Below are 111,724 nucleotides of genomic sequence, written 5' to 3'. Positions count from 1 at the left end.
TCACGGGCGGCGAGGTCCTCGACCGTGCGTTCCAGCGGCACCACGGCGGTGGGCTCACCGCCCAGCGGGTCATCGACGACGCCCATCCACAGCAGGCCGGTGGTGATGACCACCGTCATCAGTCCCATGCCGATCAGGCCGAACGGCAAACGGATCAGTTTCCGCTTGCCCATACCCAAAGGCGCTGTGAGGTCCTTCGCCGCCATGACACTCCAAATATCCTTGCGCCGCCTTCCGGATGATGGAACGCGGCGCCTGCTTGCTGGTTCAGATGCTGCTCAACTCCGGCAGGCCTGCAAGCGACGAAGGGCCTGCCGGAGAGTGAATTGGCCGGCGTCTCCGGTCAGTTCGGAACGGCTGCCTTCTGCTGGTCAGCCGACGGCGGGAAGGCGCTGTTGGCCTGCACGCCGCGCAGGAGATCCAGCGCAAGGTTCAGCTGCTTGTCGTCCTTCGGGTCGGCCGGCACATAAGCCTGGCTGCCGGACTCTTCCTTCTGCCCGGCGTCTTCCTGATTGCCGGCCGAGAGATGCCCGCGCAGGCCTGCCTCGCCGGTGGTTTCAGCGCGGCCCTGCATGTCTTCCGGCAGATCCTGCAGGGCAACGATATCCGGCTGGATACCCTTGGCCTGGATCGAGGTGCCCGACGGGGTGTAGTAGCGTGCCGTCGTCAGCCGGATTGCCCCATTGGCGCCCAGAGGAATGATGGTCTGCACGGAGCCCTTGCCGAAGGACCGGCTGCCCAGAATGGTTGCGCGGCGGTGGTCCTGCAGGGCGCCAGCCACGATTTCTGAAGCCGAGGCCGAACCGCCGTTCACCAGCACGATGACCGGCTTGCCGCGGGTCAGATCACCGGCGCGGGCGTTGTAGCGCTGGGTCTCTTCAGCGTTGCGGCCGCGCGTCGAGACGATCTCGCCCCGGTCAAGAAAGGCGTCGGACACGGCAATCGCCTGATCCAGCAGACCGCCCGGGTTGTTGCGCAGGTCGAGCACATAGCCCTTCAGCTTGTCGCCGCCGATCTTGGTGGAGATTTCGTCGATGGCCTTCTGCAGCCCGTCATAGGTCTGCTCGTTGAACTGGGTGATGCGGATATAGCCGACGTCGCCTTCCTCGCGCCAGCGGACGGAGCGGATGCGGATGGTGTCGCGGGTCAGGGTCACGTCGAAGGGCTCGGCACGGCCGTCCCGGCGGATGGTGACCTTGATCTGGGTCTTGACCGGACCGCGCATCTTCTCGACCGCCTGGTTCAGGGTCAGGCCCTGCACCTGCTCGCCATCGATCTGCACGATGAAATCGCCGGCCATGAGGCCCGCCTTGGCGGCCGGGGTGTCATCGATCGGCGAGACGACCTTGACGAGGCCGTCTTCCATCGTCACCTCGATGCCCAGGCCGCCGAACTCGCCGCGGGTCTGCACCTGCATGTCGCGGAAAGCCTTCGGCGGCATGTAGCTGGAATGCGGATCCAGCGAGGTCAGCATGCCGTTGATGGCGGATTCGATCAGCTCAGCGTCATCCGGCACCTCGACATAGTCCGAGCGGACACGCTCGAACACGTCACCAAACAGGTTCAGCTGGCGGTAGGTATCCGAAGCTGCTGCGTTGGCTGCGCCGCTCAGACGAATGGGCAGGTTTGAAAAGGTTGTGACCGCCACGGCGCCGATCAGTGCGCCGGTGAACAGCAGAGAAGCTTTCCGTATCATCCGCGAGCCTTTTCTTCCTCTGTGCTGGCCCACCAGGGGGTGGGGTCAATCGCACTGCCATCTTTTCTGAATTCAACATATAAGACCGGGCTGGTCGATCCCAAGCCATAGGTCGAAGCACTCGCCCATTGGGTGGAGCCCATCACACCGACGGGCTCTCCGGCAAGAACAAACTGCCCCAGTTCGACATCAATCCTGTCCATTCCGGCAAGCAGCACATGATAACCGTCGCCGGCGTTCAGGATCAAGAGTTGGCCGAAGGACCGGAAGGGGCCGGAATAGACCACCCAGCCGTCGCCAGGGGCGGTCACCTGCGCGCCCGGACGGGTGGAGAAGGTCTGGCCTTCCGTCTGCCCGCCATAGTCGTCGCTCTGGCCGTAGTCCTTCAGCATGCCGCCTGCAACTGGCCGTGCCAGCAGGCCTTTTGTCTCTGCAAAGGCGACCGCCGGTCTGAGCCGGCCCGGATCAGGCGGCGCCGTGCGGGAGGGGGCGCGGCCGCTCTGGCGCAGGGCCGTGGCAGCCGCTGCCGCCTCCGCAGCCTTGCGGGCGCTCTCGATTTCCGTCTCCAGCGAGGCGATCAATTCCTTGAGAGATCCAGCCTGCGCTGCAAGATCCTCTGCCTTTTGCCGCTCTGCGGCCAGCTCCCCGGCCGACCTTTCCCGCTTCTGCCGCTTGGCGGCCATCAGCAGTTCCAGACGTGATTTTTCCTCTGCAAGCCGTGTGGCATCGGCCCGCAGCTTGTCCTTCTCGGCCACAATACCGGACTTGAGGCGGTTCAGTTCCTCAAGGTCGGAGGCCAGTGCTTCTGCCTCGATGCGCAGGCCCGGCATCACCGCGTTCAGCAGGATGGCGCTGCGCACCGCTGACAGGGCGTCGCTCGGCTGCACTACCAGCGCAGGCGGCGGACGCCGCCCGATCCGCTGCAGCGAAGCGAGGATTTCGGCCAGCGTGTCCCGGCGCTGCCACAGGGAGGCGCGCACAGTATCTTCATTTGCCGTCAGCCGCTCCAGCCGGCGTTCGGTATCGGCAATATTGCCTTCCAGCCCCTTGATCCGTCCGGCTGTGCTCAGGATCGAATTGGTCAGGGCTTCGCTATCCCGGTCGAGCGAGGCAATTTCCTGCTCGATTTCCTGCTGGCGCCCGGAGGACAGCTCGATGTCCCGCGACAGGGCCGCCAGTTCCGCTTCGCGCTCCAGCTTGCGCTTCAGCACCTCTGCCGCATGGCCGGACACGCCGGCCTCCACGGCCGGAACTGCCTGAGCCGCGGCGGGTTGCGGAAGTGCCGAAATGAGCGCAAGCAGGCCCGCCAGCGCCAGAGGGCGCCGCGACTGCAAAGCTCTGCTGCTTCCCGCCATTCGCAAGGGCTGCACCACGATCGTCCTGTCAGATGTGCCGGAGGCACCTGTCTCGGCATACCCTCCGCCCGGAGAGTGATTCCACCGGGACAGCCAGATATGTGAGGCGAGGATGCGGCCTTGTCATTAACGAAGCGTTTACCGTCCCGTTCGCTCCACAGCAGAGAAACTAGAGCGCAAATGCGGCGGGATCCGGGCCGGAAAAGCCGGTGCAGATGATCATTTTGTCATCTTGCGTGAAGCTGACCGCAGATCTTGCCCATGCCAGGGACAGGGATGCCGGCGCATCACGCCTTGGCCTCGCTCAGACACCGCACGGGCCTGCCATCAAACCCTGTGATAGGGGTGGCCGGACTGGATCGTCAGCGCCCGGTAGACCTGTTCTGCCACCAGAATGCGCACGATCTGATGCGGCCAGGTCATGGCGCCAAAGGCAAGCTTCAGGTCGGCACGGGCCAGAAGATCGGAGCCGTGGCCGTCCGCGCCGCCGATGGCCAGCACGATTTCCGGACAGCCTTCGTCCATCCAGCCGCGCAGAACCTCTGCAAAGGCGGGGCTCGCCATGGTCTTGCCGGTTTCATCGAGGGCAATCAGCCTTGCGCGCGGATGCAGGCCCGAGAGCAGAATCTGTGCTTCTTCCGCCTTGCGGTCCTCTGCGCGCTGGGCACGGCTTTCCACCGTCTCGGTGACATCGACCGCAGTCACGCCAAGAGCCCGGCCGGTCTTGCGGGCACGGTCGAGATAACGGTCCAGCAGCTCGCGCTCCGGACCGGATTTCATGCGGCCGACAGCCGCTATGACATAGCGCATGAATTACGTTCCCCCGGCGTTTGCTGCCGGGAGCTCCAAGGGCCGTCAGGCCAGATACCTTTTGCGCATCTGGCCGGGCCAGCTTTGGCCTTACTGCACGTCGTTCGCGTCGGCAGACCACATCTTCTCAAGATTGTAGAAGCCGCGGACTTCCGGACGGAAGACGTGGACAATCACGTCACCGGCGTCGATCAGCACCCAGTCACAATGGGTCTGGCCTTCGATACGGGCATTGCCGAAGCCCAATTCCTTGATGTCGCGCAGCAGGTGGTCGGCGATGGCGCCCACATGCCGGTGCGAACGCCCGGAGGCGATCACCATGAAATCGGCCAGCGAGCTTTTGCCCGCGATGTCGAGGGAGACGATCTCTTCCGCTTTCGAAGCGTCGAGACTGGAGAGGATCGCGTCGATCAGAGTGCCTTTGGGAGCTACGTCCAAAGACGGCTGAGTGGGAGAGGACACGTGTGCCTCTCCGGAGTGCAAGGTCATGCTCAGGTGTTTCGCCTTTCGCCACAGGTTGGATAGGGATGCCCGGGCATCCCCGTTTCGCACCACAAGGACGGCAGAGTTTCAGACCCTGGATCTGCCATCTGCCCCGAGAATAGTGCTTCATATCTGTCATTTTCAAGACACAAGCCGTGTCAGTGTTAATTCTTTGACGCCTCAGGTTTGGGCTGCCGGACGCAGAGGCATCAGGCCCCGCCCGTGTCCGGTTGCCGCAAGTGCCTGTATTCAGAGCCCTTCCTTCTGTCTGGCGCGCAGGAGTGTCGAGGAGACCGGGTCCAGCGGCGCATGCAGGAAAACCCAGTGCGGCGGCTTCATGGACAGTGCCAGCGGCGCATCCACTTCAGCCAGCCGGTAGCGGGCAAAGGCTCTTGCTGCGGGAGCAAAGAGAGGTGACAGGGACGCGCCGGGCCGGTTGACCACAGCGACGGTGACCTGATTGAGAATTCCCCGCCAGTCCTGCCAGCGGTGGAAGCTGGCGAGATTGTCCGCTCCCATGATCCAGGCGAAGGCAAGATCCGGCCGCAGGCCCTTCAGCCGTGCCAGCGTCTCAGCCGTATAGGCCGTGCCCAGCCGCGCTTCAATGGCCGTCACCTTCATGCGCGGATGGCGCGCAAGGGCGGCGGCCTGTTCCAGCCGCTGGCTCAGCGGCGCCAGATCGCCATGGTCCTTCAGCGGGTTTCCGGGCGTCACCAGCCACCACACCTGATCCAGCTTCAGCCGGTTCAGCGCCGTTTCCGCCACGAGGCGGTGCCCCGAATGGGCCGGATTGAACGAGCCGCCGAAAAGGCCGATCCGGTTGCCCGGCTCCGCATGCGGCAGTCTGGTCCAGCGGGGATCGGCCTCGAACCGGCCGGTGGCGGATGATGTCACGTCATGGGTCCGTTACGGGCGAAGCTGGCCGTTGCCGTGTACGCGGTACTTGAAGGAGGTCAGCTGCTCGACCCCCACAGGCCCGCGCGCATGCATGCGGCCCGTGGCAATGCCGATTTCCGCGCCCATGCCGAATTCGCCGCCATCGGCAAACTGGGTGGAGGCATTGTGCAGCACGATGGCCGAATCCACCTCGGCAAAGAAACGGCACGCCGCCTCTTCGTCCTCGGTCAGGATGCAGTCGGTGTGATGCGAGCCGAAGGTCTCGATATGCTCGATCGCTTCATTCAGCCCGCCGACGATGCGCACGGAGAGGATCTTGTCGAGATACTCGGTCGTCCAGTCCTCATCCGTTGCGGCAAGCGTGCCGGGGCACAGATGCTGCACCTCTGCATCGCCGCGCACCTCGCAGCCCTTGTCCTGCAGCGCCTTGATGATGCCGGGCAGCAGGTCCCGGGCCACGGCGCGGTCCACCAGCAGCGTTTCCAAAGCGCCGCAGATGCCGGTGCGGCGCAGCTTGGAATTGACGATCACATCCGTTGCCTTTGCCGGATCGGCCGCCTTGTCGAGGAAGATGTGCACGATGCCTTCCAGATGCGCGAAGACGGGCACGCGCGCGTCGTTCTGCACCCGTGCGACAAGGCTCTTGCCGCCGCGCGGCACGATCACGTCCAGATTGCCGCCAAGGCCCTTCAGCATTTCGCCGACGGCATCGCGGTCTGCCACCGGCACCAGCTGGATGGCATCGCCCGGCAGGCTGGCCGCTTCCAGCCCCTTCTGCAGGGCAGCGTGTATGGCAAGGTTTGATTGCAGTGTGTCGGACCCGCCGCGCAGGATCACCGCATTGCCAGCCTTCAGGCACAGCGCTCCGGCATCTGCCGTAACGTTGGGGCGGCTTTCGTAAATGACGCCGATGACGCCGAGCGGCGTGCGCACGCGCTCGATCTTCAGCCCGTTGGGGCGCTCCCATTCGGACATGACGCTGCCAACCGGATCGGGCAGGGCGGCGATAGCCTCAAGCGCCCGGGCGATATCCTCGATCCGCTCCGCCGTCAGCGTGCCGCGGTCGAGGAACGAAGCCGTCTGGCCGTTGGCCGTCATCGTTTCCACGTCCCGCGCATTGGCGGCAAGGATCGCGGGCGTTGCCTCGCGCACGGCAGAGGCCATGGCGCGCAGGGCGCGGTTCTTCTGCTCCTCTGGGGCAAGGCTGAGCTTGCGGGCTGCGGCGCGGGCACGCTTGCCCAGATCCGCCATCAGTGCCGTAATGCTGCTTGCTTCAACCTTGTCCTGCATCGGATTTTCCTCAGGCTTCTTTCTCGAACTGGGCGTCGTCCAGCGCCAGATCATCGCGGTGGATCATCTCGGCGCGGCCCGGATAGCCGACGATGGCTTCGATCTCGCGGCTGTTGCGGCCCGCGATCATGCGTGCCTCTGCCGCATCATAGGCAATGAGGCCGCGCCCCAGCACCCGGCCTTCCGGGGAGATGATCTTGACCGTATCCCCGCGCGAGAAGCCACCCGAAATATGAGTGATACCCGCAGGAAGCAGGCTCTTGCCGGATTTGAGCGCGGAAACCGCGCCTGCATCCAGATGCACTTCGCCGCGCGGCTCCAGATGGCCGTTGATCCAGGCCTTGCGGGCCGTGGCGGGGGTGGAGGCGGCAAGGAACCACGTGCAGCGCACGCCCTCATCAATGGCGCGCAGCGGGTTCATGCGCTTGCCCGAGGCAATCGCCATCACCGTTCCGGCGGAGGTGGCAATCTTGGCCGCGTCGATCTTGGTCTTCATGCCGCCGCGCGACAGCTCCGACCCGGCGCTGCCTGCCATCGCCTCGATCTCCGGCGTGATGCGCGGCACTTCGGGCAGGAACACCGCATCCGGATTGGTCGCCGGGGGGGCGGTGTAGAGCCCGTCGATGTCCGACAGCAGCACGAGACAGTCGGCGGTTGTCATGGTGGCAACGCGGGCGGCGAGCCGGTCATTGTCGCCATAACGGATTTCCGAGGTGGCGACCGTGTCATTCTCGTTGATGATCGGCACCGCCCCCATGCGCAGCAGCGTGCCTATGGTGGCGCGGGCGTTGAGATAGCGGCGGCGTTCCTCCGTGTCGCCCAGCGTCAGCAGAACCTGCCCCGCCTTCAGCCCCTTGCGGCCAAGGCATTCGGAATAGGCCTGCGCCAGCGCGATCTGGCCCACGGCGGCGGCGGCCTGGCTTTCTTCCAGCTTCAGCGGCCCGCGCGGCAGGCCGAGCACGCCGCGCCCCAGGGCGATGGAGCCGGAGGACACCACCAGCAGCTCGCAGCCCTTTTCCGCCAGCGCGGCTAGGTCATCGACGATGGCTTCCAGCCACTCGCGCCGCAGCTTGCCGTTTTCGACAAGCAGAGCCGAGCCGATCTTCACAACAATGCGCTTGAATTCACCAAGCTGCCGGGTTGCCTGCTTCACGGACGCCATCCTTCTTCAGGACGGGAGGGAACCTCGTTTGCGGCATCCTCCTTGTCCTTGTCGATTGCCCTGATGATCATGCGCAGCGCCGTGTCCACATTCTCGCGGCTGGCCGACGAGAGGATCAGCGGCTTGCGGCCACAGGCGGCTTCCAGCGAGGCGGCCCGTTCGGCCCGCAGCTCCGGCGACAGCGCGTCGGCCTTGGACATGGCGACGATTTCCGGCTTGTCTTCCAGTCCGTTGCCATAGGCCTCCAGCTCGCCGCGCACCACGCGGTAGGCTTCGCCCGGATCTTCGACGCCCGAGCCATCGACCAGATGCAGCAGCACGCGGGTGCGCTCGATGTGGCCAAGGAAACGGTCGCCCAGGCCCGTGCCTTCATGCGCGCCCTCGATCAGGCCCGGAATATCGGCCAGCACGAAGCCGCGCCCGTCCAGCTCGACCACGCCGAGGTTCGGATGCAGCGTGGTGAAGGGGTAATCGGCGATCTTCGGCTTGGCCGCAGACACGGATGCCAGGAACGTGGACTTGCCCGCATTGGGCAGGCCGACGAGGCCGGCATCGGCGATGAGTTTCAGCCGCAGCCAGATCCACTTCTCGATGCCCTCAAGGCCCGGATTGGCATGGCGCGGCGCCTGATTGGTGGAAGACTTGAACTGGGCATTGCCGAAGCCGCCATTGCCGCCGCGCAGCAGCAGCAGGCGCTGGCCGGGTTCGGTCAGGTCGGCGATGACGGTCTCGTTGTCCTCTTCGAGGATCTCCGTGCCCACCGGCACGCGCAGCACCACATCACTACCCTTGGCGCCCGTGCGGTTGCGGCCCATGCCGTGGATGCCGGTTCCGGCCTTGAAATGCTGCTGGTAGCGGTAGTCGATGAGCGTGTTCAGCCCCTCGACGCATTCGACCCAGACGTCGCCGCCGCGCCCGCCGTCGCCGCCATCGGGGCCGCCGAATTCGATGAACTTCTCCCGACGGAAGGAGACAGCACCGGCACCGCCATTGCCGGAGCGTACATAAATCTTGGCCTGGTCGAGGAACTTCATATCATGTCCATTTCTGCTGCCCGCGCGTCAGGCATCACTAGATTCCAGAAAACGCGCGCGCTCAAGGCGTGTGCGGATTGAAGCCGCCGCCGTGCCGGTGGCAAGGCTGGCGCAGGTGCCGGTGCCCGTCTCGCGGAACCCCAGCCTGCGCAGCGCAGCCAGCGACGCGGCATTGCCCGTCATGACCTCTGCCTCCAGAGCCTCATGATCTGTGACGGCAAAGAACCAGCCAAGCGCAGCCTTCAGGGCTTCGCTCATCAGGCCCTGACCCCAGAAGGGGCGGCCAAGCCAATACCCGATCAGGGGGCTTGCGTGCAACTCGCGAAACGTGATCGAGCCAATGAAGGCATCATTCCGGTCAATGACCAGATTGATGGTGGTCAGATCCGTCCCGTCCATCGCCGCCTGCAGCCAGGCTTGCGCATGGTCTGCCGTATAGGGATGCGGCATCCGCGCCAGCGTGCGGGAGACCTCGATATCCCCGGCCAGCGGGACAATATCAGCGGCATCGGCGGCCCGTGCCGGGCGCAAGGTCAGCCGGGGTGTGCCGAGCGGCAGGCCCTGCCATTTGCCGCCGCTCTGCGCCGTGCCCATCAGGCTGCCGCCTTGCGCTGGCGGAAGGCCTTGCCATCCAGCCGCACGACGATGTTGCGCACCTTGCGGTCCAGTGCCCTTGCATAGCGCTCGGTGATGGCTTCCGGCTGGAAGCCAAGCTTGCGCAGGAGTGCCCGCGAGGCGGCATTTTCCTCGAACACCCGCGCGGCAACGGCCGTGCAGCCATGGGCGGCAAAGGCCCAGTCGAGCGCCGCTTCCGCTGCTTCCCCGGCATAACCGAAGCCCTGGAAGGGGCGGCCCAGCCAGTAGCCGATGGTCGGGCAGCCGGCCGCTTCCGCCAGCTCGCCCGGCGCGTCGATCGCCATGACGCCAATGAAGACGCCGCCCAGCGTGATGGCGAAGACGGCCGCCTCCTCCACCGGATCACAGGTCATCGCCCGGGCCGTGAAGGCCTCGGCCGAGCCCTCTTCATAGGGCCAGGCCATGCTTGTCAGCCAGCGGACAACCTCGAATTCCTGCCCGCACAGGCGGGCGATGGCCTCCGAATCCTCCCCGCGCAAGGGGCGCAGGATGAGGCGGCGGGTGCGCAGTTCCGGCAAGCGGCTCATGACTGGCCTCCCCATTGCTTCAGCGAGCGCCAGACGGAGCGCTCCAGCACGAAGCGCTCGATGGGCACATTGCCGCCGGCCCCCAGCGACCGGGCCATGCCCTGGTCGCGGTACTGGAAGCCGCTCTTGATCAGCACCCGGCGCGAGGCCGGATTGGTGACGCGGCAGCTGCCCTGCAGCTCATACATGTCGCCGTTGCTGAAGGCGTGATCGACCAGCCGGTGCAGCGCTTCGGTGGCAAAGCCGCAGCCCCAGAAGGGCTCGCCCAGCCAGTAGCCGACCTGGATCGGCCCGCCCGGTTCGGCGGCGGCATACTTGGCCTGTCCGATGAAGCGGCCGGTGGCCTTCAGGCGGATGGCAAAACTTGCGTAATGGGGAGTTGCCGTCTGGCTCTTCCGCACGATGGCCCGCGCATCCTCCAGAGCGAAGGGATGGGGCATGGTGGCCAGATGCGAGGCAATCTTGCGGTTGTTGGCGAGAAATACAATGTCTGCCAGATCGTCCTTGCGCGGCATATCGAGCCGGACACGAACCCCTTCCAGCGGCATCCGGGCCGCAACCAGACTGCTTTCGTCTAAGTATCCTTCACTCTCGACAACCATAACTTCCTCCGGTCAAAGAAAAACGAAAAGGGGAGATGGCGTCCCATCTCCCCTTGAACTTTGACCGGTTCACCAGAACCGCCGGGTCGATCAGGACGCCGGCGAACATGGTTTCACTCGGCTTTACTCCGCTGCTACCGCTGCCGGCAGCACGTTAATGAAGGTTCGGCCGTTGGATTTGGCCTGGAATTCCACTTTGCCCTCTACGGTCGCAAAAATGGTGTGATCCTTGCCCATGCCGACGCCGTTGCCCGGATGCCAGGTGGTGCCGCGCTGACGTGCGATGATGTTGCCCGGAATCACGGCTTCGCCGCCGAACTTCTTGATGCCGAGGCGGCGGCCGGCGGAGTCGCGGCCGTTGCGGGATGAACCGCCTGCTTTTTTGTGTGCCATGACGAAACTCCTCGTCTTTCGCTGTTCAAGTTGCGCTGAGGTGGCGGCGATTACTCGCCAGCAGCTTCCTCAGCCTTTGCCTTCTTGGTGGTCTTCTTCGCCGGCTTTGCGTCGCCGGTGGAGATGGCCGTCACCTTGACCAGCGTATACGACTGACGGTGACCGTTGCGGCGCCGGGAATTCTGACGGCGGCGCTTCTTGAAAATGATGATCTTGCGGGTGCGGGCCTGATCGACCACTTCCGCAGTCACGGTGGCGCCAGCCACGAGCGGCGCGCCAACGGTCGTTTCCTCGCCATTGCCGATCATCAGGACCTCTTCAAAGGTCACGGTGGCGCCGGCTTCGGCGTCGAGCTTTTCGACCTTCAGGAGGTCGTCCTGTGCGACGGTGTACTGCTTACCGCCGGTCTTGATCACTGCGAACATGTCTTGCACGTCCTTTTTTTCGTTCTGTTGCCGCATCTCGGGAACCCCTCCCACCGGCCGAAACCACGCCGCAGGCCGTCTGGCCCATGCCGGAGTTTCTTCTCTTCGGGAACAGCCAGCCCTGCGGAAAATCCGGCAGCAATGCTGGATGGTTGGAGGCCTGGAGACAGCACAGTGCACAAGGCCTATTGACCCTATTTCACTGAGCGTAGGCTGTATAACGCCGCGACCAAAGGAAAGTCAATCCACACCCCGCCGCAAACCGCCATTTTTCCGCCCCCGGCAAAGGCGGGCAGGCATGGCGCGGCAGCTTTTCTCTGGCAGTCAGGCGCAGCGCTGCCCGCAGGCACTGGGTCACCCCGGCCTTTGAGCCGGGACCACTCGCTCGCAGAGGGGCGCCATCGTCCTGAGCCTTGGCAACGGGTTGCCGCCGGAAGCTCCACCGACCGCTCTGCGCACGAGTGGTTCCCGGATCTCCGCTGCGCTTCGTCCGGGACGGCGCCTCGTGTGCCGGTTCCGTGCAGTCTGCACCGGGGCGCGTGCGGCCCCGGCAAGTGGCGTCTGCTGGTGGCGCCACGTGTGTATTGAGGCGGCGTTGCTGCCGGGCATGACGGCTTGCCAAGGGTGGGGCTGTCATCCCCACGAAGGTGGGGATCCAGTATCCCCGGAAATCATGCAGTTTACTCCGGCAGACATGGCGGTGAAGGCCGGGCGTGTGGCGGCATTGACCGGGGAACGGCCTGCTCATCACCGGCGGACGGGTGGCTGAACGGAAAAAGGAGACGCAAGTGAAGCCTGCTGCTCCTGAAAACACCCTCAATCCCTTGCCGCTCAAGGCTTTCTGCCGGTCCCGGCTGTGCATGGCAAAAAAACCGGCAAAAGCCGAAATTGCCTCTTGCGGGGGTCGGAACCCTTGTCTATGTTCCGCGCCACTTGAGACCACGTTTGACGTGTGCCGCGGAGAGGTGCCGGAGTGGTTGAACGGGACGGTCTCGAAAACCGTTGTGCGGGCAACCGTACCGTGGGTTCGAATCCCACCCTCTCCGCCATTCACTTCCCTGAAAATTGACACGCGTCCGCAGCTCCGCAACGGGCCAGCGCTTGCAGCGGCGTGCCCTCTACGCTTTCAACCCCGCCATCACCAGATCCAGATGCCCGGCGATGTGGGTGTCGAGGCCGGTGGGCTGGCGGCCGGCGAATATGAGGTGTTCGATCATCATGGCCAGCACGGGACCTGCGATGACGCTGGCGGTGGCGGCGGGGCTTTTGCGGAATTCGCCTGAGGCGATGCCTTCGTCGAGAAGGCTCTGGATCTGGTCCATCAGCGGCTCGACGAACTGGGTGTGGTGCAGGTCGATGACCTGCGGAAAACGGCTGCTCTCCGAAACGACGAAGCGCATCAACTCGCGCATGCGCCGGTCCTCCACCACCTTTTCATAGCTGAGCAGGATCAGCCGCTGCAGCCGCTCCGTGCAGGTGCCGGTGAGGCTGCGGGTTTCTGCCACCAGATCTTCCAGCGGCACCGCAATGTGATTGAGCATGGCGGTGAACAGCTCGTCCTTGGTGGGAAAATAGACATAGACCGTGCCTTTGGTCACGCCGATGCGCCCGGCGATGTCTTCCACGCGTGCGGCGGTGAAGCCGTGTGTCACAAATTCCTCAAAGGCCGCATCCAGAATCTGGGCGGGGCGCAGGGCCTTGCGTTCGGCACGGGTGAGCTTGGCCTTTGGTGTCATTCTTCCAGGTCCGGTTTTTGTTCTGGCGCATCATTTCTATCAAGACTTTCGATGCTGACGCATCACGCCTTGAAGAGGCTCAACCGCCGCGCGGGCTTGACTACTGCCCGGTGAGGCAAGCTCATCGAAAAGTGGCATTTACCTGATTGCTGTTTTTCCATTGACCTTCGAGTCAGTCAATAATAATTTGCCGCATCTTTCTGCGAAAGGGGCAATCATGCGACGGATAGCCACACATATTCCCTGGATGCTCGCTGCCGCCTTTCTGGCGGCCTGCGGGCCGCAGGATGAGCCGCAGCAGAAGCCTGAGCGGCTGGTTCAGGTGACGAAGGTGCGCGAGGTCTCCGTGCCGGACACGGTGACGGCGACGGGGGAAATCCGCGCCCGGGTGCAGTCGAACCTCTCCTTTCAGGTGACGGGCCGGATCATCGAGCGGCTGGTGGATGTGGGCGGCCGCGTCACCGCCGGTCAGGTGCTGGCGCGGATCGATCCGAGCGAGCAGCAGGCGGATCTGGACGTGGCGGTTGCCTCGCTCAATTCCGCCATGGCCGAACGCACGCAGGCGCAGCAGGCCTTTGACCGGCAGCAGCGGCTGTTTGAAAGCGGAGTTACCACGCGGGCCTCGCTGGACAGCGCCCAGGAGCAGCTGACGCGCGCGCAGGCCAATGTGGAAGCCGCGCAGGCGCAGGCCGGCCGGGCGCGCGATGCGCTTGAGCGGACCAGCCTCAAGGCCGATGCGGATGGGGTCATCACCGCCCGCAGCGCCGAGGTGGGGCAGGTGGCGCAGGCCTCGCAGCAGGTCTTCTCCCTTGCTCATGACGGCCCGCTCGACGTGGTGCTCAATCTGGATGAATCGGTCTTTCTGGACCGCAAGCTGGAACCTTTGGTGCTGGTTTCGCCCCTGAGCGGCGGCACGCCGGCCAAGGCGGTGATCCGCGAAATCTCCCCGGCGATTGACCCGTCCACCGGCACGATCCGGGTGAAAATGCAGCTTGAGGACACCGCCTCCCTGCGCCTTGGCAGTCCGGTGACCGCCACCTTGAGCTACAAGCCTGTGCCTGTGATCGAGCTTCCTGCCCCGGCGATGGCCTCGGATGCCGGGCGCACGGCTGTCTGGGTGGTGGACCCGGCTGAGCGCAAGGTCTTGCTGCGCCCGGTCGAGGTGCTGGCCTATAGCAGCGGTGCCTTCACGGTCGCCTCAGGCGTCACGGCGGGGGAACTGGTGGTCATCAACGGCACCAAATTTCTGAGCCCCGGCGAAACCGTCAGTTTTGAGGAGGCCGCCCAATGAGACGCGCTGCCAGTCTTTCATTCCTGTTGCTGGCCGGCTTTTCTCTGGCGGCATGCGAGCCGCATGAGGCCGAAGAGGCTGCGCCGGTCCGCCCGGTGCTGTCCGTGCGGGTGGAGGAAGCGCCTGCCACCCGCCTGACCCTGCCCGGCACCGTGGCAGCCCGTGTCGAGACGGACTACGGCTTCCGCGTGCTTGGCCGCATCGTCACCCGCGATGTGCAGACGGCTGATATCGTCCGCAAGGGCGATGTGCTCGCCACCATCGATCCGGTGTCACTGGAACTGGCGGTGAAAAGCGCCCAGTCCGATCTGGTCAATGCCAATGCCCAGCTGAGCAATGCCATCACCACCGAAGCGCGGCAGAAGACCCTGTTCGAGCGCCAGTCCGGTGCTCTGGCCACTTTCGAGACGGCCGAGCAGGACCGCAAGATTGCCGAGGCGGCGGTAGCAAGGGCCAAGGCCAATCTGGACAAGGCGCAGGAGCAGCTGGGCTATGCCCGCCTGCTGGCCGAGTTCGACGGAGTTGTCACCGGCACCTCGGCGGAAGTGGGGCAGGTCGTCACCGAAGGGCAGACCGTGGTGACGGTTGCCAAGCCGGACGAGCGCGATGCGGTGATCGACGTGCCCGAGGAAGCCAGCGGCAAGCTGAAGCCGGGTGCCGTCTTTGGTGTAGCCCTGCAGCTCGACCCCAGGGTGCAGGCAAAAGGCATCGTGCGTGAAATCGGCCCGGAGGCTGACGGGGCGACCCGTACCCGGCGCGTGCGGCTGACACTGGTGGACCCACCCGAGGCGTTGCGGCTGGGTGCCGTCATCATGGCCTTTGCCGATGTTCATTCCGAAGCCCGGTTCTGGCTTCCGGCATCCGCCATCCGCGCGGAAGGGGAGGCTCGGTCTGTGTGGGTGGTGGACGAGGCTGCCGGCAAGGTGGTCTCCCGCAAGGTGAGAGTGGATGAAACGGCCGCTCAAGGCGGCCGGGTTGCGGTCTTGCAGGGGCTTGAGGCGGGCGACCGCGTGGTCGTGGCAGGTGTGAACATGCTCACGGAAGGCCAGGCCATTCGAGTTGATCAGGAGACGGTCAAGTGAAGAAGTTCAATCTCTCTGACTGGGCGCTGGAGCACCGTTCCCTCGTCTGGTACTTCATGATCGTCTTTCTGCTGGCGGGCGTCTTCTCCTACATGAACCTTGGCCGCGAGGAAGATCCGGCCTTCACGATCAAGACCATGATCGTCAGCGCCCAGTGGCCCGGCGCCTCTGCGGAGGAAATGCGGCTGCAGGTGACGGACCGGATCGAGCGCAAGCTTGAGGAGCTGGAGGCGCTGGACTACACCCGCAGCGAAACGCGGGCCGGCCAGACGACGGTCTTCGTGGAGCTTCTGCCGACGACAAAGGCGAAGGACGTGACCGGCAACTGGCTGCGCGTCCGCAACATGATCAATGACATCAAGGGTGAGTTTCCCAGCGGTGTGCTCGGGCCGTTCTTCAACGACTCCTTCGGCGATGTGTATGGCAACATCTTTGCCTTCACGTCGGATGGGCTGACCCAGCGCCAGCTGCGCGATCTGGTGGAAGATGCCCGCGCCAAGCTGCTGACCGTGGAAAATGTCGGCAAGATCGACATTCTGGGTGCGCAGGACGAGGTGATCTATCTGGAATTCTCCACCCGCAAGATTGCCGCGCTCGGCATCGATCAGCGGGCGATCATCGAGACCTTGCAGGCACAGAATGCTGTCACCCAGTCCGGCTTCGTCGAGGCCGGAGCCGAGCGGATTGCCCTTCGCGTCAACGGCCAGTTCACCTCGGAAGAAAGCCTGAAGGCAATCAATCTGCGTGTGAATGACCGCTACTTCCCGCTGACGGACATTGCCACGATCAGCCGCGGCTATGTGGACCCGCCGTCTTCGCTGTTCCGTTTCAAGGGCCAGCCTGCCATCGGCCTTGCCATCGGCATGAAGGCGGGCGCAAACCTGCTGACCTTCGGTGAGAAGCTGGAAGCCGAATTGCAGCGCGTCGTCCGGGATCTGCCGGTCGGGGTGACTGTAGAGCTGGTGTCGAACCAGCCGAAAGTGGTGGAGGAGGCTGTCTCCGGCTTCACCAAGGCCCTGTTCGAGGCGGTGGCCATCGTTCTGGCGATCAGCTTCATCAGCCTTGGCATGCGCGCCGGCCTGGTGGTGGCGGTCTCCATTCCGCTGGTGCTGGCCATTACATTCGTCTTCATGGAATACACCGGCATCTCGCTGCAGCGCATTTCGCTGGGCGCACTGATCATCGCGCTCGGGCTTCTGGTGGATGATGCCATGATCGCTGTGGAGATGATGGTGTCGCGCCTGGAAGCGGGTGACACCCTCAGGAAAGCGGCCACCCACGTCTATACGTCCACCGCCTTCCCGATGCTCACCGGAACGCTGGTGACGGTTGCGGGCTTCATCCCGGTGGGGCTCAACAGCAGTGCGGCGGGCGAGTTCACCTTCACGCTCTTTGTCGTCATTGCCGTGTCGCTCATCGTGTCCTGGATCGTGGCGGTTCTGTTCACGCCCCTCCTTGGTGTGACGATCCTGCCGAAAACGATGAAGGCGCACCATGAGAAAAAGGGCCGCACCGCTGCGGCCTTTGCCTGGATGCTGAAGCTCGCCATGCGCTGGCGCTGGGTCACCATCATGTTGACTGTTGCGGCCTTCGGCCTTTCGGTTGGCGGCATGAACTTCGTCCAGCAGCAGTTCTTCCCGGCCTCCGACCGCGTCGAACTGATCATCGACTGGAACACGCCCCAGAACAGCACGATTGCCGAAACCAACCGTCAGATGGCCCAGCTGGAGCAGGAAAAGCTGGCTGGCAATCCGGATATCGACCATTGGTCAACCTATGTCGGCCAGGGCGCGCCGCGCTTCATCCTGTCCTATGACGTACAGGCGGCGGCCCCGTGGTTCGGCCAGATCGTCATCGTCACGAAGGATCTGGAGGCCCGCAACCGGTTGCGCGCGGATCTGCAGGCCTATGCGGCGAAGACCTTTCCCGGCAGCGATGTCTTCGTGAAGCTTCTCGACATCGGGCCGCCGGTGGGCAAGCCCGTCCAGTACCGCATCAGCGGCCCGGACGTGCAGCAGGTGCGCCAGCTGGCGCAGAAGTTCGGCACCATCTTCAACGCCCATCCGTTGCTTTCAAACGTCGCCTACAGCTGGAACGAGCCCACGCGTGTGGTGAAGGTGGATGTGCTGCAGGACAAGGCCCGCCAGCTCGGCATTTCCTCGCAGGATATTGCCTCGGCACTGGGCAGCATCGTGCAGGGCTCCTCGGCAACACAGGTCCGGGACGATATCTACCTGATTGATGTCATCGGCCGCGCCCAGGCCTCCGAGCGGGGCTCCGTCGAGACGCTGAAGAACCTGCAGCTGCCCAGCACCAGCGGCAAGTCCATCCCGCTGTCGACGGTCGCCCGGTTCCGCAATGAGGTGGAACAGCCGCTGATCGCCACCCGTGACCGCATCCCCACCATCACGGTGAAGGCTGCGGTGATCGGATCGACCCAGCCGGCGACGATTGTCAATCAGTTGAAGCCGCAGGTGGAGCAGTTCCAGAAGGAGCTTCCGGCCGGCTACAACATCGAGATCGGCGGTTCGGTGGAATCGAGCGCCGAGGCGCAGGGGCCGATTGCGGCCGTGGCTCCGCTGATGCTGTTCATCATGGCCACGATCCTGATGATCCAGCTGCAGAGCTTCAGCCGCCTGTTTCTGGTGTTCGCCGTGGCACCGCTTGCCCTCATCGGGGTGGTGGCGGCGCTGCTGCTCAGCAATGCACCGATGGGCTTCGTCGCCATCCTCGGTATCCTTGCCCTCATCGGCATCCTCATCCGCAACTCGGTCATCCTTGTGGTGCAGATCGAGCATCTGCGGCAGGAGGGCATGCCGGCGTGGAAGGCGGTGATCGAGGCAACCGAGCACCGCATGCGGCCGATCATGCTGACGGCCGCGGCGGCGACGCTCGCGCTCATCCCGATCTCCCGCGAGGTGTTCTGGGGGCCGATGGCCTATGCCATGATGGGCGGCATCGTGGTGGGCACGGTTCTGACGCTCCTGTTCCTGCCGGCGCTCTATGTGGCCTGGTTCCGCATTCCGCGCGATGACAGCCCGGCAGAGCCGCATGGTGACGCGCACGAGGGTGGAGCCGCACACGCCTGAGGTCAGGGGTGAGTTGAAAGAAGACGGGCGGCCAGCCGGAAGACTGGCCGCCCGTTTTGCATGTCAAGGGAGAAGGAAATCAGTGCCGGCGGCGGCGCAGGAAACCACGTGCCGGGTAGAGGATCGCTGCGTAGACGGTGAGGGCGGCACCTGCCAGCAGCGTCAGCGTGGCAAAGGGCACGAGCGCGCCGAGGCTTTGCGGCAGCAGGCTCGAGAACAGCACCAGCGTCTGGTCCTGCAGCAGCATCAGGCCCGCCATCAGCACGGTACCGGTCAACAGCAGAACGGTCAGCCGGGCGGGCGGGGTGCCCATGTAGTCGCGGTGGCGTGCCGTCAGATAAAGCCCCATGGCGTAGATCCACACGCCTGCGGAAGTGCCGGCCGCAAGGCCCGCTGCTTCCCAGGGGCCGGAGAGGGTCGCCTTCAGCGCAACATTCACCAGCGTGGCCACGGCGAGGATCTTCAGCGGCGTCACCATGTCGCCGCGCCCGTGGAAGGAGGCAACGAGGGAGCGGACAGCCAGCGCCGCAGGCAGGCCGAGCGAATAGGCCAGCAGCACCGCGCCTGCCCCGGCGGTGGCGGCGGCATCAAAGGCCCCGCGCTGGAAGAAGGCGGCAATCGCCAGTTCCCCGAGCCCTGCCATCAGCACCGCCACCGGCAGCCCGACGGCAAGGCAGATGTTGAAGGCCTGATCCATGGTGGCGCGCAGCTTCTGCCGGGCTTCGTCCGTCTCGGCTGCAGCGCCCCGGCTCACCTCCGGCAGCAGTGCCGTTCCCAGCGCGATGCCGATGACACCCAGCGGCAGCTGATACAGCCGGTCGGCATAATAGAGGTGGGAAAGGGCGCCGGAGGGCAGGAAGCTGGCGAGGATCGTGTCGGCGAAGATGGCGATCTGAACGACACCGGAAGCAAGCAGCGCCGGCCCGAGGCGGCGGAAGAACAGGCGCACGCCCGGATCAAGCTTCGGCAGGCAGAAGCTGACGGAGAACTCACTGCGGAAGGTGGCTGCCGTCAGCAGCAGAACCTGCGCTATGCCGCCCGCCAGCACACCCCAGGCCGCCGCGCTGCCTGCATCGGGGAACTGGCTGACGGCCAGCAGAGTGCCGATCATGGCGATGTTCAAAAGCACGGGCGCAGCCGCGGCCGCAGCAAAGCGCCGCTCCGCATTCAGCACCGCCGACAGCAGCACCACGATGGACATGCACAGGAGATAGGGGAAGGTGATGCGCGTCAGCTCGATGGCCATGGGCCGGGCGGGGTCTTCTGCGCCCAGCCCCGGCGCCAGCAGGGTGATCAGCGTGCCCGTTGCCACCCAGGCAAAGGCGAGCAGCGCCAGATTGGCGAGCATCAGCCAGGACAGGATCTGCGATCCGAAATGGCGTGCCTTGTCCGGTCCGTCCTTTTCCAGCGTCGCAGCATAAGTGGGCAGGAAGGCTGCGTTGAAGGCGCCTTCGGCAAAGATGGCGCGGAAGTGGTTCGGCAGGCGGAAGGCCAGCATGAAGGCATCGGCAATGGGGCCTGCCCCAAGCACGCCAGCCATGATGAGGTCGCGGATGAAGCCGAGCAGCCGGCTCAGAAGGGTCAGTCCGCCGATAAGGCCAAGGCGACGCAGCATGTCTTGACGTTCCGCACATCAGGCCGGACACCGCGCCCGCCTGCGGCGTGCTGCTTACCCCATATCCGCGCCGCCGTCACGCCGCGGCCGCTGGGGGGCTGTTCTCCGGCGGCCTATTCCGGTGCCATGGTGAGGGACACCCGGTCCCCGGCAAACCAGGTGATGCCATATTCGATCGGCTTGCCATCCTCCGTCACATTGACCGAGACGGAGCGCAGGATCGGTGCGGCTTCGGCGATCTGCAGCGTCAGGGCCTGCACGGGGCGGGCCAGCTTGGCTGTCAGGCGGGTCTGGGCACGGGTGTAGTCGGCGATGCCGCAATCGGCCAGCGCCTCGGTAATCGACTGCCGCCCCGCCATGGCCTGCAGGAAGCCGGGCACGCGCGCAGCCGGAAAGACCGAGCGGAACAGCGCCAGCGGCACCCCATCGGCCAGGGATACGCCCTCCACCACATGCACCGGGTCACCGGGAGCAAGTTGCAGCGCTTCGGCTTCCTTTTCGCCGCAGGCCCGGGTTTCCATCAGGCTGATGCGGCGCGAGGCCAGGCGGCCGCTGGCGGCTAGGTTCTGCTGAAACCGCACCCGCCGGCCGATGGCATAGTCCGTCGGCTGGATGGTGACGAAGACACCCGCCCCGCGCCGCGAATGCACGGTGCCCGCCTCTGCCAGCGCGCCCAGGGCATGGCGCACCGTATGCCGGTTCACGCCAAAGCGGGCAGCAAGCTGCGCCTCTGTCGGCAGCTTGTCTCCGGGCTTGTAGTGGCCTTCGGCAATCTCGGCCGAAAGCGTGTCCACGATGGATTTCCAGATTGCGCTGCGCGCCATTGCCCTGCCCCGAAGTCTCTGCATGCCCGATGCTGAATGCCGCCCGTCGCAAAAATTTCACAAGACGGCGGTTGAACCGCATGGCCCCTTGCGATATCAATATGTCTAGTTGTCTATTATTATATAGACAGGATCCAAAGATGTCGAGGTGCCGATGAAGTCCGCCGTTTCCCCCAAGGAGGACGAGCCGCACAGCCAGCGCAAGGTCTGGCTGTCGCTGCTGGCCAAGGCCAGTCCGGCGCGTCTGGCCGTGCTGTTTCCGGAACTGCCGGACCACACGCTGCTGCGCCGTCCCGAAGCCGGGGCGGTGATGGTGCGGGGGCGGATGGGCGGCACGGGCGCGCCCTTCAATCTGGGTGAGATGACGATCACCCGCTGCTCCGTCCAGCTCCCCGGCGGCGAGGTGGGGCATGCCTATGTGCAGGGGCGCGACAAGGCCCATGCCACCCGCGCGGCCTGTGTTGATGCGCTGATGCAGACAGAGGCCGCGGCAGATCTTCAGGCCCGCGTGCTGGATGTGCTGGCCGCAGAGGCAGCCAGCGCCCGGCAGCTGCGGGCGGAAAAGGCCGCCGCCACCAAGGTCGATTTCTTCACCCTCGTGCGCGGAGAAGACTGATGACGCCCAACAACGCCCTGACCGGCGCCCTGACCGGCGGCTTCGCCGACGCGCCCATCGAAGCAGCGCGCGCCTTCCGCTGCCTGCTGGAAGCGCTCGCCCGCCCCGGCACCATCCGCACGCTGGACGCGGCCCAGCCGCCGCTGCCCGTTTCCCCTGCCGCCGGAACCGTGCTCCTGACCCTCGCCGATACCACGACGCCGGTGTTTCTGGCAGGTGACGCGGATTGCGAGGCCATGCGCGGCTGGGTCACCTTCCACACCGGCGCCCCGGTGCTGACGGCGGCCAGCCTTGAGGCAGGGGCAGATGCCGCCAGCATCCGCTTTGCCCTCGGACGCCTTGAGGACCTGAAGCCCTTCATGGAGCAGTTCTCCATCGGCGGCCCGGATTATCCGGACCGCTCTGCGACGCTGGTGCTGGAAGTGGAGCGGCTTGCTGCCGAAGGCTGCCGCCTGAGGGGGCCGGGCATTGCGGATGAAGCCCTGCTGAACCTGCCCGATCCGGAGCTGTTCCGGCAGAACCATGCACTCTTTCCGCTTGGGCTCGACTTCTTCCTGACCGCAGGCCGCCAGATCGCCGGGCTGCCGCGCACAACCATCGTGGAGGCTTGCTGATGTATGTCGCCGTCAAGGGTGGCGAACGCGCCATCGGCAATGCCCATGAATGGCTGGCGGAGGAGCGGCGCGGGGACACCTCCGTCGCCGAACTCACCGTGCCGCAGATCCGAGAACAGCTGAAGCTCGCCGTCAACCGGGTGATGGCGGAGGGCAGTCTTTATGATCCCGATCTTGCCGCCCTCGCCATCAAGCAGGCGCGCGGCGATCTGATCGAGGCCATCTTCCTCATCCGCGCCTACCGCACCACCTTGCCGCGCTTCGGTGCCTCGCTGCCGGTGGAAACGGCCGGCATGGCCGTGGACCGCCGGGTTTCGGCCACGTTCAAGGACCTGCCGGGCGGGCAGATCCTCGGGCCGACATTCGACTACACCCACCGGCTGATCGACTTCAAACTGGTCGCCGAAGGGGATGTTGACCCGGCCCCGCAGGCCCCGGCAGAAGGCGGACCGGTGCCACATGTCACCGGCTTTCTTGGCCGTGACGGGCTCATTCAGGAGGAGCCGCTGAGCGATGCCACCCCGCCGGACCTGACCCGCGAGCCGCTGGAGCTACCCGCCAGCCGCCCCTTGCGGCTGCAGGCGATCACGCGCGGGGATGAGGGCTTCATCCTGTCGCTCGCCTATTCCACCCAGCGCGGCTACGGGCGCACCCATGCCTTCGTCGGCGAATTGCGCATCGGCACGGTGGCGGTGGAAATGGATATTCCGGAACTGGGCTTTGCCATCGAAATCGGCGAAATCGAGCTGGCGGAATGCGAGACAGTCAACCAGTTCACCGGCTCGCGCACCGAGCCGCCGCAGTTCACCCGCGGCTATGGCCTCGTCTTCGGTCAGTCGGAGCGCAAGTCCATCGCCATGTCGCTGGTGGACCGGGCTCTGCGCTGGCAGGAACTGGGCGAGGACTACATCGGCGCCCCCGCGCAGGATGAGGAATTTGTGCTGTCTCACTGCGACAACATCCAGGCGACAGGCTTTCTGGAGCACATCAAGCTGCCGCATTACGTGGATTTCCAGGCGGAGCTGGAACTGGTGCGCCGCCTGCGGGCGGAAGCAGAAGCCGCCCGCAACGCAACCGCCGGCAGGGAGGCCGCCGAATGACCGACGATGCCTACAACTTCGCCTATCTGGACGAGCAGACCAAGCGGATGATCCGCCGCGCCATCCTCAAGGGCATTGCCGTTCCCGGTTATCAGGTGCCCTTTGCCAGCCGCGAGATGCCGATGCCCTATGGCTGGGGCACAGGCGGTGTTCAGGTGACGGCGGCCTGCCTTGTGCCGGAGGACCGGCTGAAGGTGATCGATCAGGGAGCGGACGACACCACCAACGCGGTCAGCATCCGCCGCTTCTTCCAGCGCACGGCCAGCGTTGCCGTGACCGAGCGGACCGGTGAGGCAACCCTGATCCAGACGCGCCACCGCATTCCGGAAACGCCGCTGACCGAGGGCCAGATCCTCGTCTATCAGGTGCCGATCCCCGAGCCCCTGCGCTTTCTGGAGCCGCGTGAGACGGAAACACGCAAGATGCATGAGTTGGAGGAATACGGCCTCATGCATGTGAAGCTCTATGAGGACATCGCCCGCCATGGCGAGATCGCCACGGCCTATGATTATCCGGTGAAGGTGGAAGGGCGCTATGTGATGGACCCTTCGCCGATCCCGAAATTCGACAATCCGAAGCTTTCGGGCAATCCGGCGATCCAGCTTTTCGGCGCGGGGCGCGAGCAGCGCATCTATGCCCTGCCGCCCTACACGCAGGTGGTCAGCCTCGACTTTGACGATCACCCCTTCGTTCCCGGCAAGGCGCCGCATACCTGCGACCTGTGCGGGGCGGAAGACAGCTATCTGGACGAGGTGATCACGGATGACGCCGGCAGCCGGATGTTCGTCTGTTCCGACACCGATTATTGCGGCCAGCGGCAGGCCTGCGGCCACACCGGGCGGCTGAGTGCAAGCCCGGTTGCCGGGGCAGGGGAGATGGTGCGATGAGCCTTCATCAGACCATCACGGATACACCGCTTCTGAAGGTGTCCGGCCTTACCCGGCGCTATGGCGCCCGCACCGGCTGCGCCGGTGTGTCCTTCGATCTTTACCCCGGCGAGGTGCTGGGCATCGTCGGGGAAAGCGGTTCGGGCAAGTCCACCCTTTTGTCCTGCCTTGCCGGACACCAGCAGCCGGATGAAGGCGCCGTGCTCTATGACGGGCACGATGTGCTGGCCATGGCGGAAACCGCCAGGCGGCGGTTGTCGCGCACCGAATGGGCCTATGTGCACCAGAACCCGCGTGACGGGTTGCGCATGGGGGTGTCCGCCGGCGGCAATGTGGGCGAGCGGCTGATGGCTGTCGGCGCCCGGCATTACGGCGCGATCCGCGACAAGGCCACGGACTGGCTGGGACGGGTGGAAATCGCCGCCGACCGCATCGACGACCGCCCCTCCGCCTTTTCCGGCGGCATGCAGCAGCGCCTGCAGATCGCCCGCAATCTGGTCACCGGCCCGCGCCTTGTCTTCATGGACGAGCCGACCGGCGGGCTGGACGTCAGCGTGCAGGCGCGGCTTCTCGATCTGCTGCGCGGGCTGGTGCGCGACCTCGGCCTGTCGGTGATCATCGTCACCCATGACCTTGCGGTGGTGCGGCTTCTCGCCGACCGGCTGATGGTGATGAAATCCGGACGCGTCGTGGAGCAGGGCCTCACCGATCAGGTGCTGGACGATCCGCAGCATGCCTATACCCAGCTCCTCGTTTCCTCCGTCCTGCAGGTGTAGGCCATGATCCGGATTGAAAACCTGTCGAAGTCCTTCACCCTGCACAATCAGGGCAGCGCCGTGATCCCGGTGATGGAAGGGGCGAACCTCACCGTCGAGCCGGGCGAGTGTATCGGCCTCACCGGCCAGTCGGGCGCGGGCAAGTCCACGCTGATGCGGATGATCTACGGCAATTATCTGGCCGCCGGCGGGCGGATCCTCGTGGGCGGCACCGATGTGACGAAGGCCGGGCCGCGCCAGATCATCCGCCTGCGCCGCGAGACGCTGGGCTATGTCAGCCAGTTTCTGCGCGTGGTGCCGCGTGTGCCTGCACTGGATGTGGTGGCCGAGCCGCTGCTGCAACTGGGCACGCCGCTGGAGGAGGCCCGGGCGCGCGGGGCGGATCTGCTGCGGCGGCTCAATGTCCCCGAAAGGCTCTGGCAGCTCTCGCCCACCACCTTCTCCGGCGGGGAGCAGCAGCGCGTCAACATCGCCCGTGGCTTTGCCCATGCCTATCCGGCCCTGCTGCTGGACGAGCCCACCGCAAGCCTTGATGCCGCCAACCGGGAAGTGGTGCTCTCGCTCATTACCGAAGCCAAGGCGCGCGGTGCGGCTATTGTCGGCATCTTCCACGACGGGGAAGCCCGCGCCCGCATCTGCACCCGGCTGGTGGATGTGACCGGATTTACGCCAAAAACGGCGGCGTGATCCGGGTGCACCTCCCGCGTATTCTTTAAGGACGCAGGCCACCCTGCGTCCTGCCCCCGGTCCTTTGCTGTCAGCAGGAACAGCACACCCCGGATTGGCAGCAATTTGGCATAGGTTTTTCCTCTTGGCGCCTGCCGAAGACCGCCATGCCTCGTGTCCTGCCATGCCTTGATTATGCTTCTGGCAACATCAAACCGGGGTTCCCATCATGACATTCAAGGCTCTTCTGGCAGCCGGTGCTGCTGCCGCCGCACTTCTGACCGCGCCGCTGCAGGCCTCTGCCGCCGACAAGCTGCTCAATGCCTCCTATGACATTTCCCGCGAACTGTTTGCCGAGGTCAACACGGCCTTCATTGCGGACTACAAGGCAAAGACGGGCAAGGATGTCTCCATCGACCAGTCGCACGCCGGCTCCTCCAAGCAGGCCCGCGCCATTCTGGAGGGCATGGAAGCAGACGTGGTGACCTTCAACCAGACCACGGATATCAACGCCCTGGTCAAGGGCGGTGCCGTGTCGGCGGACTGGGTGGAAGACTTCCCGAACCGCGCGTCTCCCTATTACTCCCTGCCGGCTTTCCTGGTGCGCGAGGGCAATCCGAAGAACATCAAGGACTGGAGTGATCTCGTCCGCGACGACGTGAAGGTGATCTTCCCGAACCCGAAGACCTCCGGCAACGCCCGCTACACCTATCTGGCTGCCACCGCCTATGCCCGCGAAGCCTTCAACGGTGACGAGGCCAAGGTGGACGAGTTCATCGCAAAACTCTTCGCCAATGTGCCGGTGTTCGACACGGGCGGGCGCGGCTCCACCACCACCTTCGTGGAGCGCGGCACCGGCGACGTGCTGATCACCTTCGAGGCCGAGACCAAGGGCATCGCCAAGGAATTCGGCGAAGACAAATTCGATCTCGTCACCCCGTCCGTCAGCATTCTGGCCGAGTTTCCGGTAGCCATCGTTGACCGTGTGGTGGATGCCCGGGGCTCCCGCGATCTCGCCAAGGCTTACCTCGACTTCCTCTATGCGCCGGAAGGCCAGCGCATCGTGGCGGCCCGTGGCAACCGGGTGCATGATGAAGCTGTGAAGGCCGAGTTCAAGGACAGCTTCCCCGAAGTGCGCCTCGTCACCGTGGAAGACGTCTTCGGCGGCTGGGACAAGGCACAGGAAGAGCACTTTGCCTCCGGCGCCAAGCTTGACAAGCTGTTCGGAAACCGCTGATTTCCCTGCGCAATCACAGCATCTGAGACCGGCGGGCCCGTGCCTGCCGGTTTCGGCTTGAAAGGGGCCGCACCCCGCAACCTGAAGACCGCCACACCAGGAGAAGCCGGATGAGGCACCGCCGCGTCCTGCCGGGACTGCCGTTATCGCTCGGCGTCACGCTGTTCTATGTCAGCCTGATCGTGCTGCTGCCGCTGGGCGCACTGGTCTACAAGGCCGCCAGCCTCGGCCCAACGGCCTATTGGCAGATCGTCTCCTCCGAACGGGCGGTGGCGAGCTACATGGTCACGGCCGGTTCCGCGCTGGCGGCAACGCTGTTCAATCTGGTCTTCGGCCTCATCCTGGCCTGGGTGCTGGTGCGCTACGAGTTTCCTGGCAAGCGGCTGATCGATGCCATGGTGGACCTGCCCTTTGCCCTGCCGACAGCAGTTGCGGGCATCGCGCTGACCACGCTTTTCGTGGAAACCGGCTGGATCGGGCAATTCCTTGCCCCGCTCGGCATCAAGGTCGCCTACACGCCGCTCGGCATCATGGTGGCGATGGCCTTCACCAGCCTGCCCTTCATCGTGCGCACGGTGCAGCCGGTGCTGGAGGATCTCGATCCGGCGCTGGAGGAGGCGGCCCAGTCGCTCGGCGGCTCGGATGCGCGGATTTTCCGCAATGTGATCCTGCCGCTGCTGACCCCGGCGCTGCTGGCAGGCACATCGCTCGCCTTTGCCCGCAGCCTTGGCGAGTTCGGCGCAATCATCTTCATCGCCGGCAACCAGCCGTTCCAGACCGAGATCACGGCGCTTCTCGCTTTCATCCGGCTGGAGGAATACGAGTATCAGGCTGCCGCCGCCATCGCCTCGGTCATGCTGATCACCGCCTTTGTCATGCTGGCCATCACCAACCTGCTGCAGGCCCGTGCCCTGCGCTACATGACGAGGGGCTGAGCCATGGCGCATGCCCATACCTCCCGCAAGCCGCCCCGCGTCGGCGACAGTCCGGCGATCCGCCGCACGCTGACCGGCATCGTGCTGGGCGTTGGCGCCATCGTGCTGCTGGCGCCGCTGCTCGTCATCTTCGCGCAGGCCTTCAGCAAGGGCTTCGGCTTCTTCGCGGCCACCATCGCCCAGCCGGACACGCTGCATGCCATCGGCCTGACGGTGCTGACCGCGCTCATCGCCGTGCCCATCAACACGGCCTTCGGCATTGCCGCCGCCTGGGCCATCACCAAATTCGACTTCCCCGGCAAGCGCCTGCTGATCGTCGTGATCGAGATCCCCTTCTCCATCTCGCCGATCGTGGCGGGCGTCGCCTATATGTTCGTCTATGGGCTGCAGGGCCTGTTCGGGCCGATGCTGCAATCGGCGGACGTCAAGATCCTCTTCGCCCTGCCGGGCATCGTGCTCGCCTCCATGTTCGTCACCGCGCCTTTTGTCGCGCGCGAGCTGATCCCGCTGATGCAGGCGCAGGGGCGTGATCTGGAAGAGGCAGCGACCTCGCTGGGCGCTTCGGGCTGGCGCACCTTCCTGACGGTGACGCTGCCGAACATCCGCTGGGCCATGCTCTATGGCGTGGTGCTGTGCAACGCCCGCGTCATGGGCGAGTTCGGCGCGGTTTCCGTGGTGTCGGGCAATATCCGCGGCCAGACCAACACGCTGCCGCTGCATGTGGAACTGCTCTATCACGACTACAACACGGCTGGCGCCTTTGCGGCGGCCGCCATTCTTACGGTGCTGGCGCTGGTCACAATCATCGCCAAGCTGCTTCTGGAACGCGTTGGTGCAGGCCGTGCCTCCCGCCCGGCGCTTGCCGGTGCTCCGCTTTCCGGTGATCAGGCCAAGGGTGAAAAGCCATGAAAATCGTCCTCGACACGGTGGTGAAGACCTTCAACACCTTCCGCGCGGTGCGCGGTGTCTCGCTGGAAATCGGAAGCGGTGAGCTGGTCGCGCTGCTCGGTCCTTCGGGCTCCGGCAAGACGACGATCCTGCGCATGGTGGCGGGCCTGGAATATGCCGATGAGGGCCGCATCCTCTTCGGCACGGAAGATGCCACAAACATCCCCGTGCGCGACCGGGGTGTGGGCTTCGTGTTCCAGCACTACGCCCTCTTCCCGCATATGACCGTCGCCGAAAACATCGCCTTCGGCATGAAGGTCTCCAAAACCCGCCGCAGCCGTCAGGAAATCGCGGAGCGGGTCGCGGAACTTCTGTCGCTGGTGCGCCTTGCCGGTCTCGGCAGCCGCTTCCCTTCGCAGATTTCCGGCGGCCAGCGCCAGCGTGTCGCCCTTGCCCGGGCGCTCGCCGTTGACCCGAAGGTGCTGCTGCTGGACGAGCCTTTCGGCGCGCTCGACGCCAATGTGCGCCGCGACCTGCGCCGCTGGCTGCGCGAGATCCACGACGAGCTGGGCATCACCACGCTGTTCGTCACGCACGATCAGGAAGAGGCGCTGGATCTGGCCGACCGGGTGGTCATCCTCAACGAGGGCCGCATCGAACAGCAGGGTACACCGCGCGATGTCTGCCGCACCCCGGCCTCGCCCTTCGTCACCCGCTTCCTCGGCGATGCCAACCGCTTCACCGGCGAGGCACGCGGCGGCATGCTTCTGGTGGATGGCCAGCCGGTGGGCACCAGCGGAGAGGCGAGCGGGCCGGTGGAAATCTACGTCCGTCCTGCGGATCTTGGCTGGCAGAGGGAAGCGGAAGGCGGCATCCCTGCCACCGTGCAGCGCGTCATCGACCATCCGGGCGGCCGCCGCCTGATCGTCCGGGCCACCGGCAACGGTGCACCGGAAGAGGCTCTGGAGCTGGAAGTGCCGTCGACGGCTGACGTCAGCGCCGGTGAAACCGGACGCCTCATCATCCGCAAGGCCGACATCTTCCCGCTTGCCGGGCTCTGAGCTTCAGACCCGCCCGGGCCTCAGCTACCCCAAGCCCTCAACGGGCGGTCAGAACCTCGCCGCAGGTCTTCGGCAGGGCGGCAAGGGCCAGGGGGCGCTTCTTCTGCACCGGGGGCGGTTTGCCGGTTTCCGGGTCGATCTTCGGCACCCACGGGCCATCTGCCAGCCAGGACGCTAGTTCTGTGCCGCAGCCGTCGCCCTGCGGCGGCTCGTCCTGATCGGCGCAGCCCACACTGCCGGCCGGGCAGGACATGCGCACGTGGAAATGATAGTCGTGGCCCCACCAGGGCCGCACCTTGCGCAACCAGGCCCGGTCGCCGGTTTCGAACTGGCACAGCGCCTTCTTGATCGCGGGATTGACGAAGATGCGTGCAACGCGCTGGTCTTTCGCCGCAAGGCGGATCAGCGCCGCATGAGTATCGGTCCAGCGCCGCGGGTCCACGCTGCGGTCTGCGCCTGCTACATCCTGCGGCTGCTTGACCATGGAGACGGCGGAGATGTTTTCCCGCTCGTCCCGGCTCAAGACCCGGTCCGGCATCGGCGTCAGCCAGATATCCGCGTCCAGGCCGATCTGGTGGCTGGAGTGGCCAGAGGTCATCGGCCCGCCGCGCGGCTGGGACAGATCGCCCACCAGCAGCCCGCGCCAGCCCACCTTCGGAGCCTTCGCCGCGAAATCCTCCAGAAAGCTGATCAAGGCCGGATGGCCCCAGTTGCGGTTGCGCGACAGGCGCATGACCTGCCAGGAGGGGCCATTGATGGGCAGGGCCGACGCCCCCGCAAGGCAGCCCTTGGCATAGGAGCCGATGGCGCGGGAGGCGAGCGGCGCCGGGTCTCTCATGGCACCGAAATAATCCTTGGCCGGAGCATTGGGATCCAGATTGCGCGGCAGCCGTGACGCCGCCGCCTCGCGTGCGGCCGGCTTTGCCACAGGCGTGCCGGAGGCTTCCACCACCTGGGCAGCATCAAACAGGCCGGAAAGCCCCAAAGCGGCGAGGGCGAAGGCAAGGCGCCGGGCCGCAGTTGGCCGGGAAACACAGGAACGATAAGCCATGAGCACTGAAATCCGCAGCCAGGGCCATGATGGCCCTTGCCGGTGAATCTCAACAGAGTCGGGCGCTGAGGGCAAGCCTGCCGCGATCACGGATCATGTCAGCCGCCGCTTCCGGGCTTGTCCTTCATGCGCCTTTTCAGCCCCCTTTCAGACTGCTTCCCGCTCCTTTCCCGCAGTCGCGCCGGCCTCCTCAGCCTCTTCGCAGCTGGCCGCTATCAATGCTGCCAGTTCATCCAGCATCAGCGTCTGATCGCGGATGATCCGGTCGGCCGCGCCGTTGAGCAGGATGAGATTGCCGGGCCGGCCATTGTCCATCTCCTCGGCTTCCGGCGGCAGCTCGCCGTCAAAGCGGTAATAGGCCGGGCCGTCGAGATCGGCGAAAACCTGTTCCGCCAGACCGGCGGTGGCGGCCGCATGCCCGTCCTGCAGCACCGAGAGTAGCGGTGCGCCGTTCGACGGCAGCATCCAGCCGAGCGCGCCCCAGCGGCAGGCGGGCCCGAATTCGAAGGCCCGTCCGCCGGCATGGCCGGTGCCCAGCGAGATCACCACGATATCTTCCGCAGCCCAGCCCATGCGGCGGGCCTGCGCATAGGCGGCCATGGCCGGATTGCCGAGAATTGCGCTGCCGCTGATCATCGCTTCGTTGCAGCCACGGGTCAGATTGTCGATGCGGGCAGGCTCAAAGAACGATGGTTCGGCCATCGAGGCGCGCACTGCTTCCCAGAAATAGTAGTCATCCGGCCGCGCCCCATCGGTCCCCGGCGCGCTGGACATCATCACCAGATTGCGCCGTTCGATGTCATAGGCCGGCAGCATCACATGGGTGAGGGCGCTTGCCATGGAGGTCCAGCCGAACCGGTCCTTGAGCATCCGCTCCAGCGGGCGGGCATCATAGCGCTCGTCGAAGAGGCCAAGCGGGTTGGTGACAAAGCGGCCAAGGCGCTTGCTGAAGCTGTAGGTGAACAGCTCGCGCGCCTCGACCTCGAAGAAATGGCGCAGGTCCGACAGGGTGCCCGCCGCCTCCCCGCCGGCGCCGCCGTTGCGCGGCGCGGCGAGGGCCGCTGCAATCAGGCCGCTGGCAGAGGTGCCGCAGATCAGGCTGAAAATCTGGTGCAGGGGCCGGGTCACGCCCGCGCGGCGCAGGCGCCCGTCGAGCGCCTCCAGAACGCGCAAGGGGATGATGCCTCTGATTCCGCTGCCGTCCATGGACAGGATGAAATGCTTCGCCTTTCTGCTCACCGCAGGCCTCCTTGGTCTACTTCCCGGCCAACAGGTCTCTTTCCCCCGAGTGAAGATCACTGCCGGGCGCTGTCCCGTACCCGGAGGTGAGTGTTGACGAGGATTGCGACGAAGGGAAGGCGGAAGACTGCGTGTTTTCCCTGGCCGCTTGCGCAGGGTCAAGGTTCTGTCATGGGCGATGCTACCAAAATGGCGGAGGTGCGCCATGGATGAGCATGATATGACCGCCGTAAAATCCGCCGCTGATGCAAAGCCTGCAACTGCCCGCAAGAACCCGGCCCGGACACGCAAGCCCGCAGCATCAAAGCCGAAGGCGCCAGAAGGCACGGTGCCGCCCGCAGATCCTGCACTGGTGGAGTTGCAGGCAGATGTGGCCCAGCTTGCCGCCTCCGTCGCCGCAGATGGCGCTGCATTGGCCACGCGCTTGGGCGGCTGGGTGGAGACGCCGGACTTTGCCCCGAGCGCGGCGAACCTTTCGCATTATCTTGCCCTGCGGCACAGGGATCTGCGGCTCTTGCAAAGACGGCTGATGGCGGCGGGCCTGTCCTCCCTCGGCCGGGCGGAGAGCCGCGTTATGCCCACGCTTCATGCGGTGGAGCGCCTGCTGGGCGCCGTCACGGGACAGGGGCTGGCGGCATCCGCCTCTTCCGCGGCGCAGGTTGAACATTTCTTCGCCGGTGAGGAGCGCATCCGGCAAAGGGCCGATGCCCTGCTGGGCGCTTTGCAGGAAACGCGCCCCACACGTCTGCTCGTCACGGTGCCGGGTGAAGCTGCAGGTGATCCCGCTTTCTTTACTGAGCTGGCTAATCTTGGCGTGGAAGCGGTGCGCATCAACTGCGCCCATGACGCGGAAAGCACCTGGGCTTCAATGATCGCCCATGTGGAGGCCGCCGCCCATGCCTCCGGCCGCCGGATGAAGGTGATGATGGATCTGCCGGGCCCGAAAATCCGCACCGGGGCCCTGAAGACAGGCAAGAACGGCAGCCGGGTGTTCCCGGAAAGTGAACTGGCTGTGGTGCGTTCGGGCCACCTTGACGCGGCGCCGCGCAAGCTGCCGGCGACCGAATGCGAGCTGGGTCAGGCGCTGGAAGCGGCCGAGCCGGGGCACCGCGTCTTCATTGATGACGGCAAGCTGGCCGCAACCGTTCTGTCGGCACAGGACTGGGGGCTGGTGCTGGGCATCGACACCGGTCCTGAAATCGAAGGTTACAAACTGAAGCCCGGGAAGGGCATCAACTTCCCCGACAGCGATGTGCTGGTGCCGGCCCTGACCGCCGATGACCGGGACTTGCTGCCATTCGTGGCGCGCCATGCGGACGGGGTGGAGTTCTCCTTCGTACAAACCCCGGAAGACGTGGAAGAGCTGCAGGCAGCGCTTGCCCGGGAGCGTCTGGAAGACTGGCGCAGTATCGGCCTTGTCCTGAAGATCAAGACCCGCCGCGCCGTGCGCAACCTGCCGGACATGCTGGTGCGCGCAGCCGGGCGCCAGCCCACCGCCGTGTTGATCGCCCGCGGCGACCTTGCGGTGGAAATCGGCTTTGCCCGGCTGGCAGAGATGCAGGAGGAAATCCTCTGGCTCTGCGAAGCCGCGCATGTGCCGGTGATCTGGGCGACGCAGGTGATGGAGAGCCTGATGAAGACCGGGATCGCCTCACGCGGGGAAATGACCGACGCCGCCATGGCGGCACGTGCCGAATGCATCATGCTCAACAAGGGCCCGCATCTCTTCCGGGGCATTGCCGTGCTGGAAGGCCTGCTGACGCGCATGGGCGGGCACATGCACAAGAAGGCCCACCTGCTGCGCAGCCTGCAGAGCTGGTAGGCTTCACCTTGGGTTATGCACCTGGAGACGCCAGCACCTTGTAGAAGAAGGTGCAGCCCTCCGGCTCACCGCTCTGCGGGTGATTGGCATAGGCAGGAATGCGGCCGAGGATCTGGTAGCCGAGCTTGAGATAGAGCCGTTCGGCTGAATCGCCTTCGCGGGTGTCGAGGGTGATGAGGCTGCGGCCCCGCTCGTGCGCCAGCCGCTCCACCTCACGCATCAGGGCTTCTGCGATGCCACGGCGGCGGAAGTCCGGGTGGACCAGCAGCTTGCGCACATCGGCCCGGTGCGGCTGGTTGGGCGGCGTGCCGCAGGCAAGCTGCACCGTTCCGGCAATGCGGCCCTCCACAACGGCCAGCAGCAGATCGCTGTCGCCGCTGGCAACGGACGGGGCCACCTTCTGTTCAAAGAAACGGCGGGCGTCCTGCCGCGTGAAGGGCTCCACAAAGCTGACGCTGGCCCCGCCGCTGACGCAGCCGAGAAGCACGTCTGCAAGGCCATCAAGGCATGCGTCATCCAGCTGCGCCGGACTGCGGCGCAGGTCAAGGGTTATACCGGACAAGGAAGATCTCCTTACGTAAGGGGGTCAAACCATGAAAATCAGGTAGCAAGCGCCGGTTTCTGCCGGCGTTTCGAAGCTGTTGCCGCCGTAGAGCTGGAACCGCAGGCAGTCACCGGGCGCAAGCTCATGCGCTTCGCCGTCGAGTGTGACTGTCAGCTTGCCATCCAGCATCACCAGATGGTGCTCAAGGCCGGGGCGGGGCGGGGCTTCATAGGTGATGGATGTGCCGGGCGGCAGAACGGATTCCAGCACCTCACCCGACAATGCGCTGGTGGGCGGAGAGATGACACGGCGGCGGTGGCCGGTTTCCGGGTCCGTCCAGACGGGCTGGGCCTCCCGCCGCACCACGGCGGGAAAGGCATCCTCCGCCATCTGCATCAGCCGCGACAGGGTCAGCCCATGCGCTGTGCAGAGCTTGGCCAGTACGGCCGTGGTCGGACTGACTTCGGCATTCTCCAGCCGCGACAGGGTGGCGCGGCTGACGCCGCTGAGGGCTGCAAGCTGATCAAGCGAAAGCCCCTTCTCCTGACGCAACTGGCGCAGGCGCAGGGCGATCTGCTGATCAAGTTCAGCCTGATCTGATCTTTTCCTTTCCATATTTGGGATTAAATCCCGAATATGGAAATCCGTCAAGCGGGGATGAGGGCGGGCTTGAAAAACTCAGCAGGCCGCTTCCAGAACGTGCTGTGCCGCGCCGCTCAGCGGCACGGCCAGCGGTGTCTGCTCAACACCTGCCGGGGACAGCCGGTAAAGATGGCCCTGTTCCACCGGACGCCAGCGCGCGCAGGCGCCCTCCAGCGGCTCGGAGGCAAAGGCGCGGCCGCCGTGGTCCAGGCATTCGGAGATATAGAGCGTGGGGGCAGCCGCATCGTCGGCGTAGCGGAAGGCGAAAAGCTCCGTGCCCTCGGTGAAGACACAGGTGAGCCGGATGGGTTTTTCGCCCGTGGTCCGCCGGGCGGCTATATCCAGCACCTGCGAGAGCGTCAGATCCAGCGCCGCGCGCGGATTCTCTTCGAGGCCGTTGGTCAGGAGCAGCAGGAAGAAGAGTTCGGAATCCGTCGTGCCCCGGCGCAGCGCGTAGAAATCCTCATTGATGAGCATTTCCATCTCGCGGCGGATGCGCGCGAAATCACCGATGTTCCCATTGTGCATGAAGGCCCAGCGGCCATGGGCGAAGGGATGGCAGTTGTCCCGTGACGTCGCTCCCGTGGTCGCTGCGCGCACATGCGCCAGAAACAGCCGCGAGGTCACCAGCCGGCAGATGCTCTGCAGATTGGTATCGGCCCAGGCCGGCAGCACGTCCTTGAACAGGCCCGGCTCTGCTGCATGGCCATACCAGGCGATACCGAACCCGTCGCCATTGACCCTGAGCTTTGCCTCCTGCGCATCCAGGCTCTGAACGAGCAGGGAATGCCGGGGCTTGGCAATGATATTTTCGAGCGGGATCTCGGTTCCAAGATAGGCAGCCAGACGGCACATGGTTGGGGACGGCCTGCAAACTGTTGCGACGGGATGGGAATGGGCGGCAGCCAGCGAAGCAACCTTCCAATCCCGGCAAGATTAAGGACAGTGCTCCGGGATTGGATACGGATTTTCCGTCAGGATCCGTCCTATCCTGGGGAATCGTCCCACTCAGACGTTAACATTTCGATATTTTTCGCCCCCGGCGGCTGAACGGGACTGCGCGTTCCATGCGACGCCGGTCAGGTGTATTGCGCAATGCCCCGGCCGAAGGACCAGCAGTCGCGCGTCACCTCGACGAGCGACACCATCACGTCGTCATGCAGGACGCCCGCCTTGCGGCCGAGCTTGTCGCAGATGGCCTTGTAGAGGTTCTTCTTCATCTCGACGCTGCGGGTGTTGCTGACGGTGATCTGGATCAGCAGAAAGGCGTCGCTGCGCTCCATTTCGGGGAACGAGCCAAAGAAGAAGTCCTCCCGCGCCTTCTCGTTGAAGATCATGTACTGGTCGTCATGAGGGATGTCGAAACGGGTCATCAACGCCTCATGGATGCATTCCATGATGAGCTGTTTTTCCTCGGCGCTGCGGCCGGGAAGCGAGAAGATCTGTGTGACCGGCATGATCGTTTCCTCCGTTTCAATCCTCCCCGCCCCGGCCTCCCAGCCCATCAGTTAGGTCCGCAATCCAGCTTCCGGAAAGATTGGTTAATGGTGCGTTAATCTTTTCCCCCGACACTCTGCTTCAGATTCGCCGCCCGCAGCCCAGGATGGAGCCCGGCATGCAGCTTTCGATCCAGACCACGACCACCTCTGCCAGTATGTTCGCCATGACCCAGTCCTCCGCTGGTGCGTCCGGCAACCCCGCGGCAGGCAAGGCTGGCTCAGGATCTTCAACCAAAGATAGCGCAAGTACTTCTCTTCTGGAAGCTGCAGCCAAAAAAGCTGAAGAAGATGCCGTCGTCATCAATGCCCTGCGGGACGCTGCGCAGAAGGGCAAAACTGACGAAAAGGAAAGCGGGAAGAAATCTCTCGCCAGCATTGAAGATTATACGGATACCGCCAGCAAGATCCGTTCGGCTATCGGTGAAAATGCGAGCGGCAGCTCCGGTTCCGCGTCTGTTGCCTACGAAAGCGCAACCATTACGGAGACCCTGATCGAAGGCGAGATCGGCGGCCAGAAGATTTCTGCCTCCTTCGTGTCCTATGACCGCATTTCCTATGACAGCGCGACCGGCCTCTCGGCCCGTTCCGCCAGTGCAGGCAGTATCAATGTCAGCGGCAATGGCGTCTCCGCCAGCTACCTGAGCGCTTCGGTTTCCTCGCTCTATGCCGGCACGCGCGAACAGATCGGCACGCTTCTCTCCAGCGCCGCCTGAGGCCTTCCTGCCCGGCCAGCATCCGTAATGCTGCGGACCGGGCCGCTGCATCGAAGCCTTGAGCCGGCCGCTCCGCTCGGATACACCCGGACAAAAGAGGTTCGGCGGCCGGTTTCTGGGTGACTTCAGGTGGATAATCTCAAGGCGGAACTTCTGCGCGGTCTGTGGTACGTGGCCTGTCCGGGGGCGGAGATCAAACCCGGCGCGATGACCGGCAAGAAGCTGATGGGCGGCATGGTGCTGCTGGGCCGGGACAAAGCCGGCAAGGTGTTCGCCCTGCGCGACATCTGCCCGCACCGGGGCATCCCCCTGCGCCACGGCAAGTTCGACGGCGAGACCGCGCAATGCTGCTATCACGGCTGGCGCTTTGATACGGATGGCGTCTGCGTCGATATCCCCTCCACCCATGAAGACCAACCATCGACTTTTCCAAGATCACCTGCGGCGCCTATCCCGTCGTGGAGCGGCAGGGGCTAATCTGGGTCTATTTCGCCGCCAATGGCGAAAGCCCGGCGGAAGGCCGCCAGCCGCAGCCGCCGATGCTGCCGGACTTTGCTGTGGAGCAGGGCCCGGCCCTGCACATCATGCAGCACTTTGTCTGTTCGGTGGACCATGCGGCCCTTGGCCTGATGGACCCCACGCATGCGGCCTTCGTGCATACCTCCTGGTGGTTCAAGAAGAACGCTGCGAAGCTGCGCCCCAAGCGCCAGCTGTTCGAGCCGTCGGAACTGGGCTGGGCCATGGTGCGCCACAAGCTGCCGCCGCAGAACATTGCCTACAAGCTGCTGGGCGATGATGTGACCACGGAAATCCGCTACATGCTGCCGGGCCTGCGCATCGAGCATATCAAGGGCTCGAAGCACTCCGTCGTCGGTCTGACCAGCATCACCCCGGTGAGCGAGGACGAGACGGAAGTGCGGCAGATGTTCTGGGCCAGTATGGGCTGGACCGGGCCGTTCAAGCCGCTGATCCGTCATCTGATGAATGTCTTCCTCGGTCAGGACCGCCGCGTCGTCATCCTGCAGCGCGAGGGGCTGGAGTACAATCCCAAGCTCATGCTGATCAATGATGCGGATACGCAAGGGCGCTGGTGGATGCAGCTGAAGCGCGAGTGGTCCGCCTCACAGGCCGAGGGGCGCGCATTCGTCAATCCGGTGCGTGGCCGTGAGCTGCGCTGGATGAGCTGAAACGTCCGCCACAGCCTGCCTTGTCATCAACCTCCCGGCCTTCCCCCGAAGGGCGGGATTTTTGTGAACGCCTGCAGGTCATCTGAACAGCGCAATGCAGGATTGATATTTAGCCGAAGAATAAATCCTTCAGAATTTCCCTTTTTATTTCAGTATATTGCTGCATAAAATAATCAAAAAGATAACTGGCTGAATCCATTCGCACGATCTTCATGCTTCTTACAAGAAAATGTCATGCAGGAGCACTAGGTTACGCCGAGCAAAAAGGGGTGGCCAATGCTGGAAGTCAGGGAAGTTACGCGTCTGTTCGGTCAGAAGGCAGCCGTGAACCGGATCAGTTTCGAAGTCACCGGTCCCGCCTTCGTCGGCATCATCGGCCGGTCCGGAGCGGGCAAGTCGACGTTCCTGCGCATGATGAACCGCCTGACGGATGCCAGTGCCGGCGAAATCCTGGTTGAGGGCCGCAACATCCTGGCGCTGAAGGGGGCGGCCTCGCGGGCCTGGCAGTCCCAGTGCGCCATGATCTTCCAGCAGTTCAACCTGGTGCCGCGCATGGATGTGGCCTCCAATGTGCTGCACGGCATCCTGAACCGCCGCTCCACGATGCAGACGCTGTTCAGCCTATGGTCCCGCGCCGATATTCTCAAGGCGCTTGAAATTCTGGACCGGCTTGGCATCGCCGAGCAGGCGCCTAAGCGTGCGGAGGCTCTCTCCGGCGGCCAGCAGCAGCGCGTCGCCATTGCCCGCGCCCTGATGCAGGATCCGAAGATCATTCTGGCTGACGAGCCGATCGCCAGCCTGGATCCCATGAATGCGCAGATCGTCATGGACACGCTGAAGAAGATCAATGTGGAAGACGGCCGCATGGTGATCGCCAACCTGCACACGCTCGACACCGCGCGGCACTACTGCGACCGGGTGATCGGCATGCGCGACGGCGAAGTGGTGTTTGACGGCACGGCGGACGAACTGACGGCCAGCGTTGCCCGCGAGATTTACGGAGCCGGTGACAGCTTCAACGAAGCTGCCACCTCCACAAGCATTCCGGCGGATGCAAAGGCTGACGACCCGGCGTGGTCCCAGCCCGCCTACGCCGCCGCGATGGTGTCCTGACGGTCCCGGCCTGATTCCGGACCCAAGCCGGTGCAGGCCCCTATTCTGTGAAAATGGAGTTCTCATGAAGAAGCTGCTTCTGGCGACTGCCCTCTCGCTTGCCTGCACCACCGTTGCCGGTGCGCAGGAAAAGATCACCCAGTTCAACATCGGCATCCTCGGCGGTGAAAACGCCCAGGACCGCATGACCTCGAACGAATGCTTCCGCGTCAAGGTGGAAGAAGCGCTCGGCGTTCCGGTCAAGCTCTTCACCCCGGCCGACTATGACGGCGTCATCCAGGGCATGCTCGGCGGTTCGATCGACTTTGCCGGCCTCGGCCCTTCGGCCTATGCCAAGATCTACCTGACCAACGCTGAAGCCGTTGAGCCGGTTCTGATCAAGCAGAATCTCGACGGCTCCACGGGCTACTACTCGATTGGTTTTGCCCGCAAGGACAGCGGCATCACCTCGATCGAAGACGCCAAGGGCAAGCGCTTTGCCTTCGCCGATCCGAACTCCGCCTCCGGCTACCTGGTCCCGGGCGCAGAGCTGCAGGACACCTATGGCAAGCTGGACCAGTACTTCGGTGAAGTGCGGTTCTCCGGCGGCCATGAGCAGTCCATCGTTGGCGTCGCCAATGGCGACTTTGATGCCGCTGTGAGCTGGGCCGACGGCCTTGGCGAGTGGGAAGACGGCTACAACTCCGGCGCCTTCCGCAAGGCAGTTGACGCTGGCATCGTGGACATGAACGATCTCGTCCAGATCTGGAAGTCCAAGCTGATCCCGGAAGGCCCCTTCGTCATCCGCAAGGCTCTGCCGGACGACGTGAAGGCCAAGGTCACCGCCATTGCCGACACCATGTGGCAGGATGATCCCAAGTGCGCCTATGCCCTGTCGCATGGCGAAGCCAAGGATCTGGTGCCGGTGACCCATGATGCCTACCTCGGCATCATCGCAGCCCGCAAGCTGCAGGAAGCCAAGTAAGCCTTCCGCATATTCATGCCGGGCTCCAGTGATGGAGCCCGGCACTCGCATTTTTCAGGGCACCATATCAGGGCACCATGACCAATCTCGCGTACGGAGCTGATGGCGGCAGCCGCAAGGGCGTTGCCTCGCATCATGAAGCCTATCTGGAGATGACGCGGCGCAAGCGCCTTTATGGCGGCGTGCTGCTGCTGTTCTTCATCATGCTGTTCTCCTCCGGCTGGATCATGGCCGACGGGCGCAATGCCGGCGGCTTCTGGAACGGCCTGTCGCAGATTTTCGACTTTCCCTCCGAAGTGCTGGCTGAAGCCTGGGCCGAGCGGGCGGTCCTGCCCGGCTTGATGGCCGGTCATTTTGCCTCGCTGGTTGAAACGGTGAACATCGCCGCCACGGCAACACTCATGGGCGCGCTGGCCGCCATGCTGCTGGCGCTGCTGGCCACCCGCAGCCTTGCCCGCTGGCCCCGTCTTGTGCCGCTGTTCCGCCGGATGATGGACGCCCTGCGTGCCATTCCGGAGATCGTCGTGGCGCTGGTGCTCGTCTTCGTTCTCGGCGGCGGTCCTGTGCCAGCCGTCATCGCCATCGCCCTGCACACGGCAGGCGCGCTTGGCAAGCTGTTCTCGGAAGTGGCGGAAAACGCCGATCTGAAGCCGGTCGAAGGCCTTGCCTCCGTGGGTGCCTCCTGGATGCAGAAGATGTGGCTCGGCATCATTCCGCAGGTGTCACCGAACTGGCTCTCCTATGCGCTGATGCGTTTTGAGATCAACGTCCGCGCTTCCGCCATTCTGGGCTTCGTCGGCTCCGGCGGCATCGGCTATGACCTGAAGATCGCCATGCAATGGGGCCAGGGCCGCTACGGCGAGGTGGTGGCCATCTTCCTGATGCTCTTCGTCACAATCGTGCTGATCGACCGGCTGTCGGACCATGCCCGTCACAGGCTGGTGAAAGGACACTGACATGGCCACCATGGACATGCCGCCGACGGCGGACCTCAACAGCACCATCCTCACCCGTTTCCGCAACCGCCGCATCGCTGCCTTCGCAGTGCCGGGCCTGATCCTGGCCTATCTCGCCTATGCGGCCTTCGCCTTCGATCTGGCGGGCCTTGCGCAGCGGGCAAGGCTGGATAATGCGGCCATTCTCCTGTCGGACTTCTGGTCCTACAAGGTGCATGTGACGCGCGACAACCGCAACGGCGCGCTGTCCGTCTCCGTGGAGGGGGAGAACAAAGGCGCCTATCCTGCGGGCATGCTGCCGGACTGGGTCACCAGCGACGGCACCACAACCGTGGTCGATCTGGGCAATGGCCATCTTGTCACCTATGACGCGGCTGGTGCGCGTTATGACGTGCCGGGCTATGGCGTCATCGACGTCCGGCCCGAAGGCAATGGCCTGAAGCTGACCGCCCCGCAGCCTCTGCCGGACTGGATCAATGCCTCGGACTCCCGCGTGTCCGTGACGACAAAGGCGGGCCGCTTTGCCTACACCCGCTCCAAGGTGGAAACCTTCCGCTACTTCCCCGGCTGGGAGCTGTTCTTCTTCACCCTCGACAGCCCCTTCTACGGCAAGAGCCCGCTTGAGCTGATGAACCTTGCGCTCTGGGGCGAGCGGCTCAATCCGGAGCTGGCCAATGCGCCGGCCATGCTGCATGACTTCTGGACCAACCGGATGTGGCGGCATGGGGATGTGATGTGGGCCATATTCGAGACCATGCTGATGGCCTTCCTCGGCACGGCTGGCGCTGCGCTGATCGCCTTCCCGCTCAGCTTCCTTGCGGCCCGCAACTTCAACCCGCTGGGGCCGTTCCGCTTTGCTGTCCGCCGGGTGTTCGACTTCATCCGCGGTGTGGATGGCCTGATCTGGACCATCATCCTGTCACGCGCCTTCGGCCCCGGCCCGATGACCGGTGCCCTGGCAATCATGATCACAGACACGGGCAGCTTCGGCAAACTCTTCTCCGAAGCGCTGGAAAACATCGATGAGAAGCAGGTGGAGGGCGTGCGCTCCACCGGCGCCAATGCGGTGCAGCGTGCCCGCTTCGGCGTCATCCCGCAGGTGATGCCGGTGCTGCTCAGCCAGGCGCTCTACTTCCTTGAATCCAACACCCGCAGTGCCACGATCATCGGCGCCATCGTGGGCGGCGGCATCGGCCTGCTGCTGACGCAGGCCATCCAGACCCAGCGCGACTGGGAAGAGGTGGCCTATTACATGACGCTGATCGTGCTGATGGTCATGGCCATGGACAGCCTGTCCGGCTGGCTGCGCAAGAAGCTGATCAAGGGCGAGTAAGCTGGGGCGAGTAAGCTGGGGCGGGTGAGCAGGGGCGAATACTACAAGATCCCGGTGAGGCAGCCTCCCCGGGAGTGGGTATCAGACCGCAGAGCCGGCCGGCGGGGCGGCAGTGTCTGACAGCACCTTGACGACGAAGATCAGATCCATCCACTGGCCGAACTTGAAGCCGACCTGCGGCAGGCGGCCTGTTTCGGTGAAGCCGAACCGGGCGTGCAGGGCGAGGGAGGCGGCATTGTCCGCATCCACCGCGCCCACCAGCGTATGCAGCCCGGCAGCCTTGGCCCGTTCGATCAGCTCTGCCAGAAGCGCCTTGCCAGTGCCTTTGCCCTGCGCCGCCTTGCTGACATAGATCGAGTGCTCCATGGTCAGGTTATAGCCCTCCTTGGCGCGGAAGGGGCCGTAGCTGGCATAGCCCAAAAACCCGCCGTCCTCATCAGCGGCGACGATCACCGGCAGGCCTGCGGCCTGGCGGCCCTCCAGCCATTTTTTCCGGTCCTCCAGCGTTTCAAGCCGGTCGGTCCAGATGGCCCGGAGCTCCCGCACGGCGGTGTTGTGGATGTCGAGAAGGGCGGGCAGGTCGTCGTGTGTGGCAGGGCGCAGCAGCATGGTTCGGGTTCCCGATTGCATTAGATTTATGCTTTCTATACCCTCTCAACGCAAAAGAAATTATCTCTTCCATAAGAAAATTCAATCGATGGACTTCGATCAGCTCCACACCTTCGACCGTGTCGTGCGCGATGGCAGCTTCACCCGGGCCGCTGCCCGGCTCAATGTCACGCAGGCGACCGTTTCCATGCGCATCAAGGCGCTGGAAGACGCGGTTGGCGGATCTTTGTTCCTGCGCGGGCGCAATGTGCGCCTGACGGATGTGGGCATCAGCTTCCTGCCCTATTGCCGGCGCATGCTGGGGGTGATGCAGGAGGCGCGCGAGGCGCTCAAGCGCGCCGAGCGTGGACGTGTCGCCATCGGTACGCTCAGCACCATGATCATGCCGCTGGTCAGCCGCGCGCTGCTACGGTTTCAGCGCCGTCATGCCGGGGTGGATGTGATCGTGCGCGATGGCCGCCATACACATGTGGCCACCATGCTGCATGAGCGCGAGGTGGATCTGGCCGTCATGTGCTGGCCCAACATCGATCCGCTGCTGACCCATGTGGAGCCGCTGTTCGTTCTGCGCGAGGATCTGCCGCTGGTGGCGGCCCCTGTCGTAGCGGCGCGGATCGGCGAGGCGCCGGACATGCAGGAGGCCCTGCGCCTTGCGCCGCGCTTCCTCAATCTGCGCTGGTGGCAGATCGCTCCGGCGCGGATGACGTCGCTGACGCTGGCGGCCCCGTCCTGTGTGGAGCTTCCAACCGAGCCGGGGCGCTATCTGGTGGAAGCGGGCGAGGGGATCGGCTTCTTTGTCCGCTCGGCGGTCGAAGCGTCGCTGGCGGCGGGGCGTCTCGTCGAAATCCGCCCCGCCGACTTTGAGCCGCTGACCCGTGACATTGCGCTGGTGGTGCAGTCGCGCAAATCACTCGAACAGGAAATGCTGCTCGATTTTGCCCTCGAAATTGCTGACGAAGCTGCCCGGTTCGGCACCATCCTGCGCCGCGATTTGCCGCCCCGGCCCGGAATTTGAGTCAAGTCTTCGCATCAGGGTTAAAAAATACGCCGGAAACCCATGCCTCAACTGCTGCAATCCCCTTTGCGGAAGCCAAAGGGAGTGGTAAACGGGCAACCATGACGAGCCAGCCCATTTCCAATATTCGCAACTTCTCCATCGTGGCCCATATCGACCACGGCAAGTCCACGCTTGCGGACCGTCTCATCCAGATGACGGGCACGCTGACGGACCGGGAGATGACCGATCAGGTTCTTGACTCGATGGACATCGAGCGGGAACGCGGCATCACGATCAAGGCGCAGACCGTGCGCCTCGTCTACAATGCCAAGGACGGGCAGCAATATATCCTGAACCTGATCGACACGCCGGGCCACGTCGACTTCGCCTATGAAGTCTCGCGCTCGCTGGCGGCCTGCGAGGGCTCGCTTCTGGTGGTCGATGCCAGCCAGGGCGTGGAAGCCCAGACGCTGGCCAACGTCTACCAGGCCATCGACAACAACCACGAGATCGTCACCGTCCTCAACAAGATCGACCTGCCCGCCGCCGAGCCGGACCGGGTGAAGGAGCAGATCGAGGAAGTGATCGGCATCGATGCCACCGATGCCGTGATGATCTCCGCCAAGACTGGCCTTGGCATCGAGGATGTGCTGGAAGCCATCGTCACCCGTCTTCCGGCGCCGAAGGGTGACAGGGACGGGCCGCTCAAGGCCATGCTGGTGGACAGCTGGTACGATCCCTATCTGGGCGTGATGGTGCTGGTGCGCATCATCGACGGCACGTTGAAGCGCGGCCAGCGCATTCGCATGATGGGCACGAATGCGTCCTATGAAGTGGACCGCGTCGGCGTGATGACGCCGAAGTTCCTGCAGGTGGACCAGCTTGGCCCCGGCGAGATCGGCGTTCTGACCGGTTCCATCAAGGAAGTGGCCGACACCCGCGTGGGTGACACGATCACCGACGAGCGCAAGCCCTGCGCCGAGGCGCTGCCGGGCTTCAAGCCGGCGCAGCCGGTGGTGTTCTGCGGCCTCTTCCCGGTGGATGCCGGAGACTTTGAGGATCTGCGCGCTGCCGTCGGCAAGCTGCGCCTCAACGATGCCAGCTTCTCCTTCGAGATGGAAACCTCTGCGGCGCTGGGCTTCGGCTTCCGCTGCGGCTTCCTCGGCCTCTTGCATCTGGAAATCATTCAGGAGCGCCTGTCGCGCGAGTTCGACCTCGACCTCATCGCCACGGCGCCTTCGGTGGTCTACCAGATGACGCTGACCGACGGCTCGGAAGTGGAACTGCACAACCCGGCGGACATGCCGGATGTGGTGAAGATCCAGGAGATCCGCGAGCCGTGGATCCGCGCCAACATCATGACGCCGGACGAATATCTCGGCGCCATCCTGAAGCTTTGCCAGGAACGGCGCGGCGTGCAGGTGGATCTGGCCTATGTCGGCTCGCGTGCCATGGTCACCTATGACCTGCCGCTGAACGAAGTCGTCTTCGACTTCTACGACCGCCTCAAGTCCATCTCAAAGGGCTATGCCTCTTTCGACTATTCCTTGTTGGATTACCGGGAGGGTGATCTTGTGAAGATGTCGATCCTCGTCAACGAGGAGCCGGTCGACGCCTTGTCGATGCTGATCCACCGCTCTCAAGCCGAGCGCCGTGGCCGTGCCATGTGCGAGAAGCTGAAGGATCTGATCCCGCGGCACATGTTCAAGATCCCGATCCAGGCCGCCATCGGCGCCAGGGTGATCGCCCGCGAAACCCTTGCTGCCCTTCGCAAGGACGTGACCGCCAAGTGCTACGGCGGTGACGCCACCCGCAAGCGCAAGCTTCTGGAAAAGCAGAAGGAAGGTAAGAAGCGGATGCGTCAGTTCGGCAAGGTCGAGATCCCGCAGGAAGCCTTCATCAAGGCCCTCAAGATGGACGAGTGAAACAAAATACCGGCGAACCTGCTCTGCCGGGTATTGTTTCAGTCCGCAAGGATCAGCCAAGGCATGGCGCCAGCGCCATGCCTTTTTCAGTGTAGCAGGGCTTTCGATGCTGACGCATCACGCCTCGAAAATACTCAAGCGCCACACGGGCTTGACCAACTCTCGATAAGTCGAGCTCATCGAGAGTTGATTTTACATCACGGCACCAACCTGCCAGGGCACGAACTCGTTGTCGCCGAGGCCGAGGGCTTCGGATTTCGACTTCTGGCCCGAGGCAACGGCAAGGATCATGTCGAGGATTTCCTCGCCCTTGGCTTCAAGGCTGATGCCTTTCGACAGCACGTCACCGGTGTTCAGGTCCATGTCTTCCGGCATGGCGTTGAACAGGAAGTCATTGGTGGCCACCTTGATGGTGGGCGCAGGCTTGGAGCCGAAGGCAGAGCCGCGGCCCGTGGTGAAGACCACCAGCTGTGCGCCGCCCGCAATCTGGCCCGTCGCCGACACGGGGTCATAGCCGGGGGTGTCCATGAAGACGAGGCCGGGTTCCGTCACCTGTGCGGCATAGTCGTAGAAGGCGGTCAGCGGCGTGGAGCCAGCCTTGGCGACGGCGCCCAGCGACTTTTCCAGAATGGTCGTCAGCCCGCCCGCCTTGTTGCCGGGGCTCGGATTGTTGTCCATGCTGCCGCCGTTCATTTCGGTGTAATGCTCCCACCAGCGGATGCAGCCGATGAGATCTTCCGCCACCTTCTGCGTGGCAGCGCGGCGCAGCAGCAGCTGTTCGGCACCGTAGATTTCTGGCGTTTCTGACAGGATCACCGTGCCGCCAAGGCCGACGATCATGTCCGATGCCTTGCCGAGCGCGGGGTTGGCGGTGATGCCGGACAGGCCGTCCGAGCCGCCGCACTGCAAACCGATGCGCAGGGCCGAGACAGGGCAGGGCTGGCGCTGTGCCTTGTTCACCTCGGGCAGGATCTCCAGCACCTTGGCCTTGATGGCCGCGATGGTGGCACGGGTGCCGCCGGTTTCCTGGATGGTCAGGCTATGGAAGTGGTCCGCGCCTTCTGCCCCGAAGGTGTGCTTCATGCGGGCGATCTGCATCACCTCGCAGCCGAGGCCGACGAAGACGGCCGCGCCCACGTTGGGATGGGTGGCATGGCCCCACAGCACGCGCTGAAGGATATCAAAGCCGCGCCCCTCGGAGGCCATGCCGCAGCCGGTGCCATGGGCAAAGGCGACGATGCCATCCACATTCGGATAGTCTTCGAGCACGCCGGAGTTTTCCAGCTCGAAGGCTGCCCGGCGGATCACGGTGGCAGAGCAGTTCACCGTAGCGCAGAGGGCGATGAAGTTGCGGGTGCCAACCCGGCCATCCTTGCGCAGATAGCCGTTGAAGGTGCGCGGGGCGGGCGAGGGCACGGCGGCCTTCGCCCGCTCCAGATCGGCACCGGTCTGATACTGCTGATCGTGGTCCCCGAAGGCGCAGTTGTGGGTATGCACATGCTCCCCGGCGGCAATGTCCTTGCTGGCCCGGCCGATGATCTGGCCGAACTTGAGGATTTCCGCTCCTGTGGGGATTGCGGTCAGGGCCACCTTGTGGCCCGGAGTGAGGGGGGTGGCGAGTGCCACGCCCAGCCCGAGAGGGTCGCTGCCTGCGGCAAGGCGCTCCTTCACGATACCCACATTGTCGTCGGGATGAAGAACGATCAGCTGGCTCATGGCTTGCCTCGGTTACAGGGACTGCAAGGTCTTGCGGGCGCCCTGGCTGAGCAGCAGGCCTAGGGCCTCTGCCACCGGGGCCTGCAACTGGCTGGCAAGGGCGGGATCAAAGATCTCGCGCACACCCAGAAGGGCTGCGGCCTTGCCTTCCGCCGTTGCGGCGCTGTCGAAGAGCTCACGCAGGCGTGCGGCCAGCGGGTCCTTCACCTCGATCGGCGCGCCCGTCTCGTCCACACCGCCCACATAGCGCATCCATGCGGCGACGGCGAGCATCAGGCGCGGGCTGCTGCGGCCGGCCTTCAGGTTCTCGCCCAGGGTGGCGAGAATGCGCTGCGGCAGTTTCTGGCTGCCGTCCATGGCGATCTGCCAGGTAAGGTGGCGGATGCCGGTGTTGGCAAAGCGTGCCTTGAGGGCAGCCGCATAGCCGGCGAGATCCACGCCCGGCGGCGGGGTGAGCGCAGGGATGATTTCCTCGCTCCACAGGCGGGTGACGAAACCGGCCAGAGCCTCGTCGGCCATGGTGTCGGCAATCGTCTTGTGGCCGGAGAGGTAACCCAGATAGGCGAGCGAGGAATGCGCGCCGTTGAGCATGCGCAGCTTCATGTGCTCGTAGACGGCAACATCGGACACCAGCTCGACGCCGGCGGCACCGAGATCCGGGCGCTCGCCGCCCACGAAGTCATCCTCGACCACCCACTGACGGAACGGCTCATGCACCACGAGGCCGTCTTCATTGCGGCCGGTGGCGGCGGACAGGCGCTCGATGTCTTCCGGTTTGGTCGCCGGGACGATGCGGTCCACCATGGTGGAGGGGAAGCGGCCTTCGCGCTCGATCCAGTCCGCAAGGGCCGGGTCGATGAGGCGGGCGAGATCCAGCACCACGCCGCGCACCACCTTGCCATTGTGCGGCAGATTATCGCAGGTCATGACGGTGAAGGGGGCAAGGCCAGCGGCAAAGCGGCGCTGCAGGGCACGCACCAGATAGCCCGGCGCGGAGACGGGCAGGGCGTTGACCAGATCCTTCTGGATGTCCGGATGGGACTGGTTCAGGCGGCCGGTGCTCGGCTCGTGGCAATAGCCCTTCTCGGTGACCGTCAGGGTGACGATCTTCACATCGGGGCTCGCCATGGCGGCAAGCACGGCTTCCGGGCTTTCCGGGGCCACCAGCACATCACGGATGATGCGCACGTCACGGCGGGTTTCCCCATCGGGGCCCAGCTCCACGGCGGTGTATTCGAAATTGCGCGGTGCCATGCGGTCGCGTGTCGTGGGGCTCTGCAGCGAAACGCCGGTGATGGCCCAGTTGCCGCCGGAGCGGGCGACGGCTTCCTCGATGAAAATGGCACCATGGGCACGGTAGAAGGCACCAAGCCCCAGGTGGACGATACCCACCTTGGCATTCACGACACGTTCGATTTCCAGATCAGCGGGCAAGCCAGCCTCCGTCAACATTCAGCACTGCACCATGGATGTAATTGGCAGCCGGAGAGGCAAGGAATACGGCGGCTTCGCCGATGTCCGAGGCCTGGCCCCAGCGGCCGGCAGGGATACGCTCAAGGATGGCCTTGTTGCGCACCGGGTCCGCCCGCAGTGCTTCGGTATTGTTCGTTTCGATGTAACCGGGGGCGATGGCATTCACATTGATGCCCTTCGCCGCCCATTCGTTGGCCAGAAGCTTGGTGATGCCTGCAACACCATGCTTCGAGGCCGTGTAGGACGGCACCCGGATACCACCCTGGAATGACAGGAGCGAGGCAATGTTGACGATCTTGCCGTTTCCTCCACGGCCAAGAACGGCCTTGCCGAAGGCCTGGCAGGTGAAGAACACGGCCTTCAGGTTCACGTCCATCACCTCATTCCAGTCGGCCTCGGTGAAATCCACCGCATCGGCGCGCCGGATGATGCCCGCGTTGTTGACGAGAATGTCCACCGGTTCGGCGCAGAACACGTCACGGGCGGCCATCGGGTCGGCGAAGTCGAGCACCATCTCACGTGCCTTGCCATTGCCGCCGGTGATGAGGCCAACGGTCTCCGCACAGGACGAGCGTCCCGCGCAGATGACGTCCGCCCCGGCGCGGCCAAGCGCCATGGCGATGGCTTGACCGATGCCCGTGTTGGCACCGGTCACAAGGGCAGTCTTGCCCTCAAGCGAGAAGGGGTTCACCGCAGATCCTCCATGGCGACCATTTCCACGTCCTTGTAGTCGACGTTGTCGCCGGCCATGGCCCAGATGAAGGTGTAGCTGCCGGTGCCTGCGCCGCAGTGGATGGACCAGGGCGGGGAGACCACCGCATCCTCGTTCTTCATCACCAGATGGCGGGTTTCCTGCGGCTCGCCCATGAAGTGGAACACGCGCTGCTCCGGCTTCATGTCGAAATAGAGATAGGCTTCCATGCGCCGGTCATGCACGTGAGCGGGCATGGTGTTCCAGACCGAGCCGTTGTGCAGCTGGGTGTAGCCGACGACCAGCTGGCAGGAGGTCATCACCGCCGGATGCACGAACTGGTAGATGGTGCGGTCGTTGGAGGTCTCGGCCGAGCCGAGCTTCACTTTCTCTGCTTCGCCGATGCGGATCAGGCGTGCCGGATAGGCAGCGTGTGCGGGCGCGGAGAGAATGTAGAAGCGGCCTTCGCCTTCGAAGGTCACCTTGCCGGAGCCCAGCGGCAGATAGAGCACGTCACCGCGTTCCATGGCGTAGGTTTCGCCTGCTGCAGAGACCTTGCCGCTGGCGCCGACGTTGACGACGGCCATCTCGCGGCGGTCGAGGATGCTGGCGGTGCCGCATTCCTTCACATGGTCCAGCACCAGCGGCGCGCCGGAGGGCACGGCGGCGCCGATGATCATGCGGTCATAATGGGTGTAGACGAGGCGGATTTCACCGGCAGCAAACAGGCTGCCCATGTGGAAATGCTTGCGCAGCTCTTCCGTGTCCATCCGCTTTGCGGTCTGCGGATCAATGGCGTGGCGGGTTTCGACGGTCAGCATGGAACGGATCCTTCCTTAACTTCAAACTCAGAGAAAATCGTCGCGGCGGGGCGTGAAGGTGTCGATCAAGGTGCCAGGCTCAAGGCAGCGGCAGCCGTGGATGGCCATGGAGGGGATGACGAAACTGTCGCCCGGCCCCACCTCGGTCTCCTTGCCGTCCACCTGAAACAGAAAGCGGCCGCTCTCCACATAGGTGGACTGGATATGCGGGTGGTTGTGCAGCTTGCCCTCGGCGCCCTCGTGGCCGAAGCGGAAGGCAACGACCATGAGTTCCGGGCTTTCGGACAGAACCTGGCGGGTGACGCCAGGATCTGCAGGGACAGCGGGATAGGTCTTCAGCATGGAACAGTCAGCCTCAATGGAAGAGTGAAGGGAGCCAGAGCGAGAATGCCGGCACATAGGTGACCAGCATCAGCACGGCCATGGCCGCCCCGTAGAAGGGCCAGATGGTCTTGATGGCATCCCAGACGGAGATCCGCCCCACGGCACAGCCGACGAAGAGCACGGCGCCCACGGGCGGTGTGCACAGGCCGATGCCGAGATTGAGGATGAGGATCACGCCGAAATGCACCGGATCGACACCAAAGGCGGTGGCCACCGGGAGGAAGATCGGCGTGGTGATGACGATCAGCGGCGACATGTCCATGAACGTGCCGAGGAACAGCAGGGCGGCGTTGATCAGCAGCAGGATGATGATGGGATTGTCGGAGATACCGCGCAGGAGCGCGACCATTTCGGCCGGTACCTTCAGGAAGGCCATCAGCCAGCCGAAGGATGCCGCACAGCCGATGACCAGCAGCACCATGGCCGTGGTGCGCACCGCCGCGAAAGTGGAGGCGGTAAAGTTCTCCCAGGTCATGGTCCGGTAGGCCAGAACCGTCACCACCAGCGCATAGACCGCAGCGATGCACGAGCTTTCGGAGGCGGTGAAAACGCCCGAGCGCACGCCGAAGAAGATGATGCCGATGAGCAGCAGGCCGGGAATGGCATTGGCGAAGAGCCAGCCAAGCGCCTGCCAGCCGGGGAAGGCTTCGGTGGGATAGCCACGGCTGCGTGCCACCCACCAGGCCGCGATCATCAGGCTGAGTGCCAGAAGGAAGCCGGGGATGATGCCGGCCGTGAACAGATCGGCGATGGAGATGCGCCCGCCTGCCGAGATCGAATAGATGATCATGTTGTGCGAGGGCGGGATCATCAGGGCGATGATTGAAGAGACCACCGTGACATTGACCGCATAGTCGACGCCGTAGCCGCGCTCCTTCATCTGCGGGATCATCAGCCCGCCGATGGCCGAAGCATCGGCCGCTGCGGAGCCGGAGATGCCGCCGAACATGACGGAGGCGGTGATGTTCACCTGGCCAAGGCCGCCGCGAAGATGCCCGACAGCCGCCCCCGCAAGGGCCACGAGACGGCGGGCAATGTCGCCGCGCACCATCAGTTCGCCGGCGAAGATGAAGAAGGGGATTGCCATCAGCGCGAAGACGGAGACACCCGAATTCAGCCGCTGAAACACGATGACCGGCGGCATGCCGAGATAGAGCACCGTCAGCAGCGACGAGATGCCGAGGCAGAAGGCCACCGGCGTGCCGATGAGCAGCAGGACGGCAAAGGAGCCGAACAGAATCCAGAGTTCCATCTCATGCCTCCTGAATGCCGGTTTCGCCGAAGCGGGCGGTTGGCAGGCCTGCGGCCCGGCGGGCGATGCGCTCCAGCGAGAACAGGAAGACGAGTATTCCGCCGCCGATCAGCGGGGCGAAATCATAGGCACCGGAGATGCCGATGGACGGCAGCTTCACGTTCCAGGCAGACATGGCAAGCTGCAGCCCGTACCAGAACATGCCTGCCCCGAAGAGGGCGACAAGGGAATCCGACACGGTGTAGAGAACCAGTTTGGCTTTCACCGGAATGACGTAGAGCAGCACGTCGAAGCTGAGGTGATAGCCTTCCCGGATGCCGACTGCGGCGCCGAAGAAGATAAACCAGCCCATGAGAATGACCGCGAGCGGTTCACTCCAGATGAGGCTGTCGTTCAGAACGTAGCGGAAAAAAACCTGAGCCGAGATGATGGCGGTCATCAGGACGAGACCGGCGCCAGCCAGCCAGAGAGCGAGGCGAGCGATGAGGCCCAAAGCCTGCGCGATTGATTTCATGGTGTCCTGCACCTGACGTCTCCACGCAAAAGAAGGCCCGTGCCGCGGGGCGCGGCACGGGGTTGGGCTTCACATCACTCGGTTGCCTGAATGCGGGCAACCAGATCCTTCAGCTTGTCGGACGTCACGTGCTTCTCGTAGACCGGCTTCATCGCGTCGATGAAGGGCTGTTTGTCAATATCCGTGACGACCGTGGCACCGGCAGCGCGCACCTTTTCCTCGGAGGCCTTTTCACGGGCCTGCCACATCTCGCGCATCATCGGCACGGAGTCCTTGGCGGCCTGGCGGACGGCGGCCTGATCTTCGGCGCTGAGCTTGTCCCAGGATGCCTTGGACATCACCAGCACTTCCGGAACGATCAGGTGCTCATCCAGCGTGTAGTAACCGGCGACCTCGAAGTGGCCGGAGGATTCATAGGACGGCCAGTTGTTTTCTGCCCCGTCGATGACGCCGGTCTGGATCGAGGAATAGACCTCGCCATAGGGCATCGGGGTGGCATTGGCGCCGAGGGCGGTCATCATGTCGACGAAGATGTCCGACTGCATGACGCGGACCTTCATGCCCTTCAGGTCGTCGATGGTCTCGATCGGCTTCTTGGCATTGTAGAAGCTGCGCGAACCGCCGTCATAGAAGGCGAGGCCGACATAACCATGCGGTTCAAAGGCGGCCAGGATTTCCTCGCCGATCGGGCCATCCATCACCTTGTGCATGTGATCGACCGAACGGAAGATATAGGGCAGCGAGACAACCTTGGTTTCTTCAACGAGGTTGTTGAAGGGGCCCATCGAGACACGGTTCATGTCGATGACGCCGAACTTCGTCTGCTCGATCGTGTCCTTCTCCTGGCCGAGCTGGGCGGAGTGGAACACTTCGATGCAGAGTTTGCCGCCGGTGCGCTCCTCGAGCATCTTGCCCATGGCCTTGACGGCCTCGACGGTCGGATAGCCGTCCGGGTGGGTATCAGATGACCGGAGCGTTACCTCGCAGGCCGTTGCAGCCCCGGTCATCATCACACTGGCCAGCAGTGTGGCTTTCGCAATCGTCATGAATGTCATTTGCTTCTCCTCCCAAGTGAACGGCCCTCCTCAGAGCCGGTAGGCTTGCTTGGCAAGCCTGTAGGTGAGGTCATAGGCAACCTCACCCGCCTCGTCCTCATCCAGCCGTCCTGTGGCGACCAGATGGGCGAGGTAAGCGCAATCCACGCGCCGGGCCACATCGTGACGGGCGGGGATGGAACAGAAAGCACGGGTGTCGTCATTGAAGCCGACGGTGTTATAGAAGCCCGCGGTTTCCGTAACCTGCTGACGGTAGCGCATCATCCCTTCCGGGCTGTCGAAAAACCACCACGCGGGCCCCAGCTTCAGTGCCGGGTAAACGCCGGCGAGCGGTGCAAGCTCGCGCGAGTAGGTGGTTTCATCAAGCGTGAAGGCGATGATGGACACATCGTCCCGCATGCCGACTGCATCAAGCAGCGGCTTGAGCGAGCGCACATAGTCGGTGCGGCTCGGGATATCGAAGCCCTTGTCGCGGCCGAAGGTGCTCAGCACCGCGCCGGAATGGTTGCGCGAGCTGCCGGCATGGATCTGCATGACGAGGCCATCGTCAATGCTCATGCGGGCCATCTCGGTCAGCATCTGGCCACGGAAGGCGTCTGCCTCTTCCGCAGTGCATACGCCGCGCAGCGCCTTGTCGAAAAGATGAGCCGCCTCAGCTTCGCTCAGATTCTCGGTGCGGGCCGTGGCATGGCCATGATCGCTCGAGGTGGCGCCGCCCTGCTCCTTGAAATAGGCGCGGCGGATACGGTGCGCTTCCAGATAGCCGGACCAGGTGGTGGTATCGGTGCCGCACAATTCGCCCAGCTTCTCGACTGTCTCGGTGAAGCCTGCATATTCCGGGTCAACGGCCTGATCCGGGCGGTAGGCGGTGACGACGCGCCCCTTCCAGCCGCTTTCGCGGATCATGCGGTGCCACTTCAGATCATCCAGCGCGCCTTCGGTGGTGGCGATTACCTCGATGCCGAAGCGCTCGAACAGGGCGCGGGGGCGGAATTCGGGACGCTGCAGGCAATCGGCGATGTGATCGTAGGTCTCGTCCGCGGTTTCCGCAGACAGGCGCTTGGTCAGGCCAAACACGTCCTGGAAAGCGTGATCCAGCCACATGCGCGACGGAGTGGCGCGGAACAGGTGATAGTTGGAGGCAAAGATGCGCCAGATCTTGCGGCCATCGGTCTCGGTCCAGCCGCCGTCGGCGCGCGGCACGCCGAGGTTTTCCAGCTTGATGCCCTGCGAGCAGAGCATGCGGAAGACATAGTGATCCGGGGTAACGAAGAGCTGGGCTGGGTCGGGGAAGGGATTGTTTTCTGCAAACCAGCGCGGGTCCGTGTGGCCATGCGGGCTGATGATCGGCAGATCCTTCACGCCTTCGTAAAGGCCGCGCGCAATGTTGCGAACGCCGGGTTCAACGGGGAACAATCTGTCAGAATCCAGCAGCGCCACGCTTGCTCTCCTCCCGAATGATGACTTAAGCCGGAGAACGGCTCTTTTCTTCGCGTATTTCAGCTAATATGCTAGTATCCAATAGGAGTCAATGGGAGGACAAAATGCCGGATTCGCTTCACCTGCGAGCGCTTGAGCCCGTCGGAAGGCCACTCGTCGCCGATGCGGTTTTCGAGCAGCTGCACCGGCAGATCCTGTCGCTTGAGCTGCCCCCCGGCGCCAAGATTTCGGAGATCGACGTTGCCAGGGCGATGGGGGTTTCGCGCCAGCCGGTGCGCGATGCCTTCTACCGTCTGTCCAAGCTCGGCTTCCTGCATATCCGGCCGCAGCGGGCCACATCCGTGTCGGTGATTTCCGAGCGTGCCGTGTTTCAGGCGCAGTTCATACGCACCGCCATCGAGGCGGAAACCGTGCGCGTGGCCTGTGCCCAGCTGACGGAGGCAGATCATCAGGCGCTGGTGGATATCATCGAGCAGCAGCGCGAAGCCGTCACAGGCCAGCGGCCGCTGGATTTTCATGCGCTGGACGATCTCTTCCACAAGGAGATCTGCGAACGCTCCGGTCACGCCCATGCCTGGGAAATGATCCGTGAGAACAAGGCGCATATGGACCGGGTGCGCTTCCTGTCGCTGGCCTTTGCCTCGCAGGATGCCTTTGACGATCATTGCCGGGTGCTGGAGGCCATCCGCCAGCGCGACGCCGATGCGGCGGTTGCCCAGATGCGCAGCCACCTTGCCCGCATCCGCCAGCAGCTTGAACGCATCCGTGCCGGTCATATGAAATACTTCGCCCATGAGACGGGAGAGGCGTGAGGGGAAGCAGTTTCAGGGGGGGGGATGAGTCGGAGAGTGAGGATGAGGGAGACGAACGTGCAGATCTTCCACACACTCAGCGTCGCCCCGGCTCGCGCTGCGCTTGGCCGGGGTGACTCAGTGCGGGGGAGAGGATGGTGGCAACTCTGGCCGCTGCGCTTCTGTTTCAGTCACCGCAGCGAAAACGGCACGATGCCACGCGAATCCCGTTCCACCTGGATTTCCTTGTCGAGGGCGGGGAAGGCCCGTTCCGGGCAGCTGGCGCGGGGGCAGATGCGGCAGTTGATGCCGATGCGGGCCGGATTCACCCGGTCCGTCAGGCCCAGTTCGTCACCGTAGACCAGCATGTCCGCATATTTCAGCTCGCAGCCAAGGCCAAGGGCATAGCGCCGCTCGCGCTCGCCGAAGCGGGTGGCGGGCTTGGAAATGCTGCGGGCCAGGCAGAGATACTGCGTGCCGTCCGGCATCTCGCCCACCTGCGCCGAGACGCGGCCCTCGTTCAGCTCAAAGGCCTCATGCACGTTCCACACCGGGCATGAGCCGCCATAGCGGGCGAACTGGAAGCGGGTGGCGCTGTGCCGTTTGATGACATTGCCCGCCCGGTCCACCTTCAGGAAATAGAAGGGCACACCCTTTTCCCCCGTTCGCTGCAGGCTGGAGAGCCGGTGGCAGATCTGCTCGAGGCTTGCCCCCGTCGTCACCATCAGCCGGTCAAGGTCATGCCGGTAGGATTTGGCGAGGGACAGGAAGGCTCCGTAAGGCAGCAGCAGGGCGCCCGCGAAATAGTTGCGCAAGGCGAGGCGGCAGATCTCCCGTGCCGCCAGTGTGGAGAAACCGGCCTTCTCCACGTGGCTGGAAATGAGCTTTTCCGCCGTCAGATCCGCAACGATACAGCCCAGCTGGAATTCCATGGCGGCACGCGGCAGACCCCGGTCGAGGGTGACGAGCTTCGCTCTGGCATCGAAGGCGACAATGGCACCATCTGCGGCCTGCCGCTCGGTGACGTCCACCCGAACGCCGTGGGTGTCCCGCAGCCAGGCGCTGAGCCGCCCGAAGCGGTCCGGCGTCCAGGCTAGGCTCAGTTTGCTGGCCAGCTCCTCGGCGCTCACATCCAGCGCATCGACATAGTTGTCGATGTAGTGGAAATGGTCGCGCACCTGATCATAGGGCGGGGTCATGCGCGGGGCGCGGCCGCTGGTCTCCCCATGGGCATCAATGGCGTCGTCCAGCGAGGCCTGCTGTTCGCTCATGCGCCTGAGGGTGCCGTAGAGATCCAGAAAGGCGCGGGCGAAGTCCGGCGTGTGGGTGGCGACGCTCTTCAGGTCCTGCAACCCGACGCTGCCGTCATGAAAGCGGGTGTCCGCGAGCGCCTCGCCAAGGTCGGCCACCAGCCGGTCAAGGTCGCTCGCCTCGAAACTGGCGAGGTCGGCACCGAACTCACGGCTGACGGCGATCAGCACCGAGGCGGAGACAGGGCGGATGTTGCTCTCCAGCTGGTTCACATAGGAGGGCGACAGATCCAGCCGGCTGGCAAAGGCCACCTGCGTGAGACCTGCCCGTTCGCGCAGCTTGCGCAGCACATGTCCGGCGAAAAGCTTTCTGGCCATCGGTTTCTCAAATTGCGAAGGTTTTACAGTTTAACATGACACACTTTTGCATATCGCAGAAGGCCCGCCAAATGGCTATGGTCCTTTTCATCACAAAGGCCCTGGAGGAGGCGGCTGCCCGGGAGGCGCCGCCGGACGGGTCTTAAACAAAAGGGAGCGCACATGCTGGATCAAGTCGTGGAGAGCTGGCACCATCCGGCCGAACTGCATCCGGTGATGCCGAAGCCTGTTGCCGGTCTGACGGTATCGCAGGAGCGGGTCGCCCTGCTCACCGAGCGCCAGAAGGACGTGATGCGCATGCTGGCCGACGGTCTGATCAACAAGCAGATCGCGCACCGTCTCGACATCAGCGTCGCCACCGTGAAGACCCACATTGCCGCCGCCGTGCGCCGCATGCGCGCCAAGAACCGCATTCACGCGGTGGCAATGCTGATTCGCGCCGAGGGCGGCTGCTGACAAGCCCGTGTAGCGCCTGAGCCTTGCCAAGGCAGCCAGGCAAACAGCTTCTGGGAGGAAGCCGCCGCTCATCACTGATGGGCCGCGGACATCGCGGCAAGTTCTGCCGCGAAAAGAGGCCGGAGGGCGCTGGGCTCGATGAGCTCGGCGCCCGGGCCCAGCCAGCGCAGCAAGGGAAACAGGCGTTCCTTTGATATGTCGGTAACGGTGATTCGCACCTTTCCGTTCGCGGCTGGAGAAAATGCCGCATGCCGGTAATACCAGTCCCGCGCCAGCGTGCGCGCCTGTTCGGCGGTCACCAGAATGATGCCGGTCGGGTCTTCTGACTGCCAGCGCCGCATGGCGCGTGACAGCCAGGCACCATTCAGCAGGGCCTGCACCGAAAACTCCTTCGGCGGACGGAAACGCAGGCCGCTCACCTCCATGTTGAAGATCCGGTCGGCCCGGTAGATCCTGAGATCATCCGCCTCGACGGAGCGTCCCGCCAGATACCACAGGTCCCGGTCAAAAATGACGCCCAGCGGCTCCACCTCATGGGCACGCGGTTCTGTCCGGCTGGGGTTATGATGCTCGAAGCGCACGCGCTTGCCTTCCAGCAGGCCTTCCATGAACCGGTCCAGCGCCTCCTGCCAGCCTGCATTGGGCTCGATCGAGGGCGAATCATGGAAAATATCCGGCGGCAGCGGCTCGACCCCGACGATCCGCTCGCCGTTTGTCAGCAGCTCCTGCGCCGGGCGGGGCAGGGAAGCGATGAGCTTGCGCTCCGCCGTTTCAAGATCAGCGGCCAGCGGCGTGGTGCGCAGACCGCGCGCCACCGACAGCACGATCAGCAGCGCCGCCGTCTCGCGGCGCGTCAAGGCGACAGGCGGTTGGACATAGCCTTTCGCAAGCCGGTATCCGCCTTCCGCCCCGCGCTCGGCCTCTACCGGAACACCCAGAGCAATCAGCCGGTCCACATCCCGGTAGATGGTGCGCAGCGATACCTGGAACCTCTCCGACAGGGCGGTGGCCGTCACCAGTTTGCCGCTGCCCAGCAGCAGCAGGATGCCAAGGGCACGTTCGATCGGGTTCATGTCGGCCTGCCGGTTCTCAGGAAGCGAAAAAAGAATCAGAATGAGAACATAACAGGATCAAACCTGACTCGCAGCTGTCAGGTTTGGGCTGGCATCCTTGCTTTCACTGGCCCGGCAAGAAGGGACTTGAGCGGGCGCGTGAGAGGAGACAGGACGATGCATGGAAACGAAACTTCAGACCGCAAGGCATCCGCAGCATCAGGGTTCCTGCCGTATCTGGCGGGTATTCTGGCACAGTTCAGAGACTGGCTCCATGAGGAGCGCCTGCGCCGCATACGCCGCCGCAACATCGCGCATCTGGACGAGCGGCTGCTCAAGGACGTCGGGCTGACGCCATCGGGCCACTGGCTGGAGCCGAGGCGGAAAAAGGGGGCGAGCACCCAAAAGAACAGGGGCGTCAGATGACGCCCCCAGAGAATCGCCCCTCTCGATCGTCATACCGGACGGAGCGAAGCGGAGATCCGGTCCCGGCTCGCGCTGCACTTGGCCGGATGACGATGGGGGCAAAAAATGAGGGGCGCCAGATGACGCCCCTGCAAATTCAACCGTGTTCCGTGGCCCTTCAGGCCACCCAGAGTCTTTATCCGCGTGGCCCTTCAGGCCACCCAGAAACCCCTTGCTCTGCGTGGCCCTTCAGGCCACCCAGAAACCCTTTGCTCTGCGTGGCCCTTCAGGCCACGCGGTGGGCATCATACTGCCCGTGCTCGCGGAAGCGGGTCAGGTAGGACGGCAGGATGGCGGCGAGCGAGGACGGGTTGATACCGAGCCCGGCCAGCGTGCGGCCTTCGGCTTCGGCAGCTGCCGAAACCACGTTGTCCACACGCAGCATCTTCACCTGGTCCACCGTCAGCAGCGGCTTGGGCAGCAGCTGCAGCACCCGGGCCAGCATTTCGGCCGCGCCAAAGGGCAGCGGCAGCAGCAGGCGCTTGCGGCGGGTGATCTCCAGCATCAGCTCAAGGCACTCCTTGAAGCTCTTCACTTCCGGGCCGCCCAGTTCATAGACGGTGCCCGGCTTGCAGCCGCCGTCCACAGCTTTGGCAACCGCGGCGGCTACATCACCGACGTAGACCGGCTGGAACTTCGTGCCCCCGCCTCCAACGAGTGGCAGGACCGGGGACATGCGCGCCATTGCGGCGAAGCGGTTGAAGAAATCATCTTCCGGGCCGAACACGATGGACGGGCGCAGGATGACGCTGTCCGGCAGCGTCTCCAGGACACCAGCCTCGCCGGCTGCCTTGGAACGGGCATAGGCGGCCGGTGACGCCGCATCAGCGCCGATGGCCGAGACGTGGACGATGCTGTTCAGGCCTGCCGCGCGGGCGGCTTCCGCAATGGCGCGCGGTCCGAAGCCCTGCACGGCATCAAAGCTCTGGCGGCCGGACTGATAGAGAATCCCCACCAGATTGACGACCGCATCCGCCCCATCGACGGCGCGGTCCACAGACCAGCGGTAACGCAGGTTCGCCTGAACCGGCATAATCTGACCCACGCCGCCCAGCGGCTGCAGGTGCTCTGCCAGATCCGGACGGCGCACAGCTGCGCGAATCCGGTAGCCGCGGCGTGCCAGTGCAAGCACTACATGGCGGCCGAGAAAGCCGGAAGCACCGAAGACGGTAACGAGTTTTCCATTGAGCGCCGAATGCATAGCGGCCGGCTCCTTGTCGCGTCACTTGAAGCAATGGGCCGCCCGGATGGCGGCGCACCTTGGGTTCTTAGCCCTTTGCTGCCCGCCTGTGAAGGCGGCATGTGTGCAAATGCATTTTTCTCTCAAAAGGACGATTGACAAGCCCTCAGAGCCCCCCTAAAAGCCCTCCTCACAGCCCAGGTGGCGGAATTGGTAGACGCACTAGTTTCAGGTACTAGCGCTCACAAGGCGTGGAGGTTCGAGTCCTCTCCTGGGCACCAAATTTCTGGATCACTACCAAGGTCCAGACCGAAAAGGTCCGCGAAAGCGGGCCTTTTTCGCTTTCATGCCTCCTTCATGACTGTGCCGGATCTTGTCCGGTGCCGGGGAATGTGCTGAAAGAAGCCGACGCAACTTCAGGATTTCCGCCGATGACCATCCGTTACCATAAGCACGACCTGCCCGATCTGTCCCACTATGAGGGTGTGGAGGCCGTGGCTGTGGACACGGAAACCCTAGGTCTCAACCCGCACCGCGACCGGCTCTGCGTGGTTCAGCTGTCGCCAGGCGATGGCACGGCGGATGTGGTGCAGATCGCCCGGGGCCAGAAATCGGCGCCGAATCTCGCCCGCCTCTTCACCGATCCGGCCAAGGTGAAGATTTTCCACTTCGCCCGCTTCGATCTGGCGGTACTCTACCAGTATCTCGGCATCACCGTGTCGCCGGTCTGGTGCACCAAGATTGCTTCCAAGCTGGTGCGCACCTACACGGACCGGCACGGCCTGAAGGACATCACCCGTGAGCTGGTGGGTGTGGACCTGTCGAAGCAGCAGCAGAGCTCGGACTGGGCGGCTGAAACGCTGACGGATGCGCAGCTTGCCTATGCAGCTTCCGACGTGCTGCACCTTCATGCGCTGCGCGCCCAGCTGCAGATGATGCTGGAGCGTGAAGAGCGCACCGGTTTTGCGCAGGCCTGTTTTGAGTTCCTGCCCACCCGTGCAAGGCTTGATCTGCTTGGCTGGGAAGAACAGGATATTTTTGCACATAGCTGAACAGGTGCTTCCGGCTGCTTGATTGTCCTTGCGTTGCATCTTTTTAACGTTCGTCGCATACCCCATATGCGGATGCATGTATGGAAGGCAGAGTGACGCAATTCCCGCATGGCGTGCAGATGCGCGATCACGGTGCGGTGAGCCTGTGGGTGCGGCCATGAATCCGGCGCAAGTCTGCGCCAGGTGAATGGGGCCGGCCCCTTGCAGGCGGGGTTCGCATGACGGTGTGACGCGGCCGTGAGCCGGGAGAGAAGATGGATCAGACGACACAGCGCTCCGGGAATGTGACAGGCGGGCGGGTCAACAAGGCCCGTGCAAACGCACGCCGTCATTCAGGCCGTGTGCGCGCCCTTCGCATCCTGCTGCCTGTGCTTGGGCTGATCGTGCTTCTGGGCATGGGCGGGCTGATTTTCGTCTTCAATCTTCTCAACAGCCTTGGCATTGGCAATGTGACGCTGACTTCCGAGGGGCTGGTCATGGACCGGCCGGAACTGTCGGGGAATGACGGTGAACGCACCTACCGGGTTCTGGCCGAGCGTGCGATCCAGCGCCTGACCAATCCGCGCATCATCGACCTGGAAATGATCACGGCAGAGATCGTCTCCAACCCGGAAGAAAAAGCCCAGATCACGTCCGACAAGGGCACCTATGACAGCAGTGCCGAGACGCTGACGCTGTTCGAGAATGTCAGGATCAACTGGAGCGGCAAATATGCCATCGAGTTCCAGCGCGTTGATGTGAACATGAAGACGGGCGCGGTCGTGACCGACCGGGCGATGCAGGTGCAGTCGGACGGCGGTGATATTCAAGCCAATGGCTTCACATATGATCAGGAAAATGGCATTGCCCGTTTCACTGATGGTATCAAGATGGTGCTGCGACCCGGCGCCAACAAAACGGAGAACCCGCAATGAAGGGTATCAGGACTTTGCTGACCCTCGCCGCACTGGCGATTGTACCCGTCGGGGCCTCCGCCCAGACCTTCAACAACGCGTTCCAGGGCTTCGGTCAGGACAATGACAAGCCCATTCAGATCGAGGCCAGGGAGCTTCAGGTCGAGGACAACTCCAAGGTGGCAACCTTCACCGGCGACGTGGTCGTGGTGCAGGGGGAGACCACGCTGAAGACCCAGCGCCTGAAGGTGTTCTACGATGGCTCGGCCACCCAGGGCGCCCAGCAGGATATCTCGCGCCTCGAGGCTTCCGGCCGTGTCTTCATCACCTCGAAAGACCAGACGGCAACCGGCGATGAAGCCAACTTCGACATGACCACAAACATGATGGTGATGACCGGCCGCGAGGTCGTGCTCAGCCAGGGGCCGAACGTGGTTGTCGGCAACAAGCTGACGGTCAATCTCACCACCGGTCAGGCGGATCTTGAAGCGCCCAAGTCGGGCCGTGTGAAGGTCCTCATTCAGCCCAACAGCCTGAACAGCACTCCGCCCGCCGGAAACTGAGCCTGTCTTCCGCCGCAAGGGAGAGCGGCGGCCGGCTGGCCCAGGGTGTGTGCAAGAGCTGTCTCTTACCGTCAGGATGCTTCCCGCGTGAAATGGTTGCCCTTCCCCTTCTCCGGCCGTGACGCCGCCGGTCCTGTATCCGACGAAGCCTATGCTGGCGGCGCATTGACGGTCGAAGGCATCGGCAAAAGCTACCGCAGGCGCCAGGTGGTCAAGTATGTCTCGCTGACCGTCAACCCGGGCGAGTCCGTCGGGTTGCTGGGGCCGAACGGGGCGGGCAAGACGACCACCTTTTACATGATCACGGGTCTCATCCGCCCGGATCAGGGGCAGATCACCCTGTCCGGCTTCGATATCACCAGCCTGCCCATGTACCGCCGCGCCCGCCTCGGCATCGGTTACCTGCCGCAGGAGGCTTCGATCTTCCGGGGCCTCAACGTGGAAGACAACATCCGGGCGGTGCTGGAAGTGGTGGAACCGGACAAGCGCCAGCGCGAAGCCGATCTCGACGAGCTTCTGGCCGAATTCGGCCTCACCCATCTGCGCAAATCGCCTTCCATTGCCCTGTCGGGCGGCGAGCGCCGCCGCGTGGAAATTGCCCGCGCGCTGGCAACCCGCCCGTCCTTCATGCTGCTGGACGAGCCTTTTGCCGGTATCGACCCCATCGCCGTGGGCGATATTCAGCAGCTGGTGCGCCATCTCACCCAGCGCGGCATCGGCGTGCTGATCACCGACCATAATGTCCGCGAAACGCTTGGCCTCATCGACCGCGCTTATATCATCGCGTCGGGCGAAGTGCTGACGGAAGGGGCCCCGCATGACATCGTGGCGGACCCGGATGTGCGCCGTCTTTACCTCGGAGAGCAATTTACGCTTTGAACAGGGCGGCGGTGCTAGGTTATAGGCAAGAAACGGACCAAAAAGCACCAGGATAGGAAACGCCCTCCGCCCATGGCAATCTCGACCAAGCTTGAGATGCGGCAAAGCCAGTCGCTGATCATGACGCCGCAGCTCATGCAGGCGATCAAGCTGCTGCAAATGTCCAATCTCGATCTGGTTGCCTATGTGGAGGCGGAGCTGGAGCGTAACCCCTTGCTGGAGCGCACGGAAAGCGTCGATAGCACTGGGGCGGCCGACGGGCAGGGCGGTGACCACGATGGCGCCTCCGATGCATCCGGCGGGGATGATTTCGAGGCCGGCGGCGGCGAGTTCAGCAGCAGCGATGGTGCCCCCACCGAGTGGCTGAAGAGCGACCTTGAGCCGCAGGCCGAGAGCATCGCGTCGCAGATGGACACCGACCTCGGCAATGTATTTCCCGATGAGCCCGGCGTCTCCGCGGCGCCGGAACCGGCTTTGCTTCTGGGCATCGACAGCCGCCGGGCGAGCAGCTCAGCCTCCTCCGAGGACTATAATCTCGAAGCCTTCGTGGCGGAGGAAGAGTCCCTCATTCAGGTGCTGATGAACCAGATGCATCTGGCCTTTGCCGATCCGGTGGACAAGATCATCGGCCAGCACCTGATCAACAGCCTGGATGAAAACGGCTATCTTCAGCTCGATCTGGAGGAAGCCGCTGCGCAGCTCGGCATTCCCGCCACGCGCATCGAGGCCGTTCTTGCCGTGATGCAGGGGTTCGAGCCGTCCGGCGTCTTTGCCCGTTCGCTGGCCGAGTGTCTTGCGCTCCAGCTGAAGGAGCGCAACCGCTTTGACCCGGCGATGGAAGCCATGATCGCGCATATCGAGTTGCTGGCACGCCATGACTACCCTGCACTGCGCCGCATCTGCGGGGTGGATGAGGAAGACCTTGCCGACATGATCGCCGAGATCAAGGCGCTGGACCCGAGGCCTGGCCGCGCCTATGGCTCGTCCATCGTGCAGCCGATGGTGCCGGATGTGCTGGTGCGCCCTGCCTCTGACGGCGGCTGGATGGTGGAACTGAACACTGAGACACTGCCGCGCGTGCTGGTGAACCAGACCTATTTCGCCTCCATCACCCGCACGGCTCGCAACGAGACCGAGCGCAGCTATCTGACCGATTGCCTGCAGACGGCGAACTGGCTGGTGAAGAGCCTCGACCAGCGGGCCAAGACCATCCTGAAGGTGGCGACGGAGATCGTGCGCCAGCAGGACGGCTTCCTGACCTATGGCATCGAGCACCTGCGGCCGCTGAACCTCAAGACCATTGCCGATGCCATCGGCATGCATGAGTCCACGATCAGCCGTGTCACCTCAAACAAGTACATGGCAACGCCGCGCGGCATCTTCGAGCTGAAGTACTTCTTCTCCTCCGCCATCCCGGCGACGGAAGGGGGCGATGCCCATTCGGCCGAAGCCGTGCGCCATCGCATCAAGCAGATGATCGATGCCGAATCGCCGGACGATATACTTTCCGACGACACGATCGTGAAGCGCCTCAAGGACGACGGGGTGGACATCGCCCGCCGCACTGTGGCCAAATACCGCGAGGCCATGCACCTCGGCTCTTCCGTGCAAAGACGCAGGGAAAAGAAGGGCATGTCCTGAAGACAGCAAAAATTAATCGGACTCTCGTCCAGTAGGTGCTCACAAAGCCAAATTGTGATCCTATATGTTTTGGACGGGAGGTTTGATCCGCCCGGCCACTGAGGCTGTTAGAGCCGCCAATTGACTTTACGGGCAGTGCCGCCTATAGCACCGCCCGCGAAAGCAATGTCAGGGGTGTGGCGCCGAAGTGCCGTTTGGGTCATGCTGTTCCGTCCGGGGCGAAAGCTCCGTGAGCCGGCTCCCGCCGGCAGGAAACGGTCCATGAAACAAGAAGAGGTCCCCATGACACTGCGGATTTCGGGTAAGAACGTTGATGTTGGCGATGCAATGCGCGTCCATGTCAACGACCGGATCGCCGACGCTTTTTCGAAGTATTTCGACGGCGGTTTTAACGGGCACGTCACGCTGACGCGCGAAGGCGCGGGCTTCAAGACGGAATGCTCGCTGCATCTCGACACGGGGATCGTGTTGCAGGTGTCCGGAGAGGACCATGATCCGCGCGCGAGCTTCGACCGCGCTGCGGACAGGATTGAGAAGCGGCTTCGCCGCTACAAGCGCAAACTGAAGGCGCACAACAGCGCCAACGGTGCGCGTGAGTTCTACGAAGCCCCGTCCTACGTGCTGGCTTCGCCGGAGGAGGATGAGGAAGTTCCGGCGGATTTCAATCCGCTGGTGATTGCCGAGACCTCGGCCCGGATCAAGACCCTCACCGTCGGCATGGCGGTCATGGAGCTGGATCTGTCCGAAGCTCCGGTCGTCGTCTTCAAGAGCGCCGCGAATGGCGGGGTGAACGTCGTTTACCGGCGCCCGGACGGCAATATCGGCTGGATTGACCCAGCCTTGATTGGACAGCAAGCGGCCAACTAGGCCATCTTGTCCTCAAGTTCTGCACTCCCGGCGGGGCAACCTGCCGGGAGCGTTTTTGAGGACCAAACGGAAAAGAATGATGGATCTGAGCGATCTGATATCTCAGGAAGCGGTTGTCGTCGGGTTGAAGGCGAGCAGCAAGAAGCAGGCTATTCAGGAGCTGGCCGCCAAGGCCGCGGAACTGACGGGCTTGTCTGAACGCGAAATCTTCGACACGCTGCTGCAGCGTGAGCGGCTTGGGTCCACCGGCGTTGGACATGGCGTGGCCATCCCCCATGGCAAGCTGGTGAAACTCGACAAGCTGGTCGGAGTCTTCGCAAGGATGGAGAAGCCGGTCGACTTCGATGCACTGGATGACCAGCCGGTCGATCTCATCTTCCTGCTGCTGGCCCCGGAAGGGGCAGGTGCGGACCATCTCAAGGCATTGGCCCGGATCGCCCGCCAGCTGCGCGACACCAAGATTGCGAGCGGCCTGCGCACGGCCACTGACGCGGAAGCGGCCTTTGCACTTCTGACCCAGCCGCAGTCGTCCTCGAACGCGGCCTGACCGGCGGGCACTTTGGGCGGGCACCTCCCGCTCAAGCGCCGAAGAGTTTTCAAACACCCTGCCTGGGCATCCCCGGCAGGGTGTTTTTGCATGTTCTATATTTTGCGCCCTCAGGACCTGTGCGAACAGCTCCAGTCTGTGCGACCCTGCGTATGAGAAGCAAGACATGCCAACTGCAGGACAGGCAGCAATGACAGTTGATGAGAACGCCGGGAACGGCCAGCGGGCAGCCACGGCGCTCTGGTATGTGGCTAAGGGTGCCTGCGAGCTGCGCCGAGAGCAGCTTGCTCTTCTGGAACCCGGCCACGCACGGTTGCGCACACTGGCAAGCGGTGTCAGCCGGGGGACGGAGCGGCTGGTGCTGAGCGGGCTGGTGCCGGAGACCGAGTGGCAGCGCATGCGCGCGCCGCTGCAGGGCGGCGCTTTCCCTTATCCGGTCAAATATGGCTATGCCGCCGTGGGCAGCGTCGAGGCTGGTCCGCCGGAACTGCTTGGCCAGACCGTCTTCTGCCTGCATCCCCATCAGGATCTGTTCGATGCGCCGCTGGAGATGCTGGTGCCGGTGCCGGAACATATCCCGGCGGAGCGGGCCATTCTGGCGGCCAATATGGAAACCGCGCTCAACGCCCTGTGGGACGGTGCGCCCGCCCCCGGTGACCACATCTGCGTGGTGGGCGGCGGCGTTCTGGGACTGCTCTGCGTGTTTCTGGCTGCAGGCATTCCCGGCACCCGCGTGAGGCTTGTGGACATCGATCCCTCCCGTGCAGAGATTGCTGCGTCCTTTGGGGCTGGCTTTGCCTTGCCCTCTGAGGCGCCGGGGGATCAAGATCTCGTTATCCACGCCAGTGCCTCGCCCGAAGGGCTTGCCACCGCGCTCACCTGTGCCGGGGATGAAGCCACCGTGCTGGAGCTGAGCTGGTATGGCGCAAAGCCGGTATCCGTGCCGCTGGGGGCTGATTTTCACAGCCGCCGTCTGGTGCTGAAATCAACGCAGGTCGGCCGCATCCCGGCGCAGCGCCGCAACCGCTGGACCTTCCGCCGCAGGCTGGAGACGGCGCTGGCGCTGCTGGCGGATGACCGGCTCGATGCGCTTCTTCACCCCGTCCTTCCCTTTGCCAGCCTGCCCGGGCGCCTGCCTCATGTGCTGTTGCACGACCGTTCGGCTCTGGCGCCGCTTGTTGTTTATGACCAACCGGAGTGAGTGAATGTTTGCCGTTGAAGTTCGCGACCACGTGATGATTGCCCACTCCTTCAAGGGCGAACTGTTCGGCCCTGCGCAGGCGCTGCATGGGGCGACTTTCGTGGTCGATGCCGCCTTTCTGGCTGACCGCCTTGATATCAATGGCGTTGTCATCGATATCGGCCGGGCCCATGAGGTGCTGAAGGAAGTGCTGTCACCGCTGAACTACCGCAACCTCGACGAGGTTCCGGAGTTCGCCGGGATCAACACGACGACGGAGTTTCTGACCAGGCACGTGCATGACCATCTGGCGCAGGCCGCAAGGGACAACCGGCTCGGCCGTCCCGGCTCCGAAATCCGGGCGATCCGGGTGACCATCTCCGAGTCGCATGTGGCCCGTGCCTGGTATGAGGCGCCTGTGGCATGACACGTGAAGCCTCTGCTCCCAAAGTCCCCATTGTCTTTGCCTTTCCGGGCAATCTCGACATGCCGACCGGCGGCTATGGCTATGACCGGCGCATCATCGCCGGGCTGAGGGAGCTTGGCCGGGACGTGGAGCTGCTGGAACTGGGCGAGGGGTTTCCTTGTCCGGAGCCGGAGATGCTGCGCAAAGCTGAAACGGCCCTTGAGGCCCTGCCGGACGGCACGCTGCTTGTGGTGGATGGCCTTGCCTATGCAGTGCTTGGGGCGGTTGCGGCGCGGCTGGCACCCCGCATCACGCTCGTCTGTCTGCTGCATCATCCGCTGTGCCTCGAAAACGGTCTGGATCCGGAACTCGCCGGACAGCTTGAGGCGGCCGAACGCGAGGCTTTGCGCCATGCCCATGAGGTGATCGTCACCAGCCATGCGACGGCGGCACGGGTGCGTGAGCTTTTTGCCGTGCCGTCTGCGCATCTGCATGTGGTGGAGCCGGGCACGGACCGGGCGCCGCAGGCGCTGGGCAGCGGCGGGCCGGGCCTGCGTCTCCTGTCCGTTGGCTCCATCGTGCCGCGCAAGGGGCATGACGTGCTGGTGGAGGCGCTGGCGGGCCTGAGGGAATTTGACTGGCAGCTGGACGTGGCGGGCGGTTTTCTGGACGAAGCCTGTCACGCTGCGCTGGTGCGGCAGGTCACGGCGCATGGGCTGGAGCGGCGGATCACCCTGCACGGCGCACTGTCCAGCAACTTGCTGGAGGCCGCCTATGCAGCGGCAGACCTTTTTGTGCTCGCCAGTCATTATGAGGGCTTCGGCATGGCCTTCACCGAAGCGCTGGCCCGCGGGCTGCCGGTCATCGGCAGTGGCGGCCCTGCGGTGGAGCGCAGCCTGTCCGGCGGCGGCGGGATCTATGTGCAGCCCGGCAGCGTAGAAGGTTTGCGTTCAGCACTGCGCAGGCTGATGGCGGACAGCGCCTTGCGCCGGCAATTGGCAGGAGAAGCGCGCGAAGCAGCTGACCGCATGCCGGACTGGACAGAGGCCGCGCGCCAGTTCTCGGCTGCGCTCGACGCTGCTGCGATCCGCATCCCGGCGTGACCAGGAGAGAGGAAAGACGGATGGCGGGATTTTCAGCTGAATGGCTGGCACTGCGCTCCCCCGTTGATGAGGCGGCGCGCAATGCCGCTGTGGAAGCAGCATTTCTTGACGCCCTGCCGCGGGGGCGGGTGCCGCATCTGACGGATCTTGCCAGCGGCACTGGCGCAACCGTTGCTGCACTTGCGCCCCGGCTGGGCGAGGGACAGCGATGGCTGCTGACCGATCATGATCCGGTCCTGCTGGCACAGGCCAGGGCACGGCTGGTGGGGCTGGCGGGAGTTGCCATCAAGTACCGGGAAACCGATCTTGCCGCGGGTTTTGGAGGCCTTGATCTGACTGCAACGGATGGGGTGACGACCTCGGCCTTTCTGGATCTGGTCACGGCCGGATTTGCCGATGCTCTTGCTGCAGCGGTCAGCGCTGCGGGCAAGCCTTTTCTCGCCAGTCTGACCTATGATGGCCGGGCCGTGTGTTTCCCGCCCCATCCGCTGGATGAAACCGTGCGTCTTGCGATGAATGCGCATCAGCAGACAGACAAGGGCTTTGGCCCGGCGCTGGGCCCGGATGCTGCGCCTTATGCTGCGCGTGCTTTCGAGAGAGCTGGCTACCGGGTGGTACAGGGCACATCCGACTGGCAGGCCGGGCCGGAGCATGGTGCCTTTCAGGAAGCGCTTGTGCGCGGCTGGGCGGATGCCGCCGGCGAGATGGGCGTCGATGCTGCGGGCATTGCGGGCTGGCTTGCCTTCCGGCTGGCGGAGATTGCCGCCGGCCGCTCAACCCTTCAGGTTGGTCATCTCGACATCGCTGCCTTGCCTCAGGAATAAACCGGGCAGGACCGCAGGTCGCAGTCGAGCAGCACCTCGTCACCGGCCTGATGCGGCGTCATGCGCGGGCGCAGGGCCTCCTGCAGGGTCTGGATCGGCGAGAGCTCCAGCCCCATCTTCCCCGCACCAATGATCATCGGTGCGATGAGCAGGTGCAGCCGGTCAAGGCTGCGGGCGGTGATGAAGCGGGAAATCGTGTGGCTGCCGCCTTCGATGAGGATACGGCGCAGGCCCGCCTTTGCCAGTGCCTGCACGATGGCCGAGGGGCAGAGCCCGCCACAGGCAAGCCGTTCCAGCCGCAGCACCTCCACCCCTTCGGGCCAGTCTCCTTGCGTCTCTGCCGCTGTGATGACGAGACGGCGCACGCCGTCACCCTCGAACAGGCGCAGGCCGCATGGCACGCGGCCATTGGGATCAATGATGGCACGGGCCGGGTTTGGCCCTTCCACAAGGCGCACATTCAGCTGCGGATCATCGGCAATCGCCGTTCCGGCGCCAATCACCACCACATCGCAGACCGCGCGCAGCCGGTGCAGATGCGACAGGCAGCCGGAGCCATTGATGTATTTGGAATGGCCGCTGACGGTGGCGATGCGCCCGTCGAGGGACTGGCCGAGCTGGCCGACCACGCGGGTTTCACCGGCTCTCATGTAGATCAGCGGGCCAAAGAGGCTCTCCCACCGCTGCGGCAGGGGCTTTCCGGGCGCGCGGGCGGCAGCCAGCACGGCACGCCAATCCTCGTCATCGGCAAAGGCGGTCAGGCGGAGAGCAGGATCACGCTGAGGCCGAAGCGTCACCGCTTGCGTCGCCGTCAGCGTCGTTTGGCCTGCCGTCAGGGCCGCTGGCATCCGTGTTGACCTCACCTTGCGCCTCTCCACCCTCTGGTTTCCGGGCCAGTGCTGCTGCGGCATTCTGCCCTGAAATACTCAAGCGCCGCTCTGGCACACGCTGTTCCGAAGTTTGCCTCCGAACCAGTTTTAGCAGAGGTAAATAGGGTTTACCTTGCCTTTGTCGACACTACGCATGGTGGAGGCGTTCCGATGCAGGGCTCACGTAATCGTGACAGGCCTTGCCTTCGGCGTCCCGCATGCGATCCTGTTTGACGCATGGCAGCAGGGAGAGGCTGTGATGAGCAGGGATACGTACCGGTATGGGGGTGGTGCCCGCCTGTTTCACTGGGTAACGGCGGGGCTTGTGCTCGCCATGGTGCCCGCCGGGTTTGTCATGGTCCGTGTCGGCCCCGGCAGCCTGCAGAACAGCCTGTTCGACTTTCACCGCTCGGCCGGCGCCGTGCTGATGGTGCTGACGCTGGCGCGCCTCTTCTGGCGGCTGCGCCATCCGCCGCAGCCTTTGCCTGATGCCATGCCTGTCTGGCAGCGCCGGGCGGCGGGCATCGTCCATGCTCTGCTTTATGGGTTTCTGCTGCTCAATCCGTTGATCGGCTGGGTGGCGACCTCCGCCTATGGCGCGTCGATCGAAGTTTTCGGCCTCTTCACCCTGCCGCCGCTGACAGGGCAGGACCGGGAACTGGCAGCCAGTCTCTTCCGCCTGCATATGGCGCTGGGGCTGGCCTTCACCGCGCTCATCTTCCTGCATATCGGAGCGGCGCTGCATCATCATTTCGTGCTGCGGGATGATACGCTGCGCCGGATGCTGGGATGAGGCAAGGCAGCTATTCTGCTCGAAAGCCTCATGCGGGTATGCTGCTTTGGCGGTTTCCTAAGGGAAAAGATCTAAGCACGCAGAGTAAGTTTATCGCAGGTTAATGAAAACGGACGAATTGCAGTCTTGATTTAACTGTATTGTATCTTTGCGCGTGCCATGATCCCTGCGATTGCCTATCCTCCGCCAAGTTCCATCACGGCCCGGTGCGAGAGGGTAGGGCTGGCATTGTTGGGGGTTGATAATTCAATGACTGCTACGATCCGTGACCTGATTTCCCGGCATGGCGGATTGCCTGTGCCCGTCGATACGCTGCGCGATGAGGATGACCTCTACGAAGCGGGCCTGTCGTCTTTTGCTTCCGTGCAGCTGATGCTGGGGCTGGAAGAGGCCTTCGATATCGAATTTCCCGAGACGCTGCTGAACCGCAAGACCTTCGCCTCGATCGCGGCGATTTCTGCGGCCATCGCCTCGCTGACAGCCGGACAGGTGGCGTGATGAACGAGTTGCGGCCGGTTCGTGCCCTTGCCCTGGCCGAGCGTGCAAGGCGCGCTGCGGCCGTGGCTGGCGCCCATGCGGATGATGTGGACGCTTCCGGGCGCTTCCCGCAGGAGGCGCTGGATGCCATGCGGGCGGAGCGTCTGCTTGGTCTGCAGATTCCGGCGTTTCTGGGCGGCGAAGGCGCCTCCACCGCAGAGCTGGCGGAAGTCTGTTCCATTCTCGGTCAGGCCTGTGCCGCGGCGGGCATGATCTTCGCCATGCACCAGATCAAGGTGTCGAGCCTTGTGGCGCACGGGCAGGGCGATGCGTGGCACGAAGGCTTCATGCGCCGGATCGCGGATGAACAGCTTCTGCTTGCCTCCGCCACCACCGAAGGCGGCATTGGCGGCAACCTGCGCAACTCCATCTGCGCCGTCGAGGTGGCGGACGGGGTCTGCCGGCTTGAGAAGGATGCGACTGTCATTTCCTATGCGGAGGCGGCGGATGCCATCCTCGTCACCTCGCGGGCAAAGGCCGATAGTGCACCGTCCGATCAGGTGATGACCGTATTTCTGAAGGGCCAGTACAGCCTCGACAAGACCCATCACTGGGACACGCTGGGCATGCGCGGCACCCGTTCGGACGGGTTCCTGTTCAAGGGCGAGGCGCCGGCCTGCCAGATCCTGCCCAAGCCCTTTGCCGAAATCGCGGCCCAGTCCATGCTGGTCTATTCCCACATTCTGTGGAGCGGCGTGTGGTTCGGCATTGCCGCCGATGCCTTTGCGCGGGCACAGGCCTTCGTGAAGGCGGCAGCGCGCAAGAGCCCCGGCTCCGTGCCGCCCGGCGCCTTGCGCCTGGCCGAGGCGTCCAATCTGCTGCAACTGGTGAAGGCCAACATTCTGGCGGCGCTGCAGCAGTATGAGGCAGCGCGGGAGGACGAGACGCGGCTGTCCTCCATGAGCTTTGCCGTTTCCATGAACAATGTGAAGATCGCCTCATCGCAGACGATCCTCGACATCATCAATCATTGCCTGCTGGTCTGCGGCATCATGGGCTACAAGAATGGCACGCCCTACAGCCTTGGCCGCCATCTGCGCGACGCGCATTCGGCGCAGCTGATGATCTCCAACGACCGCATTCTCGGCAATACCTCCACGCTTCTGCTGATGAACCGGCAGGACACCAGCCTGCTCGGCTGAGACATTCCAGACACAGACCTCTGGGGGACACATGGACATGCAGGCTTCCCTTCTCGACCGGCTGTTTGCCGCCGGTCATCTCATCGACACGGGTGTTGACGGCCTCTATGGCCGGGGCGGGGTGTTCGAGGATGTGATCCAGCGCTTCGATGCGCTTGTTTCGGCCTTCGGGGCGGACCAGAATGCCGAGGTCATCCGTTTTCCGCCGGGCATGAACCGCGCGCATTTCGAGGGCTCGGGCTACATGAAGAGCTTCCCGCAGCTGGCCGGCACGGTGCACAGTTTCTGCGGCTGCGAGCTGGACCATGTGAACCTGCTGCAATGCATGGCCGGGGGCGGTGACTGGACCAAGGGGCAGGAGGCAACGGATATCGTGCTGACGCCGGCCGCCTGCTATCCGCTCTATCCCACCGTGGCGCGGCGCGGGCAGCTGCCGGAGCGCGGCGGCATCTTCGATCTTCAGTCCTATTGCTTCCGTCATGAGCCGTCGAAGGACCCGGCGCGCATGCAGCTGTTCCGCATGCGCGAATATGTGCGCATGGGCACGCCGGACGAGGTGATGGCCTTCCGTCAGTCGTGGATGGAGCGCGGGCAGAAGCTGATTGCCAGCATCGGCCTGCCGGTTGCCATCGATGTGGCCAATGACCCGTTCTTTGGCCGGGCCGGGCGCATGCTCTCCAACAACCAGCGCGACCAGAATCTGAAATTCGAGCTGCTGGTGCCGGTCACCTCCACCGAAAAGCCGACCGCATGCTTGTCTTTCAACTACCATCAGGACCATTTCGGCAAGACCTGGGGCCTCACCACGGCTGACGGTGAAGTGGCCCATACCGCCTGCGTCGGCTTCGGGCTTGAACGTGTGGCGCTGGCGCTGTTTGCTCACCACGGCCTCGACACCGGCAGCTGGCCGGCTGAGGTGCGCAAGGTGCTGTGGGGCTGAGATGGCCGTGACGGACAAGGTGTTTCCGGCGCTTTCGCCCGAGACCTATCAGCGCCATGCCCTGCATGACCTGTCGCGCGACTGGCCGGAAACCAACTGCTATCTCGACATATGGATCGAGGTTCTGGCCGCGCTCGGCCTGCCGCCGGAGGCAGCGCTGGGCTTTGCCATCACGCAGGATTTCGAGGGCGACCAGTTCACCTTCTTCAAGGTGCCGCTGGAGGATCTGGAAACGCTCTTCGGCCTGCGGGTGACGGAACTTGCCATCTACGACCGGGTGGAGCTGCATGTGGCAGAGCAGATCCGCCGCGGGCGCCTGTGCCTCGTCGAGCTGGACAGCTTCTTCCTGCCGGACACGCAGGGCACCGCTTACCGCAAGGAACACGGCAAGACGACAGTGGCCGTCAACCGGCTCGACCTTGAAGCCCGGCAGATGGACTATTTCCATAACCTTGGCCTGCACCGGCTGGAGGGGGAAGATTTCGACGGCATCTTCCACCGCAATGCTGCGCCGGACGCCCTGCCGCTGCTGCCCTACACCGAGTTCGTCAAGTTCCCGGCTGCATTGCCGCAGGAGCCGGAGATTGCGGATCGCGCCGCGAAGATCCTCGCCCGCCATGTTGCCGCAAGGCCTGAAGCCAACCCGGTGCGCAGCTTTACCGAAGTCTTTGCCGGGCAGGTGGAGGCGATTGCGGATCGGCCCTTCGGCTTCTTCCACCTCTATGCCTTCAACACCCTGCGTCAGCTGGGCGCGAATTTCGAGCTGTTCGCTGCACATCTTGAGTGGCTTTCAGCCAACCAGGCGCAACTTGGCGGCCTGGCGCCGCTTGCCGCTCATGCCAGGACCATTTCATCCTGCGCCAAATCGGTCCAGTTCCAGCTCGCCCGCGCCGTGATGCGCAAATCCTTCGACCGGCTGACACCGGCGCTGATGCCGGCTGCCGATGCCTGGGATGAGCTGGTGGCGGGGCTGGTGGCGGTTTGTGGTGACGTGCGTGGCTGAGTTGCCTGACATTTGGCCGCAGCGCCCCTCTCTCCTCTTGAGGGGGAGAGGAAGGGTAGCGAGATTGCAGGCCTCCTCTGAAGGCCCGGGCGTATGATGATGGCAGGGCGCAAGCTTCTTACCACAGACTGGCGCATGGTGGTGCTGCCGGTTGGGACCGTTGCAACGCTTGAGGGACTGGCGGAGCTGGAGAGCATTCCCGCGCCCGTGCCCGGCACGGCGGCGGAAGCGCTTGCGCGGGCGGGACGGTTTGATCCGGCGGTTCCCATGCCGCTGCAGGACCGGGATATCTGCTACAGCGCGGAAGTTCCCGCCCAACCCGGCCGTCACCGGCTCATCTTCGAGGGGCTGGCGACACTCTGCGAGGTCTGGTGGAATGGCACTTGTGTGCTGGAGACGGGCAACATGTTCCGAAGCTACGCCGTTGAGGTGGAGGCTGAGGCCCGGAACACGCTCGTTCTCGTCTTCCGGGCGCTGACCGGGCTGCTGGCCCGCAAGCTGCCGCGCGCCCGCTGGAAAACCATGCTGATCGATGAGCCTGCCCTGCGCGGCATCCGCACCACGCTGCTCGGCCATATGCCTGGCTGGTGCCCGGAGATCGAGGCCGTGGGACCGTGGAAGCCGGTGTGGATCGAAAGGGGGGATGCAGATGCGCCCGTTCTGCAGACCATGGCAGCACATCTGGATGAAGACGGCACCGGGCATCTCGTTGTGCACATGTGCGCAGCAGCGAAGATGGCGGGCGCCATGGTCCGCTGCGCCGGTCACACTGCGAAGCTGAAGCAAACCGGCCCCGGCACATTCACGGCCGGTCTCCACTTGCCCGGTGTGGCCCCCTGGTGGCCCGCAACCCATGGCACCCCAGCCCTGCATGACGTGGTGCTGGAGCAGGACGGCGTTGAGACATGGCTCGGCCGCACCGGCTTCCGCCGCATCGGGGTGGACCGGGGAGCGGATGGCAAGGGTTTCGGCCTGGTCCTCAATGGTCTGCCGGTTTTTGCCCGTGGCGCGGTCTGGACCAGTGCGGACCTCTTGGCGCTGCGCGATGACCGGAAGGCCTGCCGCCCGTATCTGGAGGCGGCGGTGGCGGCCGGGTTCAACATGATCCGCGTGCCGGGCCTGAGCGTTTATGCCAGCGATGACCTGCTCGATCTGTGCGATGAACTGGGACTGATGCTCTGGCAGGATTTCCAGTTCGCCAATTTCGATTATCCGATGGCTGATGAGGCTTTTGCCGCCTCCGTCGAGGTGGAGGCGCGGCAGGCGCTGGCCCGCCTCAGCCTGCATCCCTGCCTCACCGTGCTGTGCGGCGGCAGCGAAATGCAGCAGCAGGCGGCGATGATGGGCCTGCCTGCAGAGCGGCGCGCCTGTTCGCTTTCGGGAGAATTGCTGCCGTGCCTTGCGGCGGAAGAGGCGCCGCGCATTCCCTTCGTGCCCAACTCCCCCTCCGGCGGCAGCCTGCCATTCTATCCGGGGGAGGGCATCGGCCATTACTACGGCGCCGGCGCCTACCGCCGCCCGCTGGAAGATGCCCGCCGCGCCAATGTGCGCTTTGCCGGCGAGTGCCTTGCCTTCGCCAATCTGCCGGATGAAGCAGGCCTTGCCGGCCGTAAACCGTCAGATGCGGACTGGAAGGCGCTGGCTCCCAAAGACCGGGGTGCAGACTGGGATTTCGCGGATGTGCGGAATCATTATCTCAGGGAGCTTTACCGGGTGGACCCGCAGGCGCTCGCGGCAGAAGACCCGGCGCGCTATCTCCTGCTGTCGCGCGCCGTCAGCGGCGCGGTGATGGCGGAGACCTTTGCCGAGTGGCGGCGGGTTGGCTCTTCCTGCCGGGGTGCTTTAGTGCTGGCTCTGAGCGATCTTGCCCCCGGCTGCGGCTGGGGCCTGATCGCGGCGGGCGGGGAGCCCAAGCCGGCGTTGCAGGCCCTGGCGCATGTGCTGCGCCCGCTTCAGGTGCTGGCGCTGGACGAGGGCACCAACGGCCTCGACGTGCATCTACTCAATGAGACGGGGGAACCGCGCCGGGTGAAGCTCACCTTGCAGGCCCTGCGGGACGGCCATGTGCCGGTGCTGAGTGCTGCCCGCGAGATGGAACTTGCCGCCCGTTCGGGGCAGATCATCCCTGCCGTTGATCTGATCGGCAGCTTCTTCGACATCACCTATGCCTATCGTTTCGGCCCGCTGCCGCATTCCGTTACGGTGCTGCGCCTCATAGATGCGGAGACGGGAAAATGCCTCAGCGAGGCGTTCCATTTTCCCGCAGGCCGCAATCTGCCGCTGCAGGATCTGGGTCTGACGGTGGCGGTAGAGAGATGCGAAGACGGCAACTGGGCGCTGGAGGTGGCCGCCAGCCGCTTTGCGGAAAGCCTGCATGTGGAGGACCCATGCTTCATTGCGCAAGACAACTGGTTCCACCTTGCGCCCGGAGCACCGCGCCGCATTCGTCTCAGGCGCAGAGCCTCTGCACCGGCTGATGCGGCACCGCGCGGTCTCGTCTCGGCGGTCAATGCGCTGGCAGGTGCGGGTTACGAGGGCTGAGCTGCCTTCAACAGATGGGCGAGCCAGACGGCCCGCGCTGCGGGCGGTGTCAGATTGTGATCGGCCGTTTCAAGGAAGGTGACGGACACACCCGGCAGGCTGGCTGCCTTGGCGCCATTGGGCCCAAGCGCCTGTTCCAGATAGGGCAGGCCGGGGTCGTTGGGGCTGTAGATCAGGTCTATGGTCTGGTCGCGTCCGGAAACAAGTGCCAGATCCGCGGCGATCTGCCGTTGCAGGCGGGATGAGGGCGTCAGGCCCATGGCCCAGGGCGCCGTTTTCTCTTCGGCCTTTTGCAGCGCCCGTCCGGCCATGTATTTCAGCAGCCGCAGCACCGGCACGCCGCCGGAGAACAGCTTGCGCAGCTTGTCCGGGTCCAGCAGCTTGCCCGCATAGCCGGCGGCATCGTCATGGCCGAAATGCAGCAGGTCGGCGATATCCTCGCGCCGGTCCCACAGCAGCCGCTGCAGGTTGACGCAGACCGCTGCCTTGATCCGTGTGTCTGCCACGGCCCCGCGAAGGGCGAGATAGGCGCCGCTGCAGGCACCCGTTGCGATGACTTGGGAGTAGCCGCGTGCGCTCAACCAGTCGAGCGCATCCGTCACGTCCTGCATCTGCGGGGCGCTGTAGTGGACGGGATAGAGCCCCTCCGGTGCGGCCACGCTGTCGCCAATGTCCGAAGCATCAACCCGCAGCGAGGCAATGCCCCTTGCGGCCAGTGCCCGCGCCATGTCCCGCATGCCATGGGCCCAGCCGGTGCGCGGCGTGCCGCCTGCGGAAAAGGCCAGAACCACGGGGCCGGCTGTTTCCGGTTGGCTCACAGGCTTGCACCAGGTTCCGGCCATCTGGCCGTACCGGCCCAGCATGACGGTTTCCTCGGTGAAGCTGGCGGCGGTCAGGATCGCCGGACTTGCCGGGGCAGCAGCGCGGGCAGGGGGCTCGGCCGGCAAGACCTGTTCCAGCCACAGGGCCAGTCCGGCGAGATCATCCAGCGGCGCCTGCGACAGGGTCGGGTCCGTGACCATGGCGTCATAGCCGGCAAAATCGAGCCGCGTTGCCTTGGCATGCGTGGTGGCAAGATCCGAGGCAAAGTCCTCTTCGGCCGTCCGTCCGGGACGGGGCATGACGAGGACGGGCAGGCTGGCCGGAATGTCCTGCGCAGTCATCCGGCGTGAGCGGATGGCGCCCGCCAGCCCCTCAGGCATGGCGATCCCGGCCACATGAAAGGCGATACCCGGCACCGGCGGCGTGGAAACACCCGTGCGCTCTGCGATCATGGCCGCATTCAGCTGATTCTCCCGCAGCCAGCTGCGGCCCGAAACGGGCGGCGCCATGAGGATCAGCGCGGCGGCACTCTGCGGCTGACGGGCCACCCGGTCCAGCGCCAGAAGCGCGCCAAGGCCAAGCCCTGAGAAGATGAAGCGGTTGCAGGCGTGGGCGGCGCTCAAGGCTTCGGCCGCCTCATCGAGGGCGGTTGCGGCCTGTTCCAGTCCGTCAATCTCTTCCGGATTGCGCAAGGAAGCACCCATGCCGGGCAGATCGAACCGCAGCACCGGATAGCCTGCAGCGGCCAGCCGCTCGGCCAGCAGCCGCATGCTGCGCCGGGCGCAGAGGCCGGTGTAGCCCCAGTCTTCGATCAGGATCACGCCCGTTTCTGCGGGTGGCCCCATCACCAGCGCGGGCTCATGTGTCAGGGCAACCGGGGTCTGTGCCGTCACAGTGTCAGCGCGCGGGGGCATCGGCCGAACCGGTTCCTTTCTGGCTCCCGTCCGGGCCGCGCAGCTGCCAGGCCCCAGCCGGAGCCAGCGAAGCGCAGGCCGGGATCTGTCCGGTCACGGGATCAAGGATATAACGCTGCACCACCCGCATCTGCGGCCGTTCGATGCCATTGTCATCGGGCTGGATGGAGAGCGGATAATCGCCCCACCAGTCACCGGCGGCCCAATAGGTCCAGCCGATCCAAGTGTCCGGGTTGTCATTGACGAAACCGGCCATGCGGCCGATGGCATCGAGACAGTCCGGGCTGGCGGTGCCGCCGAATTCGCCCAGCAGCGCCCGGTTGCCGGTGGCCTTCAGCCAATCCGTGACCCGGCGGAGGGATTCAATCGCCGTATCCGTCGCCGGGCAGGTTCGGTTGGTGCCGGAAAAATCGTGGTCGGGATACTGGTGGATGTCGAAGGCGAAATTGTTCAGAGGGTCAATGACTCCGGTCATCACCTCAGCATTGCTGCCGCCGTTTTGCTCCGCGAACCAGTGATAGGCACTGGTCCAGATGGTGCCGGGCACCAGGATCATGTTGTCCGCGCCATTTTCCCGGATCGCGGCGATGGCCGCATTGACGGAGGGCAGCCAGAAGGCTGCATCCATGTAATCCGGCTCGTTCTGCAGCTCGAACATGACTTGAGGATCGCCCGCGTGAAAGGCGGACATGCGGCGCCAGAAATCCACGAAGGCGGCGGTTGGCACCTCCGGCGAGCCGATCTGCATGCCGGCAAAGCGGGCGTTGGTGTGCGGGTCCAGAATGACGGTGAAGCCCATCTGCCGCGCCATGGCAACGCTGGCCAGCAGGGGCGTCAGTTCCCGGTCATCAAGCGGGCCGTAGAGTTCGGGCTGCAACCGTTCCCACTTGAAGGGAAAGCGGACGATGTTCATGCCCTTGCCGGCCAGATAGGTGAGGGTCTTCTGCGTCGGGTAGAAATGGGTGGTGCCGAGCTTGCCGACCGTATCGCCAAACTCTGCCCCGGCCACATTGGCGCCGCGCAGGCAGGTGAGGGTCTGTGCTGATGCAGGCAGTATCGCAGCGGGCAGGCACAGCAGGGCGGTCAACAATCTGGCGATGAGCCTTGCGGGTGCAGGCCCGGCCGATGCGCGCCCCGCCATCATTGCCCGTCCTTATGGCCGGGTGTGGCGCTGGCCACATTGCCCTGCCGCCAGTTGCGCAGAACGGTGACGATGGTGCTGGCCATATTGTCCACCCCCATGTGCTTCAGCGACCAGTTGCGGCAGAGATAGAGCACGGCAACGCTGTGCAGCGTGCCAATCGCCGCAATGCCGGCCATGCCATAGACCGGCGCGGCCAGCGCCAGTGCGCCGATATAGAAGGCAAAGGCGACCGACCGCATGGCTAGAAAGTAACGCTCGCCGCCGCCGATCATCAAAAGGCTGCTGCCGGGACCGAAGAAGGCATGCAGCACCGGCAGCAGGCACAGAATCACCAGAACGTCGAAGTGTTCGGCAAAGCTCGGCTCGAACAATCCGAGCGCAAACTTGCCGATCAGCATCATGAACATATAGGCAAGCAGCGTTCCGGCAAAGCTGGCGGCGGAGAGGATCGAGATCAGATATTGTGCCCCGGCGGTGTTCCGCTCCTGAAGCTTTGCAGAAACCATGGGCACGCCGACGGTGTCGATGATGGTGACGGGCAGCATCAGCAGCGCGGCAAGGCGGAAGGCGACGAAATAGAAGGCGGCGGCCTCAAGGCTCAGGAAGATGCCGATGAGGATGGTTTCCAGATAGAGCGAAGCCGAGACGAAGAAGCTGTTGGCGGTGAAGAACAGGCTTTCATGCGTCCATTCCCGCTTCTGGCTGCTGCCGCCTGCCATGTGCGTCTGCCGCAGGAAGCCCCGGCCTTCCAGCGCCAGCATGCGCAGCACCTGATAGCCGACCACCAGTACCAGAAGCACCGTGGTGATCTCCATCGCCCTGGCACCGGAATTCATGAATCCGGTCCAGGTGAAGAACGGGAAGCAGAGAAGCGTGAGGATGCGCCAGATGTTTTCACGCGGTGTCAGCGCCAGACCGACATTGCCCTTCACCCGGAAATAATACTGCATGTACTCGCTGACGGAAAAAACCGCAGCGAACACGAAGGCCACATGCAGGGCCTGATAATGCAGCTCAAGACCCTGCCGGAACGGATAGATGAGGGCCGTTGCGGCCGCCAGAAACAGGGCGCCGCAGGCAAGCCAGACCGCGTTCATGCGCAAGAGGGCCGCATTGCCGGGCGCGTCTTCTGGCTTGCCGGTGTTGCGGTAATGCTTGAGCAGCAGCACGTTCTGGCCGAGCACCAGAACGAGGCCCAGCGACGAGCCGACCGAGAACAGGAAATTGTAGAGGCCGTATTCCTCGATGCTGAGCATGCGGCTGGCCATCAGCAAAACGGAAAAGCTGAGCACGGGCGAGGCCAGCCGGCTGACCAGCGACCAGAGAAACTCCTTCACATTGACGCGGGACAGGGCCTGACGGATTGCATTCATTCGGCGTCGGCCTCTTTCAACACCGGTGCGGCCGCTGTTTTGCGCCTGCGGATATGCTCCAGGAAGCCGCTGAACTGCGGTCCGATCACCTCAGGCAGATATGTTCGGGCAGCGGCCAGCGCGCCTGCACTCAGCGCGGCATAGCGGTCTGCACAAGCAGCAGTTTTCAGGATTGCCTCCTTGAGGGCGGCCGCATCGGCTGGCGGCACATGGAACCCATTGACCCCATCTACGATGTTTTCGGCCACGCCGCCTATATTGGTCGAAATGACAGGAATGGCATGGGCAAAGGCTTCGATCGATGACCGGCCGAAGGCCTCGCGCCCGATGGACGGATAGGCCAGAACGTCGATGCCTGCAAGGAACTCGTCCGCCTTCACCCAACCGTGAAACACCGTATTGTGTTCGGGAAACCGGCTGCGCACTTCTGCCGCGTAATTGTCCCGGCATGCACCTTCCCCTGCGATGTGGAACTCGATGCTCCGGTTGTCCGCCAGCAGGCGGGCGGCATCAGCGAGATAGGCAAGGCCCTTGAAGTGGCTGTGCAGCCCCAGAAAGCCGACCCTGAGCGGCCGTTCTTGCGGGAAGGGGCGCGGCGCAGAGGCCTGCAGTCCGGGCAGAACGGCGGGGATGCGGCGCATTTCCGCGTTGGGGAAATAGCCCTCCAGCCGGTGCCGGTCCAGCACGTCCTGCGACTCGCCCACCACCCCGTCGACAAAGCGGGTGAAGCCGCGCTTGCCCAGAGAGCTCAGCTTGCAGCTGGTACACTGGCGCGCGCAGTTTTCCGACCGCTTCTGCATCACCGAATTCCAGCAGATCAGGAAGGAATTGAAGGCCGTATGCACCACAGGCAGGCCTGCCATCTTCGCCGCTGCCCAGCTCGCCACATTGATATTCTCGATGCTGACGGTCAGAAACAGATCAGGCTGCGTGCGCGCAATCTGCCGGCGCATGGCCAAAAATGCGAAGGGATTGCCGTTTTCAAGGGCATGCCAGACCGGCTTCTTCCAGCCGGCCTTGCGCTTCATGTAGTCCCAATAGACATTCGGGCTGGCGATCCGGTGCACCCGGATGCCGGACACCTCTTCCTCCGCATCCGTGTCGCCCACATTGACGACGGTCAGGTCCGCTCCCTGCGACTGCAGCATCTTCGCCAGCATGAAGGAGGACGTCTGGGCTCCTCCGGGCAGGTTGGGGGGGAAGGCGGCACAGGCCATCAGGATGCGCATAGTCTGGGCTCGTCGTCGTTGCGGTTGGTCCTTGATAGCCGAGGAGTCTTGAGGAAACGTAAGGTCAGCCGCAGAGCAGACACGATTACGCCGCCGTATTGGTCAAATCTGACCCTGCGGTAAAGACGGATTTGATCAAGCCCTTGTTAAAACAGCTGTGCGATTGTCGCCTTGAGATGACGGCAGCAGCTGGAAGCGGCAGATCGGAAACGGAAACAGGCCCTCATGACACCAGTGGTGCCCGGCATTCCCCTGAAGGCGAGGATCAGGGCGTCGGTTCTCTCGGGAACCGCGCGCCTTCTGCATGGCCTTGGCCTGGATGCCGTTGTCGGGCGGCGTTATGGCGGCAGCGGCGTGGTGCTGATGTTCCACGAATTCGTCCGCGACAGTGCACAGACGCTGGGGCATGGCTGCCGGATCGATGATTTCGAAGCCATCCTTGCCGGACTTCAGCGACAGGGCCGCGCGTTCGTCACGCTGGACGAGGCACAGCGGCGGCTTGAGACAGGCGATACGCGCCCTTTCGCTGCGCTGACCTTTGATGATGGCTACCGCTCCAACGTGGAACTGGCCCTGCCGGTGATGGAACGCCACGGGGCATCTGCCACCATCTTCGTGCCAACGGATATGCTCAACCGCTCCGTCAATGCCTGGTGGCTGGGCCTGCGCGAACTGGCATTGCACCATGACAGGCTCGCCATCGAGCCCATGGGGCAGATCATCGAGAGCCGTACCCGGGCTGAAAAGGCAGCGGCGCTGGAGCATATGACCGCCTGGGTCTGGGCTGACTTTGCCAGAGCCGCCTTGCTGCCGGATGTCTTTGCCGCCCATGGGCTGGACATGCCGGGCCTCGTGGACCGGCTGGCGATGACGACGGACGAGGTGAAGGCCATCGACCGGCACCCGCTCGTCGAGATCGGTGCCCATACCACCACTCACCGGGCGCTGGCGCTGCTTGCAGAGGCGGACGTGGAGGCGGACATCGCCGCCAACAAGACGCATCTCGAAGCCTTGCTGGGCCGTGAGGTCCGCTGGTTTGCCTATCCCTATGGGGCGCCGTCGATCAGCGGCACCCGGGAGGCGGAGATCCTGCGCAGGCTTGGCTTCCATGGCGCGGTAACCACCGAGCCGGGCTGCCTCTTTCCGCAACATGCGCAGGCGCGCTGGCTCTGGCCGCGGCAGAATGGCGAGTTCGCCGCGCATACCGTGCCGCAGGCGCTCAGCGGTGCCCATGGTGTGTTCCGTGCCCTGCGCAGCGGCTGGGGCGAGCCTGCCGCCAATACGCACCCAACCTCAGGACCTTCTTCATGACGGCACCGCTTCCCGAACCTGTCTCGCCTTTCGCAGGCAAGACCATCGTGCACGTGGTGCGCCAGTTCTACCCGATGATCGGCGGGCTGGAGGATGTGGTGCGCAATCTCGCCGGCCGCCAGATTGGGCGCTTTGGCCGGGTGAAAGTGGTGACGCTGAACCGCCTGTTCATAGAGCCGGACCGCCTGCTGCCAGCGAAGGAGACGATCGACGGCTTCGAGGTGCGGCGCATCCCGTTCCGGGGCTCGCCGCGCTATCCGCTGGCCCCGTCCGTCTTTGCAGAGCTTGGCGAAGCCGATCTCATCCACGTGCATGCGGTCGATTTCTTCTTCGACAGCCTTGCCTGGACATCGCCTTTCCGCCGTACACCGATGGTGGCGACCACCCACGGCGGCTTCTTTCATACCGCCGATCACAAGCGGCTGAAGACGCTCTGGTTCAATACCGTCACGCGGCTTTCCGCCAGCCGTTACCGGGGCATTGCCTGCTGCAGCGAAAGCGATCTGGCCACCTTCGCCCGCATTGCACATTCCCGCGTGCGGCTGATCGAGAATGCGGCGGATCTGGAAAAATTCGGCGGCGCCGCCTCGCCCGTGCCGGTGAAGGGGCTGATGACCATCGGCCGCTTCTCCCACAACAAGCGGCTTGATGCGCTGCTCGACATGATGAAAGTGCTGGCGGCAAAAGACGGTGCGTGGCATCTGCACATCGCGGGCAGCGGCTCGGACTGGAGCGAGGCGGATGTGCGCTGCATGATCGCGGAGCGCGGGCTTGAAGCTGCGGTGTCGCTGCACTGCAATCCGTCCAACACCCGTATCCGCGAGGTGATGGGCCGTTGCAGCCTGTTCGTCAGCGCCTCGAATTACGAGGGCTTCGGCGTTGCCATGATCGAGGGGCTGAGTGCCGGTCTCCTGCCGGTGGTGGAGCCCAATACGGCCTTCGTTTCGCTCGCCCGCAAGCATCCGATGGTCCGACTTGCCGGCTTTGGCGATCCGGCCAAGGCGGCGCAGGCGGTGGAAGAGGCATGGGCGGCGTTGACGGCAGATCCTTCGGCTCAGCGTCAGGCGGCCATTGCCTCGGCGGCGCAGCACGGCTGGGCTGGAACGGCGGCCGCCTATGAACGGCTCTATGCGGATGCCCTGAGGTTGACTTGATGTAAGGCCGGTCAGGCCCGGCGCCCCCTGTCGAAGCCCGGCGGAAGTTTCCAGCGGCTGGGGACGGCGGGGTGAGGCCGCGTGCGGCGGCGGAACAGGGCGGGCTGGGCAAGGCGGCTGGCTCCGGCAGGGTGCTTGCCGTTCCAGGCATCGGCGGCCCCGGCGCAGAGCCAGAGCAGGCCGCCGGTCTTGATGGTCGAAAGCGAGTAGGACACGATCATCAGCAGGCAGATGTAGGCGGCCATCAGCACCTTGAAGCGCCAGCCCGCATCCGATTCGGCCGGGGCGTAGACATAGAGCACCCAAAGGCCCAGAAGCCCGATGGCCCCTGTCTGGAACAGGGCAAAGGCATAGCCGCTGTCGGACAGATAGGTTTGTACGGTCGAGATGCCGAGAATGCCCTTCCAGTCCAGCTTCATCAGCAACTGGCCAGAGTAGAGCCAGCGGCCTGTCAGCGTGTCGTCCCAGCCGAGCCTGTTGCTGGCAGCGGCATAAATGATGAGCAGCAGCACGATCAGGATGGGCGCTGCCACCAGCACGGCGCGCGGGGTGATGCGGTTGAGCGGGGCGATGAGGAAGAAGCTCAGCGACACGAACATGCCGAAGCGGGCATCGCCCAGGATGATCGCTGCAAAGGCTAGGGCAAACAGCAGCAGACGGCCCTGCATGTCCTGCCGGAACACGGCCCACATGACGAGAAAGGCACCGAAGTTGCCCATCGACACCGGTTCCAGGAACACCGACGAAACACGGTGGGTGCCAAGAAAGGCAAAGAAGTTGCGCCCGCCCAGCCGCACGCCGCTGTGGAACAGGGGGCTGTCCTCACCGAGGAAATTGCTGTCTGCGGTGATGGTTCCACGGGCGACGTAATAGTCGAAGATGTTGATGTTCTGGAGAAACAGGTCGAGGAACAGGTACTCGATCAGGCCAACGGTGATGACGAGCAGGGCCGACCAGAGCACCAGCCGGTCCACCTGCCGGATGTCATGGATCTGGCGGCCCAGAAAATAGAAAATCACCGGCACCAGCGCATCGCGCACCGATTTGGGATCAATGACCCCGCGCAGGGCCATGATCATCAGCATGTAGGCCAGATAGACGCCGATGACCACATAGAGGTTTGCCCGGCGTGTCATGGCCAGCAGCAGGGCGCAGACGGTCAGCAGCAGCTCGCTCAGCACCACATGGTTCTGCGAGATGCCCATCACCCTGGTGTTGATGAAGGCAAGACCAAGGTTGAAGATCAGCGTGCCGAAGATGACCGCATAGACGGCCATCAGCCAGGCGGGGCTGCGCTCCTGCGGACGTGCAGGCAGCGCCCTTGCACCAGCCGGGGGCAGGCGGAAACGGGTGTGCGCCGTTCTCTCAGGCCGCTTCAAGGACGACATTGCCGATCACCCGGTCCTGCCAGGGTTGGATATAGGCGAGCACCCGGTCGAGGTCCGCCATCCGCGTGGCGCCCAGCTGGCTCACCAGCACGATGGCATCGCAGTTCTTCAGAAGCACCGGCAGGATCGGATTGCTCTCGGACGGGCCGCAGTCGATCAGCAGGAAATCCTGGCCTTCGTCCATCAGCGAGGCGGGGCCGGCGTATTTGCGCCGCTCATTGACCCGTTCGACGCTGAGATAGCGCGACAGGGCGGCATTGCGTCCCGGTGACTCACCGGTTGTTCTGGCCAGATCGTCCTTGCGCGGCTTGGGCCGGTCGTCCGGCGTGCCCTGTTCTGACTGCGGCAGGGCCTGGGCCAGCAGCACATCCTCGTTCATCTCGTGCAGCGCCTCGGCGATGCCCCGGGCGACGGGGCGGGTGTCCAGCATGTCGGAGGTGCGCAGGATGAGAATATTGGCGGGAAGCTCTTCCGACAGGGCATAGCGCAGGGCATAGGCAACACGGGTCATGCCCATCTGCGCCTCGTTGCGCAAGGCAAGAGGCTTGCTGCCACTATTTTTTCCCAGAAGCTTGCGCGCGGGGGCGGCTGCAAGAACCGGCAGGTTTGTGAGGACGGGAGCGCCGGTCCTGTCCACGAGGTCCCGCTCGGAGTTGAGCCGCCCGCTGACGATCTCGGCACCAACAGCTCCGCCTGCGGACAGCACAAGCCCAAAGATCGCTGCAGCGGCGATGATGAGCACGGAAGACGGCCCATTGGCCGAAAGCGGCGGCTGGGCAGCGGAAAGGATGCGGGAATTGGTGGCCGTCACGTTCTGCTGTTCGGCCAGTTCCTGCGCGCGCTTCAGGAAAAGCTGATAGACGCCCCGGCGGGTATCGGCCTCCGCCTCCAGCTGCCGCAGTTCGATCTGCGCCCGGCTCTGGGTGGAATTGGCGGATTTCAGCTGATCGATCTGGGCCTCAAGTCCGTTGAGATTGGCCTGCGCCCGCTCAAAGTCGCTACGGATGTTGCGCTGCACGCGGGACAGCTCATCCGAGATCTGGCGGCGGGTGTTCTGCATCTGCGCCGCGATCTCACGCATCTGCGGATGATTGGCGCCCAGTGTTGTCGAAGCGCGGGCCTCCTGCTCGGCAAGGTTCGCATATTGCACCCGAAGCGAGCTCAGCACCGTGTTGGCCATATCCACCGGAATGGCTCCCGCCTCAATGTCGGAGGGGCTCAGGCGGCGGATCAGCTCGAAGGTGTTCTTGGCCTTTTCCAGGTCCACCCGTGCCTGGGTCAGCTGGGTGTTGAGATCCTGCAGCTGCTGGTCCACCACAAGGCCGCCCTGCGTGGTGGAGATCAGGCCATTGTCGGCGCGGTATTTTTCCACCGCAGCCTCGGCCTGCTGCACCTGCGCCTGCAGCTGGTCGGCCTGCGTCTTCAGCGACTGGCTGGTGCGCTGGAAGCCTTCCGCGCGGGCCTTGGCGGCTTCCGCCAGATAGGCCGCAGCTGTGGCATTGGCAATGTCGGCAGCACGGTCCCGGTTGGGATGTGTCGCCGCGATCTGGAAGATGAAGGTCTTCTCGATCCGCTGCACCTGCAGCCGCTTGCGCAGCGCCTCGATCACCGCCATCCGCCGTCCGGCCGGATCGGGTGCGGAAAACAGGAAAGGCAGCAAGGTCTGCCGCAACCCCTTGCCGGAGAAGGCCGGATCATTTTCCAGTTCAAGCGAAGTCACCACCCGGTCAAGAACCGGGGTGGACATCAGCACGAAGGCCTGGCTGTCCACATCGAAACCCTCGAGAGGTGATGCGCCTTCCCGGCCGGAGAATTCCCGTCCAAGGATCTGCAGGCTCGGCGGTTCCACGAGAAGTTCGGCCGACGCCGTGTAGGCCGGAGCGCGCGTCAGCGCGAAAAGCACAGCCAAGCCGGTCAGCAGCACGGGAACAACAATGATCCACCGCAGGCGGCGCGCGAGAATTGCCGGAATGTCAGAAACTTCAACCATGACTGAAAACCGTTGGCGGGGCGATGGGCGGCAAACCTCTGGAGCTGACCGGGGCAACGGGCATGCCCGTGCCGTAATGTTAGGAAAGATGAAGAGATATGATTAACATTTGGAAAATGCGGCACTATCCCGGATTGAGGCTGCCCTAGCGTTTTCAAACGGGCCGGAGCATCATGGTAAATGAAACCATGACGAGAATGTAAGAATTCTTGGGGTGGCGTTGACGGCCGGTAATCTATAAAATGCCTTTGTCTTGGGAGTTAAGGCGTTGTTGAGTTGTTTTAGCCAGTTTCCCTCATGCAAAACTCTGTTGATGTGGGGCGCTGGGGATGTTGATGCCTGAATTGACCTTGGGGATGCCTTTGGGGGCTGGGGTCGCGCAAATTGGTCCGCTTGGTATCAATAGATTATCACGCGCGCAGGCCATTGATATGCTGCGCACATCCCTGTTGTTGCGGATCAAGATGGATGTCGCCATCTGCAACGCGCACACGGTCCTGCAGGCTCTTGATCATCCGGAATATGCGGAGATCTTATCCCGCATGACGCTGTTCAATGACGGGATCGGCGTAGACATTGCTGCGCGTGCCATCACGGGCAAGGCGTTCCCGGAAAATCTCAACGGCACCGACCTTGTGCCCGCGATTCTGGAGAACATTGGGCTGCCCTTGCGGATCTATCTGCTGGGAGCAAAGCCGAGTTCGGTGGCAGGAGCGGCAGAGTATATTGCTGCGCATTACCCGCAGCATCACGTCGCAGGTTTCCATGACGGCTACTTCGCACGTGAAGACAGGGATGCGGTCATTGCGCGGATCAACGCCGCCAATGTGGACCTGCTGCTCGTCGGCATGGGAAATCCGGTGCAGGAACGCTTCATTGTCGAGAACCGGGACAAGCTTAATCCGACCATCTGCATCGGTGTTGGAGCGCTGTTCGATTTCCTGTCCGGGGAAGTGGTGCGGGCGCCGCGCTTTCTTCAGGCTGCGGGTCTCGAGTGGCTTTTCCGCCTGATGCAGGAGCCGCGCCGCCTGGGCAAGCGCTACACGGTCGGCATCTACCGTTTCCTTTCTGCTGTCTTGCGGCTGCGCGCCGAAGCCCGCCGTGACCGGCCGGGTGGCCGGGCCAGGCCCCTGCTGTAACGCCCACTCCGGTTCGCACGAGAGCGCAAGGTCTTCCGCACGGCCATCTGTGGCCGCTGCATCAGACATTCGGCGGAGGCCGGTGCATCCGGCTTGGCCGCTGGCGGCAAGGCGGGTAGAACGGGGGCATGACACGTTCTGCCACATCCCTTGTGCTGCCGCTTGCCCTTCCGGTTTTCGAGCCCGGCTGGGTGTGGCTGGCGGGTGCCGGCCCCGGCGATCCGGGGCTTCTGACGCTTCACGCCCTCAACGGACTGCGGCAGGCCGACGCGGTGATCTATGATGCGCTGGTTGATACCAGCATCCTCGATTTCGCCCGGCCCGGCGCCTTGCTGGAATATGCCGGCAAGCGCGGCGGCAAGCCGAGCCCAAAGCAGCGCGACATCACCCTGCGTTTGATTGAAATTGCCCGCGAGGGCAAACGGGTGCTGCGGCTGAAGGGCGGCGATCCTTTCGTCTTTGGCCGGGGCGGGGAGGAGGCACTGGGCCTTGCCGGCGCGCATGTGCCTTTCCGCATCATTCCCGGCATCACCGCCGGCATTGGCGGCCTGGCCTATGCGGGCATTCCGGCCACACACCGCGACACCAATCAGGCGGTCACCTTCCTGACCGGGCACGACCAGACGGGCCTTGCGCCGGAGTCGATCAACTGGAAGGGCATTGCCGAAGGCTCGCCGGTGATCATCATGTATATGGCGATGAAGCATCTTCCGGAGATTTCGCAGGCGCTGATAGCCTGTGGGCGGTCTGTGGATGAGCCTGTGGCTATCGTGTGCAATGCGTCGCAGCCGGACCAGAAGGTTCTGGTGACAGCGCTGGGCCGCTGTGCGCAGGATGCCGACGCCGAGGGGCTGGAGCCGCCCGCCATCGTCTGTATCGGCGAAGTGGTGCGCCTGCGCGAGGGGCTCGACTGGATTGGCGCCATGGCGGGGCGGGCGCTCGTCTCTGATCCGCTGAGCCCGTCCAGTGGTCCGCAGCAGGCGGCAGGATCAGGCGCATGAGCCAGTCTCTTCCGCCTGCACTCATGCTGGCTGCGCCGTCCTCCGGCTCGGGCAAGACGGTGCTGACCCTTGCCCTGCTCGCCGCCCTGCGCCGCAACGGCCTTGCCGTGCGCGGGGCCAAATGCGGGCCTGACTATATCGATCCAAAGTTCCATGAGGCAGCCGCAGGCGCGGTTTCCGTCAATCTCGATCCCTTCTCCATGCCGCCGCCCGTGCTGCGCCAGCTTGCAGCGCAGGCCGGGCAGGGGGCAGATTTGCTGCTGATCGAGGCGGCCATGGGCCTTTTCGATGGCGCTTCCGATGGTTCCAGCAGTGCCGCCGATGTGGCGGCGGCACTGGGTGTGCCCGTGGTTCTGGTGATCGATTGCGGCCGTCAGGCGCAGTCCGTGGCGGCCGTCGTGCGCGGTTTCCGCGATCACCGCGCCGATGTCGAGGTGGCGGGCGTTATCCTCAACAAGGTGGGCTCTGCCCGGCATGGCGCCATGCTCCGGGCGGCGCTCGCTCCGCTTGGCCTGCCGGTGCTGGGCGAGGTGCCGCGCAGCGGGGCGCTGGTTCTGGCCGAACGGCATCTGGGGCTGGTGCAGGCCTCCGAGCGGGAGGGTCTGACGCAGTTTCTTGAAGGAGCAGCGGATGCGGCTTCCCGCTCCGTTGACCTGGCCGCGCTGGCCGCGCTTGCCCGTCCGCTTGCGGCAGCTGAGGGTGTGCCGTCCGGCTGGCCCATTCTGCTGCCGCCTCCGGGGCAGCGCATTGCCGTTGCCAGTGACGTTGCCTTTGCCTTTGCCTATCCGCACCTTCTGAAAGGCTGGCAGGCGGCGGGGGCTGAAATCCTGCCCTTTTCGCCCCTTGCGGACGGGGCGCCGGACGCAGGGGCAGATGCGGTCTATCTGCCGGGCGGCTATCCGGAGCTTCATGCAGGCCGGCTTGCGGCAGCCTCCCGCTTCAAGGCCGGGATGCAGCAGGCGGCGGAACGCGGCGCTGCGGTTTACGGCGAATGCGGCGGCTACATGGTGCTGGGCGAAGGGCTGATCGATGCTGGCGGCGAGAGGCATGCCATGCTGGGTTTGCTGCCGCTCGTCACCAGCTTTGCCGCGCGCAAGCTGCATCTGGGCTACCGGCGGCTGACCGCGCTGGGCGGCCTGCCCTTTGCGGGAGTTGAAAAAGGCGCGGGGCTCTCCGGGCACGAATTCCACTATGCCAGCATCATCCATGAGGGCGAGGCGGAGCGGCTGTTTACCGCCCGTGATGCGCTCGGCGATGAACTTCCTGCAATGGGGCTGCGGTGCGGAACGGTTTCGGGCTCATATGCCCATCTGATCGCCCGCGTTTGATTTTCCCCTGATACGCAAAAAGGCCACCGGCTCTGATGTGAGCCGGCGGCCTTCTGCTTTGTGGTTTGATTGCTTATTCGCCGCGCGGCTGCAGGGCGATCTGCCGGGCCACGGCCAGCGACAGCAGCGTGCAGACAGCGCCCGAGAGCAGATAGAGCCCTGCGGCAAAGAGGCCGAACCAGGTGGAGAGCAGCAGTGCGCAGAGCGGCGCAAAGCCTGCGCCGAACATCCACGACAGAGCCGAAACATAGGCCGATCCGGTGTAGCGGTTGCGCTGGTCGAACAGCGATGCCACGGCGCCGGAGGACTGGGCCAGGTTGAAGCCGAGGATCAGGAATCCGATCATCAGATAGGCCGTGACACCGGCCGGTCCGCCATTCAGCAGCAGCGGCGCGCTGAGGGCAAAGGCCGCAATGGCCCAGGCACCCCAGACGAGGATCTTCTGGCGGCCGATACGGTCGGACAGCCAGCCGGAGAACAGCATGGCGAGGATGCCAAGCCCGGCTCCCGCAGCCTCGATCAGCAGGAACGAGCCAAGCGTCTCATCGGTGTAGAGGAAGATCCACGACAGCGGGAAAACCGTGACCATGTGGAACATGGCAAAGCTGGCCAGAGGCACGAAAATGCCGACCAGCATGGTGCGCCCATCCTGCGACAGGGTGGTGGAAAGCCGCGTCGGCGTCAGCTCGTTCGACTTGAACAGCTCGGTGAACTCCGGCGTATCGACAATGCGCAGGCGGGCAAACAGCGCCACCACGTTGATGGCGAAGGCCACGAAGAACGGATAGCGCCAGCCCCAGTCGAGGAAGTCGGCGGAAGATAGCGTCATCACCAGATAGGCAAACATGACTGCCGCAACCGCAAGGCCGGCGACGGCCCCAAGCTGCGGGATCATGGCGTAAAAGCCGCGCCGGTCCTTTGAGGCGGTGATGGCCAGAAGCGGCGCGAGACCATCCCAGGTGCCGCCGAGAGCCAGCCCCTGCCCGATGCGCAGCAGCACCAGCATGCCGACGGCCCACCAGCCTGCGGTTTCGTAGGACGGCACGAGGCCCATGGCCACCGTGGAGGTGCCGAGCAGGAAGAGCGCCACCGTCAGCTTGGTGACACGGCCATGGCGCCGGTCGAGCGCCATGAACATCGCCGTGCCCAGCGGACGGGCGATGAAGGCAAGCGCCACGAGGGCGAAAGACCAGAGTGTGCCGGTCAGCGGATCAACGAACGGGAAAATCCGAGCCGGAAACACGATGACCGAGGCGATGGCGAAAACGAAGAAGTCGAAGAACTCCGACGTGCGCCCGATGATCACACCGACCGCGATATCGGACGGGGAGACATCATGCTCCGACGTGCCGCGCCCGCTCGAAGAGGAATTCGTGGATGAGATATCGGCTGTGTTCGCCATCGGATCCGGCCATTTTCATGAGGACTGACGGAGTGCGGCTGCAAGCCTGCGGCCTGTTGCTGCACCGGTAACTACGTATTCAGGGCTCAATGCCGCAGTGCGAAATTTTTTAACAGGTGACAAATTGTCGTATGTGCGCCCGCACAAAATCGCTCTAGGTGCATTGCGCAAGATCAAATCGCGTCAGTTTGCGTTCGGGGGGAGGCGGCTGACGGGTGCGGCAAACTGTCAGGGTAAACCATGTCGAAGCTTCGCCTCCCGAGAATACTCGCTGCGTGCGGCGCCTTTCTACTGCTGTCCGCCTGCAAGGCCGAGGTCCTTGCACCGTCCGGCGATGTTGCAGCGCAGCAGCGCGACCTGCTGGTCATCTCCACGCTCCTGATGCTGATCATCATCATTCCGGTGATGCTGCTGACCTGCTGGTTCGCCTGGCACTTCCGTTCTGCGAACAGGAAGGCGGCCTACGAGCCGGAATGGTCGCATTCCACCAAGCTGGAACTGGTCATCTGGGCCATTCCGCTGCTGATCATCGTCTCGCTGGGCGCGATCACCTGGGTTGGCACTCACCTTCTTGATCCCTACCGCCCGCTCGACCGGATCGCCAAGGGCCAGCCGGTGAGCCCGGACGTGGAGCCGCTTCAGGTGCAGGTCGTGGCGCTCGACTGGAAGTGGCTCTTCATTTACCCGCAATATGGCGTGGCTTCGGTGAACGAGCTGGCGGCGCCGGTGGACCGGCCGATCCAGTTCACGCTGACCTCCTCCTCGGTGATGAACGCCTTCTATATCCCCGCAATGGCCGGCATGATCTATGCGATGCCGGGCATGCAGACGACGCTGCACGGCGTCTTCAACCAAGAGGGCACCTATCAGGGCCTTGCCTCGCACTACTCCGGTGCCGGCTTCTCCGGCATGCGCTTCAAGGCTCTGGCCAGCGATGCTGCCGGTTTCGAGGCCTGGGTCGAGGCTGCACGTGCAGGCGATCAGACGCTTGACCGCCCGTCCTATCTGGAGCTTGAGCGCCCCAGCGAGAATGTGGAGCCGGCCACCTTCGCCAGCGTCGACCCGGAGCTTTTCCCGCGCATCGTCAACATGTGCGTCGAGAACGGCAAGATCTGCATGGCCGAGATGATGGCGCTGGATGCGCAGGGCGGCACCGGTCTTGCCGGCACCGTCAACATGTCCTCGCTCATCTATGACAAGTACGACCGCCGCGGCACCCGCGCGCCGGTGCTGGGCTGGACGCCGTTCCAGGTGGTTGGCTTCTGCTCCACCGAAGAACTGCAGCAGATGCTGTCGGTGAAGCCGGCCTGGGCAGATGCGCGCCCTGTCATCTCCGGCCCGCTGCGCGGCCACGGGCTCTCCCAGCCTGCTTCGCTCTTCGGTCGGCGCGATGACCGTTCCATCACTTACGCACTGCCGCTCTCCGGCTCTGCGCCCCAGCTCTGACAGGATCCGGGCATGGCCACGATAGATCACTCGACCACATTTCTTCTGGGGCGCCTCAACTGGAGCGCAATCCCCCAGGACCCCATCGTCTGGGCAACCTTCGCCGTTGTGGCGGTGGGCGGCATCGCGCTTCTTGCGGGCCTGACCTACTTCCGCCTCTGGGGCTATCTCTGGAAGGAATGGTTCACGACCGTCGATCACAAGAAGATCGGCATCATGTACATCATCCTCGCGCTGATCATGCTGGTGCGCGGCTTTGCCGACGCCATCATGATGCGCATCCAGCAAGTCTGGGCTTTCAACGGCTCGGAGGGCTATCTCAACGCCCACCATTACGACCAGATCTTCACGGCCCATGGCGTCATCATGATCTTCTTCGTGGCGATGCCTTTCGTCACGGGCCTGATGAACTATGTGGTGCCGCTGCAGATCGGGGCGCGCGATGTGTCCTTCCCCTTCCTGAATAACTTCTCGTTCTGGATGACGGTCGGCGGCGCCGTGCTGGTCATGGCCTCGCTCTTCGTGGGTGAATTCGCGCAGACCGGCTGGCTGGCCTTCCCGCCGCTGTCGGGCATCGGCTACAGTCCATGGGTGGGTGTCGATTACTACATCTGGGGCCTGCAGGTCGCGGGTGTGGGAACAACGCTATCGGGCATCAACCTGCTGGTGACCATCATCAAGATGCGGGCCCCCGGCATGACCCTGATGCGCATGCCCGTGTTTACCTGGACCTCGCTCTGCACCAACGTGCTCATCGTCGCTTCCTTCCCGGTGCTGACGATGACGCTGATCCTGCTGACGCTTGACCGCTACATCGGCACGAACTTCTTCACCAATGACCTTGGCGGCAACGCCATGATGTACATCAACCTCATCTGGATCTGGGGCCACCCGGAAGTGTACATCCTCATCCTGCCGCTGTTCGGCGTCTTCTCGGAAGTCACGTCCACCTTCTCTGGCAAGCGGCTGTTCGGCTACAGCTCCATGGTCTATGCCACGGTCTGTATCACGGTTCTCAGCTACCTCGTCTGGCTGCACCACTTCTTCACCATGGGCTCGGGCGCCTCGGTGAATGCCTTCTTCGGCATCACCACGATGATCATTTCCGTGCCGACGGGTGCGAAGATCTTCAACTGGCTCTTCACCATGTACAAGGGCCGGGTGCGCTTCGAACTGCCGATGATGTGGACCGTCGCCTTCATGCTGACCTTCACGGTCGGCGGCATGACGGGCGTTCTGCTGGCCGTTCCCCCGGCCGACTTCGTGCTGCACAACTCGCTGTTCCTGGTGGCGCATTTCCATAACGTCATCATCGGCGGCGTGCTGTTCGGCTGCTTTGCCGCCATCGCCTACTGGTGGCCCAAGGCCTTCGGCTTCAAGCTGAATGTGTTCTGGGGCAAGGTGTCGTTCTGGTGCTGGATCGCCGGCTTCTGGCTGGCCTTCATGCCGCTCTACATCCTCGGCCTGATGGGCGTGACGCGCCGCATGCGGGTGTTTGATGATCCGGACCTGCAGATCTGGTTCATCATCGCTGCCCTTGGCGCGGCACTGATTGCCGCCGGTATCGCTGCCTTCTTTGTGCAGATCGCCGTTTCCATCTGGAAGCGGAAGGAAAACATGGACCTGTCGGGCGACCCCTGGGATGGCCGTACGCTGGAATGGGCAACCTCCTCGCCCCCGCCGGCCTACAACTTCGCCTTTACCCCGGTGGTACATGACCTTGATGCCTGGCACGACATGAAGCAGGCCGGTCAGACGCGCCCGAAGGCAGCCTACATGCCGATCCACATGCCGCGTTACACCGGCACGGGTGTCATCCTCTCGGGTCTTGCCACGCTCTGCGGCTTTGCCCTCGTCTGGTACATCTGGTGGCTGGCGGCCCTGTCCTTCCTGGCGCTGATCGCAGTGGCGATTGCCCATACGTTCAACTATGACCGCGACTATTACGTGCCGGTCGATGAGGTCGAGCGGGTGGAAGGTGCCCGTGATCTCGAACTTGCCAAGATTGGAGCCTGAATCCGATGAGCACCACGGCCCATTCGGCAGGCGCTGCCGCAACCTACTGGGAAACCGAGCCGCATCACCATCCGGAAGGTGCGTCGACCAAGCTCGGCTTCTGGATCTACCTGATGAGCGACTGCCTGATGTTCGCAGTCCTCTTCGCCTGCTTCGGCGTGCTGGGGCAGAGCTATGCGGCCGGTCCCGGCCCCAAGGCTCTGTTCGACCTGACCCTGATCGCGATCAATACGGGCTTCCTGCTCGTGTCGTCGCTCACCTTCGGCTTTGCCATGCTGGCGATGTATGAGGGCCGTCAGGCCCGCATGCAGATGTGGTTGGCGGTGACGCTTGTGCTTGGCCTCGCCTTCCTGGCGCTGGAACTTTACGAGTTCCACCACCTGATCCACCTGGGGGCCGGGCCGCAGCGCTCTGCCTTCCTGTCGGCCTTCTTCGCACTGGTCGGCACGCACGGCCTGCACGTCGCCTTCGGCTCCATCTGGCTGGTGACGCTGATGGTTCAGATCAATCGCAAGGGTCTCATTCCGGCCAACACCCGGCGCATGGAATGCCTCAGCATGTTCTGGCATTTCCTCGACGTGATCTGGATCGGTGTCTTCACCTTCGTCTATCTTCTGGGGATGATCTGATGTCCGCACATTCCATCAAACCCCACAGTCATCACGGCGGTCATGGTCATGACAATACCGGCCATGATCACGGCAGCTACAAGTCCTATCTGACCGGCTTCATTCTGTCGGTGATCCTGACGGCGATCCCTTTCGCCATCGTCATGACCGGTGGCTTTGAAAGCCGCGCTGTGACGGCGGTGATCGTGATCGGTTTCGCCGTCGTGCAGATCCTCGTGCACATGGTTTACTTCCTGCACATGAACAGCCGTTCGGATGAGGGCTGGACCATGCTGTCGATGATCTTCACCGTCATCGTGGTGGTGATCATGCTCGCTGGCTCCCTGTGGGTGATGTACAACCTCAACACCAACATGATGCCGCAGATGGACCACAACCAGATGCAGGGCTTCGGCTCCTGATCTGAGGCAGGTGCGTTCCGGCGGAACGTTTGCCACCTCCCTCTCCACGAGGTGGCAGTGTTTACTTTGGACGCATTCAGAAGGATTGGGCCTTCGTTTTGCCGCAGCGCCCCTCTCCCTCCTTTGAGGGGGAGATGAGTTGGAGCTTGGCTTAAAGTCCGTTGTAAAAGCTGCCCCCTTTGTTCAGAAGAGGGCGGCAGGACTGTGCCACAGCAGCCAAAGTGGGGCGCTGCGGTTCTTGTCGAGTGCCCGTGAAAGGCTAGCCAGAGGAGGCGTGATGTCTGCCGGAACGCGCAAATGGCTGCTTCTTGGCCCCGGCCTTCTGGCCGTGGCCATCCTGGCAGGCCTTGGCATCTGGCAGGTGCAGCGGCTTGGCTGGAAGAATGCTCTCATTGCACGGGTTGAGGCCGGTCTTGCGGCGCAGCCCGTTGCCGCGCCCGGTCCGGCGGACTGGCCGCAAATCACCTTCGACAGCGCCGAATACCGCCGCATCACCGCCCGCGGTCATTACCTGCCGGAAGCCGACCTGCTGGTGATGGCGGTAACGGTGCGCGGACCCGGCTTCTGGGTCATGTCACCCTTCGAGACGCAGGACGGCTGGCGGCTGTTCGTGAACCGGGGCTTCGTGCCGCAGGACCGGCAGAACCCGGAAGACCGGCCCCGCCCCGAGGGTGAGATTGAGGTTTCAGGCCTTCTGCGCCTCAGCCAGCCGGATGGCGCCTTCCTGCGTTCCAATGATCCTGAAGGTGGACGCTGGTTCTCGCGCGATACGGCAGCGATGGCGCAAAGCCTCGGGCTTGGTGAGGCCGCGCCCTACTTCCTCGATGCCGGTGTGACGGAAGGGGCGGCTGACAGCCTGCCCATTGGCGGGCTCACCGTCGTCAGCTTCCCCAACAATCACCTGCAATATGCGCTGACGTGGTTTGCCCTCTCCGGCGGCCTTGCCTTCCTGCTGTTCTGGGCGTTCCGCAGGAGCGGGGAAGACTGACGCTTCCCCTGCCTGTGGCGGCTCACCTGCGCGGTGCGTGGCGCAGAACGCGGTAGCTGTAGCCGTCGCCCTCGCAGCCGATCCATTTGCTGCCCGGCTCCGGCGCGATGTTGACGGCGACCCGCAGCGGCTTCTTGCGGTTGCCCGAACGCTCGTAGGTCACCCTTTGCTTCTGCGCCGTGTTGTTGCGGATCACGATGCCGCCGGCATTGGCAGGGCACTGGCGGTCGAAGGCAGTCTTGGTGATTGCAACAGGCTGATTCGAGCCTTCCGCCCGCTTCTCGCCTGTCGTTGCGGCGCAGCCGCCAGAGGCGAGGGTGAGGGCGATCAGGGCATATTTTGTCGCAGACATGTCTGAGGTTCCCATCATTCGCAAGGCGTCCCGTCTTTCTGGACAGGGACTTGCAGTCCTTCTCTTGCCTGTTCATGTGGCAATGCCATGGCCGTAGCCAGAGCGATGGCCGCCTGTGGTGACTTGCGTCTGGCAAGCACCAGATGCCCGCCCGGTCCTGCGGCGGCCAGCGCCGCGCCCTCGCAGACGCTGTGGCAGCCGACGGCCGCAAAAACACGCGCTGAAGGTGTGGCCAGACGCGGCGTTTCCTGCTCCAGCCGCGCTGCGCCGAAAGCAAGCAGCGGCACGCCGAAATGCGCCGCAAGCGCGCTGATGGCCGCCTCCCCAGCCTTGAGATCCAGTGTGGCGATGGCGGCAACAGCTTCCGCCGGAAGGTCTGCCTCCTCCAATGCGGCGCCTGCCAGGCCGATCAGTTCCTCAGAACCACAGCCCTGGCTGCAGCCTGCTCCAACAATCACCCGCCGGGCCCCGTGTGGCTGGTGCCCGGATGCGGCGGAGGTCATGGGTCCTGCTTGTCCTGCGCCTTTTCCTCGCGCAGGGAAGGCAGGCGCTTGGGCCTTATGGAAAGGTCGCTGGGCTTGGCGGCTGCGTCAGGGGCGGGCGGTGCCGTGACCACCTGCGTATGCATCCTGCGCCCCCGGGCCCGGCGGGGTGGCTCACCGGAGGCTGAACCGCCATGGGACAGGAAACCGAGGGACCTCAGCCCTTTCGGATTGCCAGCCTTGCTTGCCGGCACGCGTTGAGGCGCGGCTGCTGCGCTACGGATCGACCGCATGGGAGCGGGAGCCTCAGGGGCGGGGGAGGGCGCAGCCTGCCGGGGCAGCGGCCCTGCCTGATTGGCAAGCGCTGCCACGCCTGCCCGCCGTCTGGATGGCTGGGTGCCTGTTTCGCTCTCTGGCAGACCGGAGCCATCAGGGCCATTGCCCTGTTCGCTGCCCACTCCGCAGCCCAGTACGCTGCCAAGCCCGCTTCCCAGTCCCTTCACGTCAGTCTCTCCTGCTGGCGGGGCGCTGCCAGAAGCCGCGCCGGATAGGTCACACACCTGAAAAAGAGCGCACAAGAGCCACTGCGCGCCATCAGGCCCGACCCTAATTGAGCCATCCTGACCTCGCAAGGTCCGGGTTTCCCCTATTGTTCCAAAGAAGGTGATCGGCTAGACAGCAAGAGAGGAAAGCTTGCACCGGGCAGCTTGGGGGCTTACGCGTTTGTCTTCCCTGTGGACAGATCTGCGCCATGATGCGCGCGTACTGGCGGTGTGGATTGCACTGCTCGCCGTGCTGTTTCATGCCCTCATTCCGGCCGGTTTCATGCCGGGCCGTTCCAGTAGCGGTGATCTGACTATCGTCATCTGCGCGCCTTCTACGGCTGAGGGCTTCCAGACCATGACGATGGATGCGTCTGGCGAGGAAAAGCCCGCAGGCCCGGAAGACCAGCGCAACGGCAAGGGGCAGGCTGCGCCCTGTTCCTTCTCTGCCGTTCTGGCACTGGCCACTCCTGAAGCCTCTCCCGCCCTGCCTCTGCCGGTTCTCTCCGGCGGCCATCTTCTCTCCGTTTTCGACAATGCAGGCCACACGGCGGGCATTTATGCCGGTGCCGGCGCGCGCGCCCCGCCCGCTCTGATCTGATCCACTCACCTTTCATTCCAGAACACCCTGCCGGCTGATGCTGCGTGCCTTGAAGCGCGCGTCTCCGGCCATGAGGATCAGACCATGACCGATGTTATTTCCGGCACCGCGCAGGACGCGGACCGCGCCGCCGATGCTTCTCTTCTCGCAGCTTTCTACCGTGCCGCCTGGCGCTGGCATTTCTATGCGGGCCTGTTTGTCGTGCCCTTCTTCTGCATCCTTGCCGTCACCGGCATGATGATGATGTACATCGGCTACTTCGATGGCCGGGATGGCGAGAATATCCGCGTGACCGTGCCGCAGGGTGCGGTGGCGCTGGCTGTCTCCGAACAGGCGGAAAAGGCCGTTGCCGCGCTTGGCGGCGGCACAATGGTGGAATGGCTCAGCCCCCGCGCGGAAGACCGGGTCGGGGTCTTCCGCATCCGCACCGATGCCGGGCAGGAGATGGTGGCCATCAACCCCTACACGGGCGAGGTGGTGGAGACCTGGGGCCGCCGCGCCGGCTGGTATGACTTGGCCGACGATATTCACAGTGACCTGTTGCTGGGCACGCCCGGCGACCGGATGCTGGAGATCGCCGCCGGTTTCGGCATCATCCTGATCATCACCGGCCTTTACATGTGGTGGCCGCGCGAGGGCGGGCTCGGCGCCGTTCTGTTGCCGCGCTTCAATCAGAAGGGCCGCGCCTTCTGGAAGACGCTGCATGGCACGGTTGGTTTTTATCTCTCCGCCTTCCTGCTGCTGTTCCTTCTGTCCGGCATGTCCTGGACGGGTGTCTGGGGTTCGAAGCTGACACAGGCCTGGAGCACATTCCCCGCTGCCAAGTGGGACAACGTGCCCCTGTCTGACGTAACCCACGCCGAAGCCCTGAACCATGATGGCGTTGCCAATGTGCCCTGGGCGCTGGAGCAGACCCAGATGCCGGAATCCGGTTCCGCCGGCGGCGTGATCGGTGTGGCGCCGGGTGTTGCCGTCGATATCGACAGCCTGGCTTCGCTCGCCAAGGCCGTGGGCTTCAACGCCCGCTACCGCATCTCCTATCCGAAGGGCGAAACCGGTGTCTGGACCATCAATCAGGACACCATGAGCTCGGACGCCAAGGACCCGTTCTCTGACCGTACTGTGCATGTGGACCGTTATACGGGCCGCATTCTTGCCAGCGTCGGCTTTGAGGACTACTCGCTCGCCGGCAAGGCCATGGCCGTCGGCATTCCGCTGCACATGGGCCTCACCGGTCTGTGGAACCTGATGCTGAACACGGTGATCTGCCTGTCCGTGATCTTCCTGTCCCTCAGCTCGGTGGTCCTGTGGTGGAAGCGCCGCCCGGCGCGCGGCGGCGCCCGTCTGTTCGCGCCGCAGGTGCCGTCCAACCTGCCGCACTGGCGCAGCGCCATGCTGGTGATGCTGGCCGTGTCCCTGTTCTTCCCGCTGGTCGGCCTGACGCTGATCGCGGTGCTGGCGCTGGACATTCTGGTCATCTCCCGCATTTCGCCGCTGGCCCGCGCGCTGCGCTGAGCTTGAGGGCATGATCGTGAAGGGGCGCGGCAGGGGACTGCCGCACCCTTTTATCTTTGTCAGCAGGTGTTTCCCTGCCGCGGCAAAGCGGTCTAGTCTGACCGTACAACGGGAGGACAAAACCACATGGCAACAGTGAAACTGATTTCCGATGCAGAGGCAGGGCCGCAGGTGGCGGCAGTCTTTGCCGACATCCGCAAGACGCGCGGAACGGATTTCATCAACAATTTCTGGCGCGCACTGGCGGCAGACCCGGCCGCACTGGAGCGCACATGGGCCGAGGTGAAGGCGGTCATGGTGGCGCCAGGCAGCCTTGATCCGCTCATTCGCGAAATGATTTACATCGCCGTGTCGGTGGCCAACGGCTGCTCCTATTGCGTCCACTCGCACACCGCTGCCGCCCGCGCCAAGGGCATGAGCGAGGCGCAATATGGCGAGCTTCTGTCTGTCATCGGCCTTGCCGCCAAGACCAACCATCTGGTGACGGCGCTGCAGGTTCCCGTTGATCCAGCGTTTGATATGAGCACCTGACACCCGATAGGCTTTGCCTCCAGCCCGGAGCATGCCTAAGGTGCGGGCAGAAGGGGTGGGCCGTATGACGGCCTGCCGGACACATCGAGAGGAAGAAGAGCCATGGGCCGCCATATCGTTCTGACTGCCATCGCCAAGGACCGGCCAGGCCTTGTGGATGCGCTGGCTGGTGTCATCGCCGCAGCAGGTGGCAACTGGCTGGAAAGCTCCATGGCGCGCCTCGGCGGCGAGTTTGCGGGCATCGTCAGCGCCGATGTGCCGGAAGACCGGGCGGCGGAGCTGGAAGCAGCTCTCGCTGCGCTCTCAGCGCAGGGCATTTCGGTCAATGTGGTTCGCGGCGGTGGCGGCAATGGCACGGAGGGCCGCCGTCTGCGGCTGGATCTGGTCTGTCAGGACCAGCCGGGCATCCTGCGTGCGGTCACGCAGGTGATTGCCGCCCAGGGCGCCAGCATCGAGACGCTGGAAACCATCGTCTCCCCCGGCTCCATGTCGGGTGAACTGCTCTTCCGTGCCAGCGCCGACCTGATCCTTCCGGACAGCACCAGCATCGCCAGCCTCGAAGCCGCCATTCAGGCGATTGCCGCTGACATCATGGCCGATATCGAGATGAGCGAGGACACGGAGGACTGAGGCCGCCCCTTTCCGCCTATGCCGCAACGGCCCAGGCGGCGGCGTCTTCGCGGGCGCCGATGAGGGAGAGGCCCTTGGCGACGGAGGACATTTCCTCACCGCCTGACAGGCGCTCCGCTCCGAAGCGGTCTGCGAAGAGCTTGCGGATCGCGGGCACGAAGGAGGTGCCGCCGGTCAGGAACACCTTCTCTACGTCCTTTGCATCCAGGTTGGCGCTGGCGAGCGTTGCCGCCAGCGCGTCGCTGATGCGGGTGAGGTCGTGGGCGATCCACTCCTCGAAGTCTGCCCGGCGCACGGTGGCGGCGAAGTCCTTGCCGATAGGGGCAAAGCGCAGTTCCGTCTCCTCATCAAAGGAAAGCCGTGCCTTGCACTCCGACACGGCCTTGTAGAGCGGATAGCCCTGATCGGTATCGACCAGCTCGATGAACAGCTCGATCTTGTCCTGATCGAGACAGGAACTCAGCATCTTCTTCAGCTCGCGGTAATCGGCGGAAGCCTTGAAGACCGACAGCATGTGCCAATGGGCGAAGTTGGAGAAAAGGTTCTGCGGCACTTCCAGCACCTTGCCCATGCTGCGGTACTGGCTGCCCTTGCCCAGTTCCGGCAGGATCACCTTGTCGACGATGCGGTAATCCAGCGTATTACCTGCGATACCAAGGCCGCCGTGGCCCAGTGGCTCGGCGGTCAGGCCGCTGGCGTTGCGGGCAAAGCGCATCAGCGAGAAGTCGGTGGTGCCGCCGCCGAAGTCGGCGACGAGAACGGTGGCCTCGCCCTCAAGCCGCTGCGCATAGGCAAAAGCCGCAGCCACGGGCTCATAGACGAACAGCACTTCCTCAAAACCGAAGCGGGAGAGGGCCGAGCGGTAGCGCTGCATCGCCAGCGCATCATCCGGTGCGCTGCCCGCAAAGGTCACCGGGCGCCCGATCACCAGCCGGCCACCGCCCCTATCCAGCGCCTCGTCGCGGTGCGCGCCTGCACGGCGCAGGAAGGTCTCCAGCAGATCCTCGAATTCATAATGGGTGCCGAATACACCGGTGCCCTTGAACAGCTTGCTGGCAACGAAGGTCTTGAGCGATTGCAGGAAACGGCACTCGCCCGTGTGGTCCATGAACTGGCGGATGGCCCACTGGCCGACGTCGGCGCACTCGTCCGGATGGACGCCGCGAGGCGGCTCCAGAAAGGACAGCACGGAAGGCAGGCTGTCCACCTGATCCGGAGCATGACCAAAGGTGATGCTGCTGGCATTGCCTGCTGCGGTGCAGGCGGTCAGCACCGTGTTGGACGTGCCGAAATCAAGACCGATGGCCGGACGCATGGCGGGCTTCCTGAAATGTCGCTGGAGTGGGACGCCGTGCAGGCGCGCAAGGGACGTGCGCATTAGCCGATCCGGCAGCCTGGCGCAAGGGCAAGGGCCTGTTTTCCGCCTGTCCGGCCGATGCCTTCCCGCCTGCGCCAGCCGTACCGGCAGGGCCGGGGTCGAAAGCCTCGGACAAGGTTGACGCCCTAGTACTGTTACCGAACGCCACAACAGGCTTCGGAGAGCGACGTTGGAACCTGTCTATCTGAACAGTCTTGCATCCCGTCAGGCCAACTGGCTGGCGGTGCGCCAGGCAACGGTGGCGCAGAACATCGCCAATGCCAACACGCCCGGCTATGCCGCCCGCGACATCGAGGCTTTCACCACGCTTCTGGATGAAACCAGCCTGGTGATGACCGCAACCCACGGCCGCCACATGGGCAGCCTCCGGGATGCGCCGGAGCCGTCCAAGGTTGGCAAGGCGGAAAGCTGGGATGTCTCCCACTCCGGCAACAGCGTCAATCTGGAGCAGGAACTGATGAAGGCGGGTGAGGTTGCGCGTGACCATGCGCTCAACACCAGCATCATCAAGTCCTTTCACCGCATGTATCTGGCAAGCCTGAAGGGATAAGTGATGATCGACCCGCTGGCCGCAACTCTCAAGATCTCCGCTTCCGGCCTGCGCGCCCAGTCCGACCGTCTTCGCATCGTGTCGGAAAACCTGGCCAATGCGCAATCGACCGGCAAGACGCCGGGCTCAGACCCTTACAAGCGCAAGACCATCACCTTCGAAAGCGAGGTTGACCGGGCATTGTCCGCCGATCTGGTGAAGGTCAAGGGCATCGGGTCCGACAAGGCGCCTTTCAACGTTGAGTACGATCCGGGCCATCCGGCTGCCGACGAAAATGGCTACGTGAAGATGCCGAATATCAACATGCTGGTCGAAATGGCCGACATGCGCGAGGCGAACCGCTCCTACGAAGCCAACCTGAAGATGATGACGCAGGCCCGCAGCATGATCATGCGCACCATCGACCTTCTGAGGGATTGAAGATGATCGACCAGATTTCCGCCATCAAATCCGCCGGTGACGGTATCACGTCGCAGGTCTCCCAGACCCGCTATGTCGCAGGCGGCGTGCCGCTGGGCGGCACAGCGCCCGCCAATGCGGTGCCCGAGGTCAGCTTCACGGACACGATGGCCTCCGTGACGCAGGAAGCCATCGAGCGCGTGAAGGAAGGTGAAGCCGTTTCTATCGCCGGCATCAGCGGCAAGGCCTCGGCCCAGCAGGTGGTGGAAGCCGTGATGGCCGCCGAGGCCTCACTGCAAACCGCCATCGCCATCCGCGACAAGGTCGTTTCCGCCTATCAGGAAGTCAGCCGCATGGCCATTTGAGGCTCCGGCCCGGATGACCAGGAATTCAGCCCGCACCAGGGGAGTTTGACATGAAAGCTCTGGCAATCGCAGCGACCGGCATGAGCGCCCAGCAGCTCAATGTCGAAGTTATCGCCAACAATATCGCCAACATCAACACCACCTCCTTCAAGCGGGCGCGGGCCGAGTTCACCGACCTGCTCTATCAGGCCGAGCGCCTGCAGGGTGTGCCGAACCGGGGTGGTGAGGATCCAGTACCGGAAGGCGCACAGCTGGGTCTTGGCGTGCGTTCCGCCGCCATCCGCAAGCTGCACATCCAGGGTACCATGAACCAGACCGGCAACGAACTGGACATGGCCATCGACGGGCGCGGCTGGTTCCAGGTAACCGGGCCGGAAGGCGAGCAGCTCTACACCCGCGCCGGCACCTTCAACAAGAATGCCGAAGGCCGCCTCGTCACGCTGGATGGCTACCTGATCGAACCGGCCATCATCATTCCGCCGGAAACGGTGAATGTGGTCATCAACGAGTCCGGCGAGGTTTTTGCCCAGGTGGCAGGCGAGGTAAACCCGCGTGAACTGGGGCAGCTGGCCATGACCAATTTTGCTAATGACGTCGGGCTTGAGGCCATCGGCGGCAACCTGTTCCGTGAAACCCCGGCCTCCGGCCCGGGCATTGCCGGTGTCGCCGGTGATCCGGGCTTCGGCATCATCCGCCAGGGCTATACGGAGGCCTCCAACGTGGATCCGGTAAAGGAAATCACCGAGCTGATCTCGGCACAGCGCGGCTACGAAATGAACTCCAAGGTCATCAAGGCTGCGGACGACATGTTTGGCGTGGTGACGCAAGGGATCCGCTGATCCCTGGAAGCGGGCGAGGAGAGCAGCGATGCTGACACGGCTTTTCATCTGCATGATGCTGGCAGGCCTTGCCCTCACGGCCGCCATGACCGGTGCGCGCGCCTCTTCACTGGATCTGCCGGTGCTGCGGTCCGGCGTCCGGCAGGGCGAGGTGATCAGTTCCGATCAGGTGATCATCCGCCGCTTCCCCTTGAGGACGGTTCAGCAGTTTTCCGTGGTGGCAACAAGGGAAGAGCTGGTGGGGCGGGTTGCCCGCCGCTCGCTGCAGCCGGGTGTGCCTGTGCCTGCAACCGCCGTTGTGGTGGAAACGCTGATCAAGCGCGGCGAACCTGCCCGCCTGATCTTCCGCGAAGGCGGCTTGCAGATCATTGCTCAGGTCGAGGCGTTGCAGAATGGATCCGTCGGATCCTTCATCCGCGCCAGAAACATCGACAGCGGCCTCATCATCACAGGCCGGGTTCAGCCGGACGGCTCCATTCTGGTAGGTGATTGACCATGCGGCGGATTTTCCTTGCAGTTCTGGCCCTGGCCATGGGCGCCGCCAGCCTTGCGGCGCCAGCTGGCGCCATGGTGCGCATCAAGGACATTGCCTCGCTCCAGGGCGTGCGTGAAAACCAGCTGGTCGGCTACGGCCTTGTCATCGGCCTGCAAGGGTCCGGCGACACGCTGCGCAATGCCCCTTTCACCGAACAATCCCTTCAGTCCATGCTCGACAGCATGGGCATCAACGTGCGTGACGCGCGCCTGCGCACCCGCAATGTCGCGGCTGTGGTGGTGACGGCAAACCTTCCGCCTTTCATTGGCCAGGGCTCGCGCATTGACGTCAATGTCTCGTCCCTCGGCGATGCATCCTCTCTGGCCGGCGGTACGCTGGTCGCCACGCCGCTGCTGGGCGCGGACGGGGCGGTTTATGCGGTGGCGCAAGGTGCTGTTGCGGTTTCGGGGTTTTCCGAAGCCGGGCAGGCCGAGAGCCTGCGTCAGGGCATTCCGACAGTCGGGCGCATTCCCAATGGCGGCATGATCGAACGCAATCTGCCGGACCGTTTCGCCAATATTCCCGGACTGGTGCTGGAACTGTCCAACCCGGACTTCCGTACGGCGGTGCGGGTGGCCGATGCCATCAACCGCTACACCAAGACCACCTATGGTGTTTCGTCAGCCCGTGAAAGAGATCACCGCTCCATCGATCTGACCCCGCCGGCCAAGGTCAGCCTCACCCGCTTCATGGCAGAAATCGAGGGGTTGATGGTGCAGCCGGATCAGTCGGCGCGCGTTGTCATCGATGAGCGGACGGGAACAGTGGTGATCGGCCGCGATGTGCAGATTTCAACTGTCGCCGTCACCCATGGCAATCTGACGGTCCGCATCACCGAGGCGCCGGAGGTGTCCCAGCCGCAGCCCTTTGGCAATGGTGAAACGGTGGTGACGCCCCGCACCTTCATTGATGCGGCTGAAAATGGCGGGCAGCTCGCCATCATCGGCGGCACTGACCTGCAGACGCTCGTGCGCGGTCTGAACCGCATCGGTCTCAAGCCGACCGGTATCATCGCCATCCTTCAGACGATCAAGACAGCAGGCGCCCTGCAGGCGGAACTGGTGATCCAGTAAGCCTTGCACGGTCAGCAATCCCGGATTCTCCCGGCAGCCCCCTGCCCACACAGCTCCGGGGGAGGGCACGGTCCGCAGCCTGATGGCTGTGGACCGTGCTGCATTTCAGCCTGCCCTCGCGTCTGCAAGCCTTTCTCTTCCGCAAGGCTGCGCTGCCTTCACGGCATTCCGGCCAAGCTCCGCACAAGCCTCGGCCGCCATAGTCGGGCCAACAGCGACTGGAAGGATTTCCTGCCCATGATCCCGTGCATGACCCCGGCTGGAGCCCTGCGCCCTTTGTTCCGGCTTTCTGTCTGCCGCATCCTGACTATCTCCTGCTTGCTGTCTCTGGCAGCGCTGGGTTTTGCAGCTCCGGCTGGCGCCCAGACGGCCTCCAACCTGCGCAATGCATCGGCTGAGGATCTTCCGGTGCCGGCTCCGGCTGAGCCTGGAGACGCGGGCGCGCCGAGCGATGCGGCGCTCTACTGCCAGAACATGGGTGGAGCGGCGAGTGATGCCCGTCTTGCCTGGCAGACATGGAATCTCATTGCGCTGGAAGAGCGGCTTCAGAACCGGATCCGCGAGCTGGAGCAGAAGCGCGCCGAATACGAGGAATGGGTCAAGCGGCGCGAGAAGGTTCTCGGTGAAGTCGAGGGGCATGTTGTGTCGATCTTTCAGCGCATGCGGCCCGAGGCAGCTGCAGCCCAGCTGGCGACGTTGGACGAAGATACGGCCGTTGCCGTGCTTGTGAAGCTCAATGCCCGCGCAGCCAGCCAGATCCTGGACGAAATGGATCCCGCCCGCGCGGCCCAGCTGACCCACTCCATGGCTGGACTTTCCAAATCCGAAGCACAGGGGAGCCTTTGATGCGCCTGTTGATACCTTTCGCCCTTTGTCTTGTGTCAGCAGGTTGCGCAGGTCAGATGAATGAAATCGGCCGTGAGCCGGCGATGTCACCCGTGGGCTATGGCCTCGCGTCCCAGCCAGCTGCGGTCTATCCGCTCAACACCTTCAATCCGAGCGGCCGCAAGGACTATAATTCGCTCTGGGTTTCAGGCCGCGATGATTTCTTCTCTGATCCACCCCCATTGAACGGGTCCACCTTGAAGTATGGTTTTGACCCTGAAGGAGGACCACAATGGCAAACAAGCGACACAAGCCCGACGAGATCGTCACGAAGCTTCGGCAGGTTGAGGTTTTGCGCGGCCAAGGCATGGCGATGGCGGATGCCGTTCGCCAGATCGGCGTTTCCGAGCTGA

At 64.1% G+C, this 111,724-nt stretch carries 111 protein-coding genes, 2 tRNA genes and 1 pseudogene (1 of these 114 cut by a window edge); 67 read left to right on the top strand and 47 right to left on the bottom strand.

The features are described 5' to 3' along the window. The 14 genes from ASC48_RS03460 to rplU all read right to left on the bottom strand — a co-directional run. Positions 1–206, bottom strand: the 5' end (the start) of a protein-coding gene (locus ASC48_RS03460) for a divergent polysaccharide deacetylase family protein (protein WP_082439966.1). 934 nt of this gene lie to the left of the window's left edge; the window shows 206 of its 1,140 coding nt (coding positions 1–206); it begins with the start codon at positions 204–206; its stop codon lies beyond the left edge, outside the window. 137 nt (positions 207–343) lie between these two features. After that, positions 344–1,696, bottom strand: a complete 1,353-nt coding sequence (locus ASC48_RS03455) for a S41 family peptidase (protein ID WP_055454429.1) — start codon at positions 1,694–1,696, stop codon at positions 344–346. Further along, a complete protein-coding gene (locus tag ASC48_RS03450; protein ID WP_244269992.1) occupies positions 1,693–2,928 on the bottom strand; it encodes a murein hydrolase activator EnvC family protein in 1,236 nt (411 codons plus the stop codon). The genes ASC48_RS03455 and ASC48_RS03450 overlap by 4 nt, the downstream gene beginning before the upstream one ends. Before the next feature lie 450 nt (positions 2,929–3,378). Then, positions 3,379–3,861, bottom strand: coding sequence for a 23S rRNA (pseudouridine(1915)-N(3))-methyltransferase RlmH (gene rlmH, locus ASC48_RS03445; RefSeq protein ID WP_055454428.1), 483 nt, complete (start codon positions 3,859–3,861; stop codon positions 3,379–3,381). Between the two features lie 90 nt (positions 3,862–3,951). Next, positions 3,952–4,350, bottom strand: a complete 399-nt coding sequence (gene rsfS / locus ASC48_RS03440) for a ribosome silencing factor (protein WP_072242513.1) — start codon at positions 4,348–4,350, stop codon at positions 3,952–3,954. A gap of 243 nt (positions 4,351–4,593) precedes the next feature. Next, positions 4,594–5,238: a nicotinate-nucleotide adenylyltransferase gene (locus tag ASC48_RS03435; protein ID WP_055454427.1), complete on the bottom strand. Its 645-nt coding sequence runs from the start codon at positions 5,236–5,238 to the stop codon at positions 4,594–4,596. A gap of 12 nt (positions 5,239–5,250) precedes the next feature. Continuing rightward, positions 5,251–6,531, bottom strand: coding sequence for a glutamate-5-semialdehyde dehydrogenase (locus ASC48_RS03430; RefSeq protein ID WP_055454426.1), 1,281 nt, complete (start codon positions 6,529–6,531; stop codon positions 5,251–5,253). Positions 6,532–6,541: 10 nt separating this feature from the next. Next, positions 6,542–7,693 (bottom strand): glutamate 5-kinase, encoded by a 1,152-nt coding sequence (gene proB / locus ASC48_RS03425; RefSeq protein ID WP_055454425.1) that lies wholly within the window; start codon positions 7,691–7,693, stop codon positions 6,542–6,544. Then, positions 7,681–8,727, bottom strand: a complete 1,047-nt coding sequence (obgE, locus tag ASC48_RS03420) for a GTPase ObgE (protein WP_055454424.1) — start codon at positions 8,725–8,727, stop codon at positions 7,681–7,683. Before obgE ends, proB begins: the two co-directional genes overlap by 13 nt. A gap of 27 nt (positions 8,728–8,754) precedes the next feature. After that, complete coding sequence (locus tag ASC48_RS03415; RefSeq protein ID WP_055454423.1) at positions 8,755–9,321, bottom strand: GNAT family N-acetyltransferase; 567 nt, start codon at positions 9,319–9,321, stop codon at positions 8,755–8,757. Next, complete coding sequence (locus tag ASC48_RS03410; protein WP_050473331.1) at positions 9,321–9,890, bottom strand: GNAT family N-acetyltransferase; 570 nt, start codon at positions 9,888–9,890, stop codon at positions 9,321–9,323. The genes ASC48_RS03415 and ASC48_RS03410 overlap by 1 nt, the downstream gene beginning before the upstream one ends. After that, on the bottom strand, positions 9,887–10,438 hold the full coding sequence (locus ASC48_RS03405; RefSeq protein WP_208975526.1) for a GNAT family N-acetyltransferase: 552 nt from the start codon (positions 10,436–10,438) through the stop codon (positions 9,887–9,889). Before ASC48_RS03405 ends, ASC48_RS03410 begins: the two co-directional genes overlap by 4 nt. A 177-nt stretch (positions 10,439–10,615) precedes the next feature. Continuing rightward, a complete protein-coding gene (gene rpmA, locus ASC48_RS03400) occupies positions 10,616–10,885 on the bottom strand; it encodes a 50S ribosomal protein L27 (RefSeq protein WP_055454421.1) in 270 nt (89 codons plus the stop codon). A 50-nt stretch (positions 10,886–10,935) separates the two neighbouring features. Next, positions 10,936–11,310 (bottom strand): 50S ribosomal protein L21, encoded by a 375-nt coding sequence (gene rplU, locus ASC48_RS03395; RefSeq protein WP_055454812.1) that lies wholly within the window; start codon positions 11,308–11,310, stop codon positions 10,936–10,938. Between the two features lie 959 nt (positions 11,311–12,269). Here rplU and ASC48_RS03390 point away from each other — a divergent pair. Further along, positions 12,270–12,359: transfer RNA gene (locus tag ASC48_RS03390), tRNA-Ser, on the top strand. A 69-nt stretch (positions 12,360–12,428) separates the two neighbouring features. Here ASC48_RS03390 and ASC48_RS03385 read toward each other — a convergent pair. After that, positions 12,429–13,046: a TetR/AcrR family transcriptional regulator gene (locus ASC48_RS03385; RefSeq protein ID WP_055454420.1), complete on the bottom strand. Its 618-nt coding sequence runs from the start codon at positions 13,044–13,046 to the stop codon at positions 12,429–12,431. A 217-nt stretch (positions 13,047–13,263) separates the two neighbouring features. Here ASC48_RS03385 and ASC48_RS03380 point away from each other — a divergent pair, with 217 nt between their 5' ends. The 3 genes from ASC48_RS03380 to ASC48_RS03370 are packed head-to-tail and all read left to right on the top strand — an operon-like array spanning position 13,264 to position 18,508. Next, positions 13,264–14,337, top strand: coding sequence for an efflux RND transporter periplasmic adaptor subunit (locus ASC48_RS03380; RefSeq protein WP_055454419.1), 1,074 nt, complete (start codon positions 13,264–13,266; stop codon positions 14,335–14,337). Then, a complete protein-coding gene (locus tag ASC48_RS03375; RefSeq protein WP_055454418.1) occupies positions 14,334–15,419 on the top strand; it encodes an efflux RND transporter periplasmic adaptor subunit in 1,086 nt (361 codons plus the stop codon). The genes ASC48_RS03380 and ASC48_RS03375 overlap by 4 nt, the downstream gene beginning before the upstream one ends. Beyond that, positions 15,416–18,508, top strand: a complete 3,093-nt coding sequence (locus tag ASC48_RS03370; protein ID WP_055454417.1) for an efflux RND transporter permease subunit — start codon at positions 15,416–15,418, stop codon at positions 18,506–18,508. The genes ASC48_RS03375 and ASC48_RS03370 overlap by 4 nt, the downstream gene beginning before the upstream one ends. Positions 18,509–18,587: 79 nt before the next feature. On the opposite strand, the gene murJ is transcribed toward ASC48_RS03370, so the two are convergent. Then, positions 18,588–20,123, bottom strand: coding sequence for a murein biosynthesis integral membrane protein MurJ (gene murJ, locus ASC48_RS03365; protein WP_055454416.1), 1,536 nt, complete (start codon positions 20,121–20,123; stop codon positions 18,588–18,590). 113 nt (positions 20,124–20,236) lie between these two features. Next, positions 20,237–20,947: a phosphonate metabolism transcriptional regulator PhnF gene (gene phnF / locus ASC48_RS03360; protein WP_055454415.1), complete on the bottom strand. Its 711-nt coding sequence runs from the start codon at positions 20,945–20,947 to the stop codon at positions 20,237–20,239. A 154-nt stretch (positions 20,948–21,101) separates the two neighbouring features. Here phnF and phnG point away from each other — a divergent pair, with 154 nt between their 5' ends. The 10 genes from phnG to ASC48_RS03310 all read left to right on the top strand — a co-directional run bounded on the left by phnG (position 21,102) and on the right by ASC48_RS03310 (position 29,727). Next, positions 21,102–21,563: a phosphonate C-P lyase system protein PhnG gene (phnG, locus tag ASC48_RS03355; protein ID WP_055454414.1), complete on the top strand. Its 462-nt coding sequence runs from the start codon at positions 21,102–21,104 to the stop codon at positions 21,561–21,563. Next, positions 21,563–22,177, top strand: coding sequence for a phosphonate C-P lyase system protein PhnH (gene phnH, locus ASC48_RS03350; RefSeq protein WP_055454413.1), 615 nt, complete (start codon positions 21,563–21,565; stop codon positions 22,175–22,177). Before phnG ends, phnH begins: the two co-directional genes overlap by 1 nt. Further along, positions 22,177–23,277: a carbon-phosphorus lyase complex subunit gene (locus tag ASC48_RS03345; RefSeq protein ID WP_055454412.1), complete on the top strand. Its 1,101-nt coding sequence runs from the start codon at positions 22,177–22,179 to the stop codon at positions 23,275–23,277. Before phnH ends, ASC48_RS03345 begins: the two co-directional genes overlap by 1 nt. After that, positions 23,274–24,164 (top strand): alpha-D-ribose 1-methylphosphonate 5-phosphate C-P-lyase PhnJ, encoded by an 891-nt coding sequence (locus ASC48_RS03340; protein WP_055454411.1) that lies wholly within the window; start codon positions 23,274–23,276, stop codon positions 24,162–24,164. Before ASC48_RS03345 ends, ASC48_RS03340 begins: the two co-directional genes overlap by 4 nt. A 14-nt stretch (positions 24,165–24,178) precedes the next feature. Beyond that, positions 24,179–24,940 carry a phosphonate C-P lyase system protein PhnK gene (gene phnK, locus ASC48_RS03335; protein WP_208975550.1) on the top strand — a complete coding sequence of 254 codons (762 nt, stop codon included), beginning with the start codon at positions 24,179–24,181 and terminating at the stop codon, positions 24,938–24,940. 3 nt (positions 24,941–24,943) lie between these two features. After that, a complete protein-coding gene (gene phnL / locus ASC48_RS03330; RefSeq protein ID WP_055454409.1) occupies positions 24,944–25,627 on the top strand; it encodes a phosphonate C-P lyase system protein PhnL in 684 nt (227 codons plus the stop codon). A gap of 208 nt (positions 25,628–25,835) precedes the next feature. Continuing rightward, positions 25,836–26,843, top strand: a complete 1,008-nt coding sequence (locus ASC48_RS03325; protein WP_141658861.1) for a sulfate ABC transporter substrate-binding protein — start codon at positions 25,836–25,838, stop codon at positions 26,841–26,843. Positions 26,844–26,953: 110 nt separating this feature from the next. Continuing rightward, positions 26,954–27,778: a sulfate ABC transporter permease subunit CysT gene (gene cysT, locus ASC48_RS03320; RefSeq protein WP_055454408.1), complete on the top strand. Its 825-nt coding sequence runs from the start codon at positions 26,954–26,956 to the stop codon at positions 27,776–27,778. A 3-nt stretch (positions 27,779–27,781) separates the two neighbouring features. Continuing rightward, a complete protein-coding gene (gene cysW / locus ASC48_RS03315) occupies positions 27,782–28,687 on the top strand; it encodes a sulfate ABC transporter permease subunit CysW (RefSeq protein WP_055454407.1) in 906 nt (301 codons plus the stop codon). Beyond that, positions 28,684–29,727, top strand: coding sequence for a sulfate/molybdate ABC transporter ATP-binding protein (locus ASC48_RS03310; protein ID WP_055454406.1), 1,044 nt, complete (start codon positions 28,684–28,686; stop codon positions 29,725–29,727). Before cysW ends, ASC48_RS03310 begins: the two co-directional genes overlap by 4 nt. A gap of 37 nt (positions 29,728–29,764) precedes the next feature. Here ASC48_RS03310 and mepA read toward each other — a convergent pair whose 3' ends face one another. Next, on the bottom strand, positions 29,765–30,778 hold the full coding sequence (gene mepA, locus ASC48_RS03305; protein ID WP_055454405.1) for a penicillin-insensitive murein endopeptidase: 1,014 nt from the start codon (positions 30,776–30,778) through the stop codon (positions 29,765–29,767). A 147-nt stretch (positions 30,779–30,925) separates the two neighbouring features. Then, the gene (locus ASC48_RS03300) at positions 30,926–32,017 is read right to left on the bottom strand and encodes a patatin-like phospholipase family protein (RefSeq protein ID WP_082439964.1); all 1,092 of its coding nucleotides are present in this window, start codon (positions 32,015–32,017) and stop codon (positions 30,926–30,928) included. A 205-nt stretch (positions 32,018–32,222) separates the two neighbouring features. On the opposite strand from ASC48_RS03300, the gene ASC48_RS03295 reads away from it, so the two are divergent. Next, positions 32,223–33,839 carry a pyruvate kinase gene (locus tag ASC48_RS03295; protein ID WP_082439963.1) on the top strand — a complete coding sequence of 539 codons (1,617 nt, stop codon included), beginning with the start codon at positions 32,223–32,225 and terminating at the stop codon, positions 33,837–33,839. Between the two features lie 13 nt (positions 33,840–33,852). Here the strand turns inward: ASC48_RS03295 and ASC48_RS03290 are convergent, their stop codons facing one another. From ASC48_RS03290 to ASC48_RS03275, 4 genes are all read right to left on the bottom strand, one after another. Then, a complete protein-coding gene (locus ASC48_RS03290; RefSeq protein WP_055454404.1) occupies positions 33,853–34,401 on the bottom strand; it encodes a GNAT family N-acetyltransferase in 549 nt (182 codons plus the stop codon). A 24-nt stretch (positions 34,402–34,425) separates the two neighbouring features. Beyond that, a complete protein-coding gene (locus ASC48_RS03285) occupies positions 34,426–34,998 on the bottom strand; it encodes a helix-turn-helix domain-containing protein (protein WP_055454403.1) in 573 nt (190 codons plus the stop codon). A 63-nt stretch (positions 34,999–35,061) separates the two neighbouring features. Continuing rightward, complete coding sequence (locus ASC48_RS03280) at positions 35,062–35,880, bottom strand: class II glutamine amidotransferase (protein WP_055454402.1); 819 nt, start codon at positions 35,878–35,880, stop codon at positions 35,062–35,064. A gap of 224 nt (positions 35,881–36,104) precedes the next feature. Then, positions 36,105–36,482 carry a tautomerase family protein gene (locus ASC48_RS03275; protein WP_072242533.1) on the bottom strand — a complete coding sequence of 126 codons (378 nt, stop codon included), beginning with the start codon at positions 36,480–36,482 and terminating at the stop codon, positions 36,105–36,107. Between the two features lie 158 nt (positions 36,483–36,640). On the opposite strand from ASC48_RS03275, the gene ASC48_RS03270 reads away from it, so the two are divergent. The 7 genes from ASC48_RS03270 to phnE (ASC48_RS03245) all read left to right on the top strand — a co-directional run bounded on the left by ASC48_RS03270 (position 36,641) and on the right by phnE (ASC48_RS03245) (position 42,790). Then, positions 36,641–37,237, top strand: a complete 597-nt coding sequence (locus tag ASC48_RS03270) for a hypothetical protein (protein WP_055454808.1) — start codon at positions 36,641–36,643, stop codon at positions 37,235–37,237. A 129-nt stretch (positions 37,238–37,366) separates the two neighbouring features. Then, entirely contained in the window at positions 37,367–37,714 is a 348-nt protein-coding gene (locus ASC48_RS19725) for a Rieske 2Fe-2S domain-containing protein (RefSeq protein ID WP_208975525.1), read from the top strand. Beyond that, complete coding sequence (locus tag ASC48_RS03265) at positions 37,696–38,424, top strand: hypothetical protein (RefSeq protein ID WP_208975524.1); 729 nt, start codon at positions 37,696–37,698, stop codon at positions 38,422–38,424. Before ASC48_RS19725 ends, ASC48_RS03265 begins: the two co-directional genes overlap by 19 nt. Before the next feature lie 276 nt (positions 38,425–38,700). Then, positions 38,701–39,537 (top strand): phosphonate ABC transporter ATP-binding protein, encoded by an 837-nt coding sequence (phnC, locus tag ASC48_RS03260; protein ID WP_055454400.1) that lies wholly within the window; start codon positions 38,701–38,703, stop codon positions 39,535–39,537. Positions 39,538–39,601: 64 nt separating this feature from the next. Continuing rightward, complete coding sequence (gene phnD / locus ASC48_RS03255) at positions 39,602–40,501, top strand: phosphonate ABC transporter substrate-binding protein (RefSeq protein WP_055454399.1); 900 nt, start codon at positions 39,602–39,604, stop codon at positions 40,499–40,501. Positions 40,502–40,578: 77 nt separating this feature from the next. Further along, a complete protein-coding gene (gene phnE / locus ASC48_RS03250) occupies positions 40,579–41,457 on the top strand; it encodes a phosphonate ABC transporter, permease protein PhnE (protein WP_055454398.1) in 879 nt (292 codons plus the stop codon). A gap of 1 nt (position 41,458) precedes the next feature. Then, positions 41,459–42,790, top strand: coding sequence for a phosphonate ABC transporter, permease protein PhnE (phnE, locus tag ASC48_RS03245; RefSeq protein ID WP_072242511.1), 1,332 nt, complete (start codon positions 41,459–41,461; stop codon positions 42,788–42,790). An 81-nt stretch (positions 42,791–42,871) separates the two neighbouring features. On the opposite strand, the gene ASC48_RS03240 is transcribed toward phnE (ASC48_RS03245), so the two are convergent. After that, positions 42,872–43,399 carry a GNAT family N-acetyltransferase gene (locus ASC48_RS03240; RefSeq protein ID WP_055454397.1) on the bottom strand — a complete coding sequence of 176 codons (528 nt, stop codon included), beginning with the start codon at positions 43,397–43,399 and terminating at the stop codon, positions 42,872–42,874. Between the two features lie 88 nt (positions 43,400–43,487). Between ASC48_RS03240 and ASC48_RS03235 the strand changes: the two genes are divergently transcribed. Both ASC48_RS03235 and lepA read left to right on the top strand, forming a co-directional pair. Next, positions 43,488–44,414, top strand: a complete 927-nt coding sequence (locus ASC48_RS03235) for a LysR family transcriptional regulator (RefSeq protein ID WP_055454396.1) — start codon at positions 43,488–43,490, stop codon at positions 44,412–44,414. Between the two features lie 101 nt (positions 44,415–44,515). Further along, a complete protein-coding gene (lepA, locus tag ASC48_RS03230; RefSeq protein ID WP_055454395.1) occupies positions 44,516–46,321 on the top strand; it encodes a translation elongation factor 4 in 1,806 nt (601 codons plus the stop codon). Positions 46,322–46,513: 192 nt separating this feature from the next. Here lepA and ASC48_RS03225 read toward each other — a convergent pair whose 3' ends face one another. The 9 genes from ASC48_RS03225 to uxaC all read right to left on the bottom strand — a co-directional run bounded on the left by ASC48_RS03225 (position 46,514) and on the right by uxaC (position 55,667). Next, complete coding sequence (locus ASC48_RS03225) at positions 46,514–48,037, bottom strand: UxaA family hydrolase (RefSeq protein ID WP_055454394.1); 1,524 nt, start codon at positions 48,035–48,037, stop codon at positions 46,514–46,516. Positions 48,038–48,049: 12 nt separating this feature from the next. Continuing rightward, positions 48,050–49,471, bottom strand: coding sequence for a mannitol dehydrogenase family protein (locus ASC48_RS03220; protein ID WP_055454806.1), 1,422 nt, complete (start codon positions 49,469–49,471; stop codon positions 48,050–48,052). Further along, complete coding sequence (gene kduD, locus ASC48_RS03215; protein ID WP_055454393.1) at positions 49,461–50,201, bottom strand: 2-dehydro-3-deoxy-D-gluconate 5-dehydrogenase KduD; 741 nt, start codon at positions 50,199–50,201, stop codon at positions 49,461–49,463. The genes ASC48_RS03220 and kduD overlap by 11 nt, the downstream gene beginning before the upstream one ends. Next, a complete protein-coding gene (gene kduI, locus ASC48_RS03210) occupies positions 50,198–51,022 on the bottom strand; it encodes a 5-dehydro-4-deoxy-D-glucuronate isomerase (protein ID WP_055454392.1) in 825 nt (274 codons plus the stop codon). The genes kduD and kduI overlap by 4 nt, the downstream gene beginning before the upstream one ends. A 27-nt stretch (positions 51,023–51,049) precedes the next feature. After that, the gene (locus ASC48_RS03205; protein WP_019963605.1) at positions 51,050–51,364 is read right to left on the bottom strand and encodes a cupin domain-containing protein; all 315 of its coding nucleotides are present in this window, start codon (positions 51,362–51,364) and stop codon (positions 51,050–51,052) included. A gap of 13 nt (positions 51,365–51,377) precedes the next feature. Further along, a complete protein-coding gene (locus ASC48_RS03200; protein ID WP_055454391.1) occupies positions 51,378–52,658 on the bottom strand; it encodes a TRAP transporter large permease in 1,281 nt (426 codons plus the stop codon). A gap of 1 nt (position 52,659) precedes the next feature. Further along, on the bottom strand, positions 52,660–53,172 hold the full coding sequence (locus ASC48_RS03195; protein ID WP_208975523.1) for a TRAP transporter small permease: 513 nt from the start codon (positions 53,170–53,172) through the stop codon (positions 52,660–52,662). A 74-nt stretch (positions 53,173–53,246) separates the two neighbouring features. Further along, entirely contained in the window at positions 53,247–54,227 is a 981-nt protein-coding gene (locus ASC48_RS03190; protein ID WP_055454389.1) for a TRAP transporter substrate-binding protein, read from the bottom strand. 30 nt (positions 54,228–54,257) lie between these two features. Next, complete coding sequence (gene uxaC, locus ASC48_RS03185) at positions 54,258–55,667, bottom strand: glucuronate isomerase (RefSeq protein ID WP_055454388.1); 1,410 nt, start codon at positions 55,665–55,667, stop codon at positions 54,258–54,260. Between the two features lie 104 nt (positions 55,668–55,771). Here uxaC and ASC48_RS03180 point away from each other — a divergent pair, with 104 nt between their 5' ends. After that, positions 55,772–56,479, top strand: a complete 708-nt coding sequence (locus tag ASC48_RS03180) for a GntR family transcriptional regulator (RefSeq protein ID WP_050474343.1) — start codon at positions 55,772–55,774, stop codon at positions 56,477–56,479. Positions 56,480–56,649: 170 nt separating this feature from the next. Here ASC48_RS03180 and ASC48_RS03175 read toward each other — a convergent pair whose 3' ends face one another. Further along, on the bottom strand, positions 56,650–58,086 hold the full coding sequence (locus tag ASC48_RS03175) for a helix-turn-helix domain-containing protein (RefSeq protein WP_055454387.1): 1,437 nt from the start codon (positions 58,084–58,086) through the stop codon (positions 56,650–56,652). A gap of 162 nt (positions 58,087–58,248) precedes the next feature. Here ASC48_RS03175 and ASC48_RS03170 point away from each other — a divergent pair, with 162 nt between their 5' ends. Beyond that, entirely contained in the window at positions 58,249–58,542 is a 294-nt protein-coding gene (locus ASC48_RS03170) for a response regulator transcription factor (RefSeq protein WP_055454386.1), read from the top strand. A 71-nt stretch (positions 58,543–58,613) separates the two neighbouring features. Here ASC48_RS03170 and ASC48_RS03165 read toward each other — a convergent pair whose 3' ends face one another. Then, a complete protein-coding gene (locus ASC48_RS03165) occupies positions 58,614–59,615 on the bottom strand; it encodes a helix-turn-helix transcriptional regulator (RefSeq protein WP_055454385.1) in 1,002 nt (333 codons plus the stop codon). A gap of 156 nt (positions 59,616–59,771) precedes the next feature. On the opposite strand from ASC48_RS03165, the gene ASC48_RS03160 reads away from it, so the two are divergent. Then, positions 59,772–60,020, top strand: a complete 249-nt coding sequence (locus ASC48_RS03160) for a YjiS-like domain-containing protein (protein ID WP_055454384.1) — start codon at positions 59,772–59,774, stop codon at positions 60,018–60,020. 265 nt (positions 60,021–60,285) lie between these two features. Here ASC48_RS03160 and ASC48_RS03155 read toward each other — a convergent pair whose 3' ends face one another. Then, positions 60,286–61,260, bottom strand: coding sequence for a complex I NDUFA9 subunit family protein (locus ASC48_RS03155; RefSeq protein ID WP_055454383.1), 975 nt, complete (start codon positions 61,258–61,260; stop codon positions 60,286–60,288). Between the two features lie 174 nt (positions 61,261–61,434). Between ASC48_RS03155 and ASC48_RS03150 the strand changes: the two genes are divergently transcribed. The 12 genes from ASC48_RS03150 (at position 61,435) to ASC48_RS03095 (ending at position 71,194) form a co-directional block, all read left to right on the top strand. Further along, positions 61,435–61,520: transfer RNA gene (locus tag ASC48_RS03150), tRNA-Leu, on the top strand. A gap of 150 nt (positions 61,521–61,670) precedes the next feature. Beyond that, positions 61,671–62,291, top strand: a complete 621-nt coding sequence (locus ASC48_RS03145; RefSeq protein WP_055454382.1) for a ribonuclease D — start codon at positions 61,671–61,673, stop codon at positions 62,289–62,291. Positions 62,292–62,545: 254 nt separating this feature from the next. Further along, complete coding sequence (lptC, locus tag ASC48_RS03140) at positions 62,546–63,205, top strand: LPS export ABC transporter periplasmic protein LptC (protein WP_055454381.1); 660 nt, start codon at positions 62,546–62,548, stop codon at positions 63,203–63,205. Beyond that, a complete protein-coding gene (gene lptA, locus ASC48_RS03135; protein WP_055454380.1) occupies positions 63,202–63,747 on the top strand; it encodes a lipopolysaccharide transport periplasmic protein LptA in 546 nt (181 codons plus the stop codon). Before lptC ends, lptA begins: the two co-directional genes overlap by 4 nt. A 96-nt stretch (positions 63,748–63,843) precedes the next feature. Next, positions 63,844–64,626, top strand: coding sequence for an LPS export ABC transporter ATP-binding protein (lptB, locus tag ASC48_RS03130; protein WP_055454379.1), 783 nt, complete (start codon positions 63,844–63,846; stop codon positions 64,624–64,626). Positions 64,627–64,698: 72 nt separating this feature from the next. Then, positions 64,699–66,267, top strand: coding sequence for an RNA polymerase factor sigma-54 (rpoN, locus tag ASC48_RS03125; protein ID WP_055454378.1), 1,569 nt, complete (start codon positions 64,699–64,701; stop codon positions 66,265–66,267). Positions 66,268–66,528: 261 nt separating this feature from the next. After that, positions 66,529–67,134 (top strand): ribosome hibernation-promoting factor, HPF/YfiA family, encoded by a 606-nt coding sequence (gene hpf, locus ASC48_RS03120; protein WP_082439960.1) that lies wholly within the window; start codon positions 66,529–66,531, stop codon positions 67,132–67,134. A 79-nt stretch (positions 67,135–67,213) separates the two neighbouring features. Beyond that, the gene (ptsN, locus tag ASC48_RS03115) at positions 67,214–67,681 is read left to right on the top strand and encodes a PTS IIA-like nitrogen regulatory protein PtsN (RefSeq protein ID WP_055454805.1); all 468 of its coding nucleotides are present in this window, start codon (positions 67,214–67,216) and stop codon (positions 67,679–67,681) included. A 190-nt stretch (positions 67,682–67,871) separates the two neighbouring features. Then, positions 67,872–68,882 (top strand): zinc-dependent alcohol dehydrogenase, encoded by a 1,011-nt coding sequence (locus ASC48_RS03110; protein WP_055454376.1) that lies wholly within the window; start codon positions 67,872–67,874, stop codon positions 68,880–68,882. Positions 68,883–68,886: 4 nt separating this feature from the next. Next, the gene (locus ASC48_RS03105) at positions 68,887–69,288 is read left to right on the top strand and encodes a 6-pyruvoyl trahydropterin synthase family protein (protein WP_055454375.1); all 402 of its coding nucleotides are present in this window, start codon (positions 68,887–68,889) and stop codon (positions 69,286–69,288) included. Beyond that, the gene (locus ASC48_RS03100; RefSeq protein WP_055454374.1) at positions 69,285–70,370 is read left to right on the top strand and encodes a glycosyltransferase family 4 protein; all 1,086 of its coding nucleotides are present in this window, start codon (positions 69,285–69,287) and stop codon (positions 70,368–70,370) included. The genes ASC48_RS03105 and ASC48_RS03100 overlap by 4 nt, the downstream gene beginning before the upstream one ends. Before the next feature lie 20 nt (positions 70,371–70,390). Next, complete coding sequence (locus tag ASC48_RS03095) at positions 70,391–71,194, top strand: class I SAM-dependent methyltransferase (protein WP_055454373.1); 804 nt, start codon at positions 70,391–70,393, stop codon at positions 71,192–71,194. On the opposite strand, the gene ASC48_RS03090 is transcribed toward ASC48_RS03095, so the two are convergent. Further along, entirely contained in the window at positions 71,185–72,057 is an 873-nt protein-coding gene (locus ASC48_RS03090) for a RibD family protein (protein WP_244269991.1), read from the bottom strand. The genes ASC48_RS03095 and ASC48_RS03090 overlap by 10 nt on opposite strands. Positions 72,058–72,322: 265 nt before the next feature. Between ASC48_RS03090 and ASC48_RS03085 the strand changes: the two genes are divergently transcribed. The 6 genes from ASC48_RS03085 to ASC48_RS03060 all read left to right on the top strand — a co-directional run bounded on the left by ASC48_RS03085 (position 72,323) and on the right by ASC48_RS03060 (position 79,019). Next, the gene (locus ASC48_RS03085; protein ID WP_055454803.1) at positions 72,323–72,856 is read left to right on the top strand and encodes a cytochrome b; all 534 of its coding nucleotides are present in this window, start codon (positions 72,323–72,325) and stop codon (positions 72,854–72,856) included. 249 nt (positions 72,857–73,105) lie between these two features. Next, positions 73,106–73,354, top strand: coding sequence for an acyl carrier protein (locus ASC48_RS03080; protein WP_055454372.1), 249 nt, complete (start codon positions 73,106–73,108; stop codon positions 73,352–73,354). Further along, positions 73,354–74,535, top strand: a complete 1,182-nt coding sequence (locus tag ASC48_RS03075; RefSeq protein ID WP_055454371.1) for an acyl-CoA dehydrogenase family protein — start codon at positions 73,354–73,356, stop codon at positions 74,533–74,535. Before ASC48_RS03080 ends, ASC48_RS03075 begins: the two co-directional genes overlap by 1 nt. A gap of 31 nt (positions 74,536–74,566) precedes the next feature. Continuing rightward, positions 74,567–75,475: an amino acid--[acyl-carrier-protein] ligase gene (locus ASC48_RS03070; RefSeq protein ID WP_055454370.1), complete on the top strand. Its 909-nt coding sequence runs from the start codon at positions 74,567–74,569 to the stop codon at positions 75,473–75,475. Between the two features lies 1 nt (position 75,476). Beyond that, positions 75,477–76,478 carry a DUF1839 family protein gene (locus ASC48_RS03065; protein WP_055454369.1) on the top strand — a complete coding sequence of 334 codons (1,002 nt, stop codon included), beginning with the start codon at positions 75,477–75,479 and terminating at the stop codon, positions 76,476–76,478. A gap of 93 nt (positions 76,479–76,571) precedes the next feature. Then, complete coding sequence (locus ASC48_RS03060) at positions 76,572–79,019, top strand: glycosyl hydrolase 2 galactose-binding domain-containing protein (protein ID WP_055454368.1); 2,448 nt, start codon at positions 76,572–76,574, stop codon at positions 79,017–79,019. Here the strand turns inward: ASC48_RS03060 and ASC48_RS03055 are convergent. The 4 genes from ASC48_RS03055 to ASC48_RS03040 are packed head-to-tail and all read right to left on the bottom strand — an operon-like array spanning position 79,007 to position 84,501. Then, entirely contained in the window at positions 79,007–80,755 is a 1,749-nt protein-coding gene (locus ASC48_RS03055) for a serine aminopeptidase domain-containing protein (protein WP_055454367.1), read from the bottom strand. The two genes, ASC48_RS03060 and ASC48_RS03055, sit on opposite strands and share 13 nt — an antisense overlap. Beyond that, positions 80,739–81,896 carry a glycoside hydrolase family 5 protein gene (locus ASC48_RS03050; RefSeq protein WP_055454802.1) on the bottom strand — a complete coding sequence of 386 codons (1,158 nt, stop codon included), beginning with the start codon at positions 81,894–81,896 and terminating at the stop codon, positions 80,739–80,741. The genes ASC48_RS03055 and ASC48_RS03050 overlap by 17 nt, the downstream gene beginning before the upstream one ends. Continuing rightward, complete coding sequence (locus ASC48_RS03045; RefSeq protein WP_055454366.1) at positions 81,896–83,272, bottom strand: lipopolysaccharide biosynthesis protein; 1,377 nt, start codon at positions 83,270–83,272, stop codon at positions 81,896–81,898. The genes ASC48_RS03050 and ASC48_RS03045 overlap by 1 nt, the downstream gene beginning before the upstream one ends. Next, complete coding sequence (locus ASC48_RS03040) at positions 83,269–84,501, bottom strand: glycosyltransferase (RefSeq protein WP_055454365.1); 1,233 nt, start codon at positions 84,499–84,501, stop codon at positions 83,269–83,271. Before ASC48_RS03040 ends, ASC48_RS03045 begins: the two co-directional genes overlap by 4 nt. A gap of 225 nt (positions 84,502–84,726) precedes the next feature. Here ASC48_RS03040 and ASC48_RS03035 point away from each other — a divergent pair, with 225 nt between their 5' ends. Next, positions 84,727–85,812, top strand: a complete 1,086-nt coding sequence (locus tag ASC48_RS03035) for a polysaccharide deacetylase family protein (RefSeq protein ID WP_208975521.1) — start codon at positions 84,727–84,729, stop codon at positions 85,810–85,812. Further along, positions 85,809–86,966, top strand: a complete 1,158-nt coding sequence (locus tag ASC48_RS03030) for a glycosyltransferase family 4 protein (RefSeq protein WP_055454364.1) — start codon at positions 85,809–85,811, stop codon at positions 86,964–86,966. The genes ASC48_RS03035 and ASC48_RS03030 overlap by 4 nt, the downstream gene beginning before the upstream one ends. Positions 86,967–86,977: 11 nt before the next feature. Here ASC48_RS03030 and ASC48_RS03025 read toward each other — a convergent pair whose 3' ends face one another. Next, the gene (locus ASC48_RS03025; RefSeq protein WP_055454363.1) at positions 86,978–88,354 is read right to left on the bottom strand and encodes a hypothetical protein; all 1,377 of its coding nucleotides are present in this window, start codon (positions 88,352–88,354) and stop codon (positions 86,978–86,980) included. Next, positions 88,332–90,344: a GumC family protein gene (locus ASC48_RS03020; protein WP_055454362.1), complete on the bottom strand. Its 2,013-nt coding sequence runs from the start codon at positions 90,342–90,344 to the stop codon at positions 88,332–88,334. Before ASC48_RS03020 ends, ASC48_RS03025 begins: the two co-directional genes overlap by 23 nt. Before the next feature lie 329 nt (positions 90,345–90,673). Between ASC48_RS03020 and ASC48_RS03015 the strand changes: the two genes are divergently transcribed. The 3 genes from ASC48_RS03015 (at position 90,674) to ASC48_RS03005 (ending at position 93,812) form a co-directional block, all read left to right on the top strand. Continuing rightward, entirely contained in the window at positions 90,674–91,483 is an 810-nt protein-coding gene (locus tag ASC48_RS03015; protein ID WP_055454361.1) for a WecB/TagA/CpsF family glycosyltransferase, read from the top strand. Between the two features lie 128 nt (positions 91,484–91,611). After that, positions 91,612–92,484 carry a uroporphyrinogen-III C-methyltransferase gene (gene cobA, locus ASC48_RS03010; protein ID WP_055454360.1) on the top strand — a complete coding sequence of 291 codons (873 nt, stop codon included), beginning with the start codon at positions 91,612–91,614 and terminating at the stop codon, positions 92,482–92,484. Next, entirely contained in the window at positions 92,481–93,812 is a 1,332-nt protein-coding gene (locus ASC48_RS03005) for a cobyrinic acid a,c-diamide synthase CobB (RefSeq protein WP_055454359.1), read from the top strand. The genes cobA and ASC48_RS03005 overlap by 4 nt, the downstream gene beginning before the upstream one ends. 73 nt (positions 93,813–93,885) lie before the next feature. Here the strand turns inward: ASC48_RS03005 and ASC48_RS03000 are convergent, their stop codons facing one another. Next, a complete protein-coding gene (locus tag ASC48_RS03000) occupies positions 93,886–95,214 on the bottom strand; it encodes an MFS transporter (RefSeq protein ID WP_055454358.1) in 1,329 nt (442 codons plus the stop codon). Between the two features lie 240 nt (positions 95,215–95,454). Here ASC48_RS03000 and cyoA point away from each other — a divergent pair, with 240 nt between their 5' ends. From cyoA to ASC48_RS02975, 5 genes are all read left to right on the top strand, one after another. Next, positions 95,455–96,660 (top strand): ubiquinol oxidase subunit II, encoded by a 1,206-nt coding sequence (gene cyoA / locus ASC48_RS02995; RefSeq protein ID WP_055454357.1) that lies wholly within the window; start codon positions 95,455–95,457, stop codon positions 96,658–96,660. 12 nt (positions 96,661–96,672) lie between these two features. Further along, entirely contained in the window at positions 96,673–98,676 is a 2,004-nt protein-coding gene (gene cyoB, locus ASC48_RS02990; protein ID WP_055454356.1) for a cytochrome o ubiquinol oxidase subunit I, read from the top strand. 5 nt (positions 98,677–98,681) lie between these two features. Further along, complete coding sequence (gene cyoC / locus ASC48_RS02985; protein WP_055454355.1) at positions 98,682–99,305, top strand: cytochrome o ubiquinol oxidase subunit III; 624 nt, start codon at positions 98,682–98,684, stop codon at positions 99,303–99,305. Beyond that, positions 99,305–99,706, top strand: coding sequence for a cytochrome o ubiquinol oxidase subunit IV (locus tag ASC48_RS02980; RefSeq protein WP_055454354.1), 402 nt, complete (start codon positions 99,305–99,307; stop codon positions 99,704–99,706). The genes cyoC and ASC48_RS02980 overlap by 1 nt, the downstream gene beginning before the upstream one ends. Before the next feature lie 277 nt (positions 99,707–99,983). Further along, positions 99,984–100,694 (top strand): SURF1 family protein, encoded by a 711-nt coding sequence (locus ASC48_RS02975; RefSeq protein ID WP_055454353.1) that lies wholly within the window; start codon positions 99,984–99,986, stop codon positions 100,692–100,694. A gap of 22 nt (positions 100,695–100,716) precedes the next feature. Here ASC48_RS02975 and ASC48_RS02970 read toward each other — a convergent pair whose 3' ends face one another. Further along, positions 100,717–101,046, bottom strand: a complete 330-nt coding sequence (locus ASC48_RS02970; RefSeq protein WP_141658859.1) for a hypothetical protein — start codon at positions 101,044–101,046, stop codon at positions 100,717–100,719. 14 nt (positions 101,047–101,060) lie between these two features. Beyond that, positions 101,061–101,549, bottom strand: coding sequence for a cobalamin biosynthesis protein (locus tag ASC48_RS02965; RefSeq protein WP_055454351.1), 489 nt, complete (start codon positions 101,547–101,549; stop codon positions 101,061–101,063). Positions 101,550–102,251: 702 nt separating this feature from the next. Between ASC48_RS02965 and ASC48_RS02960 the strand changes: the two genes are divergently transcribed. From ASC48_RS02960 to ASC48_RS02945, 4 genes are all read left to right on the top strand, one after another. Then, positions 102,252–102,671 carry a DUF2946 family protein gene (locus ASC48_RS02960; protein WP_055454350.1) on the top strand — a complete coding sequence of 140 codons (420 nt, stop codon included), beginning with the start codon at positions 102,252–102,254 and terminating at the stop codon, positions 102,669–102,671. Positions 102,672–102,755: 84 nt separating this feature from the next. Then, the gene (locus ASC48_RS02955; RefSeq protein WP_208975520.1) at positions 102,756–104,186 is read left to right on the top strand and encodes a PepSY-associated TM helix domain-containing protein; all 1,431 of its coding nucleotides are present in this window, start codon (positions 102,756–102,758) and stop codon (positions 104,184–104,186) included. A gap of 126 nt (positions 104,187–104,312) precedes the next feature. Beyond that, entirely contained in the window at positions 104,313–104,717 is a 405-nt protein-coding gene (locus tag ASC48_RS02950; protein WP_055454349.1) for a carboxymuconolactone decarboxylase family protein, read from the top strand. 102 nt (positions 104,718–104,819) lie between these two features. Further along, on the top strand, positions 104,820–105,347 hold the full coding sequence (locus tag ASC48_RS02945) for a glycine cleavage system transcriptional repressor (RefSeq protein WP_055454348.1): 528 nt from the start codon (positions 104,820–104,822) through the stop codon (positions 105,345–105,347). A 16-nt stretch (positions 105,348–105,363) separates the two neighbouring features. On the opposite strand, the gene ASC48_RS02940 is transcribed toward ASC48_RS02945, so the two are convergent. Continuing rightward, on the bottom strand, positions 105,364–106,662 hold the full coding sequence (locus tag ASC48_RS02940) for an Hsp70 family protein (RefSeq protein ID WP_055454347.1): 1,299 nt from the start codon (positions 106,660–106,662) through the stop codon (positions 105,364–105,366). A gap of 232 nt (positions 106,663–106,894) precedes the next feature. Here ASC48_RS02940 and flgB point away from each other — a divergent pair, with 232 nt between their 5' ends. The 8 genes and pseudogenes from flgB to ASC48_RS19900 form a co-directional block, all read left to right on the top strand. Further along, positions 106,895–107,275, top strand: a complete 381-nt coding sequence (flgB, locus tag ASC48_RS02935) for a flagellar basal body rod protein FlgB (protein WP_055454346.1) — start codon at positions 106,895–106,897, stop codon at positions 107,273–107,275. A gap of 3 nt (positions 107,276–107,278) precedes the next feature. Beyond that, positions 107,279–107,695 carry a flagellar basal body rod protein FlgC gene (flgC, locus tag ASC48_RS02930; RefSeq protein ID WP_055454345.1) on the top strand — a complete coding sequence of 139 codons (417 nt, stop codon included), beginning with the start codon at positions 107,279–107,281 and terminating at the stop codon, positions 107,693–107,695. Positions 107,696–107,697: 2 nt separating this feature from the next. Then, positions 107,698–108,039: a flagellar hook-basal body complex protein FliE gene (gene fliE / locus ASC48_RS02925; RefSeq protein WP_026355490.1), complete on the top strand. Its 342-nt coding sequence runs from the start codon at positions 107,698–107,700 to the stop codon at positions 108,037–108,039. Positions 108,040–108,089: 50 nt separating this feature from the next. Next, entirely contained in the window at positions 108,090–108,878 is a 789-nt protein-coding gene (gene flgG / locus ASC48_RS02920; protein WP_055454344.1) for a flagellar basal-body rod protein FlgG, read from the top strand. 28 nt (positions 108,879–108,906) lie between these two features. Then, positions 108,907–109,371 (top strand): flagellar basal body P-ring formation chaperone FlgA, encoded by a 465-nt coding sequence (gene flgA, locus ASC48_RS02915; protein WP_055454343.1) that lies wholly within the window; start codon positions 108,907–108,909, stop codon positions 109,369–109,371. Between the two features lie 2 nt (positions 109,372–109,373). Continuing rightward, entirely contained in the window at positions 109,374–110,486 is a 1,113-nt protein-coding gene (gene flgI, locus ASC48_RS02910; protein ID WP_055454342.1) for a flagellar basal body P-ring protein FlgI, read from the top strand. Positions 110,487–110,735: 249 nt separating this feature from the next. Then, positions 110,736–111,332: a MotE family protein gene (locus ASC48_RS02905; protein WP_055454799.1), complete on the top strand. Its 597-nt coding sequence runs from the start codon at positions 110,736–110,738 to the stop codon at positions 111,330–111,332. 271 nt (positions 111,333–111,603) lie between these two features. Further along, positions 111,604–111,724, top strand: a pseudogene (locus ASC48_RS19900) (IS3 family transposase); the annotation flags it as partial.

Source organism: Pannonibacter indicus (assembly GCF_001418225.1).
GTDB lineage: Bacteria > Pseudomonadota > Alphaproteobacteria > Rhizobiales > Stappiaceae > Pannonibacter > Pannonibacter indicus.
Note: the sequence above shows the minus strand (reverse complement) of the source record. Positions and strands in the feature narration are given on the sequence as shown.

What these genes read in the sequence shown, in the direction of transcription:
- ASC48_RS03455 (WP_055454429.1), bottom strand. Translation starts at nt 1,696, where the DNA reads ATGATACGGAAAGCTTCTCTGCTGTTCACCGGCGCACTGATCGGCGCC.
- rlmH (WP_055454428.1), bottom strand. Translation starts at nt 3,861, where the DNA reads ATGCGCTATGTCATAGCGGCTGTCGGCCGCATGAAATCCGGTCCGGAG.
- rsfS (WP_072242513.1), bottom strand. Translation starts at nt 4,350, where the DNA reads ATGACCTTGCACTCCGGAGAGGCACACGTGTCCTCTCCCACTCAGCCG.
- ASC48_RS03430 (WP_055454426.1), bottom strand. Translation starts at nt 6,531, where the DNA reads ATGCAGGACAAGGTTGAAGCAAGCAGCATTACGGCACTGATGGCGGAT.
- proB (WP_055454425.1), bottom strand. Translation starts at nt 7,693, where the DNA reads ATGGCGTCCGTGAAGCAGGCAACCCGGCAGCTTGGTGAATTCAAGCGC.
- obgE (WP_055454424.1), bottom strand. Translation starts at nt 8,727, where the DNA reads ATGAAGTTCCTCGACCAGGCCAAGATTTATGTACGCTCCGGCAATGGC.
- ASC48_RS03415 (WP_055454423.1), bottom strand. Translation starts at nt 9,321, where the DNA reads ATGGGCACGGCGCAGAGCGGCGGCAAATGGCAGGGCCTGCCGCTCGGC.
- ASC48_RS03410 (WP_050473331.1), bottom strand. Translation starts at nt 9,890, where the DNA reads ATGAGCCGCTTGCCGGAACTGCGCACCCGCCGCCTCATCCTGCGCCCC.
- ASC48_RS03405 (WP_208975526.1), bottom strand. Translation starts at nt 10,438, where the DNA reads ATGCCGCTGGAAGGGGTTCGTGTCCGGCTCGATATGCCGCGCAAGGAC.
- rpmA (WP_055454421.1), bottom strand. Translation starts at nt 10,885, where the DNA reads ATGGCACACAAAAAAGCAGGCGGTTCATCCCGCAACGGCCGCGACTCC.
- rplU (WP_055454812.1), bottom strand. Translation starts at nt 11,310, where the DNA reads ATGTTCGCAGTGATCAAGACCGGCGGTAAGCAGTACACCGTCGCACAG.
- ASC48_RS03385 (WP_055454420.1), bottom strand. Translation starts at nt 13,046, where the DNA reads ATGACACCAAAGGCCAAGCTCACCCGTGCCGAACGCAAGGCCCTGCGC.
- ASC48_RS03380 (WP_055454419.1), top strand. Translation starts at nt 13,264, where the DNA reads ATGCGACGGATAGCCACACATATTCCCTGGATGCTCGCTGCCGCCTTT.
- ASC48_RS03375 (WP_055454418.1), top strand. Translation starts at nt 14,334, where the DNA reads ATGAGACGCGCTGCCAGTCTTTCATTCCTGTTGCTGGCCGGCTTTTCT.
- murJ (WP_055454416.1), bottom strand. Translation starts at nt 20,123, where the DNA reads ATGCTGCGTCGCCTTGGCCTTATCGGCGGACTGACCCTTCTGAGCCGG.
- phnF (WP_055454415.1), bottom strand. Translation starts at nt 20,947, where the DNA reads ATGGCGCGCAGCGCAATCTGGAAATCCATCGTGGACACGCTTTCGGCC.
- phnG (WP_055454414.1), top strand. Translation starts at nt 21,102, where the DNA reads ATGAAGTCCGCCGTTTCCCCCAAGGAGGACGAGCCGCACAGCCAGCGC.
- phnH (WP_055454413.1), top strand. Translation starts at nt 21,563, where the DNA reads ATGACGCCCAACAACGCCCTGACCGGCGCCCTGACCGGCGGCTTCGCC.
- ASC48_RS03345 (WP_055454412.1), top strand. Translation starts at nt 22,177, where the DNA reads ATGTATGTCGCCGTCAAGGGTGGCGAACGCGCCATCGGCAATGCCCAT.
- ASC48_RS03340 (WP_055454411.1), top strand. Translation starts at nt 23,274, where the DNA reads ATGACCGACGATGCCTACAACTTCGCCTATCTGGACGAGCAGACCAAG.
- phnL (WP_055454409.1), top strand. Translation starts at nt 24,944, where the DNA reads ATGATCCGGATTGAAAACCTGTCGAAGTCCTTCACCCTGCACAATCAG.
- ASC48_RS03325 (WP_141658861.1), top strand. Translation starts at nt 25,836, where the DNA reads ATGACATTCAAGGCTCTTCTGGCAGCCGGTGCTGCTGCCGCCGCACTT.
- cysT (WP_055454408.1), top strand. Translation starts at nt 26,954, where the DNA reads ATGAGGCACCGCCGCGTCCTGCCGGGACTGCCGTTATCGCTCGGCGTC.
- cysW (WP_055454407.1), top strand. Translation starts at nt 27,782, where the DNA reads ATGGCGCATGCCCATACCTCCCGCAAGCCGCCCCGCGTCGGCGACAGT.
- ASC48_RS03310 (WP_055454406.1), top strand. Translation starts at nt 28,684, where the DNA reads ATGAAAATCGTCCTCGACACGGTGGTGAAGACCTTCAACACCTTCCGC.
- mepA (WP_055454405.1), bottom strand. Translation starts at nt 30,778, where the DNA reads ATGGCTTATCGTTCCTGTGTTTCCCGGCCAACTGCGGCCCGGCGCCTT.
- ASC48_RS03295 (WP_082439963.1), top strand. Translation starts at nt 32,223, where the DNA reads ATGGATGAGCATGATATGACCGCCGTAAAATCCGCCGCTGATGCAAAG.
- ASC48_RS03285 (WP_055454403.1), bottom strand. Translation starts at nt 34,998, where the DNA reads ATGGAAAGGAAAAGATCAGATCAGGCTGAACTTGATCAGCAGATCGCC.
- ASC48_RS03280 (WP_055454402.1), bottom strand. Translation starts at nt 35,880, where the DNA reads ATGTGCCGTCTGGCTGCCTATCTTGGAACCGAGATCCCGCTCGAAAAT.
- ASC48_RS03275 (WP_072242533.1), bottom strand. Translation starts at nt 36,482, where the DNA reads ATGCCGGTCACACAGATCTTCTCGCTTCCCGGCCGCAGCGCCGAGGAA.
- ASC48_RS03270 (WP_055454808.1), top strand. Translation starts at nt 36,641, where the DNA reads ATGCAGCTTTCGATCCAGACCACGACCACCTCTGCCAGTATGTTCGCC.
- phnC (WP_055454400.1), top strand. Translation starts at nt 38,701, where the DNA reads ATGCTGGAAGTCAGGGAAGTTACGCGTCTGTTCGGTCAGAAGGCAGCC.
- phnD (WP_055454399.1), top strand. Translation starts at nt 39,602, where the DNA reads ATGAAGAAGCTGCTTCTGGCGACTGCCCTCTCGCTTGCCTGCACCACC.
- phnE (WP_055454398.1), top strand. Translation starts at nt 40,579, where the DNA reads ATGACCAATCTCGCGTACGGAGCTGATGGCGGCAGCCGCAAGGGCGTT.
- phnE (WP_072242511.1), top strand. Translation starts at nt 41,459, where the DNA reads ATGGCCACCATGGACATGCCGCCGACGGCGGACCTCAACAGCACCATC.
- ASC48_RS03240 (WP_055454397.1), bottom strand. Translation starts at nt 43,399, where the DNA reads ATGCTGCTGCGCCCTGCCACACACGACGACCTGCCCGCCCTTCTCGAC.
- ASC48_RS03235 (WP_055454396.1), top strand. Translation starts at nt 43,488, where the DNA reads ATGGACTTCGATCAGCTCCACACCTTCGACCGTGTCGTGCGCGATGGC.
- lepA (WP_055454395.1), top strand. Translation starts at nt 44,516, where the DNA reads ATGACGAGCCAGCCCATTTCCAATATTCGCAACTTCTCCATCGTGGCC.
- ASC48_RS03225 (WP_055454394.1), bottom strand. Translation starts at nt 48,037, where the DNA reads ATGAGCCAGCTGATCGTTCTTCATCCCGACGACAATGTGGGTATCGTG.
- kduI (WP_055454392.1), bottom strand. Translation starts at nt 51,022, where the DNA reads ATGCTGACCGTCGAAACCCGCCACGCCATTGATCCGCAGACCGCAAAG.
- ASC48_RS03205 (WP_019963605.1), bottom strand. Translation starts at nt 51,364, where the DNA reads ATGCTGAAGACCTATCCCGCTGTCCCTGCAGATCCTGGCGTCACCCGC.
- ASC48_RS03200 (WP_055454391.1), bottom strand. Translation starts at nt 52,658, where the DNA reads ATGGAACTCTGGATTCTGTTCGGCTCCTTTGCCGTCCTGCTGCTCATC.
- ASC48_RS03195 (WP_208975523.1), bottom strand. Translation starts at nt 53,172, where the DNA reads ATGAAATCAATCGCGCAGGCTTTGGGCCTCATCGCTCGCCTCGCTCTC.
- ASC48_RS03190 (WP_055454389.1), bottom strand. Translation starts at nt 54,227, where the DNA reads ATGACATTCATGACGATTGCGAAAGCCACACTGCTGGCCAGTGTGATG.
- ASC48_RS03180 (WP_050474343.1), top strand. Translation starts at nt 55,772, where the DNA reads ATGCCGGATTCGCTTCACCTGCGAGCGCTTGAGCCCGTCGGAAGGCCA.
- ASC48_RS03175 (WP_055454387.1), bottom strand. Translation starts at nt 58,086, where the DNA reads ATGGCCAGAAAGCTTTTCGCCGGACATGTGCTGCGCAAGCTGCGCGAA.
- ASC48_RS03170 (WP_055454386.1), top strand. Translation starts at nt 58,249, where the DNA reads ATGCTGGATCAAGTCGTGGAGAGCTGGCACCATCCGGCCGAACTGCAT.
- ASC48_RS03165 (WP_055454385.1), bottom strand. Translation starts at nt 59,615, where the DNA reads ATGAACCCGATCGAACGTGCCCTTGGCATCCTGCTGCTGCTGGGCAGC.
- ASC48_RS03160 (WP_055454384.1), top strand. Translation starts at nt 59,772, where the DNA reads ATGCATGGAAACGAAACTTCAGACCGCAAGGCATCCGCAGCATCAGGG.
- ASC48_RS03155 (WP_055454383.1), bottom strand. Translation starts at nt 61,260, where the DNA reads ATGCATTCGGCGCTCAATGGAAAACTCGTTACCGTCTTCGGTGCTTCC.
- ASC48_RS03145 (WP_055454382.1), top strand. Translation starts at nt 61,671, where the DNA reads ATGACCATCCGTTACCATAAGCACGACCTGCCCGATCTGTCCCACTAT.
- lptC (WP_055454381.1), top strand. Translation starts at nt 62,546, where the DNA reads ATGGATCAGACGACACAGCGCTCCGGGAATGTGACAGGCGGGCGGGTC.
- lptA (WP_055454380.1), top strand. Translation starts at nt 63,202, where the DNA reads ATGAAGGGTATCAGGACTTTGCTGACCCTCGCCGCACTGGCGATTGTA.
- rpoN (WP_055454378.1), top strand. Translation starts at nt 64,699, where the DNA reads ATGGCAATCTCGACCAAGCTTGAGATGCGGCAAAGCCAGTCGCTGATC.
- hpf (WP_082439960.1), top strand. Translation starts at nt 66,529, where the DNA reads ATGAAACAAGAAGAGGTCCCCATGACACTGCGGATTTCGGGTAAGAAC.
- ptsN (WP_055454805.1), top strand. Translation starts at nt 67,214, where the DNA reads ATGGATCTGAGCGATCTGATATCTCAGGAAGCGGTTGTCGTCGGGTTG.
- ASC48_RS03110 (WP_055454376.1), top strand. Translation starts at nt 67,872, where the DNA reads ATGACAGTTGATGAGAACGCCGGGAACGGCCAGCGGGCAGCCACGGCG.
- ASC48_RS03105 (WP_055454375.1), top strand. Translation starts at nt 68,887, where the DNA reads ATGTTTGCCGTTGAAGTTCGCGACCACGTGATGATTGCCCACTCCTTC.
- ASC48_RS03100 (WP_055454374.1), top strand. Translation starts at nt 69,285, where the DNA reads ATGACACGTGAAGCCTCTGCTCCCAAAGTCCCCATTGTCTTTGCCTTT.
- ASC48_RS03095 (WP_055454373.1), top strand. Translation starts at nt 70,391, where the DNA reads ATGGCGGGATTTTCAGCTGAATGGCTGGCACTGCGCTCCCCCGTTGAT.
- ASC48_RS03085 (WP_055454803.1), top strand. Translation starts at nt 72,323, where the DNA reads ATGAGCAGGGATACGTACCGGTATGGGGGTGGTGCCCGCCTGTTTCAC.
- ASC48_RS03080 (WP_055454372.1), top strand. Translation starts at nt 73,106, where the DNA reads ATGACTGCTACGATCCGTGACCTGATTTCCCGGCATGGCGGATTGCCT.
- ASC48_RS03075 (WP_055454371.1), top strand. Translation starts at nt 73,354, where the DNA reads ATGAACGAGTTGCGGCCGGTTCGTGCCCTTGCCCTGGCCGAGCGTGCA.
- ASC48_RS03070 (WP_055454370.1), top strand. Translation starts at nt 74,567, where the DNA reads ATGGACATGCAGGCTTCCCTTCTCGACCGGCTGTTTGCCGCCGGTCAT.
- ASC48_RS03065 (WP_055454369.1), top strand. Translation starts at nt 75,477, where the DNA reads ATGGCCGTGACGGACAAGGTGTTTCCGGCGCTTTCGCCCGAGACCTAT.
- ASC48_RS03060 (WP_055454368.1), top strand. Translation starts at nt 76,572, where the DNA reads ATGATGATGGCAGGGCGCAAGCTTCTTACCACAGACTGGCGCATGGTG.
- ASC48_RS03055 (WP_055454367.1), bottom strand. Translation starts at nt 80,755, where the DNA reads ATGCCCCCGCGCGCTGACACTGTGACGGCACAGACCCCGGTTGCCCTG.
- ASC48_RS03050 (WP_055454802.1), bottom strand. Translation starts at nt 81,896, where the DNA reads ATGGCGGGGCGCGCATCGGCCGGGCCTGCACCCGCAAGGCTCATCGCC.
- ASC48_RS03045 (WP_055454366.1), bottom strand. Translation starts at nt 83,272, where the DNA reads ATGAATGCAATCCGTCAGGCCCTGTCCCGCGTCAATGTGAAGGAGTTT.
- ASC48_RS03040 (WP_055454365.1), bottom strand. Translation starts at nt 84,501, where the DNA reads ATGCGCATCCTGATGGCCTGTGCCGCCTTCCCCCCCAACCTGCCCGGA.
- ASC48_RS03035 (WP_208975521.1), top strand. Translation starts at nt 84,727, where the DNA reads ATGACACCAGTGGTGCCCGGCATTCCCCTGAAGGCGAGGATCAGGGCG.
- ASC48_RS03030 (WP_055454364.1), top strand. Translation starts at nt 85,809, where the DNA reads ATGACGGCACCGCTTCCCGAACCTGTCTCGCCTTTCGCAGGCAAGACC.
- ASC48_RS03025 (WP_055454363.1), bottom strand. Translation starts at nt 88,354, where the DNA reads ATGTCGTCCTTGAAGCGGCCTGAGAGAACGGCGCACACCCGTTTCCGC.
- ASC48_RS03020 (WP_055454362.1), bottom strand. Translation starts at nt 90,344, where the DNA reads ATGGTTGAAGTTTCTGACATTCCGGCAATTCTCGCGCGCCGCCTGCGG.
- ASC48_RS03015 (WP_055454361.1), top strand. Translation starts at nt 90,674, where the DNA reads ATGTTGATGCCTGAATTGACCTTGGGGATGCCTTTGGGGGCTGGGGTC.
- cobA (WP_055454360.1), top strand. Translation starts at nt 91,612, where the DNA reads ATGACACGTTCTGCCACATCCCTTGTGCTGCCGCTTGCCCTTCCGGTT.
- ASC48_RS03005 (WP_055454359.1), top strand. Translation starts at nt 92,481, where the DNA reads ATGAGCCAGTCTCTTCCGCCTGCACTCATGCTGGCTGCGCCGTCCTCC.
- ASC48_RS03000 (WP_055454358.1), bottom strand. Translation starts at nt 95,214, where the DNA reads ATGGCGAACACAGCCGATATCTCATCCACGAATTCCTCTTCGAGCGGG.
- cyoA (WP_055454357.1), top strand. Translation starts at nt 95,455, where the DNA reads ATGTCGAAGCTTCGCCTCCCGAGAATACTCGCTGCGTGCGGCGCCTTT.
- cyoB (WP_055454356.1), top strand. Translation starts at nt 96,673, where the DNA reads ATGGCCACGATAGATCACTCGACCACATTTCTTCTGGGGCGCCTCAAC.
- cyoC (WP_055454355.1), top strand. Translation starts at nt 98,682, where the DNA reads ATGAGCACCACGGCCCATTCGGCAGGCGCTGCCGCAACCTACTGGGAA.
- ASC48_RS02980 (WP_055454354.1), top strand. Translation starts at nt 99,305, where the DNA reads ATGTCCGCACATTCCATCAAACCCCACAGTCATCACGGCGGTCATGGT.
- ASC48_RS02975 (WP_055454353.1), top strand. Translation starts at nt 99,984, where the DNA reads ATGTCTGCCGGAACGCGCAAATGGCTGCTTCTTGGCCCCGGCCTTCTG.
- ASC48_RS02970 (WP_141658859.1), bottom strand. Translation starts at nt 101,046, where the DNA reads ATGTCTGCGACAAAATATGCCCTGATCGCCCTCACCCTCGCCTCTGGC.
- ASC48_RS02965 (WP_055454351.1), bottom strand. Translation starts at nt 101,549, where the DNA reads ATGACCTCCGCCGCATCCGGGCACCAGCCACACGGGGCCCGGCGGGTG.
- ASC48_RS02955 (WP_208975520.1), top strand. Translation starts at nt 102,756, where the DNA reads ATGACCGATGTTATTTCCGGCACCGCGCAGGACGCGGACCGCGCCGCC.
- ASC48_RS02950 (WP_055454349.1), top strand. Translation starts at nt 104,313, where the DNA reads ATGGCAACAGTGAAACTGATTTCCGATGCAGAGGCAGGGCCGCAGGTG.
- ASC48_RS02945 (WP_055454348.1), top strand. Translation starts at nt 104,820, where the DNA reads ATGGGCCGCCATATCGTTCTGACTGCCATCGCCAAGGACCGGCCAGGC.
- ASC48_RS02940 (WP_055454347.1), bottom strand. Translation starts at nt 106,662, where the DNA reads ATGCGTCCGGCCATCGGTCTTGATTTCGGCACGTCCAACACGGTGCTG.
- flgC (WP_055454345.1), top strand. Translation starts at nt 107,279, where the DNA reads ATGATCGACCCGCTGGCCGCAACTCTCAAGATCTCCGCTTCCGGCCTG.
- fliE (WP_026355490.1), top strand. Translation starts at nt 107,698, where the DNA reads ATGATCGACCAGATTTCCGCCATCAAATCCGCCGGTGACGGTATCACG.
- flgG (WP_055454344.1), top strand. Translation starts at nt 108,090, where the DNA reads ATGAAAGCTCTGGCAATCGCAGCGACCGGCATGAGCGCCCAGCAGCTC.
- flgA (WP_055454343.1), top strand. Translation starts at nt 108,907, where the DNA reads ATGCTGACACGGCTTTTCATCTGCATGATGCTGGCAGGCCTTGCCCTC.
- flgI (WP_055454342.1), top strand. Translation starts at nt 109,374, where the DNA reads ATGCGGCGGATTTTCCTTGCAGTTCTGGCCCTGGCCATGGGCGCCGCC.
- ASC48_RS02905 (WP_055454799.1), top strand. Translation starts at nt 110,736, where the DNA reads ATGACCCCGGCTGGAGCCCTGCGCCCTTTGTTCCGGCTTTCTGTCTGC.